The 115,343-nt window shown below is 34.0% G+C and carries 121 protein-coding genes (2 of these 121 cut by a window edge); 92 read left to right on the top strand and 29 right to left on the bottom strand.

What is annotated here, in order from left to right:
- From HAV12_RS03670 to gcvP, 6 genes are all read right to left on the bottom strand, one after another.
- Positions 1-502, bottom strand: partial view of an ABC transporter ATP-binding protein gene (locus HAV12_RS03670; RefSeq protein WP_171568547.1) — the 5' portion only. It extends 260 nt beyond the left edge of the window; 502 of the gene's 762 nt are visible here — the first part of the coding sequence; it begins with the start codon at positions 500-502; its stop codon lies off the left edge, out of view.
- A complete protein-coding gene (locus tag HAV12_RS03675) occupies positions 502-1,248 on the bottom strand; it encodes an ABC transporter permease (RefSeq protein ID WP_127338563.1) in 747 nt (248 codons plus the stop codon). The genes HAV12_RS03670 and HAV12_RS03675 overlap by 1 nt, the downstream gene beginning before the upstream one ends.
- Positions 1,249-1,328: 80 nt before the next feature.
- Positions 1,329-2,177 (bottom strand): glycosyltransferase family 2 protein, encoded by an 849-nt coding sequence (locus HAV12_RS03680; protein WP_132036310.1) that lies wholly within the window; start codon positions 2,175-2,177, stop codon positions 1,329-1,331.
- A 152-nt stretch (positions 2,178-2,329) separates the two neighbouring features.
- A complete protein-coding gene (locus HAV12_RS03685; RefSeq protein WP_171568548.1) occupies positions 2,330-2,857 on the bottom strand; it encodes a methyltransferase in 528 nt (175 codons plus the stop codon).
- A gap of 141 nt (positions 2,858-2,998) precedes the next feature.
- A complete protein-coding gene (locus tag HAV12_RS03690; protein ID WP_171568549.1) occupies positions 2,999-4,057 on the bottom strand; it encodes a 3-oxoacyl-ACP synthase III family protein in 1,059 nt (352 codons plus the stop codon).
- Between the two features lie 285 nt (positions 4,058-4,342).
- Positions 4,343-7,192 carry an aminomethyl-transferring glycine dehydrogenase gene (gene gcvP, locus HAV12_RS03695; protein WP_171568550.1) on the bottom strand — a complete coding sequence of 950 codons (2,850 nt, stop codon included), beginning with the start codon at positions 7,190-7,192 and terminating at the stop codon, positions 4,343-4,345.
- 135 nt (positions 7,193-7,327) lie between these two features.
- On the opposite strand from gcvP, the gene HAV12_RS03700 reads away from it, so the two are divergent.
- A complete protein-coding gene (locus HAV12_RS03700) occupies positions 7,328-8,134 on the top strand; it encodes a hypothetical protein (RefSeq protein WP_171568551.1) in 807 nt (268 codons plus the stop codon).
- 168 nt (positions 8,135-8,302) lie between these two features.
- Here HAV12_RS03700 and HAV12_RS03705 read toward each other — a convergent pair whose 3' ends face one another.
- The 5 genes from HAV12_RS03705 to HAV12_RS03725 all read right to left on the bottom strand — a co-directional run bounded on the left by HAV12_RS03705 (position 8,303) and on the right by HAV12_RS03725 (position 11,435).
- On the bottom strand, positions 8,303-8,761 hold the full coding sequence (locus tag HAV12_RS03705; protein WP_171568552.1) for an SRPBCC family protein: 459 nt from the start codon (positions 8,759-8,761) through the stop codon (positions 8,303-8,305).
- On the bottom strand, positions 8,758-9,666 hold the full coding sequence (locus HAV12_RS03710) for a TIGR01777 family oxidoreductase (protein WP_171568553.1): 909 nt from the start codon (positions 9,664-9,666) through the stop codon (positions 8,758-8,760). The genes HAV12_RS03705 and HAV12_RS03710 overlap by 4 nt, the downstream gene beginning before the upstream one ends.
- A gap of 5 nt (positions 9,667-9,671) precedes the next feature.
- Entirely contained in the window at positions 9,672-10,493 is an 822-nt protein-coding gene (locus tag HAV12_RS03715) for a hypothetical protein (RefSeq protein ID WP_171568554.1), read from the bottom strand.
- 37 nt (positions 10,494-10,530) lie between these two features.
- Positions 10,531-10,863, bottom strand: coding sequence for a hypothetical protein (locus HAV12_RS03720; RefSeq protein ID WP_171568555.1), 333 nt, complete (start codon positions 10,861-10,863; stop codon positions 10,531-10,533).
- A 68-nt stretch (positions 10,864-10,931) separates the two neighbouring features.
- On the bottom strand, positions 10,932-11,435 hold the full coding sequence (locus HAV12_RS03725; protein WP_171568556.1) for a GbsR/MarR family transcriptional regulator: 504 nt from the start codon (positions 11,433-11,435) through the stop codon (positions 10,932-10,934).
- A gap of 384 nt (positions 11,436-11,819) precedes the next feature.
- On the opposite strand from HAV12_RS03725, the gene HAV12_RS03730 reads away from it, so the two are divergent.
- From HAV12_RS03730 to HAV12_RS03745, 4 genes are all read left to right on the top strand, one after another.
- Positions 11,820-12,335, top strand: coding sequence for an inclusion body family protein (locus tag HAV12_RS03730; protein WP_132036318.1), 516 nt, complete (start codon positions 11,820-11,822; stop codon positions 12,333-12,335).
- A gap of 63 nt (positions 12,336-12,398) precedes the next feature.
- Positions 12,399-12,899 carry an AidA/PixA family protein gene (locus tag HAV12_RS03735; protein ID WP_171568557.1) on the top strand — a complete coding sequence of 167 codons (501 nt, stop codon included), beginning with the start codon at positions 12,399-12,401 and terminating at the stop codon, positions 12,897-12,899.
- Positions 12,900-13,056: 157 nt separating this feature from the next.
- Positions 13,057-13,470 carry a DUF1842 domain-containing protein gene (locus HAV12_RS03740; protein WP_132036320.1) on the top strand — a complete coding sequence of 138 codons (414 nt, stop codon included), beginning with the start codon at positions 13,057-13,059 and terminating at the stop codon, positions 13,468-13,470.
- Positions 13,471-13,555: 85 nt separating this feature from the next.
- A complete protein-coding gene (locus HAV12_RS03745) occupies positions 13,556-15,367 on the top strand; it encodes a hypothetical protein (protein WP_171568558.1) in 1,812 nt (603 codons plus the stop codon).
- Positions 15,368-15,442: 75 nt separating this feature from the next.
- On the opposite strand, the gene HAV12_RS03750 is transcribed toward HAV12_RS03745, so the two are convergent.
- The 4 genes from HAV12_RS03750 to HAV12_RS03765 are packed head-to-tail and all read right to left on the bottom strand — an operon-like array spanning position 15,443 to position 18,912.
- On the bottom strand, positions 15,443-16,102 hold the full coding sequence (locus HAV12_RS03750) for a vancomycin high temperature exclusion protein (RefSeq protein ID WP_171568559.1): 660 nt from the start codon (positions 16,100-16,102) through the stop codon (positions 15,443-15,445).
- A gap of 14 nt (positions 16,103-16,116) precedes the next feature.
- Entirely contained in the window at positions 16,117-16,278 is a 162-nt protein-coding gene (locus tag HAV12_RS03755; protein ID WP_154339901.1) for a hypothetical protein, read from the bottom strand.
- The gene (locus tag HAV12_RS03760; RefSeq protein ID WP_171568560.1) at positions 16,271-16,852 is read right to left on the bottom strand and encodes a zeta toxin family protein; all 582 of its coding nucleotides are present in this window, start codon (positions 16,850-16,852) and stop codon (positions 16,271-16,273) included. The genes HAV12_RS03755 and HAV12_RS03760 overlap by 8 nt, the downstream gene beginning before the upstream one ends.
- 32 nt (positions 16,853-16,884) lie before the next feature.
- Positions 16,885-18,912: a M3 family metallopeptidase gene (locus HAV12_RS03765; RefSeq protein ID WP_171568561.1), complete on the bottom strand. Its 2,028-nt coding sequence runs from the start codon at positions 18,910-18,912 to the stop codon at positions 16,885-16,887.
- Between the two features lie 225 nt (positions 18,913-19,137).
- Between HAV12_RS03765 and HAV12_RS03770 the strand changes: the two genes are divergently transcribed.
- Positions 19,138-19,806: a hypothetical protein gene (locus HAV12_RS03770; RefSeq protein ID WP_132036325.1), complete on the top strand. Its 669-nt coding sequence runs from the start codon at positions 19,138-19,140 to the stop codon at positions 19,804-19,806.
- Between the two features lie 124 nt (positions 19,807-19,930).
- On the opposite strand, the gene purE is transcribed toward HAV12_RS03770, so the two are convergent.
- From purE to HAV12_RS03795, 5 genes are all read right to left on the bottom strand, one after another.
- Positions 19,931-20,413 (bottom strand): 5-(carboxyamino)imidazole ribonucleotide mutase, encoded by a 483-nt coding sequence (purE, locus tag HAV12_RS03775; RefSeq protein ID WP_132036326.1) that lies wholly within the window; start codon positions 20,411-20,413, stop codon positions 19,931-19,933.
- 167 nt (positions 20,414-20,580) lie between these two features.
- Positions 20,581-21,735, bottom strand: a complete 1,155-nt coding sequence (locus HAV12_RS03780; RefSeq protein WP_171568562.1) for a 5-(carboxyamino)imidazole ribonucleotide synthase — start codon at positions 21,733-21,735, stop codon at positions 20,581-20,583.
- Between the two features lie 138 nt (positions 21,736-21,873).
- A complete protein-coding gene (locus HAV12_RS03785) occupies positions 21,874-22,425 on the bottom strand; it encodes a hypothetical protein (protein ID WP_240345229.1) in 552 nt (183 codons plus the stop codon).
- Between the two features lie 24 nt (positions 22,426-22,449).
- Complete coding sequence (locus HAV12_RS03790) at positions 22,450-24,543, bottom strand: TonB-dependent receptor (RefSeq protein ID WP_171568564.1); 2,094 nt, start codon at positions 24,541-24,543, stop codon at positions 22,450-22,452.
- Positions 24,544-24,555: 12 nt separating this feature from the next.
- Positions 24,556-25,830: a sorbosone dehydrogenase family protein gene (locus HAV12_RS03795; RefSeq protein WP_171568565.1), complete on the bottom strand. Its 1,275-nt coding sequence runs from the start codon at positions 25,828-25,830 to the stop codon at positions 24,556-24,558.
- 184 nt (positions 25,831-26,014) lie between these two features.
- On the opposite strand from HAV12_RS03795, the gene hpt reads away from it, so the two are divergent.
- From hpt to HAV12_RS03820, 5 genes are all read left to right on the top strand, one after another.
- Positions 26,015-26,545 (top strand): hypoxanthine phosphoribosyltransferase, encoded by a 531-nt coding sequence (gene hpt / locus HAV12_RS03800; RefSeq protein WP_171568566.1) that lies wholly within the window; start codon positions 26,015-26,017, stop codon positions 26,543-26,545.
- 80 nt (positions 26,546-26,625) lie between these two features.
- Positions 26,626-27,198, top strand: a complete 573-nt coding sequence (locus HAV12_RS03805; protein WP_127338540.1) for an adenylate kinase — start codon at positions 26,626-26,628, stop codon at positions 27,196-27,198.
- A 258-nt stretch (positions 27,199-27,456) separates the two neighbouring features.
- The gene (locus tag HAV12_RS03810) at positions 27,457-28,680 is read left to right on the top strand and encodes a hemolysin family protein (RefSeq protein WP_240345230.1); all 1,224 of its coding nucleotides are present in this window, start codon (positions 27,457-27,459) and stop codon (positions 28,678-28,680) included.
- Between the two features lie 107 nt (positions 28,681-28,787).
- Positions 28,788-29,789, top strand: a complete 1,002-nt coding sequence (obgE, locus tag HAV12_RS03815) for a GTPase ObgE (protein WP_132036333.1) — start codon at positions 28,788-28,790, stop codon at positions 29,787-29,789.
- A gap of 174 nt (positions 29,790-29,963) precedes the next feature.
- Positions 29,964-32,108, top strand: coding sequence for a S46 family peptidase (locus HAV12_RS03820; RefSeq protein ID WP_171568568.1), 2,145 nt, complete (start codon positions 29,964-29,966; stop codon positions 32,106-32,108).
- 63 nt (positions 32,109-32,171) lie between these two features.
- Here the strand turns inward: HAV12_RS03820 and HAV12_RS03825 are convergent, their stop codons facing one another.
- Positions 32,172-38,507, bottom strand: a complete 6,336-nt coding sequence (locus tag HAV12_RS03825; protein ID WP_171568569.1) for an alpha-2-macroglobulin — start codon at positions 38,505-38,507, stop codon at positions 32,172-32,174.
- Positions 38,508-38,637: 130 nt separating this feature from the next.
- On the opposite strand from HAV12_RS03825, the gene HAV12_RS03830 reads away from it, so the two are divergent.
- Both HAV12_RS03830 and murC read left to right on the top strand, forming a co-directional pair.
- The gene (locus HAV12_RS03830) at positions 38,638-39,327 is read left to right on the top strand and encodes a lipopolysaccharide assembly protein LapB (protein ID WP_171568570.1); all 690 of its coding nucleotides are present in this window, start codon (positions 38,638-38,640) and stop codon (positions 39,325-39,327) included.
- Positions 39,328-39,393: 66 nt separating this feature from the next.
- Positions 39,394-40,749: a UDP-N-acetylmuramate--L-alanine ligase gene (gene murC, locus HAV12_RS03835; protein WP_171568571.1), complete on the top strand. Its 1,356-nt coding sequence runs from the start codon at positions 39,394-39,396 to the stop codon at positions 40,747-40,749.
- Positions 40,750-40,869: 120 nt separating this feature from the next.
- On the opposite strand, the gene HAV12_RS03840 is transcribed toward murC, so the two are convergent.
- The gene (locus HAV12_RS03840) at positions 40,870-41,496 is read right to left on the bottom strand and encodes a DUF1287 domain-containing protein (RefSeq protein ID WP_171568572.1); all 627 of its coding nucleotides are present in this window, start codon (positions 41,494-41,496) and stop codon (positions 40,870-40,872) included.
- A gap of 115 nt (positions 41,497-41,611) precedes the next feature.
- Here HAV12_RS03840 and radC point away from each other — a divergent pair, with 115 nt between their 5' ends.
- From radC to HAV12_RS03855, 3 genes are read left to right on the top strand one after another with little or no spacing between them, the layout of a single operon-like run.
- Positions 41,612-42,301, top strand: coding sequence for a DNA repair protein RadC (gene radC, locus HAV12_RS03845; RefSeq protein WP_132036339.1), 690 nt, complete (start codon positions 41,612-41,614; stop codon positions 42,299-42,301).
- 3 nt (positions 42,302-42,304) lie between these two features.
- A complete protein-coding gene (locus tag HAV12_RS03850; protein ID WP_171568573.1) occupies positions 42,305-42,991 on the top strand; it encodes a YjjG family noncanonical pyrimidine nucleotidase in 687 nt (228 codons plus the stop codon).
- Between the two features lie 2 nt (positions 42,992-42,993).
- Positions 42,994-43,749, top strand: a complete 756-nt coding sequence (locus HAV12_RS03855) for a hypothetical protein (RefSeq protein ID WP_171568574.1) — start codon at positions 42,994-42,996, stop codon at positions 43,747-43,749.
- A 15-nt stretch (positions 43,750-43,764) separates the two neighbouring features.
- On the opposite strand, the gene HAV12_RS03860 is transcribed toward HAV12_RS03855, so the two are convergent.
- Positions 43,765-45,042 carry a replication-associated recombination protein A gene (locus HAV12_RS03860; RefSeq protein ID WP_171568575.1) on the bottom strand — a complete coding sequence of 426 codons (1,278 nt, stop codon included), beginning with the start codon at positions 45,040-45,042 and terminating at the stop codon, positions 43,765-43,767.
- A gap of 220 nt (positions 45,043-45,262) precedes the next feature.
- On the opposite strand from HAV12_RS03860, the gene HAV12_RS03865 reads away from it, so the two are divergent.
- Positions 45,263-46,030 (top strand): rhomboid family intramembrane serine protease, encoded by a 768-nt coding sequence (locus tag HAV12_RS03865; RefSeq protein ID WP_171568576.1) that lies wholly within the window; start codon positions 45,263-45,265, stop codon positions 46,028-46,030.
- Between the two features lie 195 nt (positions 46,031-46,225).
- On the opposite strand, the gene rlmB is transcribed toward HAV12_RS03865, so the two are convergent.
- The 4 genes from rlmB to HAV12_RS03885 form a co-directional block, all read right to left on the bottom strand.
- Entirely contained in the window at positions 46,226-46,960 is a 735-nt protein-coding gene (gene rlmB / locus HAV12_RS03870) for a 23S rRNA (guanosine(2251)-2'-O)-methyltransferase RlmB (protein WP_132036344.1), read from the bottom strand.
- 85 nt (positions 46,961-47,045) lie between these two features.
- Complete coding sequence (locus tag HAV12_RS03875) at positions 47,046-48,488, bottom strand: SusD/RagB family nutrient-binding outer membrane lipoprotein (protein ID WP_171568577.1); 1,443 nt, start codon at positions 48,486-48,488, stop codon at positions 47,046-47,048.
- A 12-nt stretch (positions 48,489-48,500) separates the two neighbouring features.
- Positions 48,501-51,746 (bottom strand): SusC/RagA family TonB-linked outer membrane protein, encoded by a 3,246-nt coding sequence (locus tag HAV12_RS03880; protein WP_171568578.1) that lies wholly within the window; start codon positions 51,744-51,746, stop codon positions 48,501-48,503.
- A gap of 84 nt (positions 51,747-51,830) precedes the next feature.
- Entirely contained in the window at positions 51,831-53,135 is a 1,305-nt protein-coding gene (locus HAV12_RS03885; protein ID WP_240345231.1) for a hypothetical protein, read from the bottom strand.
- Between the two features lie 578 nt (positions 53,136-53,713).
- Between HAV12_RS03885 and rpsL the strand changes: the two genes are divergently transcribed.
- The 37 genes from rpsL (at position 53,714) to ctlX (ending at position 77,407) form a co-directional block, all read left to right on the top strand.
- Positions 53,714-54,097, top strand: a complete 384-nt coding sequence (gene rpsL, locus HAV12_RS03890) for a 30S ribosomal protein S12 (protein ID WP_007136570.1) — start codon at positions 53,714-53,716, stop codon at positions 54,095-54,097.
- A 120-nt stretch (positions 54,098-54,217) separates the two neighbouring features.
- The gene (rpsG, locus tag HAV12_RS03895; protein ID WP_007803600.1) at positions 54,218-54,694 is read left to right on the top strand and encodes a 30S ribosomal protein S7; all 477 of its coding nucleotides are present in this window, start codon (positions 54,218-54,220) and stop codon (positions 54,692-54,694) included.
- Positions 54,695-54,705: 11 nt separating this feature from the next.
- Entirely contained in the window at positions 54,706-56,862 is a 2,157-nt protein-coding gene (fusA, locus tag HAV12_RS03900) for an elongation factor G (RefSeq protein ID WP_171568579.1), read from the top strand.
- A gap of 11 nt (positions 56,863-56,873) precedes the next feature.
- The gene (gene rpsJ, locus HAV12_RS03905) at positions 56,874-57,179 is read left to right on the top strand and encodes a 30S ribosomal protein S10 (protein WP_007803605.1); all 306 of its coding nucleotides are present in this window, start codon (positions 56,874-56,876) and stop codon (positions 57,177-57,179) included.
- Between the two features lie 402 nt (positions 57,180-57,581).
- Positions 57,582-58,199, top strand: a complete 618-nt coding sequence (rplC, locus tag HAV12_RS03910; RefSeq protein ID WP_089478369.1) for a 50S ribosomal protein L3 — start codon at positions 57,582-57,584, stop codon at positions 58,197-58,199.
- The gene (gene rplD / locus HAV12_RS03915) at positions 58,199-58,828 is read left to right on the top strand and encodes a 50S ribosomal protein L4 (protein ID WP_132036348.1); all 630 of its coding nucleotides are present in this window, start codon (positions 58,199-58,201) and stop codon (positions 58,826-58,828) included. Before rplC ends, rplD begins: the two co-directional genes overlap by 1 nt.
- 7 nt (positions 58,829-58,835) lie before the next feature.
- A complete protein-coding gene (rplW, locus tag HAV12_RS03920; RefSeq protein WP_017495018.1) occupies positions 58,836-59,126 on the top strand; it encodes a 50S ribosomal protein L23 in 291 nt (96 codons plus the stop codon).
- A gap of 9 nt (positions 59,127-59,135) precedes the next feature.
- Positions 59,136-59,960 (top strand): 50S ribosomal protein L2, encoded by an 825-nt coding sequence (rplB, locus tag HAV12_RS03925; RefSeq protein WP_059114053.1) that lies wholly within the window; start codon positions 59,136-59,138, stop codon positions 59,958-59,960.
- Between the two features lie 6 nt (positions 59,961-59,966).
- Positions 59,967-60,245: a 30S ribosomal protein S19 gene (gene rpsS, locus HAV12_RS03930; RefSeq protein ID WP_007803626.1), complete on the top strand. Its 279-nt coding sequence runs from the start codon at positions 59,967-59,969 to the stop codon at positions 60,243-60,245.
- Positions 60,246-60,251: 6 nt separating this feature from the next.
- A complete protein-coding gene (gene rplV, locus HAV12_RS03935) occupies positions 60,252-60,665 on the top strand; it encodes a 50S ribosomal protein L22 (protein ID WP_007803631.1) in 414 nt (137 codons plus the stop codon).
- A gap of 5 nt (positions 60,666-60,670) precedes the next feature.
- On the top strand, positions 60,671-61,432 hold the full coding sequence (rpsC, locus tag HAV12_RS03940) for a 30S ribosomal protein S3 (protein ID WP_007803635.1): 762 nt from the start codon (positions 60,671-60,673) through the stop codon (positions 61,430-61,432).
- Between the two features lie 19 nt (positions 61,433-61,451).
- Positions 61,452-61,877 carry a 50S ribosomal protein L16 gene (rplP, locus tag HAV12_RS03945; RefSeq protein ID WP_007803637.1) on the top strand — a complete coding sequence of 142 codons (426 nt, stop codon included), beginning with the start codon at positions 61,452-61,454 and terminating at the stop codon, positions 61,875-61,877.
- A gap of 13 nt (positions 61,878-61,890) precedes the next feature.
- Entirely contained in the window at positions 61,891-62,082 is a 192-nt protein-coding gene (gene rpmC, locus HAV12_RS03950) for a 50S ribosomal protein L29 (protein WP_007803639.1), read from the top strand.
- A 17-nt stretch (positions 62,083-62,099) separates the two neighbouring features.
- On the top strand, positions 62,100-62,360 hold the full coding sequence (rpsQ, locus tag HAV12_RS03955) for a 30S ribosomal protein S17 (protein WP_059114054.1): 261 nt from the start codon (positions 62,100-62,102) through the stop codon (positions 62,358-62,360).
- 2 nt (positions 62,361-62,362) lie between these two features.
- The gene (rplN, locus tag HAV12_RS03960) at positions 62,363-62,731 is read left to right on the top strand and encodes a 50S ribosomal protein L14 (RefSeq protein WP_007803649.1); all 369 of its coding nucleotides are present in this window, start codon (positions 62,363-62,365) and stop codon (positions 62,729-62,731) included.
- 11 nt (positions 62,732-62,742) lie between these two features.
- Positions 62,743-63,057 (top strand): 50S ribosomal protein L24, encoded by a 315-nt coding sequence (gene rplX, locus HAV12_RS03965; protein ID WP_007803650.1) that lies wholly within the window; start codon positions 62,743-62,745, stop codon positions 63,055-63,057.
- Between the two features lie 2 nt (positions 63,058-63,059).
- Entirely contained in the window at positions 63,060-63,611 is a 552-nt protein-coding gene (gene rplE, locus HAV12_RS03970) for a 50S ribosomal protein L5 (protein ID WP_017495015.1), read from the top strand.
- A 3-nt stretch (positions 63,612-63,614) separates the two neighbouring features.
- Positions 63,615-63,884, top strand: a complete 270-nt coding sequence (gene rpsN / locus HAV12_RS03975) for a 30S ribosomal protein S14 (RefSeq protein WP_007803655.1) — start codon at positions 63,615-63,617, stop codon at positions 63,882-63,884.
- Between the two features lie 104 nt (positions 63,885-63,988).
- On the top strand, positions 63,989-64,387 hold the full coding sequence (rpsH, locus tag HAV12_RS03980) for a 30S ribosomal protein S8 (RefSeq protein ID WP_017495014.1): 399 nt from the start codon (positions 63,989-63,991) through the stop codon (positions 64,385-64,387).
- Positions 64,388-64,405: 18 nt separating this feature from the next.
- A complete protein-coding gene (gene rplF / locus HAV12_RS03985; RefSeq protein WP_131426018.1) occupies positions 64,406-64,948 on the top strand; it encodes a 50S ribosomal protein L6 in 543 nt (180 codons plus the stop codon).
- 11 nt (positions 64,949-64,959) lie between these two features.
- Positions 64,960-65,310 carry a 50S ribosomal protein L18 gene (gene rplR, locus HAV12_RS03990; RefSeq protein WP_132036349.1) on the top strand — a complete coding sequence of 117 codons (351 nt, stop codon included), beginning with the start codon at positions 64,960-64,962 and terminating at the stop codon, positions 65,308-65,310.
- 3 nt (positions 65,311-65,313) lie between these two features.
- On the top strand, positions 65,314-65,838 hold the full coding sequence (gene rpsE / locus HAV12_RS03995) for a 30S ribosomal protein S5 (RefSeq protein ID WP_085950926.1): 525 nt from the start codon (positions 65,314-65,316) through the stop codon (positions 65,836-65,838).
- A gap of 12 nt (positions 65,839-65,850) precedes the next feature.
- Entirely contained in the window at positions 65,851-66,033 is a 183-nt protein-coding gene (rpmD, locus tag HAV12_RS04000) for a 50S ribosomal protein L30 (RefSeq protein ID WP_171568580.1), read from the top strand.
- A gap of 11 nt (positions 66,034-66,044) precedes the next feature.
- The gene (gene rplO / locus HAV12_RS04005; protein WP_171568581.1) at positions 66,045-66,497 is read left to right on the top strand and encodes a 50S ribosomal protein L15; all 453 of its coding nucleotides are present in this window, start codon (positions 66,045-66,047) and stop codon (positions 66,495-66,497) included.
- A 13-nt stretch (positions 66,498-66,510) separates the two neighbouring features.
- Entirely contained in the window at positions 66,511-67,857 is a 1,347-nt protein-coding gene (gene secY, locus HAV12_RS04010; protein ID WP_171568582.1) for a preprotein translocase subunit SecY, read from the top strand.
- Positions 67,858-67,864: 7 nt separating this feature from the next.
- Positions 67,865-68,080, top strand: a complete 216-nt coding sequence (infA, locus tag HAV12_RS04015) for a translation initiation factor IF-1 (protein WP_007136545.1) — start codon at positions 67,865-67,867, stop codon at positions 68,078-68,080.
- Positions 68,081-68,092: 12 nt separating this feature from the next.
- Positions 68,093-68,209 carry a type B 50S ribosomal protein L36 gene (ykgO, locus tag HAV12_RS04020; RefSeq protein ID WP_072945378.1) on the top strand — a complete coding sequence of 39 codons (117 nt, stop codon included), beginning with the start codon at positions 68,093-68,095 and terminating at the stop codon, positions 68,207-68,209.
- A 2-nt stretch (positions 68,210-68,211) separates the two neighbouring features.
- Entirely contained in the window at positions 68,212-68,586 is a 375-nt protein-coding gene (gene rpsM / locus HAV12_RS04025; RefSeq protein WP_132036351.1) for a 30S ribosomal protein S13, read from the top strand.
- An 8-nt stretch (positions 68,587-68,594) separates the two neighbouring features.
- Positions 68,595-68,978 carry a 30S ribosomal protein S11 gene (gene rpsK, locus HAV12_RS04030; protein ID WP_007803677.1) on the top strand — a complete coding sequence of 128 codons (384 nt, stop codon included), beginning with the start codon at positions 68,595-68,597 and terminating at the stop codon, positions 68,976-68,978.
- A gap of 89 nt (positions 68,979-69,067) precedes the next feature.
- Positions 69,068-69,673, top strand: a complete 606-nt coding sequence (rpsD, locus tag HAV12_RS04035) for a 30S ribosomal protein S4 (protein ID WP_035619621.1) — start codon at positions 69,068-69,070, stop codon at positions 69,671-69,673.
- A gap of 21 nt (positions 69,674-69,694) precedes the next feature.
- Positions 69,695-70,687 (top strand): DNA-directed RNA polymerase subunit alpha, encoded by a 993-nt coding sequence (locus HAV12_RS04040; RefSeq protein ID WP_127338520.1) that lies wholly within the window; start codon positions 69,695-69,697, stop codon positions 70,685-70,687.
- A gap of 36 nt (positions 70,688-70,723) precedes the next feature.
- Complete coding sequence (rplQ, locus tag HAV12_RS04045) at positions 70,724-71,212, top strand: 50S ribosomal protein L17 (protein WP_127338519.1); 489 nt, start codon at positions 70,724-70,726, stop codon at positions 71,210-71,212.
- Positions 71,213-71,458: 246 nt separating this feature from the next.
- Entirely contained in the window at positions 71,459-72,577 is a 1,119-nt protein-coding gene (carA, locus tag HAV12_RS04050; RefSeq protein WP_171568583.1) for a glutamine-hydrolyzing carbamoyl-phosphate synthase small subunit, read from the top strand.
- A gap of 100 nt (positions 72,578-72,677) precedes the next feature.
- Positions 72,678-73,970 (top strand): phosphopyruvate hydratase, encoded by a 1,293-nt coding sequence (eno, locus tag HAV12_RS04055; RefSeq protein WP_171568584.1) that lies wholly within the window; start codon positions 72,678-72,680, stop codon positions 73,968-73,970.
- 155 nt (positions 73,971-74,125) lie between these two features.
- Positions 74,126-75,403 carry a citrate synthase gene (locus tag HAV12_RS04060; RefSeq protein ID WP_171568585.1) on the top strand — a complete coding sequence of 426 codons (1,278 nt, stop codon included), beginning with the start codon at positions 74,126-74,128 and terminating at the stop codon, positions 75,401-75,403.
- A gap of 66 nt (positions 75,404-75,469) precedes the next feature.
- Entirely contained in the window at positions 75,470-76,384 is a 915-nt protein-coding gene (locus HAV12_RS04065; protein WP_171568586.1) for a dimethylarginine dimethylaminohydrolase family protein, read from the top strand.
- 87 nt (positions 76,385-76,471) lie between these two features.
- Positions 76,472-77,407, top strand: a complete 936-nt coding sequence (gene ctlX, locus HAV12_RS04070) for a citrulline utilization hydrolase CtlX (RefSeq protein ID WP_171568587.1) — start codon at positions 76,472-76,474, stop codon at positions 77,405-77,407.
- 80 nt (positions 77,408-77,487) lie between these two features.
- Here ctlX and HAV12_RS04075 read toward each other — a convergent pair whose 3' ends face one another.
- Together HAV12_RS04075 and HAV12_RS04080 are read right to left on the bottom strand one after the other, a co-directional pair.
- Complete coding sequence (locus HAV12_RS04075) at positions 77,488-77,892, bottom strand: helix-turn-helix domain-containing protein (protein WP_171568588.1); 405 nt, start codon at positions 77,890-77,892, stop codon at positions 77,488-77,490.
- Between the two features lie 125 nt (positions 77,893-78,017).
- Entirely contained in the window at positions 78,018-78,647 is a 630-nt protein-coding gene (locus tag HAV12_RS04080; RefSeq protein WP_132036358.1) for a MarC family NAAT transporter, read from the bottom strand.
- 153 nt (positions 78,648-78,800) lie between these two features.
- Between HAV12_RS04080 and HAV12_RS04085 the strand changes: the two genes are divergently transcribed.
- From HAV12_RS04085 to HAV12_RS04270, 38 genes are all read left to right on the top strand, one after another.
- Positions 78,801-79,166, top strand: a complete 366-nt coding sequence (locus tag HAV12_RS04085) for a CoA-binding protein (RefSeq protein ID WP_132036359.1) — start codon at positions 78,801-78,803, stop codon at positions 79,164-79,166.
- 107 nt (positions 79,167-79,273) lie between these two features.
- Positions 79,274-79,894, top strand: coding sequence for a recombination mediator RecR (gene recR, locus HAV12_RS04090; protein ID WP_171568589.1), 621 nt, complete (start codon positions 79,274-79,276; stop codon positions 79,892-79,894).
- 71 nt (positions 79,895-79,965) lie between these two features.
- Positions 79,966-80,757 carry a polysaccharide biosynthesis/export family protein gene (locus HAV12_RS04095; RefSeq protein WP_132036361.1) on the top strand — a complete coding sequence of 264 codons (792 nt, stop codon included), beginning with the start codon at positions 79,966-79,968 and terminating at the stop codon, positions 80,755-80,757.
- Between the two features lie 14 nt (positions 80,758-80,771).
- Positions 80,772-83,213 carry a polysaccharide biosynthesis tyrosine autokinase gene (locus HAV12_RS04100; RefSeq protein WP_171568590.1) on the top strand — a complete coding sequence of 814 codons (2,442 nt, stop codon included), beginning with the start codon at positions 80,772-80,774 and terminating at the stop codon, positions 83,211-83,213.
- Between the two features lie 10 nt (positions 83,214-83,223).
- The gene (locus HAV12_RS04105) at positions 83,224-84,207 is read left to right on the top strand and encodes an SDR family oxidoreductase (RefSeq protein ID WP_171568591.1); all 984 of its coding nucleotides are present in this window, start codon (positions 83,224-83,226) and stop codon (positions 84,205-84,207) included.
- A 30-nt stretch (positions 84,208-84,237) separates the two neighbouring features.
- A complete protein-coding gene (locus tag HAV12_RS04110) occupies positions 84,238-85,629 on the top strand; it encodes a UDP-glucose 6-dehydrogenase (RefSeq protein WP_171568592.1) in 1,392 nt (463 codons plus the stop codon).
- Between the two features lie 83 nt (positions 85,630-85,712).
- The gene (locus HAV12_RS04115; protein ID WP_171568593.1) at positions 85,713-86,177 is read left to right on the top strand and encodes a UpxY family transcription antiterminator; all 465 of its coding nucleotides are present in this window, start codon (positions 85,713-85,715) and stop codon (positions 86,175-86,177) included.
- A gap of 271 nt (positions 86,178-86,448) precedes the next feature.
- Positions 86,449-87,762, top strand: a complete 1,314-nt coding sequence (locus tag HAV12_RS04120; protein WP_171568594.1) for a nucleotide sugar dehydrogenase — start codon at positions 86,449-86,451, stop codon at positions 87,760-87,762.
- Positions 87,763-87,793: 31 nt separating this feature from the next.
- Entirely contained in the window at positions 87,794-88,801 is a 1,008-nt protein-coding gene (locus HAV12_RS04125; RefSeq protein ID WP_171568595.1) for a mannose-1-phosphate guanylyltransferase, read from the top strand.
- A 9-nt stretch (positions 88,802-88,810) separates the two neighbouring features.
- On the top strand, positions 88,811-89,857 hold the full coding sequence (rfbB, locus tag HAV12_RS04130; protein ID WP_171568596.1) for a dTDP-glucose 4,6-dehydratase: 1,047 nt from the start codon (positions 88,811-88,813) through the stop codon (positions 89,855-89,857).
- Positions 89,858-89,880: 23 nt separating this feature from the next.
- Positions 89,881-92,289 carry an SLBB domain-containing protein gene (locus HAV12_RS04135; RefSeq protein ID WP_171568597.1) on the top strand — a complete coding sequence of 803 codons (2,409 nt, stop codon included), beginning with the start codon at positions 89,881-89,883 and terminating at the stop codon, positions 92,287-92,289.
- A gap of 24 nt (positions 92,290-92,313) precedes the next feature.
- Positions 92,314-93,366, top strand: a complete 1,053-nt coding sequence (locus HAV12_RS04140) for a Wzz/FepE/Etk N-terminal domain-containing protein (RefSeq protein ID WP_370528476.1) — start codon at positions 92,314-92,316, stop codon at positions 93,364-93,366.
- A 40-nt stretch (positions 93,367-93,406) separates the two neighbouring features.
- The gene (gene pseB / locus HAV12_RS04145) at positions 93,407-94,417 is read left to right on the top strand and encodes a UDP-N-acetylglucosamine 4,6-dehydratase (inverting) (RefSeq protein ID WP_171568599.1); all 1,011 of its coding nucleotides are present in this window, start codon (positions 93,407-93,409) and stop codon (positions 94,415-94,417) included.
- Entirely contained in the window at positions 94,417-95,571 is a 1,155-nt protein-coding gene (gene pseC, locus HAV12_RS04150; protein ID WP_171568600.1) for a UDP-4-amino-4,6-dideoxy-N-acetyl-beta-L-altrosamine transaminase, read from the top strand. Before pseB ends, pseC begins: the two co-directional genes overlap by 1 nt.
- Positions 95,558-96,403, top strand: a complete 846-nt coding sequence (locus HAV12_RS04155) for an aldo/keto reductase (RefSeq protein ID WP_171568601.1) — start codon at positions 95,558-95,560, stop codon at positions 96,401-96,403. Before pseC ends, HAV12_RS04155 begins: the two co-directional genes overlap by 14 nt.
- Position 96,404: 1 nt before the next feature.
- Positions 96,405-97,292 (top strand): Gfo/Idh/MocA family oxidoreductase, encoded by an 888-nt coding sequence (locus HAV12_RS04160; RefSeq protein WP_171568602.1) that lies wholly within the window; start codon positions 96,405-96,407, stop codon positions 97,290-97,292.
- Positions 97,289-98,029, top strand: coding sequence for an SDR family oxidoreductase (locus HAV12_RS04165; protein ID WP_171568603.1), 741 nt, complete (start codon positions 97,289-97,291; stop codon positions 98,027-98,029). Before HAV12_RS04160 ends, HAV12_RS04165 begins: the two co-directional genes overlap by 4 nt.
- Positions 98,007-98,732 (top strand): cytidylyltransferase domain-containing protein, encoded by a 726-nt coding sequence (locus tag HAV12_RS04170; protein WP_171568604.1) that lies wholly within the window; start codon positions 98,007-98,009, stop codon positions 98,730-98,732. Before HAV12_RS04165 ends, HAV12_RS04170 begins: the two co-directional genes overlap by 23 nt.
- An 8-nt stretch (positions 98,733-98,740) precedes the next feature.
- Entirely contained in the window at positions 98,741-99,301 is a 561-nt protein-coding gene (locus HAV12_RS04175) for a GNAT family N-acetyltransferase (protein WP_171568605.1), read from the top strand.
- Positions 99,295-99,762: a GNAT family N-acetyltransferase gene (locus tag HAV12_RS04180; RefSeq protein ID WP_171568606.1), complete on the top strand. Its 468-nt coding sequence runs from the start codon at positions 99,295-99,297 to the stop codon at positions 99,760-99,762. Before HAV12_RS04175 ends, HAV12_RS04180 begins: the two co-directional genes overlap by 7 nt.
- Entirely contained in the window at positions 99,759-100,796 is a 1,038-nt protein-coding gene (pseI, locus tag HAV12_RS04185; protein ID WP_171568607.1) for a pseudaminic acid synthase, read from the top strand. The genes HAV12_RS04180 and pseI overlap by 4 nt, the downstream gene beginning before the upstream one ends.
- A gap of 10 nt (positions 100,797-100,806) precedes the next feature.
- Positions 100,807-101,994: an O-antigen ligase gene (locus HAV12_RS04190; RefSeq protein WP_171568608.1), complete on the top strand. Its 1,188-nt coding sequence runs from the start codon at positions 100,807-100,809 to the stop codon at positions 101,992-101,994.
- A gap of 87 nt (positions 101,995-102,081) precedes the next feature.
- Complete coding sequence (locus tag HAV12_RS04195) at positions 102,082-103,038, top strand: glycosyltransferase family 2 protein (RefSeq protein WP_171568609.1); 957 nt, start codon at positions 102,082-102,084, stop codon at positions 103,036-103,038.
- A 22-nt stretch (positions 103,039-103,060) separates the two neighbouring features.
- Positions 103,061-103,789 (top strand): CatB-related O-acetyltransferase, encoded by a 729-nt coding sequence (locus tag HAV12_RS23035; RefSeq protein ID WP_171568610.1) that lies wholly within the window; start codon positions 103,061-103,063, stop codon positions 103,787-103,789.
- Between the two features lie 15 nt (positions 103,790-103,804).
- Entirely contained in the window at positions 103,805-104,395 is a 591-nt protein-coding gene (locus tag HAV12_RS04205; RefSeq protein ID WP_171568611.1) for a hypothetical protein, read from the top strand.
- A 116-nt stretch (positions 104,396-104,511) separates the two neighbouring features.
- Positions 104,512-105,381: a hypothetical protein gene (locus HAV12_RS04210; RefSeq protein ID WP_171568612.1), complete on the top strand. Its 870-nt coding sequence runs from the start codon at positions 104,512-104,514 to the stop codon at positions 105,379-105,381.
- A 145-nt stretch (positions 105,382-105,526) separates the two neighbouring features.
- Entirely contained in the window at positions 105,527-106,963 is a 1,437-nt protein-coding gene (locus HAV12_RS04215; protein WP_171568613.1) for a lipopolysaccharide biosynthesis protein, read from the top strand.
- A 64-nt stretch (positions 106,964-107,027) separates the two neighbouring features.
- Complete coding sequence (locus HAV12_RS04220) at positions 107,028-108,119, top strand: glycoside hydrolase family 99-like domain-containing protein (protein ID WP_171568614.1); 1,092 nt, start codon at positions 107,028-107,030, stop codon at positions 108,117-108,119.
- An 89-nt stretch (positions 108,120-108,208) separates the two neighbouring features.
- Positions 108,209-109,300, top strand: coding sequence for a glycosyltransferase family 1 protein (locus HAV12_RS04225; protein WP_171568615.1), 1,092 nt, complete (start codon positions 108,209-108,211; stop codon positions 109,298-109,300).
- Between the two features lie 28 nt (positions 109,301-109,328).
- On the top strand, positions 109,329-109,877 hold the full coding sequence (locus HAV12_RS04230) for a DapH/DapD/GlmU-related protein (protein ID WP_240345232.1): 549 nt from the start codon (positions 109,329-109,331) through the stop codon (positions 109,875-109,877).
- 15 nt (positions 109,878-109,892) lie between these two features.
- Positions 109,893-110,195, top strand: coding sequence for an NAD-dependent epimerase/dehydratase family protein (locus HAV12_RS23040; RefSeq protein ID WP_171568617.1), 303 nt, complete (start codon positions 109,893-109,895; stop codon positions 110,193-110,195).
- Between the two features lie 24 nt (positions 110,196-110,219).
- The gene (locus HAV12_RS04240) at positions 110,220-111,026 is read left to right on the top strand and encodes an NAD-dependent epimerase/dehydratase family protein (protein WP_171568618.1); all 807 of its coding nucleotides are present in this window, start codon (positions 110,220-110,222) and stop codon (positions 111,024-111,026) included.
- A complete protein-coding gene (locus HAV12_RS04245) occupies positions 111,026-112,051 on the top strand; it encodes a lipopolysaccharide biosynthesis protein (protein ID WP_171568619.1) in 1,026 nt (341 codons plus the stop codon). Before HAV12_RS04240 ends, HAV12_RS04245 begins: the two co-directional genes overlap by 1 nt.
- Before the next feature lie 12 nt (positions 112,052-112,063).
- The gene (locus HAV12_RS04250) at positions 112,064-112,951 is read left to right on the top strand and encodes an NAD(P)-dependent oxidoreductase (protein ID WP_171568620.1); all 888 of its coding nucleotides are present in this window, start codon (positions 112,064-112,066) and stop codon (positions 112,949-112,951) included.
- A gap of 23 nt (positions 112,952-112,974) precedes the next feature.
- Entirely contained in the window at positions 112,975-113,523 is a 549-nt protein-coding gene (gene rfbC, locus HAV12_RS04255; RefSeq protein WP_171568621.1) for a dTDP-4-dehydrorhamnose 3,5-epimerase, read from the top strand.
- Complete coding sequence (gene rfbD / locus HAV12_RS04260; RefSeq protein ID WP_171568622.1) at positions 113,523-114,371, top strand: dTDP-4-dehydrorhamnose reductase; 849 nt, start codon at positions 113,523-113,525, stop codon at positions 114,369-114,371. Before rfbC ends, rfbD begins: the two co-directional genes overlap by 1 nt.
- Before the next feature lie 29 nt (positions 114,372-114,400).
- Positions 114,401-115,270: a glucose-1-phosphate thymidylyltransferase RfbA gene (gene rfbA / locus HAV12_RS04265; protein ID WP_132036392.1), complete on the top strand. Its 870-nt coding sequence runs from the start codon at positions 114,401-114,403 to the stop codon at positions 115,268-115,270.
- A 39-nt stretch (positions 115,271-115,309) separates the two neighbouring features.
- A protein-coding gene (locus HAV12_RS04270) for a glycosyltransferase family 4 protein (RefSeq protein ID WP_171568623.1) crosses the window boundary here: on the top strand, positions 115,310-115,343 show its start. It continues 929 nt past the right edge of the window; 34 of the gene's 963 nt are visible here — the first part of the coding sequence; it begins with the start codon at positions 115,310-115,312; the stop codon falls past the right edge of the window.

Raw genomic sequence — 115,343 nt, forward strand, 5'->3', positions numbered from 1 at the left:
GACCGGAGTTAGGTTCGTCACAAAACAAATATTTTGGGTTGTTTACAATGGCGCGGGCAATGGCCACACGTTTCTGCATACCACCTGAAATCTCTGAAGGTAATTTTTGATGGGCATCGACTAAGTTTACTCTTTCGAGCACAAAATCAACGCGCTCTTTTATTTTGGCTCTGTTGTCGTTGGTGAACATTCTTAAAGGGAAAGCTACATTTTCTGCAACAGTCATCGAATCGAATAGCGCACTTCCCTGAAAAACCATCCCGATTTCAGTTCTTAATTCTCTTTTTTCATCCGGATCCAATTCAGAATAAACACGCCCGTCAAACTCAATAGTTCCGGAGTCCGGTGTATGAATTCCTAACAATGTTTTTAATAAAACGGTTTTCCCGGATCCACTCTGTCCAATGATTAAGTTGGTTTTTCCGGATTCAAAAACGGTCGAAACACCTTTTAAAACTTTACTGTCAGCAAATGATTTTACTATATTTTTTACTTCGATCATTATCCTAATAATAATTGGGTTAATATATAATTAAAAAGAATGATACAAACCGATGTCCATACAAACGATACCGTACTTGCTTTACCCACTTCAAGAGCTCCGCCTTTCATATAATAACCATGAAAAGAAGGGATTGTCGCCAATAACATGGCGAAAATCAGGGTTTTGATAAAAGCATAAGTGATATGAAAAGGAATAAATTCCATCTGGGCTCCCTGAATAAAGTCCTGACTTGTTGAAAATCCTCCGTAAGCACAAGCAAGCCATCCGCCAAAAACACCCAGAAACATACTAATTCCGATTACGAAAGGATACATTAATAAGGCTATTATTTTTGGAAAAACAAGATAGTTTAAGGAGTTAACACCCATAACTTCCAAAGCATCAATTTGTTCCGTAACACGCATGGTTCCGATACTCGAAGTAATGTAAGACCCCATTTTTCCTGCCATAATAACAGAAATAAAAGTAGGGGCAAACTCCAGAATCACGGATTGGCGTGTCGCAAAACCAATTAAATATTTTGGAATTAGCGGATTAGTTAAATTTAGCGCCGTCTGAATCGCTACAACTCCTCCGATAAAGAAAGAGATAAAGCAAACAATTCCGAGGGAGTCAATAATTAAATCGTCTATTTCTTTAAGGATTAGATTTTTCATGACAGGCCATTTGGTCTGTTTGTTGAAAATTTCCTTCAGCATTAAAAAATATCTTCCTATTTGGGATAAATAACGAATGAGCATCATAGTTTTTACAAATATTGGCTAAGGTAAAAAGAAGTTATGAGTTTAGGGTTATGAGTGAAGTCTTTTCGGCGGTTTCCGAATCAAATTAACTTTTCTTTCATTTTCTTCAAACGATAATTTCTAATAAATTTAGCCTGTTCCGGGGTAACTAGTAAAGGTGTTTTGGCTTTTTTGGCTTTCCAGAACCCTCTGATATAATCAAAAAAGAGAAAAGGTTTTTTCTTCATCATCGCCAGCTTTGCAGAGGCAATTGCTGTAATCAGGAAGCCGTATCCCAGCGTATAAAAAGCTTCTCCCTGTTTGTAACGGGCTGTTTTGTTGTAGTTTGCACCTGTTGGTTTCAGGTGTTTTACGTGTAAGGAAGCATCTGTAACGATTTTCCAGTCGTAATATTTACACAGTAATTCGTCTACCGTATCCCAGCCCATAGCGGGTTTCAACCCTCCAATTTGCTGAAAAGTGGCTGCACGATACGCTTTTAGCGCACCACGGATGTGATCTTTATCGGTTAGGTTTTCTAAAATCCATTCGCCATTTTTTTCTATATAACAAAATCCTCCTGCCATTCCAATTTTCGGATCAGATTGAAAATGTTTGATAATAGTCTCGAAATAGTTGGAAGGGAAAATTAAATCTCCATCTATTTTTACGATAATGTCATAATCGGAATCTAAAGTTTCGAAGCCTTTTTGAAAAGCCTGAATTACTTTGCTTCCCGGCATGTGAATCGCGTCTGAAGTTTTATTGACAACAGAAATAAACGGATTTTCCTTTGCGTAATTCAATACAATTTCCTCTGTTTTATCTGTCGAATTATCGTTGACAACAACAACTTTTGCCGGTAAAACAGTTTGCGAAATTAAAGAATCTAAAGTCAGACCAATAAGTTCCTGTTCGTTATGTGCGGGAATGACGATGTAGTATCTCATAAATTTTCAAATTAAATCCCAGTTTTTTAAAATTCCAAATTCCAACAATTGAATATAAATCCCAATTTTCTAAAATTCCAAATTCCAATTTTTACCTGTGTGGTTTAAATTGGAATTTGGAATTTATCCCAAGAATTCGGGATGGAATTTGTTTAGGCTTTTATTTTTTCAGCGTAAACAATATAATATCTGTTGGTAAAGCTGCGTAAAAGTGGTCTTAGTCCAAATTTCTTTACCGGATTGGTCCATTTTTGTCTGTCGATAATTTTCCAGCCGGTTTTTTCTAAAAGCCAGTCCAGCTGCCAGTCTTCAAATTCGTGATAATGTCTGTCCCACATGTCTGTTTTGCTGCGGTATGCCGGAGAAAACCAAAGACGCATCGGAATTGAAATTAAAAGTTTTTCAGATTGGATTTCGCTTAGAATTGTAAACGGATTTAATAAGTGTTCGAAGATTTCGAAGGCTGTTACAACAGCTGTTTTTTCAGTTTTAAAAACATCCTGATTCAAATCTAAATCTTCTCCGGTTGTGTTTTTTACAGAATAGCCTTCTTCTTTCATGATTTTAGAAAACGGATTTTCTACTCCTAAATCAAGGATGGATTCTGAGGTATTGATATGTTTTTGTAAAAATTCTAAAGTAAGTTTGAATCTTTTATTCGGAAACGTTTTTTCGTACATCTTATATTTTTTAACGGCAAAGGCGCAAAGATACTAAAAAGTCCGCATTTTAAAATGCGGACTTTTTAGTATTCAGTTTTCAGTCGCAGTTTTCAGTTTAAGCAGAGTAAAAACTGAAAACTGCGACTGAGAACTATCCTTTTAGTATCGGTATACAAATGCATTGACATTCATTCCGGCTCCAACAGAAGCAAAAATAACAACGTCACCTTTGTTGATTTCATGATTTTCTAATTTGCCTTGTATCAGCAGATCAAATAGAGTAGGTACGGTAGCCACACTGCTGTTTCCTAAATCATGAATACTCATTGGCATAATGTTTTCCGGTGGTGTCTTGTCGTATAATTTATAAAAACGGGCAACAATTGCTTCGTCCATTTTTTCATTGGCCTGGTGAATAAGGATTTTCTTTACCTCCTCAATTGCAATTCCGCTTTTGTCCAGACATTCTTTCATGGCGCATGGCACCTGACTTAAAGCAAACTCGTAAATTTTACGGCCATACATTTTGATGTATTTAATATCCGGATCTAAATCAGGATTGTATGATTTTCCGAAGTATAAAAAGTTGGCTTCATCATTAGCAAAAGTAGCGCTTTCATAAGATAATAATCCTGCTTCATCATCAGACGCTTCCAAAATCGAAGCACCCGCACCATCAGAATAGATCATGGAATCACGATCGTGATCATCAACAACTCTAGAAAGGGTTTCTGCTCCAATGACCAAAACTCTCTTTGCCATTCCGGATTTGATAAAAGCATTAGCCTGAAGGACACCTTCAATCCAGCCCGGACATCCAAAAAGAATATCGTAAGCTACACATTTAGGATTTTTAATATCCAGTTTATTTTTAACTCGGGTTGCTAAACTTGGAAGAATATCAGTTTGATGTGTCCCGGTTTTTACATCGCCAAAATTATGGGCGAAAATAATATAATCTAAAGTTTCACGGTCGATGTTCGCATTTTCAAGTGCTCTTTCAGCAGCAAAATAGGCTAAATCTGAGGAAGTATGATGGTCTTCGGCATAACGACGATTTTCAATTCCGGTTATTCCTTTAAATTTTTTAATTACAACTTCATTTGGGTAAGCAAAAGGAGTTCCGTCTTCATTCAAAAAAACATGCTTGTCGAAGTCAGTATTGCTTACTTCTTTATTAGGAATGTAACTTCCTATTCCAATTATTTTTATTTTCATTATTCCTTACTAATTATCCGATAAATTTATCGCTAAATTATAAATAAAATTATGATAACCATCATAAAATATACTATGCATGCATATAATTATGGAATAGTAAATTTTTTATGTAATTATTGTTTATTTTTTAATGAATTTTGATTTTGCCTGAGATTTCAAACGTTTGAGATGAAAGTTGGGGTGAAGTTTTTTTTGTTTGAAACATGAAACTTCAAATAAAAAATAAACCCGACAGGTTCTAAAACCTGTCGGGTTTGGATATGTAATAAGAAAACGTATTTCTTAGTTTTCCATATAAGCTTCAATTGGAGCACAGCTACAGATTAGATTTCTGTCTCCAAAAGCATCATCGGCTCTGCGGACAGAAGGCCAGAATTTGTTTTCAGCGATATATTCTAACGGGAAAGCAGCCTGTTCTCTGGTGTAAGGGAAATTCCAGGTCTCAGAAGTCAGCATCGCTAAAGTGTGAGGGGAATTTTTCAATACATTGTTACTGTCTTCGATTGTTGCAGCTTCAATTTCTTTTCTGATTGAAATCATGGCGTCACAAAAACGATCTAATTCTTCTAAGTTTTCACTTTCGGTCGGTTCGATCATCAAAGTTCCGGCAACCGGGAAAGATACGGTTGGTGCGTGGAAACCGTAATCCATTAAACGTTTTGCGATATCGGTAACTTCGATTCCTTTTTGTTTAAAAGGACGACATTCCAAAATCATTTCGTGTGCTGCACGACCCATTTCTCCGGAATATAAAGTATCGTAATGTCCGTTTAGTTTTTCTTTGATGTAGTTTGCATTAAGGATTGCATGCTCTGTAGCGCTTTTTAGGCCTTCAGCTCCTAACATCGAAATATATCCATAAGAGATCAGACATACCAAAGCAGAACCCCATGGTGCAGCAGAAATAGCAGTGATCGCAGTTTCTCCTCCTGTCGGGATTACCGGGTTTCCTGGTAAGAAAGGAACCAATTGCGGTGCTACGCAAATAGGACCAACACCAGGACCTCCGCCTCCGTGAGGAATAGCGAATGTTTTGTGTAAGTTTAAGTGACAAACGTCAGCTCCAATGGTAGCAGGATTTGTTAATCCTACCTGTGCATTCATGTTAGCACCGTCCATATAAACCTGTCCGCCATTATCGTGAATTAATTTTGTAATTTCCTGAATAGCACTTTCAAAAACACCATGTGTAGATGGATAAGTTACCATTAAACAAGAAAGATTATCTTTATGAAGAATCGCTTTTTCGCGTAAATCTTCAACGTCGATATTTCCGTTTTCAAGAGTTTTAGTAACAACAACTTTCATTCCGGCCATAGCAGCAGAAGCTGGGTTTGTACCGTGAGCCGATGAAGGAATCAAAGCGATATTTCTGTGATCGTCTCCACGCGATTGGTGGTACGCACGAATTACCATAAGTCCTGCGTATTCTCCTTGTGCACCAGAGTTTGGCTGCAAAGTAGTTCCGGCAAAACCAGTAATTACATTTAATTGCTGCTCTAATTTTTTCAACATTTCCTGATATCCCTGTGCCTGGTCAAGAGGGGCAAAAGGGTGAATGTTGTTCCAGTTTGGATTACTTAACGGCAGCATTTCAGCGGCAGCGTTTAGTTTCATGGTACAAGAACCTAACGAAATCATCGAATGATTTAATGCTAAATCTTTACGCTCTAACATTTTGATGTAACGCATCAGCGCTGTTTCAGAATGATATTTGTTGAAAACGTCATGCTGTAAGAAAGCAGAAGTTCTGTTTAAAGTTTCAGGATAATGGTTGGTTTCTGTCAATTCAGAAATTGATGTTGCTTGCGCACCAATTGCCTCAGCAAAAATAGCAAGAATCTCATTTACATCAGAAATGCTTGTAGTTTCGTTTAATGAAATTGAAATCGTGTTTTCGTCTGCGTAGTAAAAGTTTACTTCTTTCGCTTCAGCAACCGATTTTACTTTTTTCGAATCTGCTTTTACTAAAATAGTATCAAAGAAAGCGGAGTTCAATTGTTCAACGCCTAATTTTTTCAATTCATTTGCCAAAGTAGCTGCAGATGCATGTACTTTATCAGCAATGTATTGTAATCCTTTTGGTCCGTGGTAAACGGCATACATTCCGGCCATTACTGACAATAATACTTGTGCTGTACAAATATTTGAAGTTGCTTTATCACGTTTGATATGTTGTTCACGAGTCTGCAGTGCCATACGTAAAGCTCGGTTTCCGTTGGTGTCAACAGTAACCCCGATAATACGTCCCGGCATGCTTCGTTTGTATTCGTCTTTAGTTGCAAAGTAGGCAGCGTGTGGTCCACCGTAACCTAACGGAATTCCGAAACGTTGTGTTGTTCCTACCACTACTGCAGCTCCCATTTCTCCGGGAGGCGTTAATTTTGCCAAGCTTAAAATATCGGCAGCAACCGCAACTTTAATTTCTTTTGCAGCCGCTTTTTCAATAAAAGCAGTATAATCGTAAACTTGTCCGTATTTTCCAGGGTATTGTAAAATAGCTCCGAAGAATTCAGTTGAAAAGTCAAAAGTTTCATGGTTTCCGATTACTAATTCAACACCAATCGGAGTTGCACGAGTTTGTAAAACGGAAAGTGTCTGAGGTAAAATTTCTTCTGAAACGAAAAATTTATTGACATTGTTTTTCTTTTGGTCACGGGAACGAACGTCCAGTAGTAAAGCCATCGCTTCGGCAGCAGCAGTTCCTTCATCTAATAATGAAGCATTGGCGATTTCCATTCCGGTCAATTCGATTACGGTAGTCTGGAAATTTAAAATTGCTTCTAAACGACCTTGTGCAATTTCTGCCTGATAAGGCGTATAAGCCGTGTACCATCCCGGGTTTTCGAAAACATTACGCTGAATTACAGCAGGAACAATTGCCTGATTGTAACCTAAACCAATATATGTTTTGAAGATTTTATTTTTATTACCTAATTGCTGGATATGGTTGAAAAACTCATATTCCGTCATTGCCGGATCTAAGTTTAAAGGTGCTTTTAAACGAATGTCATCTGGAAGGGTTTCATAAACAAGTTGTTCGATCGATTCAACTCCAATTGTTTGTAACATGTGTTGAAGATCTGTTTCTCTTGGACCAATGTGTCTTAAAGCAAAAGCATCTGTTTTCATATAGTTGTAAAAGTGTTGTTTTTTTGTCGCGCAAAATTAAGTATTATTAATAATTTAATGGGTATTTTTAACTTCAATTTTTATGAAATTTATAACTAAAGAGTTGATTTGTTACCAATTGATTAGATTTGAGTTATGAAACTTCCAAAACAGGTATTAGATTTTTATTTAAACAGCAGCATTCACGTGGCTTTATCGTGTTATGCTTTGGTTCGGATAACCTTCCATGTATTTCATATTCAATATGATGAAGTTATGGCTTTATTCGTTTTCTTCGGCACAATTGTGGGGTATAATTTTGTTAAATACGATGCTTTGGTCCGGGTTAAAAAAAAGACGATCGGAAATCAGCTGAAGATTATTGCTCTTTTAAGTCTTATTTCCCTGATTTTGGTTGGCTACTATTTTTTTCATTTAAAGCGAATCACACAAATTGTTTCGGTTGCGATTTTTGCCATCACTGCACTTTATACTTTACCCTTTTTTCCGAATAGAAGAAATGCCCGAAACTGGGCGGGAGTAAAAATTTATATTGTAGCCCTTTGCTGGGTTGGAGCAACGCTGGTATTGCCTTATATAAATGCTGAGGTTCCGTTTACAGGTAATTTTTTTATAAAATGTATACAGCGTTTTGTGTTGGTTTTTGTGCTGATTTTGGTTTTTGAGATTTTAGATCTGGCTAATGACGATCCGCATTTAAAAACGGTTCCGCAGACCATCGGTGTGAAACGAACTAAAATCTTAGGATTTTCACTGTTGATTCCGTTTTGGATTTTGGGGATATTGACGTTTACATTTCACGATCTGATTATTAATCTGATTATGGTGGTCACACTGATGTTATTTATTCTGTTTGCCAATCCAAACCGCTCTAAATATTACACTTCTTTCTGGGTAGAGAGCGTACCGATTTTTTGGTGGCTGATGATTGTGTTTCTTTAAAATAAATTTTAAGCTTTAGCCGAATGATAAAGTTGGGCTAAAGCTATGAACCTTCTATTGTTTTTTGCCTCCAGCTAAAGTTGGAGGCAATTCAAATTAATCCGCTAAATCTGCAAAATCTGTGTGAAAAATTCCTTTAAGTCTTTCTGGAAAAAAGGGTAAAATGATTTATTCCTGGTTTTTCTCAGCGGTCTCTTTCAAGATTTTATTTCTTTGCAAAAGAAAATTAGTGAGGTGTTTTTCGAGGAATAAAATATCAAATAATTCTCCGAAAATTCCAAACGGCGTTTCATATTCTAAATGGTCTTTCATGATGGTAATGCCGTTTTTTTCTTCAAAGAAATGCTGGTGCCGGAATGATTTGAATTTTCCTTCTTCCATTTCGTCCAGAAAATAATCATACAAATCCATTTTGGTAATTCTGCTTTTATGGGTTAGATAAAAACCGAAATGTTTTCCTCGCCAGGTGACGGTTTCATTGTAATTGATTAAGCCTGAGGTTATGCCGGCAATCGCTTTTTCATTGGAAGTAGCAGCTGATTTTTGATGTAAACCGATATCTCTCGCAGTATCAAAAGTGATTTGTTTGGACGCCTTTATATGGGTAACTAAATGTATTGTGGTCATGAGATGAGGTCTTTTAAGGTTTTTTCTAAAGTGTCAAATTCAAATTGAAAGCCATTTTCCTGCAATCGTTTCGGAATCACATTTCTGCTTTTCAGGACCAGCTCGGGTTCTGTTCGGATTATGGCGGATCCAAATTTCAATAAGGTTTCACTGATGGGAATTCCAACTGACGTTCCAACTGCTTTTCGTAACAGCCACATGAAGTTTTTGTTTTCAATTGGTTTTGGAGACACGATATTAACAACACCTGTTATTTCTTTTTCCATTATAAAAGCAATGGCGCGGGCAAAATCGGCTTCGTGAATCCAGCTTATCAACTGATTTCCTTTTCCCTGTTTTCCGCCAAAACCCATTTTTGCCAAAGTTTTTAACGGAATTAATGCGCCGCCGTTTTTTCCTAAGACTATTGAAGTTCGTAATGCTGTTTTTAAAGTCGCCGGAGTTTCGGTTTTAAAAAATGATTTTTCCCAGGACTGAGCTACATTCATAGAGAAATCATTTCCAATTTCGCCGGTAACCTCATCCATTTCCCGGTCTAAAGAAAAACGGTAGATCGTTGAAGTGGATGAATTCAGCCAGTGTTTTGGAGGATTGGCACATTGTAAGACCGCTTTATTCAAAACCTTTGTGCTTTCAATACGGGATAAGAGAATCTCCTTTTTGTTTTCTTTGGTATAGCGGCAATCCACAGATTTTCCGGCAAGATTTATTAAAACGGTGGCGTTTTCCAATTCATTTTCCCAGCCGGAAAAAGTTTTAGCGTTCCAGTTTACATATTTGATTCCGTCAATTTCTTTTGATTGTCCTCTGGTCAAAATAACGATTTCTTCAAATTTATTTTTAAAGTGAGTGAGCAGACTTTGACCTAAAAAACCGGTTCCTGCTGCGATGATAAGTTTATTCATGATCTTTAGTAATTCAAAATTAATAGTAGAATAATAAATCGGTATGCCACCCAGGTAAAGCATAAATAAGTTGGCAATTGTAATATTTTGACTCTTCTGAAATGTTCGATAAACATAATAAAAGCGGTAATGGCAAACCAAACCAAAGTTATATTTTCAGGAACATTTACTACAGTTTGCAGTGCGAGCATCGGAAGCAGTAATAAAGATCCCATTAAAGAAACCGTCATTACGTTTCCGGCGTAATTCAGAATCGTCTTTTTGTCAGATTTTAACATAAACAGACTCTGGAAAAGAAGCTGACCTAAAGCAATCAGTATTTCTCTGGTACTGCCGGCTTGTGGCAAAACCGGAATTAAAGCAGCATAATGATACAATACTATTGACGTGATTATACTTGCAAAACCAATAAATAAAAAGCGGTATTTATAATTGAAATCCGGAACACATTGCAATTTCACGTCTTTATTGACTGCACCTGGAATAATGACTTTTCGATTGTAAGAAACAAATGAATACAGTTTTTTCAAAAAGAACTTAACGGGTTTCAGGTTCCCGATTTTTTCAATTAAGGGAAAAGAAAAGCCAATTACTTTTAGCAGGCTGTCAATCCCATAAAGAACTGTTTTATTTTGATTGTCAATTAAGGCAATTTCGTTTGAAGCACGTTTTATATCTACAAAACTCTGTTCGTTTTCACTTAGCTGGCAATAAGATTTACGGCCATTTTCGTCTAACATTTTTGCTTTTATAAATCCTGTCGTATAGACCTGGCACAACGGGCAGTCTTCGTCATAAAGTAAGGTTTGGTTTTGTAGCGTTTTCATAATGTATGGTTTTTTTATTTTCGACTTTACTATCCGTTTATTCTTTTATATAAATTAACATAGAAAGGTAAATGGCCAAAATCAAAGGAATCGGAAAAAGGATAAAGGTGATGAAATCATTGTACCCTATTAACACATCAATAAGCCAAAGCGCAAAGAAGGCTACGACCCCTGCGATATACAGTTGCAGGTTTTTGTTCCTTGGATTGTCAATGAGCATTTTTATTCCTAGTGAAAATTGTAAAAATCCGGTTGCCATAGTTGATATAACAGCAAATATTAGGGCACCTTCTTTATATAGTGGATAGGTTGCTGCAATTAAAAAAGGGAGCGTGATAGCCAATGTGTTGATGTATTTTATAATTCTCATAATTATTGATTGTTTTAAACTTTCAGAAAAAAATGAAAGTTTTAATTAAATTTTTTTTGATTTAAGTTTTACTTCATGATTTTTAAAACCAGTCGGCCTAACCAGTTTTCTTTAAATTCGGTCATTTTGTCTAACATATTATCTGCTTTCAGAACAAAGTCATACAGTTTATTGGTTTGATCCACAAAGTGTTTTTCTTCAGCTGAATCTTTTGCTTCAATAGAGGAGACTTCTTTAAGGATTTTAAGAGCCGGTTTAATTTCTCTTTTACTTCTTTCTCTTGCAATTTTTACAGCCAGTTCATCCAGATCTTTTTCAGCAGTAAAAAATTCTCTTCTTTCTCCGGCTTTGTATTCTTTGTAGACAATTCCCCAATCCATTAGAGCTCTCAGGTTCATGCTGGCATTTCCGCGTGAAATCTGTAATTCTTCCATAATGTTTTCCATAGAAACGGGTTCGTTCGAAACCATCAGCAAAGCATGAATCTGAGCCATGGTTTTATTGATGCCCCATTGGGAACCTAATGCTCCCCAGGTCTGTACGAATTTATTTTTTGCTTCTTTGAATTCCATAGATCAAATGTAAGTAAAAGTTTTTAAACTTTCAAAAATAAATGAAAGTTTGTTTTAGGAAAAACACAGTACTGTTTTTTTTAAGAATAGTCTTATAGCTGTTTTCGCCTGCTTTATGACAGAGAATCTTTTTCTTACAACATTTTTTTTATTAGGTCTATAGGACTCATGTAATTTTGAGTCAGAAAAGAAAAGTACGCTAGCAAATTTATTTTCAAATTTTGTTTTTAAGTGAATTGGTAAATGATTCGTATAATTTTTATGCTAATCCTTTCAATATCCGAAACAAAACAAATCAATCAAAAAGTGGAGCAGACCCCACTCTAATAAACGAGGCGGATTCTGAAAAGCCTTACGAGTAAGAAAACCCAAAAAAATCAAGTCATGCCAAAAAGTAAAATTATAAACGTGAATATCATTATAGACTCTAGTCGTTTAATTAATGATTTTAAAAGTCCTAGTAAGGATCAGAATAATCCAACAGGAATAGGTCATAACTATCAGTTCATGGTAGTTTCAGACGGTGCCAGCATCACAGGTCAGGGTACGGGAGATTTAAGTTTTGTTGCAAAACAAGGAGATATCGTTCGTTTTTATGCTACTTCAGAGTATAATAATTTCGATAATCCGGTAATATTATACAACCTATTTAAGTTTGGCGGGGATGATGTATTTCAAAACCCAAATTTCACCCTGGAGAATTTTCCGGGAGCAGATATCGTTGTGCCGACAAAATTTAATCCGTTAGACACTAAGAAAGCAACTCAGAATTTCTGGTTTGCCCAAAACACTGTAAATGCAAAAGGTGTAGAGAATTATGGTTTACGATTTGCATTATATGATTCCGATTTAAATATTTACGGATATTTCAGCTGGGATCCACAAATTACAGCCAAATAAATTTTAATTTTTAAGAGAGGTTCAGATTTATGCTGAACCTCTCTTTTTTAATACAAAAAGGCCATGTCAAATTTGCAGATTAATATAGTAGTAGAAACATCACTTTTGTTAGAAGAGCATCCGAATGTTAGTATGGATATTGATAATCCTGCTCCGCTTTCTAATCACTATGCATGTTTGGTTATAACAGGAGAGAAGGAAAAGATCAAAGGCTTAAAAAAGAATAAATTAAGTGTTGAAAGAACTTCTGTGGATGAATTAAGTTTTAATGTAGTTTCTGTAAGTGGAAATTTCGATAACCCTGTTGTTTTATATGATTTTACCGTTGATGAAGGAAATGATATTTTAGAACCGCTTTCCATTTTCAGTACAGAAATAGACACGATAGTTCCGGAGCGTTTTAATCCTTTGGAAACGGCTGCGGTTAAGCGGGTTTTTAGCACTAATAAATGTACGATACTGACTTCCGGTAAGGGTTCCTTCGGAGTACGATTTGCTGTTTTTGATGATGATTTAGCTATTGCAGGATATTTTGAATTTCCTGTTCTGTTATCCGTGAAATAGTTTTGATTCAGTTTTATCAAAAAGTTTGAAAGGAAAAAAAATCCCATGACATCTTTTTCCTCTTTCATGACTAAGAATATCTGTCTCATGACATTTTTTTACTTAAAATGGTGTATCTAATATAGTTTTGAGTAAGGAAATTTTAAACCAAAGAACCATGGAAATTTTATTAGGAGATGATTATTTTGTAAAAGGTACAATCGGAAATATTAAAATACCAGGTGCACCGGTTGCTTCATTTGCTCTGGAAGTTTTGCCATTAAAAAATTCGGTAAAAGGAACAATTGTCATTACGCAGGCTATCAACATGCTGGAGAGTGATATTGTTGTTCAGGTAAAAGGTAAAATCCATGCTACCGGATTCGGACAGTTTACAAAAGTAGTGAGTTTGCAGGGACAATATCTTCAGTCTTTCTCCCCACTGGAAAAAGGTTCTTTTTTAGCTGATTTCGATGCTCATTTCGCTATCGATAACGCCTGGAATGGAATTGGAGGTTTTTCATGCTACAATTATCAAATCGAAAATGAAACAGTTGAGCCTTCAGAATGCTTTAAGGCGGAATTGGTATAAATTAAACTTTCATCTTAAGTTCCGGAGTAGTCATTTTCAGAAAAGAGATTGACCAAAAAACAACCAAATCAAAACTATAAAAAAAATGAAAAAAACAACCACAAAAATTATTACTCTATCCTTTATGGTAATAATCATCCTGTTTTTAGGATGCAAAAAAGAAAAGGGGCTTCTGGCGTCTAATGATTCCGAATATTTGCCTCAGGATGTGAAACAGAGCTGTACGGTGTCTGAGTCCGAATTTAACTCCTGGTTTGCGTCAGGTTCTGTAACCGAAAACGGATTAGTGACGCCGGCTAACAGCGTTACGTTTCCTCATAACAACAACTGTGATTTCTACAAATGGTCCGAACAAATGTTTTTGTGGGTAACATCGCCCGCTTCCGCAGCCTATGATGGAAAAGGAACAGTTTTGGAATCTTCTATATTTTACAATGTTTCTCCTCCTGATTCCTTAAATAAACGTACACTGACGCAGCACAAACCGAATCAGGTGTTGCGTGCCGTAAGTAATATTAATCAAAGTGGACCCAACAGACTGCCAGTTTTGATCGATAAGTCCGGGAAAATGTTTGAGATTGAAGCTGAAAAAAGTGATGAAAAAGTTAAGGATGAATCTAATAAATTGATTCAGGTAGATCATATCGCGACTAATGCTTCAGGTTTGCATTCCTTTTTTGACACAAAAGGAAAAGTAATTAAAAATCCAAAACCGGTTATCGACAGTAAAATTAAGCCGTCAGAGGTGGTGCAGCAATTTAAAGTAGGTAATAAATCTATTTTTCTTGATTCCACTGGAAAAGAAGTGCAATCAGAACAAGGGCAGGCAGGTTCCCACGGAGCCTTGATGGGTGAAAATAAATCATTGGTATATTACATCACAATGGTTAATGACGTTTATGCTTATTTTTTAACCGGAGTGAATGAGAACCAGTTAAACGGAAATCAGTTTCCAACAACAGCCGCTGCAAGAGACAGTATCCTTGCGTATGCCAAAACAAAAGGCTGGGCGACACCTCCGGATCCGGATGCCCTGGCAATGGAATTAAAAACATCATGGGTAGAAGTTAAAGACTTGCCAAATCCGGAAACTTATGTAACGATCAAAGCGGTAATTCCTACTTACGATAAATCCAATCCAAATGCATGGGTAGAAAATGGAGAGACCACAACAACATTAGCACTCGTTGGAATGCATGTTGTAGGAAGTGTAGCCGGACATCCTGAAATGATCTGGGCAACATTCGAGCACGAGAAAAATTCACCAAATGATGCGTACACCTACAGAGATATCAATGATAAAATAAAACAGGTAAAAGCGGATACGGGTAAAGGATGGCTTTTTAATGCCAATGCGAATGATACAACAGGAGCTCAGAATATCCAGAATATGACAGTGGGCCACGATTCAATTTTGATTAAAGATCCATCTGTTAATAGCCATACGGCGAGAAGAATTATGGCCTGGGGAGTTGCCTCCAATACAGTTCCTAACGGAGAAGATAAGACACCGGCCGATTCTAACAGTGAGATCATCTCCATAAACAATGCTATTCGCGGCATGCTTGTCGGAAATGATATCAGAAAAAATTATTTATTAATAGGGGCAACATGGACTTTTGGCGGTGCGGGACCCAACGGAAATGTGTATCCGTATGGAGCTGTTAATGACTCCATTCCTGCCGGTGATGCAATCGGTACAGGACAGTTATCTAACAGTACTATGGAAACGTATGTTCAGCCTTCGTCAACCGCTTCAACAGACAGCACGGCAATCTCTTGTTTTTCTTGTCACAATCAGAATAATGGTGTAAAACCAGGTGATTTAAGCCATGTTTTTGATGAACTTATCCCATTGCCTGCAAATAATAATAAGAAAGTTAAGAAAAAAAGTTAATTACAATTCTTGTTGGTTAAAAAAAGCCAGTACTTCTGTACTGGCTTTTTATTTTATAATGAAACCCTGTGTTTTTTATCTTTTATCGTCTTTAGAATAATTAGATTCTGCATTGATATTGATCGGATGTCCTAAAAAATGAGGTTCCCGATTTCTCAGAACATCAAAAAAGGATTTAAAGGTAGAAAGATATTCCCTGAACGTAACGTATTTATAACCTCTGTATTCACCTTTGTTTGCAGAAAATCCAACCGATTTTATATCAAGACTGTTCCCGATATAAATGGCACGGTTTAAATGATATTCCTGAGATATTAATGTTGCCTTTTTGATTTTAAAAATATGCTTTGCCCTGTACATCGTTGAATAGGTATCAAAACCGGCGTAATCAATAAATATCTTTGTTGTATCGACGCCATGATTGAAACAGTAATTTTTCATCACCGTCAATTCATCATATTCCTCGCGGCCATTATCTCCCGAAAGCAAAATTTTATTGATTTTTTTGGTTTTGTATAACAGAATTCCGGCATCAAGTCTGTCCTTTAAATATTTGCTTGGCTGATCTCCGTTAATTCCGGCACCAAAAATAATTCCGACATCATTTCTTGGAAACTTTTTAATCGAATAATAAATGTGTTTTTTAGTTGAAGATTTCACGTAATAGTTTACGGAAACAATTGCAACCAATCCAATAATTGCAAGGTAAAGAATGATTTTAAAATATTTTTTCACTACTATATTTAGTATTAATCTTTAATGTCTACTGCATTTATAGTCTGAATTTTTCCATCAGCATAAACAACAATTTTTCCATTGATTTTCTTTTTGTTCTCAATCATTTTTTTTGAAGAAACCTTAAGGCCTTCAACTATTTTATTTTGTAACTCTTTGATTTTATCTTTAGTCATGTTGTATTTTTTTTATTTCATTAAATAGATCTTCATTAATAATAATTGGTTTCTCATTAATTTCTTTTTCTAAGATAAGAACAGGTGATTTATTAGAATTATCAAAAAGCATCACATTATCACATACATTTAAATAAATATTGAAAAAGTTTTTAATTCCTCTTATATACCTTCTTTCAATAACATCTTCGGGAATATTATGTCCTCCCTCGCTTACTCTGATTATTACTCTCTGTTTTGCAAGTTCGATCGAATTTAACCAAAAGAAAACCAATGTTACAAAATAACCCTGGTTTTGAGCTTTTTTTACAATTGAAATATAACTTTTTGCAGAAAGATTTGTTTCAAATGCAAAGTCAGTTTCTTTTTGTAATAATTCATCAATACGATGAAGCATTATTCTACCAGCTTCAAAACTGACTTTTTCCGGCTGAAAAGGAGATAAACCTTTGGCAATTTCATCAGCATTTACAAACTCTTTACAATCCAGAATTTCAGGCAGGATTGTATATGAAGCAGTTGTTTTTCCCGCTCCATTACAACCAGCAATTATATATAGATTTTTATCTTTCAATAGTTTTGAATATTAACAAAGGTATCAAATAATTACAGCAATCCCGCTCTCTTCAACAAAGCTTCCGGTTTCGGTTCCTGGCCTCTGAAACGTTTGTATAAAATCATCGGATGTTCTGTTCCTCCTTTTGAAAGTACATTTTCCTTGAATTTTGTTGCGACTTCTGTATTGAAAATTCCTTTTTCCTGAAAATATTCAAAAGCATCAGCGTCTAAAACCTCAGCCCATTTGTAACTGTAATATCCAGACGAATAACCGCCCTGAAAAATATGGGAAAAAGCAGTACTCATGGCATTCTCTTTTACATCAGGATACAATTGGGTATTGGCAAATTGCGCCGTTTCGAAAGTTTTAAGATCGGTAATGTTTGTTGGATCTTGTCCATGCCAAGCCATATCCAGTAGTCCAAAACTCAACTGGCGTAAAGTGGCCAATCCCTCCTGAAAACTGGCGCTCTCTTTGATTTTCTGAACATATTCAATCGGAATGATTTCTTCGGTTTCATAGTGATTGGCGAACAAAGCCAACGCTTCCGGCTCGTAACACCAGTTTTCCATAATCTGACTTGGCAATTCTACAAAATCCCAGAAAACCGAAGTTCCGGATAAACTTGGATAGGTTGTGTTGGCCAGCATTCCGTGTAAACCGTGACCGAATTCGTGGAATAAAGTCGTTACTTCATTAAAAGTCAATAAGGATGGCTTGGTTTCTGTTGGTTTGGTGAAATTACAAACGTTCGAAATATGTGGCCTTTCGTTTACCCCGTCTTTTATAGCTTGTGATTTGAATGAAGTCATCCAGGCGCCGTTTCGTTTTCCTTTTCTCGGGAAGAAATCGGCGTAGAAAATCGAAACTAAATTATTTTCAGTATCCCTTACTTCATAAGTGGTTACTTCTTCGTGGTATTTATCAATGTCAAAAACTTCTGTGAAGGTTAAACCGTATAGTTTTTTGGCAACAGTAAAAGCTCCGTTTAAGACTTTTTCTAACTGAAAATAAGGTTTTAGTTTTTCATCATCTAAATTGAAAAGCTGTTGTTTTAATTTCTCGGAATAATAAGCGCCATCCCATTTTTCCAACTGTTCAATTCCATCCAGTTCTTTTGCGAAAGCTGTTAATTCGGCAAACTCTTTTTGAGCTGCAGGCTTTGCTTTTGCCAGTAAATCATTCAGGAAAGTGAACACTTTTTCCGGACTTTCAGCCATTCTTTCTTCCAGAACAAAATGAGCATGTGTTTTATAACCTAATAAATTCGCCCTGTCGAAACGTAATTTGGCAATTTTCAACACATTTTGCTGGTTGTCGAATTCATTATGCTGAAATGCTCTCGCTCCAAAAGCAATCGCCATTTTTTTACGCAGTTCGCGATTATCCGCATACGTCAGAAACGGAACATAACTCGGGTGGTCTAATGTGAAAATCCAGCCTTCTTTGTCTTGGTTTTTAGCCAGTAATCGTGCTGCCTCAATGGTTCCTTCAGGCAAACCTGCTAAATCTTTTTCGTCTGTTAAATGCAATTCGAAAGCATTGGTTTCTGCCAGGATATTTTCTTCAAATTGTAATTTTAATTTAGACAATTCCTTGTCGATTTCGCGTAATTTCTCTTTTTTATCTTCCGGTAAATTAGCCCCGTTTCTGGAAAAGCTTTTGTACTTTTTATCTAAAAGTGTTGTTTGCTCCGGAGTTAGATTCAGTTTTTCTTTTTGGTCGTAAACCGTTTTTATTTTAGCAAATAAAGCGGCATTTAGCGTAATGTCATTTCCAAATTCAGATAATAAAGGTGAAACTTCCTGTGCAATTTTCTGCATTTCGTCATTCGTTTCTGCCGAATTCAAATTGAAGAAAACACTCGAAAGACGGTCCAGAATATCGCCGGAAAAATCCATTGCCACAACCGTGTTTTCAAAAGTTGGCGCTTCGGGATTGTTTACGATGGCATCAATTTCGGCCTTGGCCAAAGCAATTCCTTCCTGAAAAGCAGGGATGTAATCTTCAATTTTAATTTGTGAAAAAGGTGCTGTATTATGTTTGGTGTTGAAATATTGTGTTAAGATGCTCATTATGATGTAATTATTTTATTTGTTGAAGTCGATATTTTTGAATTTCAAAGGTAGCAATTTATAAAAATCCAACGACCTAAACAAGATTGATTCTCGGTATTAAAACAGAATCAAATTGTGTTATAGATATGTTATTTATTGCTGTAGCAGGTTTTAAAAGCTTAAATTGTAAAAATACGATTAGAATTATAAAATGCTGATCAGAAATTATAAAAACAGAAAACGATGAATTATCAAATTGTAATAAAGAATATAGAGACAGTTAATGAAGTAGAAGGATATTGGTCTGATGAAGATCTTGTTCAGTTATTAGAAAAATTCAATTATCCTGATGGGGCAACAGCAGACAAAGCAAGTTTACCGGAATTGCTAGAAATGGCTATATCAGATTACGAACCTAACGAAGCTGCCGAAATAGTCTTAAAATATAAATTTGCTGACCGATTAGGTGATGGCCAAATTGAACAAATATCGCACAACATGTTAATTGATAAGGTATGCGAGGAATATCCCGAAATAGACATGCAGGGAACTTTATTTCATATCAATCAATTACTTTTTAAAGCCTATAACGGAAAATTTCCAAATGCAAAAGCGTCTGTTGTTCATTTTTCAATGACACCAACAGATGGTGAAAAACAAAAGTTGACCGCTGAAAACGTGTTGAAATTATTGAATAACGGTCTGTCTGATAGAAATCTTATCAAAAGATTGTTTGAAAATCAAATCTCTCAAAATATTCCGTTTCCTGAAGCTGAAGCTATTATTTGGGAATTGACCACCGAAGATGATATCAATTACAATTTGGTTACTTCAGAAAACTGGATAAATAAAGAAGATATAACAGAATATGAATTTGTGTCTGTTCTGGAAGAAATTGAAGATGAAGTTTAATTTCAAAAGAGATCCTATTTTAAACAACAAAGGCCTCACGTAATGTGAAGCCTTTGTTGTTTTAGTTTTCGGTCGACGTTTTCAATCATAGTTTACACTGAAAACTGTGATTGAAAACTGAAAACTATTTCAAGCCTTCCGCTGCTTTATTAACTGCAGCTTTCAGTTCTTCCTTGTATGAAATAATGGTATCAAGTACTTTTTTATCATGGCTTCCGATGATTTGTGCCGCTAAAATTCCCGCATTTTTTGCCCCGTTTAAAGCTACAGTGGCAACCGGAACTCCGCCAGGCATCTGCAGAATCGATAAAACCGAATCCCATCCATCAATAGAATTGCTTGACTTCACCGGAACTCCAATAACGGGTAGTGGTGACATTGAAGCAACCATTCCGGGTAAATGTGCAGCACCTCCGGCTCCGGCAATAATTACCGAAATTCCGCGGGTATGTGCATTTTTACTGAAATCGAATAGTTTTTCTGGTGTTCTGTGTGCCGAAACGATATCAACTTCTGTTTCGATATTAAATTGTTTTAATATATCAATGGCATCCTGCATGACTGGCATGTCTGAGATGCTCCCCATTATAATGGCTACTTTGCTCATGTGTTTTTTTGTTGTTTTTTGTTTCAGGTTTCAGGTTTTGACTGTGACTGAAAACTGCGACTGTTATTTTTTGTTTCAGGTTTCAAGTTTCAGGTTTTGACTGTGACTGAAAACTGCGACTGCTTTTTATTTGTTTCAGGTTGTAAACTGCGACTATAAACTGCGACTTACAAACTAATCACCTTAATCGTATTCTTCACATCCTCGGCAATACGTCTCGCTTCCACCATATTTTCATTTACGATGGTCACGTGACCCATTTTACGGAACGGACGGGTTTGTTTTTTACCGTAAATATGTGGCGTAACACCATTCCATCCTAAAATAGTTTCAATATTTTCGTAAACTACATCTCCTGAAAAACCTTCGGCACCCACTAAATTGACCATGACTCCGGCCACTTTGCTGTCTGTATTTCCTAAGGGAAGATCTAAAATGGCACGTAAGTGATTTTCAAATTGTGAAGTATAACTGGCTTCAATTGAATAATGACCTGAATTGTGCGGACGCGGAGCCACTTCGTTTACCAAAATTTCATCGTCGCTGGTTTGAAACATTTCCACTGCCAAAAGACCAACATGATTGAATTTTTCAGAAACATTCAAAGCGATTGCCCGGGCTTTTTCCGCCACTTTTTCGTCAATACGGGCAGGACAAATTACATATTCTACCTGATTGGCTTCCGGGTGGAATTCCATTTCGACCACCGGATAGGTTTTTATTTCCCCGGATGGATTTCTGCAGACGATTACAGCCAGTTCGTTCTTAAACGGAACCATGGTTTCTGCAATGCATTCTACATTGGGCAGATTATCCATGTCAGAAATCTGGCGAATGACTTTTACGCCATTTCCGTCATAACCAAATTCGGTACATTTCCATACAAACGGAATCGTCATTTCGTTGTTCCCAACTGATTTTTGCAATTGCTCCGGATTGTCAAAACGTAAATAGGCAGCTGTCGGGATATTACTTGACGTGTAAAAATCTTTTTGAACGCCTTTGTTTTGAATTCCTTTTAAGGTTTTTGGAGAAGGATACACTTTTACGCCTTCCTTTTCTAATTGCGTTAAAGCTTCCAGATTAACCAATTCAATTTCGAAAGTTAAAACATCAACCTGTTTTCCAAAATTGTAAACGGTTTCATAATCCATCAAATCTCCTTGGAAGAATTTATTACAGGCAATTTTGCTTGGTGCTTCGTCACTCGGATCTAAAATATAAGTCTGGATGTCAAATTTTCGGGTATCAGACAAGAGCATTTTGCCTAATTGTCCGCCACCTAAAATTCCTAATTTAAAATCAGAAGAAAAATAATTCATTGTTGTTGTGTTTTTGCAAAGATACTTTTTAATCTTTTTTTTGCCACGAATTTCATGAATTTCATGAATTTTTTCAACTTCTAATTTTAAGAACAATATAATTTGTGCAATCTGTGTTGAATTTAGAGGGAGTAATACCTATTCTATTTTCTTTAAAACTTCCTTTGCAACCGCTTTATATGCTGCCGAATGATCTGCATAGTCCTTGTTGAGAATAATTTGCAGTTCAGGATGTATCCAGTTATAATAGTTGCCCAAAATATACAAAGTTCTGATCGAATACGCTTTTGTAGCCACTTTTACATCGTTGATCAGCCAGTCGAACGAAGCTTCGATGCATTCCTGTAAATTGGTTTCAGAAAGCAAAATGCTGCTTTCGTTTTTCTTATAATGTGACTTTATTACAAGCTGGACAACTTTTGCAATCGGGCGTATGGCACTTTCGTCTTTTAATATTTTCAAATTAGAACAGAAAAAATCAAGATGAGGCTGCAGCCAATTTAGCTCTTCATACGATACGAATTCTAAAATCCAGCACGCCTTATGATGGTTTTTGCCGGAGGGCGAAAAACAAACAGCAACTAATTCCTCAAAAAAAAACTTGTTTTCTAAAATCTCCTGTGCCACTTTAAGACGATTCTCCCGGTAAGCCGTAACATAGCTGAGTTTTAATTGGAGTTCGGAAGACATTTTATTTGGTTTTGTATACAACATCTAAAATAAGTAATTTAATGAGATTGTTCCATAATAATTTACGGGAAGTCCCGGATAATAATATCTTGGAGTTGCATTTCCGACTGCGACAGCGTTGGGCAAAATTAAGGAAGCGTATTTTTCGTTGGTAAGATTGTTGATTCCGGCAGCAAAATTGGTCCTCAGGGAAGGTAGAATTTCAAATCCGTAACCAGCCTTAATATTGATAAGGTTGTAGGAATCCGAGTAGGCCGTATTGGCATCATTTAGCGGAATTTCATCTACAAACTGATAATCAGCAGAAAAATAAACGCCCGAGCGGGTATTGAAAGTCAATCCGGCATTTACTTTATTCGCTGCAACTCCTGTTAATTTGTTTCCTGAAAAATCATTTCCGTTATCTACGTATTCTTTAAATTCATAATTCCCCAAAGAACCCGAAAAATAGGAATTGATTGTGAAAAACGAATTAATAGGCCAATTGTGTTTTAACGTAATTTCGATACCTTCGTGAACTGTTTTGCCGGCATTTATGCCTACGTACTGATCGTCTCCAACCCGTTTTGCAACCAGCAGATCTTTTATTTCCATTCGGTAAACAGCAAATTCGGTGTACAGTTTTTTATTGAAAAAATAGAATTTCCCACCTGCTTCAAAGTTATAGCCACTCTCCGGTTTGATATCAGTATTGATGGTTCCTTCGCTTGTAAGTGTTTCTTCGGTAGCCGGTAATGAAAATCCGCGGCTTGCCGAGAAATACAAAGTTCTTTCTTTACTTGTTTTAAATAACAAAGACAATTGCGGCGAAAGAATGCAGTCATAACTGTACTTTTGATTCGAATTGAGGGTGTGATTTTCCAATTCAAAGGCGGTTTTATTATAATTTAATCCGGCCTGAATTTCAAATTGCCTGGAAAGTAAAGTCCTTATTTGCGAAAAAATATTGTAAAAATGTCTTTTCTGACCGTTTTCGGTAAGCTGATTTCCCTGTAAACTTCCCTGGCCATTGTTCTGCTGATACAAATTCTGGAAAGTATTGCCTTTATAATGATCTGAAAAATATTCGATCCCGGTTATAAATTGGTTTTCGGTTTCTTTAACTTTAAAACTTCCTGAAAACTGAGTTCTGGCACCGGCTGCAAAAGTATATTGTCGCAAAATATCAAAAGGTCTCGGTTCGTTACTGTCTTTATAATTGATAAAAACCGAAGTTGAATTCTGTATGTTTTCGTTGATTTTAAAATCATAAGCCAGTCCGCCCAAAGTCGATTTGTATTCTTTGTATCCTTTTGAAGCGACCCAGGTTGGAGCGCCGGATCGCGGATTATTTTCAAACATCGTTTTGTTGATCGAACTTGGAATGAAAGATTTGAGATACGTGTAATTGGAAAAATAAATAAGCTTACTGTTTTTTCTTTTAAACAGTTCACCTGCCAAAGTAATGCCTTCCCGATTATAAGCACTGTTTTCTCTCCAGCCATCTGTTTGCAGTTTATGATAACTCAGATTTAAACTGCCTTGTTTTTCATTTAAACTGTAATTCAGCGTGTTTTTTATTAAACCATAGGAACCAAAAACGGTACTTATTCCGGCATTTTGTCCCTGTGCTTTTGAAAGCTGAGGTGAAATTAAAATAGCACCTCCTAATCCTGCGCCGTAAACACTGGAAAGGGGACCTTTGATGATTTCGACCTGACTGATGTTTTCAAGATCAATATCGTCAATCACGGTTTCACTGTTTCCCGAAGTTAGCGGAATACTGCCGTAAAAAGCCCTGATTTTATTCGTGCCATAAGGTGTTCTTGCGCCAATGCCGCGAATCGAAATCCGGGTGGTGGTAAAGTTCGCAGACTGCATAAAAACACCGGGAATTGTATTGATCACAGTGCTGATATCGGTCGCGTTATTTTGCAATAGATCTTTTTTGGATAAAATGCCAATAGAAGCCGGAGCATTTTGTAAGTCAGTATTAATGTAAAGCGGACTGATTACCACTTCTTTGAGTCTTTCTGTCTGAAGAGAATCAATAGTTTTGCTTTCCTTATTTTGTGCCTTGATAGTTTGGAAAAACAGCAACGCAAAAAAATAAAGAAAGCAGTATTTTTTTAGGATCATAAAAAGAAGCGGTTATTTATTGGCAGTTACTTTCCAGATGGTGTTTCCGCTGTCATCGTTTACCAGAAGTGCTCCGTCATTCATAACGGTAACAGCAACCGGACGGCCGTACACTTCAGCTTTTGCTTCGTCTGCAACAAATCCGGTTAGAAAATCTTCAGGTTTTCCGGAAGGTTTCCCATTGGCAAAAGGAACGAAAATAACTTTATAACCCGATATTTTAGCCCTGTTCCAGGAACCGTGCTGACCTATGAAAATTCCGTTTTTGTATTTCTTCGGAAAAGCATCTTTAGTATAAAATGCCAATCCAAGAGAAGCTGTATGAGCACCGACAGGAACATCGGGTACAATTGCTTTTGCTGCTAAATCTTTGCGTTCACCTTTCATTCTGGGATCTAAAATGTTTCCATAGTAAGAATCCGGCCAGCCATAAAAACCGTCTTTTTTAACGCTTGTGGCGTAATCAGGAACCAGTTCGTCTCCTAATTCATCACGCTCATTAACTGCCGTCCAGAGTTCACCATTGGCAGGGTTCCAATCCATTCCAACCGGATTTCTAATTCCGGAGGCATAGATTTTTTCACCGGTTCCGTCAGGATTGATTTCAAGGATAGCAGCGCGGCGCACTTCTTTGTCCATTCCGTTTTCTCCAACGTTGCTTCCTGATCCGACAGAGATATAGATTTTTGTTCCGTCAGGATTTGCAAGCAGATTTCGGGTCCAGTGGTTGTTATATCCGCCGGCAGGAAGTTCGAGAATCTTTGTTCCTTGGGTTTCTAATTTAAGGGGATTGTTTTTATATGGATAACGATAAAGCCCGTCAGTATTCGCGATATAGAAAAAATCTTTCAGGACCAGCATTCCAAAAGGTCGGTTCAGGCCTGAAATAAAAACGTTTCGGGTTTCAAATTTTCCGTCTTTATCGGCATCACGGAAAACGGTAATCTGATTTTTACTGGTTCGGGTGCCGCTTTCCACAATAAAAATATCGTTGTTTGGTGCAATGTATGTCCAACGCGGATTTTCTAACCCATCTGCAAATTTTGATACTGTAAAACCTGCAGGTGCTATTGGTGTCTTTCCTTCGGGCCATTTCAGGACGCGACTGTTATTTGTTTTGGATTCGGTAGCATAGGGCGGAGGAAGTGTAATTTCGCCAATTGCCGTTTTTACAATATTGGCGGGCTGTTTTGCCAACGCTTCTTTTTCTTCTTTTTTGACCTGTCCATGACAGGCTGTGAATAGCAGTAATAATATTCCCGAAGAGATTTGCTTGATTATTTTCATTGTGATTTGGAGTTAAATATTTTAAAAACAACAATTTAGTAAATGTAAAAAATAATAGCAGAACTGAAATGTAAAAATTAACTGATATTTAACATTAAGAAAAAAGTCTTGTTTCAAAATAATTTGATACTAACAGTTTGGTTGTAATTCTGTATCTTTGCGCATTATTTTAAACATGAAAATAATGATACAACTTCACGATAAACAATTTGTTCCGTTTATTTCGGCAAAAGAAATTGATTTTGCTTTAACGAAAATAGTTGCACAAGTAGAAGATGATTTTGGAGATGATACACCAATTTTTATTGGAGTTCTTAATGGCGCGTTTATGGTGGTTGCCGATTTTCTGAAAAAATACAAAAAAACCTGTGAGGTTTCCTTCATCAAAATGGCATCTTATGAAGGTACAGAATCGACTAATTCGGTTAAAGAATTAATCGGAATCAATCAGGATTTGTCCGGTAGATCTGTTGTTATAATTGAAGATATTGTCGATACAGGGAATACAATAGAAGAATTAAAACACATGTTTAAAGCACAAAATGTAAAGCATTTTAAAATTGCTACTTTGTTCTTTAAACCGGAAGCGTATAAAAAAGATATCAAGATCGATTATGTCGGGATCAGAATTCCGAATAAATTTATTGTTGGTTACGGTTTAGACTATGATGGTTTAGGACGGAATTTGACGGAAGTATATAAATTAGCAGAATAAATTTTTAAACAAACACACAACTATATATTCATTTTAAACTTCTTTGAAAATTAAGAAGTCACGCAACACTCACACTTATTATGATTAACATTGTTTTATTTGGAAAGCCGGGAGCAGGAAAAGGAACTCAGGCAGAATTTTTAAAAGAAAAATACAAATTAACACATCTTTCAACCGGTGATATTTTTCGTTTTAATTTGAAAAACGATACAGATTTGGGTAAAAAAGCAAGAGTTTTTATGGATAATGGAGAGTTGGTACCTTGCGAAGTAACAACTGCAATGTTAATTGACGAAGTGAAAAAACACCCTGATACTGCAGGATTTTTATTCGACGGTTACCCAAGAACTTTAGATCAGGCCGAGGCTTTAGATAAATTTCTGCCAACAATTGGTTCAAGTGTTACAGCAACAATAGCCTTAGAAGCTGATGATGAAATTTTGGTTGCCCGTCTGTTAGAAAGAGGAAAAACAAGTGGCAGACCTGATGATCAGGATGAAGAGAAAATTCGTGTAAGATACCAGGAATACAATGAGAAAACAGCACCATTAATTGGATATTATAAAGAACAAAATAAGTTTTATGCCGTAAACGGTATCGGAACTATAGAAGAAATTACAGAGCGATTAACGTCAGTTATAGATAATTTGTAGAAGCTTTTTCCAGCTGTCGTTTCATCCCGGAAGTCGGGATAAAAGAAAACTATTTTTCCATACCATAAAACAAGCTTCTTCGGATTACTGTTTTCTGGGAGGAAAAATTAGTTTTTTTTGTTCATGGCTCTTCAGGACACAATGCTATAATACATTTAGGTTGCAAATTACATTTAACGAACTATTCAATAACGAATCAATTACAAATTGGAAATACTAATAATATTTTTTCTAATACTATTAAACGGAGTTTTCTCCATGTCTGAAATTGCACTGATCTCAGCCAGGAAAAACAGACTGGAAACAGCCGCTAAAAAAGGAAATAAAAGTGCCAGGATAGCGCTGGATTTAGCTAATTCCCCGAACAAGTTTTTATCGACTGTTCAAATCGGAATTACCTTAATCGGAATTTTGACGGGTATCTATTCAGGAGATAAAATCACAATGGATGTAGAGATATTTGTGAGTGGATTTGAAGTTTTAAAACCTTATGCACATTCAGTAGCTGTGGGGATTGTAGTCGTGGTTTTGACATTTTTCTCTTTGGTTTTAGGAGAATTATTGCCCAAACGAATCGGGTTGAATTACCCTGAGGCGATTGCGAAAATGGTAGCAATGCCCATGAAGATCGTTTCTATTATTACAGCTCCTTTCATCTGGTTGCTTACATCATCTACAGATTTTTTACTGAATGTGATGAGAATAAAACCAACCGCAGACGGGAAAGTGACGGAAGAAGAAATTAAAGCGATTATAAAAGAAGGAACAGAAGGCGGGGAAGTTCAGGAAATTGAACAGGATATCGTGGAGCGTGTCTTTCATATTGGAGACAGGAAAGTAAATTCATTGATGACACACCGTAAATCGGTAGATATGCTGCCATTGAATGCTGATAAATCCAAAATAAAAGAACTGGTTTTACAGGATTTGCACACCGTTTATCCGGTGTATAGCGATAATTACGATGATATCGTCGGAATTGTGACACTTAAAAATATATTTGCCAATATCGAAAGCGACCATTTTGACTTGTCGGCAATTATGATAGATGCCCCGTATTTAATGGAGCAGACCACCGCTTATAAAGCGTTGGAAAATTTCAAAAAAACCGGTATTCATTATGCTTTAGTTTCAGATGAATATGGTGTTTTTCAGGGAATAATTACCTTAAATGATATATTGGAAGCCTTAGTAGGTGATGCTTCCGATTTTTATAAAGATGAATTTCAGCTTATCGAAAGAGAAGATGGTTCATGGCTGGTTGACGGACATTATTCATTACACGATTTCTTAACTTATTTTGAGTTGGATGAATTGACAAATGATTACGAAGTCAATACCGTAAGCGGAATGATTATGACCGAACTTTCTCATATTCCGAAAGAAGGGGAGAAATTAATCTGGCAAAAATTTGTGCTTGAAGTCCTGGATATGGATGGCGTAAAGATTGATAAGGTGCTGGTGAAAGCACTAAAAGAGTAGAGAGAATTTGTTTCAGGTTTATAATGTTTCAGGTTTCAGGTTAAGTGCGTGGCGCCAACTTGAAACCTGAAACTTTAAACTTTAAACTATACATAAACAAAAAGAAAATGACAGAAGGAAATTTTGTAGATTATGTTAAGATATACGTTTCTTCCGGAAAGGGAGGAAAAGGATCTACACATTTACATAGAGAGAAATTTATTGAAAAAGGAGGCCCGGACGGTGGTGATGGTGGCCGTGGAGGGCATGTATATTTAGTGGGTAATAAAGGACTTTGGACATTGTTCCACTTAAAGTTTGCGCGTCACATTAAAGCGGGTCACGGTGGAGATGGTGGAGGAGACCGTAGTACCGGTGCTGACGGAGATGATAAATTTATCGAAGTGCCTTTAGGAACTGTCGTTAAAGACAAAGAAACCGGAGAAACTTTATTCGAAATTACCGAAGACGGAGAAAAAAGAATCCTTTCTAAAGGAGGTAAAGGAGGGTTAGGAAACTGGCACTTTAGAAGTTCTACCAATCAGACACCAAGATATGCACAACCAGGTTTGCCGGGAGCAGAAATGGATGTTATCCTGGAACTTAAAGTTTTGGCAGATGTAGGTTTAGTAGGTTTTCCTAATGCAGGGAAATCAACTTTATTGTCTGTTTTGACTTCTGCAAAACCAAAAATTGCCGATTATCCGTTTACAACCTTAAAACCAAACTTAGGAATTGTTGCTTACAGAGATTTTCAATCGTTTGTAATTGCCGATATTCCTGGAATTATAGAAGGTGCCGCTGAAGGAAAAGGTCTTGGACATTATTTCTTACGTCACATTGAGCGTAATTCGACTTTATTATTCTTAGTACCTGTTGATACTCCCGATATTAAAGGAGAATATGATATTTTGGTAAACGAATTGACAAAATACAATCCTGAAATGTTGGATAAAGAACGTCTTTTGGTTATTTCAAAATGTGATATGCTGGACGATGAACTGAAAGCAGAACTGAAAGTAGAATTAGACATAGCCTTTAAAGATACTCCGTATATGTTTATTTCATCTGTGGCCCAACAAGGTTTGACAGATCTAAAAGACAAGCTTTGGAAAATGCTGAACGACTAAAATCAATATAATTTTTTAAAAAGGTGTCCTGTTAACGGGGCACCTTTTTTGTTTCCGGGAATATTATATTCGTAAAAAACTACTAATAAAAAGGGGAGATCTGTAATTTTAAGAACTTACAGGATTACACAATTGCGAAAATGAGTTATATTCGCATTACTTAAACAAAATAACATGAAAAAAATAATTTTATTCTTAACCATGTGCCTGACGGCTTTTCCTGTAAGAGCTGATGAAGGAATGTGGTTTCTGATGTTTATCGAAAGACTGAACCATAGGGATATGGAAAAAATGGGCTTGCAATTAACAGCCGAAGAGATTTACAGTATTAATCATCACAGTCTTAAAGATGCTGTTGTACAATTTAACGGAGGCTGTACAGCGGAGATTGTCTCTAAAGACGGTTTGGTTTTAACCAATCACCATTGTGGTTACAACGCCATTGCAGAACTTTCGACAGCGGAGCAGAACTACCTGAAAGATGGTTTCTGGGCAAAAGAAAGAAGCGCAGAGATGAAACCAAAATCTTTGTACGTTCGTTTCTTCGTGCGTATGGACGATGTTTCGAAAAGAATTTTATCAAAGGTAAATGATACAATGACAGAAACAGAGAGAAACAAAATCATTCAGCAGGAAATCGCTTTGATTGAAAAGGAAAACAACGAAGGTGGAAAATATACAGTTTCAGTTCGTCCTTTCTTCCAGGGAAATGAATATTATTATTTCGTTTATCAGGATTATACAGATGTACGTTTAGTAGGTACACCTCCGGAAAGTGTTGGTAAATTTGGTGGTGATACAGACAACTGGGAATGGCCGCGTCAAACTGGAGATTTCTCTATGTTCAGAGTGTATGCGGATAAAGCCGGTAATCCTGCCACTTATTCTAAAGAAAATGTGCCTTTACAGCCGAAACATTATCTGCCAATAAGCATTAAAGGAGTTAAAGAAAATGACTTCGCGATGATTTTAGGGTATCCGGGAAGAACAAACCGATGGATGCCAGCGGGCGGAATTGATCAAAACGTAAAATTTGCTTATCCTGCATGGGTTGAAGGTGCTAAAACCGGAATGGACCAAATGAAAAAGTATATGGATAAAGATGCCACTGTTCGTTTACAGTATGCTTCAAAATATGCTTCAACAGCGAATTACTGGAAAAACCGTCAGGGAATGATTGATGCTCTGACGAAAGCAGGAACAGCCGCTACCAAAGCGGAACAAGAAGATAAATTCTATGAGTGGGCCACTAAGCCGGCTAATAAGGATAAATATGAAAATGTAATTCCGACCATTAATGAGTATTACAGATCAACAAATGTAAAAGCGACTCACGATAATTACTTAATGCAGCTTTTGCGTACTTCAGCGTATGCAAGCGGAACGGCAAATTTAGGAAATGCCCTGATTGCTTATTATAATGAAAATGATGCTAAAAAGGCCGAAATGCTGCCTAAGATTACAACAATGATCGATAATATGTATGGTGAATTTTATGCACCACTTGAAAAAGACATATTAACAGCACAATTAAATTTATACGCTGCTAAAGGAGCTGAATATGGTTTAGCTACGCAAATAGCTAAAATGAAATCTCTTAATAATGGTGATTTTACGGCAGACGTTGCAAAAGCAACTGAAACAAGTTATTTTACTTCTAAAGAAAAAGTACTGGCATTTATGGCAGATCCGAAACCATTGGCCATTGTACACGATCCTTTGTTTATCATCTCTAATGATTTGTTGACAAAATACCGTTTTAAATCTGATGATCAAATGAAATCTGATGATTTTTTTGCAATCGCTTACCGTGAATTAGTGGAGGGTTTAAGAGAATCAAAACTGAATGCAATTCAGTATCCGGATGCCAATTCAACTTTGAGACTAACGTACGGAAAAGTTCGTGCTTTGCCGGAAGACAAACGCAACGATGCAAAAATCAATAATTATACGACCATGGAAAGTATGGTGAAAAAGTATAAAGCAGGAGATCAGGAATTTGATTTGCCGGCAAGATTGTTGGAATTAAACAAAGCAAAAGACTTTGGTCAGTATGCGGATAAAGCCGGATACATGCCTGTAAATTTTCTTACTGATAATGATATCACCGGAGGAAACTCTGGTTCACCGGTTCTTAACGGAAAAGGGGAATTAATTGGAATTGCATTTGATGGAAATATTGAAGCTATGGCAGGTGATGTTATTTTTGATCCTAAATTGCAAAGAACAATTAACGTAGACATTCGTTATGTACTTTGGATTATTGACAAATACGCAGGAGCCAAAAACATTATTGACGAAATGACGATTATTAAATAATCGGATTGATTTTTAAAATTAAACCCGACAGGTTTTTAAAATCTGTCGGGTTTGTCATTTTAATTATTGAACTTTTACCCGAATTCCCTTCGTATGACTTGCAAATTCAGGAGCATACATACTTTCGATAGTGGTAATTCCATTAGAAAACTCACCGCTGTTATTGACACGAATGTCATATTCTATGACATAAGTTCCTTTGTTTATTTTGTCAAAGAACATATGTGTTGCAGCATCTTTAGTGCTCAGATAATATCCTAGCCTATCTTTGTATTGGTATTCCGATAGTACATTTACAGGTTCAAAACAAGAAGCTCTCATATCTTTTAGGTGTACAAATTCCATATCTTCTTTTGAAGTAATTATCAATCTTACAGTAACTAAATCTCCGGTTTTTAACGGGTTTTTGCTTGTGATTTTTTCTAATTGATTGCCTTTAAGGGAATTTTTCTTTAGATATAATTCTTTCGAAACAGATAATACAGCTCCGGAATTGTTTTTAATTTTATCCAAATCTTCAAAATACTGCCAGTAAACACCGCCAAAACCCGGAACTTTAGATTTGTTTTCAATTTTAATAGAAGCCATTTCTTTTTTGACTTCCTCTTTTTTCCAATTGAGTTTGATGTAACCCGTTTCAGCTTCTTTTTCGTTTTCTGCTAATTTTTTGGTTAGGATTTTTTCGTCTCCAATTTTAATAACCGTATTGTCTTTTACAGAAAGCCAGTCCGTTCCCTGCATCAGTAAAGCATAAATCGCTTCGGTAGTTGCTTTTGTGGTTGGCCAGTTTTTGGTCTGTTTGTTTTTTAGTAACCAGACTTTCATTGCATCAACAGATTTGGTGTCGTTATTTACTTCGGCGAAAGCTTCAATCAATAAGGCCTGAGTTTCTATGGGTGCCTGATACCAATACCAGCCCGATTTATTGGCAATCCAGTACATTCCCCAGTCTTCATTGTTAGATGCTGTTTCTTTTAGGCTTTCAATGATTTTTTTAGCAGATTCACTTTCTCCAAAACGATTTAAAGTTAAAGCGGCTAATCCCTTTTCGTACAGGGAATAGTTTAACCAGTCTTTTTTAGCCGTATCAAGATACAGTTTAGTTGCTCTTTTTAAAGTATCGGAAAGTGGATATTTATCCAGATAAAAACTTCTGGTATATAAGTAATGCAAATCAGAATAAGGATTAATCAAAATCAGTTTGCTTGTTCCTTTTACATTTTTAGTGTGGACTTTATAATAATCTAAAAATTTATTGTCGAGGAAAGAAATTCCCTTTTTTGCAATTTCATCAATTTTAGAAAGATTATCAGCAGTTTTATCCAGCTTAGATAAATGTCCTAATCCGGCTAAAATATGTCTCGTAATATATTCATTTTCATCATTCCCGTCAAACCACGAAAAGCCTCCGGACGCTTTCTGTTTTTGTTTTAGTTTTTGAAAAGTAGTTTCCTGTGAAGTTTTCATTTTCTCCAAATCGAATAAAAGGGCTACTTTTTTCTTCTTATCGTCTTCACTTTGGGCGTCATTCAGCCACGGTGTTTCAGCAAGAATGATTGATTTTAGTTCTTCATTTTCTTCTAGTTTCGAAGTCAGTTTTCCCTCTTTTCTCCAATTTTCAAAAACAGTTGCGATTTTAGGATTACTTGAAATAATCTCCGACGCCAGGGCATTCGCATAGAATCTGGCAAAAGTCTGCTCGGCACATTCGTGCTCGTACTCCATTAGATAAGGCAAAGACTGAATCGCAATCCACGAAGGGTTTGAAGTGTATTCTAATGTAAACTGTTGATTTTTTAAGGTTGTTGAATTGTTGTTTTTAAGATTCTCAAAAGTGTATTCTTTTTTAGAATTCTCACGAACCCAAATCGGAATACTTTCGGTAACCAGCATATTATTGGTCAAAACCGGGAGAATGTTCTCTTCTCCGTCAGAGAAATTACCTGATTTTGCCAAAATTTTATATTGGACACCTTGTAAGCCATCTGGAATCGAAATTGTCCAGCTTGCCGTTGTATTTCCGAAAGCGGCAACGGTAAAGTTTTTAACATTATTTACATTGAGCATTTTCGCGTCAATGGGCTGCATGGTTATGGCATCAAAAAACTGTAAAATGGCAATTCCGGTTTTGGCTTTATCTGTAATATTCGAGATTTTAGCAGAAATTACAATCGTATCTTTCTCTCTGAAGAAACGCGGGAAATTTGGCAAAACCATCAATTCTTTCTGGGTAACCACACTTTTTTCCAAATAACCTGAAACAGCATCTTTGTTATGCGCTAATAATCGAAGTTTCCAGGCTGTTAAAGCTTCGGGTGAAGTGAAATTAAAACTAACATTTCCTTTATTGTCTGTTTTTAAATTCGGTAAAAAGAAAGCGGTTTCAGATAGATTTTTTCGGGCTTTTATCTGAGTCAGGGCTTCGAGGGCTTTTTTGGTCGTAATAATTATAACTCCGTTGGCACCTTTGCTTCCGTAAAGGGCTGTCGCTTTATCCTGGCTTAGAATATCCATAGAAAGAATTTCATTTAGATCTAGGTTAGTAGCGATATTCTCAGTGGAAATTTCTCCATCAATTATATATAAGGTCGATTGGTTTATAACTAGAGATGTCAAGCCTGTTATTATTTTTTTTCCAGGAATAAACTTGATTTTATTGGTTTGGAAAAATGCAGGTTTTATAAATTTTACCTGATCTACCTTAGGAGGAGGTGGTGGTGAGTCAGAAAGGATAATAGCAGCTGCGGCTCCAACGGGTTCGTCAACAGTTAAAACGGCGTCAGCATCACCTTTAATAGTTTCACTGCCTGCCTTTTTATCTTTAAGCTCCACTATAGTCATGTCAAGTGAATCGCCATATCGACTACTATTAATATCAAATCCAAACCATTTTAATCTTGTTTCTTCATTACGAAAATCTATAAGAGGCAAAACGGTGTTTAAATTTTGCAATGTAGCGTAAGTAACATCAAAACCTAATCTTTCTCTGAAATTAGTTCCGTTGTAATTATATTGGTTAAATTTTAAGGTTTCCCATTCCTTCTCAGAAAACTGATCTAAGGAGCTGTCATACATTGAGGCTAAAACTTCAGCTTCGGCTTGTGTATTGAATGCACTTAATTTGAACGACCAGTTTTCACTGCTTCCGGGTTGTATTTTATTCCTAAAACTTTCAGCTGTCCACTCTAACTTTGTTTCTTCATCTTTAAGACTTACAGTGATTTCCTGAGTAAAAGTGTCATTCTCAAAAACACTTTCAAAACCTAATTTAATACTTTTTTCAAACTCATATTTTAACGGAATTCTGATAGTAGTTTCATTCTTTTGTAAATGGAAAGTATCTTCAAAATATATTTTACTGTCGTAATTTCCATTCGCTGTAATATAAAGTTCAGGAATAACAGAGGATAATTTTACAAGTACATAACCATCTTTTTTAGGATTTTCATTGATTTGTTGTACCGTAAATAATTTGCTCGGATCGAATTTATCCTTGCTTTGAATGAGTTTAAAGTTTGAAATAGATTCAATAGGGTTACTAAAACTGTCTTTGGCAGAAAAAACAATTTTATAGGTGCCGGATTTATAATTGGATATAAAATCCAATACTATTTTTTTGTCTTTTTGAGTGTCTGTTTTTTTAGAGTATAATAGGATTTCATTTGTTGTATCTTTAGTTTCGCTTTCAGATATTTCATAATGAAATAATTTTTCAAAATCTGCCGGCGCGATAGTTTGAATCTCTGGTTTTTCCCAAATACGGTTTTTAAATTTATTCGATAAAGGTTTTACAAAATAGAGTTTGATTTCGCCTTTGGCAGCTAAAAATTCTCCATTTAAATTTGTACTTGATAAGTTGATTTCGTTCTTGTCTTTGGTTTCAATTTCAATTGGTAAACTGGCATTGATAATCAAATCATGAAAACCTACTTTTATAGTAGTTTCTGCAGAATGTGTTTCGCCATTAATGTCTGTAATCGTTGCAAATATTTTATAATTGAAGATTGGTAGTTGTTCTTTTTTACTGTTTTTTGATGGCAATGTCGTAAAGTCGATACTAAATTTTCCTGAAGCATCTGTTTTAGTTTCGCCAAAGGTTAAAACTTCGTTTTCTTCATTTCCGTAATAATTTCGAAAGTAGCTTGTATATTGTGTAACTGTGTACGTTACTTTTGCGTCTGAAATGTTGCTCCCAGCAAATGCTTTGGCATTTCCTTTTACTTTAATGGACTGATTAACTTGAAAACTTTCTTTTTTAGGATCAAATATTACTTCAAATTTTGGACGTTTATATTCTTCAACATTGAAAGAAATTCGGGAATTTTCGAAATTTGCATTTTCCCAAAATAGAGATTGGACGTGATTTTTCAAATAAGCATCATTTTTCTTATAATCTTCCGGCCTGGATGCAGTAAGGCCATATTGTCCCGTTAGACCATTTTTTGGTAAAGTAAACTCACCGGAAAACGAACCAAATTCATTCGTGGTTACTTCCAGTTCCTTAATTAGTTGATAATTCGCGTCGTTTGCAGTAATTTTAAATGTAGTGTTGGCAATAATGCTTGTTTTGCTTTTAGTTTTTTGAATTGCAATTCCTTTATAATAAACAGTTTGTCCAGGTCGGTAAATAGCACGATCTAGGTAAAATTCAACTTTAGCGTTTATTTTGTCGTTTTCAGATTTTTTGTATTCATCACTATAGCGGATGTAATCTTTATCAATTAGAATACTATCATTTTCTGCTGAAATTTTGATAGTTTCATAATTATTATAGTTATTGTTGACTTTCTTATAAGAAGCTAATCCTTTTGAATTAGTTTTAAGCGTAAAGCTTGCTGATTTTATCGTTGCATTTTCTATTGGTTTTCCTGTTTTTCGATCTAAAACCTGATAGTTTTCCGTATCATTTTTTTGGTTAGCAAGGACAGTGATATTCGAAACAGTAAGGGTTTCAAAATCATATGCTTTTCCGTCTTTTGAATTGGAATCACTTTCAAAATAAACCAAATAATTTCCTGTTTCTAAATGTGGTAAAAGAACTTCTGTGCTGTACTCAAAGTAATCTTCCTTATTTTGGAGCTCATATTTTTTATAGGCAATTTTAGTTTGTTTCTTAGTAATTACAGGAGCTAAGCTATCTAATAATTCACGGTCTTTATTGAATTGCTGTATTTTCTTTTGGGGAATTTTGAAGAACGAAATGGTTAAATAGTTTACATTTTTGTATTCAATCAGAGCTCGTGTATTTTCATTATTGTACGTATATTTTTGAAGCTTGATGGACAATGTTTTCGAAAGAATTTCTTGTTTTTGAGCTAAAGCGGATTTCGCGGTATTTGACTGGTTATTAATTTTTATAATTTCATCAAATAGGGCAACTGCCTGAATATTGTTCTTTGAATAGGTTTCTTTTGTCGCTTGTTTTAAAAGAATGCGCGCTATTTCTAATTTTATTTTCTGAGATAAAATTTCATCTTTAGATTTATTTTGAAGTTCACTTAAATACTTCATAAAGTCATCGTCTGACTGTAATAGGTAAGCATTGCAAAATTGTGCCCGCTCAAACTGATTTTCTAAAGTAGGATGATTAACTTCCTGTTTTTGATACAAAGACAGCACTTTTTTTACATTTTCATCTTTTATAAAATCTAAATTTAGTTTTATAAAAGCAGAAGAATCTGCTAATAGTTGCTCTTTATGAATTAGGAAAACGCTTTTTTCAATTTGCCATTCGCTGATCTTCTCAGTAAAAAAAGTGATGTTTTCTTGTAGTAAATAATCATATAGACTTTCACTTTTCAGTTTTTCTAAAGTTAAAAATTCAAATATGGACTGATAATTTGTTAAGGGAGTAGCTTTTAAAATATTTTCGTTTTCTAATGTTTTTGCGAAAAGAGCTATTACCTCATTTTCAGGTGTAAAATCAATCTTAAAATCGTTTGTTCTGGAAATTCCATCTATTTGAGAAGTGTTTATAGTTGCAACAGCTGAATCTATTAATGCTGTAGCTTCATCAACTACTGCTGCTGCACTATCTACAACAGCATATGGTTCATAATCGTCAGAATAATTTTGTAAACATTTTGCATATATTAAATTCAAAATTGCTTTTGAAGGAATAGAGACACGGTCAATATTTGTTTTGAGATTATTTAAAATTTTCTTTTTTGCATTTTCATCAACAACTTGTAAATATTTAGATTGATAAAAAAAGCATTTTATCATTTGCACTTCGTCCTTATCTGAGATTGCTTTTTTGTATATTTTTTCAACAATCTTATTTGCTGATTTTATTTTTCCTTCGTTTTCAAAGGCTGTGACTTTATTCCATTTTTTATCAGTTTTTTGTGCAAATAGTGCTGTAGAAAGCAATAAGAATACAAATAATAAGTTTTTCATAAAGTAGTTTTTATATATAGAGTCTTGTTTTTTGATAAAGGTTGGGACGATCTTAAAATAATTTTCGTACAAATTACTAATTTATATCTAAAAGCAAATTATCCATTTTATATTTCCCTATTTTTGAGATATGAAACAACTACTATTTATCTTATTATTTACGCCATTATTAATATGGTCACAATCTAATTTTGAAAAAGCGGAGAAGTTGTTTCATGTCAAAAAATATGATGAAGCACAATTGCTTTTTGAAGCAATTTTGAAAACAAGACCCTCCGATATAAAAACGATTGAATATTTGGGGGAGATTGCAGCCTATCATAAGTCATGGATAAAAGCGGGAGAATATTATAAAAAACTGAAAGAGCTTAAGCCAACAGAAGCAGAGTATTTTTATAAATACGGAGGGGCTTTGGCTATGAGGGCAATGGAGGTTAATAAATTAAAGGCTTTGGGAATGGTAGAGGATATGAAAGGAGCGTTTGAAAAAGCGATTGTTTTAAATCCTAAGCATATTCCGGCCAGATGGGCACTCATAGAGTTGTATTTGCAATTGCCCGGAATTCTGGGCGGAAGCGAGTCTAAAGCACTTTCATATTCTAATGAACTGGCAGCTTTGTCATTGGTTGATGGTTATATGTCAAAAGGCAGAATCGATGAATATTTTAAAAGATATGCATCGGCCGAAAAATATTATATCAAAGCAAATGAAATTGGCAAATCAAAAACGACATTTCAAAAATTATATAATTTATATTTGAACAAATTAAAAGATCCTAAAAAAGCCAGGGAATTGAAGCAAAAGTTTGAGTCCTCATAATTAAATCTCAACCACTACATTTCAGGTAATAATTGGAGTTTGGAACTTAAAAAATTGGAATTTTAAATGAAAACACATTTTATCGCCATTGGCGGAAGTGCTATGCACAATCTGGCATTAGCATTGCATAACAAAGGATATCACGTTACAGGAAGTGACGATGCTATTTTTGAACCATCAAAATCAAGATTGGAAAAAAAAGGAATTCTTCCTGCTGAATTAGGCTGGTTTCCCGAAAAAATCACTTCTGATATCGATGCGATCATTTTAGGGATGCACGCAAAAGCAGATAACCCGGAATTACTGAAAGCACAGGATTTAGGATTAAAAATATATTCGTATCCGGAATTTTTATACGAACAATCTAAAAACAAAACCCGTGTTGTTATTGGAGGTTCTCACGGTAAAACGACAATCACTTCGATGATTTTGCACGTTATGCATTACCATAATATAGCCGTTGATTATATGGTTGGCGCACAATTAGAAGGATTTGATACAATGGTTCATCTAACGGAAGAAAATGATTTTATTGTTTTGGAAGGTGACGAATATTTATCTTCCCCAATTGACAGAAGACCAAAGTTCCACTTGTACCAGCCTAATATTGCTTTGATCTCCGGAATTGCCTGGGATCATATAAATGTTTTTCCAACCTATGAAAATTACGTAGAACAATTCGAAATTTTCATTGGAAAAATCACGAATGGCGGAATTTTGGTGTACAACGAAAATGATCCGGAAGTAAAACGCGTTTCAGAGGCGGCAACAAACCCAATTCGTAAATTAGCCTATCACACACCGGAATATACCGTTAGTGATGGTGTTACGCTGTTAAAAACGCCGGAGGGGGATATGCCGATAGAAGTTTTCGGAGCCCATAACTTAAACAATTTAGCCGGAGCCAAATGGATCTGTCAGAATATGGGTGTCGATGAAGCTGATTTCTATGAGGCAATCGCCAGTTTTAAAGGAGCTTCCAAACGTCTTGAAAAAATTGCCGAAGGAAAAGGGAAAGTGGCCTATAAAGATTTTGCACATTCACCAAGTAAAGTAGCTGCAACAACCAAAGCCGTAAAAGAACAATATCCAAACAGAACTTTAGTAGCTTGTTTAGAATTGCATACTTATAGCAGCTTAAATGCTGAATTCTTAAAAGAATATGAAGGCGCTCTGGAATATGCCGATGTTGCAGTAGTATTCTATTCACCCGATGCCGTCAAAATTAAGCAGCTTGAAGAAGTTACCTACGAGCAAATCGCAACTTCTTTTAATAGAAAAGATTTGATCATTTATACGAATCCCGCTGAATTTAAAGAATACCTTTTTAATTTAAACCTGGAAAATTCCGCTTTGCTTTTAATGAGCTCAGGAAATTACGGAGGACTAAATTTTGATGAGGTAAAAGGGTTGATTAATTAGATAATTTGACAATTAGAAAATGAGATAATAGGCCAATTGCAGTTTTGTAATTGGCTTTTTTTTATTTTAAATTTTGATTAGAATTTGGAATTTAAAGTTTGGAATTTAAGTTTTGAAATTTTATTTCCAATAATGGTAGTGTCCTGTAATTTTATACTCAAATAAACAATCTTCCAGAACCTGACCTCCGCCAACATTGTGCACGATGAGATTTCTTTTTCCGTCTTTTGATTTTTTGTTGGTGACGATTCCGATATGAGGAAGTTTCCCGTTTATCATCCAGGTTACCATTTCTCCGGTTTTATAAGCTGAAGGGTTTTGACTTACGGCAAGTTTTTCGCCTTTTCTTTCAAAAAAAACTTCTAAATTGGGCACTCTTCGGTGATCGATGTTAGTGTCTGTTTTTGTCATTCCCCATTTTTCCAGATTGGGATATTCTGGAAAATTGGCGACCATATCCTCATGAACTTCTTTTTGTAAATCAATCCCTAATTTCCGATAAGTTCGAATGATAACATCCGTACATACTCCTTTGCTTTTAGGAATATCACCGTTGGGATATGCTATAGAAAAATAGGCAGGATCATAATCTATTGTTGGATCAACTAATGATATAGCGGCATCAGATAATTTTTCTTCAAATGTTTTTGAAGTGGAGTTTGTTGTAAAAGATGCAGTTTGTTCTTTTTCTTTTTGATGACAGGAATACAATAAGATCAGGAATAAAAGGATAGAAATCTGTTTCATCTTTTTTTATTCAAATTTAGGAATAAATAAAATTGTAATTTATGTTTATTTTGAATGAATTTTCTTCTTTTTTTTATTAGCTTAGCACGATAAGATATTATTTAATTTATTACCAATGGAGGCTAAATATTTTCCTATTACAAAATGGTCAGACGAAGACAAGCCGCGTGAAAAATTAATGTCAAAAGGTAAAAGTGCTTTAAGTAACGCCGAGTTAATCGCTATTTTAATAGTTGCTGGCAGCAGAAATGAATCTGCTGTTAGTTTAAGTAAACGAATTCTGGCTAGTGCTGATAGTCTCAATGCACTTGGAAAAATGTCTGTTTCAGAATTGATGAATTTCAAAGGAATAGGGCAGGCCAAAGCAATAATGATTATAGCAGCCCTGGAACTGGGGCGTCGCCGAAGAGCTGAAGATACTGTTGAACTCACTAAAATTACATCCAGTAAATTGGTTTTTGATATCATGCAACCTGTAATAGGCGAATTACCGCATGAAGAATTTTGGGTGCTTTTTCTGAATAATTCAAATAAAGTGATTTCTAAATCGCAATTAAGCAAAGGAGGAATATCAGGTACAATTGTTGATGTACGTTTGGTTTTTAAATTGGCATTAGAAATTAATGCTACAAGCTTGATTTTATGCCATAATCATCCTTCAGGAGCATTAAAGCCAAGTGATGCCGATATAAAGATTACAAAGAAATTGAAATGGGCAGGGGATAGTTTAGATGTTAAAGTTTTAGATCATTTGATTATTACTGAAACAAAATATTATAGTTTTGTAGATGAAGGAATTTTTTAATATATGAGTACTATTATTACCGATATCTTTTTCGATTTAGACCACACACTTTGGGATTTTGACAAAAATTCTGAAATGGCTTTCGATCGTATTTTTAAAGCGAATTACCCGGGTATAAGCACAGCTGATTTTATAGAGAAGTACATGCCCATCAATCAGGCTTGTTGGAAATTATATCAGCATGATAAAATTACCCATCAGGAGTTGCGTTATAATCGGCTAAAATTTTCATTTGATGCTTTGAACCATCAGATTTCAGATCACGATATTGATGCCATTGCAAATGATTATATCGAACTCTTAACCGAAAATAATCATCTTTTTGATGGTGCTATTGAAGTTCTGGAATATTTGCAACCAAAATACAAATTGCATATCATTACTAATGGCTTTGCCGGAGTACAGGATAAAAAAATCAGAAATGCCCAACTTTCGGGTTATTTTGCAACTATAACAAATTCGGAGCTGGCGGGTGTAAAAAAGCCAAATAGTATTATCTTTGATTATGCAGTAAATTTGGCTCAGGCATCAAAAGAGAGATGTATTATGATTGGAGACTGTCTAGATGCAGATGTAAATGGGGCGTTAAATGCTGGCTTAGACGCCATTTTCTTTAATGATAAGCAAATTGAAGCGCCTGAAAATATTAAACAAATAAATCATTTATTAGAACTTAAAAAATATTTATAATTATGAGAATTAAATTTTTGTTGATTGCACTTTTAGTTTCAGTTATCGGATTTTCGCAATCTGTAAACGATTATAAAGCTGTGATTATTCCGTTAAAATATGAGTTTATTAAAACCGATAATCAATACAGACTAGCAACAAGTACTAAATCAAATTTAGTGAAAGCCGGTTTTAAGGCATTTTATGTCAACGAAGAAATTCCTGCCGAATTTAGTGATCGTTGTCAGCTTTTATACATAGATGTAAAAAAGGAAAATGGTTTTTTGGTAACAAAGCTTTTTGTTCAGTTAAAAGATTGCTACGGAAAAATAATTTACACTTCTGAAATTGGAAAAAGTAAAGAGAAAGATTATGAGATTGCTTACAGGGAAGCTCTTGAGCAGGCATTTATATCCGTAAATGCTTTGCATTATGCCTATAATGGAAAAGCTGTTGCAACATCCTCCTCCTCTCCGGCTAAGATTTCTAATGTAGCTGCTTCAGTTCCTACTGTAGCGACGACTGCAGTTGTTGCTGCTCCGGTTGCAGATGTTTCAGATCCGAATTTGCTTTACGCACAACCCACAGAAAACGGATATCAACTAATTGATAAAACGCCAAAAGTAGTAATGAAATTGCTTAAAACGTCTCGTGCTGATTCTTTTATAGCAATTAAAGACGGTATTCAGGGAACGTTAAATGCTAAAGATAATCAGTGGTTTTTTGAATATTACCAAAATGATAAAATGGTATCTGAAAAAATATCTGTTAAATTCTAAAATATAAAATACGGTTTAATAACCATATTTATCTTTCCAGCGGTTCTTTAAAAATTCGCGGTTGCTATTCTCTCGAGAATTGCTTCCCGGATTATAAAGAACTGTTTCTTTTATGGCATCCGGCAAAAACTCCTGATCTGCAAAATTATTGGCATAATCATGAGAATATTTGTAATCTTCGCCATAACCCAATTCTTTCATTAATTTAGTCGGAGCATTTCGCAGGTGAATCGGAACTGGTAAATCTCCGGTTTGCTTAACCAGTTGCTGCGCATTTCCTATTGCCATATACGAAGCATTGCTTTTTGGGGAAGTAGCTAAATAAATAGCGCATTGACTCAATATAATGCGGCTTTCAGGATAGCCAATGGTCGACACAGCCTGAAAGGTGTTGTTGGCCATAATAAAAGCGGTAGGATTGGCATTTCCGATGTCTTCACTCGATAAAATTAGCATTCTTCTGGCGATAAATTTTACATCTTCACCGCCTTCAATCATTCTCGCTAACCAATAAACAGCTCCATTCGGATCACTTCCCCGGATTGATTTTATAAATGCAGAAACAATATCGTAATGTTGTTCTCCGGTTTTATCATACAAAACGGTATTTTGCTGAACCAATTCAAATACACGATCGTTTGTAATCACAATTTCTCCTTCCGGAGAGGCATTCACTACCAATTCAAAGATATTAAGAAGTTTTCTGCCATCTCCGCCAGAAAGTCTTAATAAAGCTTCGGTTTCCTTCAGGATTATGTTTTTTGAAGCTAATTCAGTGTCAGTCTTCATCGCACGCTGCAAAAGGGCTTCCAGATCATTTTTGCTGAAAGCATTCAATATATAAACCTGACAGCGTGATAATAGGGCAGGTATGACTTCAAAACTTGGATTTTCTGTAGTAGCACCAATTAATGTGATCCAGCCTTTCTCTACGGCTGCCAAAAGGGAATCTTGTTGGGACTTACTAAATCTGTGGATCTCGTCAATAAATAAAATTGGGTTTCTGGCAGTAAATAATCCGCCACTTTGTTTTGCTTTTTCAATTACATCACGAATATCTTTTACTCCGGAGTTTATGGCACTCAAAATATAAAAAGGACGTTTTGATTCCTGTGCTATAATCTGGGCCAATGTAGTTTTTCCAGTTCCCGGAGGCCCCCAAAAGATTAAGGAAGGGATAATTCCTTTGGATATTTGTTGGGTCAACGAACCATTAGGCCCAACCAAATGATGCTGACTAATATAATCTTCTAATTTTTGTGGGCGAATACGCTCTGCTAACGGTGCTTCCATTTTGTAAAATTACTGTTTTCAATTTATTTTTTTTGTTTTAAGGAGCTAATTCCTGCTGTTCGCTATATCTTTTTCCGGCTAAAGAAGCCAGAAAAAGGATGCCGCTGCCATCAGGGCTAAAAAGCGTATCTGAGAATATTTTCGGGTAGCTGACAAATTATCAGTAAATTATATTTGGATAGTTTTTTGATAATTAATCCTTGAACCTATTATTGGAATTATGAATGACGATCATTTTAAGTTTTCAAATGCTGTTATCGGACTTCCGGTATTTTTTGTGCTTTTTCTTTGGATAATATACTGGTTTCAAATTCGTTTCGACTTTGATTTTTACCAAAACGGAATTTATCCAAGGGATATTTCAGGATTGCAGGGCGTTTTATTCAGCCCGTTCATTCATGAGAATTTAGGGCATTTGTATAATAACTCTATTCCTCTTTTAGTATTGCTGGCCGCGATGCAGTTTTTTTATCCCAAGCAGACTTTAGCAGTCATTGGCTATGGAATTTTATTCTCCGGTTTGATTACCTGGATCATCGGCAGGCAAAATTATCATATTGGAGCCAGTGGATTAATTTATGTCTTGGTCAGTTTTATCTTTTTTAAAGGAATACAAACCAGATATTACAGATTAGTAGCCCTTTCTTTTTCTGTGGTTCTGCTTTACGGCGGGATGATTTGGTATGTTTTTCCGGATATTGATAAGACGATTTCCTGGGAGGGACATTTGGCTGGTTTTATAACCGGTTTTATGCTGACTCTTTTTTATAAAACTCCGGATTATGCCAAACCAATTGTTTACGAGTGGCAAAAACCGGATTTCAATGCGGAAGCCGATCCTTTTATGAAACATTTTGATGCAGACGGTAATTTTGTCAATACTGAAATTCCGGAAGAGGAGGCAGAAGATGTTTTGACTTATTTTAATTCAAATCTTCTCATTAATTACACGATTAGAAAAAATGATGAATTGGATAAAAATGAATAGATTGAATCGAGGCTTTTGTTTCCGATAATAAATATAGAGAAGAAAGAATTAATTTGAAATTCTGTTTTCAATCTTTATAAAAATATCCATAACAGTAATTTTTAAAAACTGTTATGGATATTTTTATTACCATTTTAAAGTTAAGTAATAAAACATTCCATTCTTTATTACCAATTTAAAACTTCTGATGTATTTTTAGCTTCTTTGACGGACAGCCTCGTATAAAAAAGCACCACAAGCTACCGATACATTTAAAGAACCTATTGTTCCGAACATTGGAAGTTTTGCTTTTTCATCTACAATTTTAAGTACCGAAGGGTTTATTCCGCGGTCTTCAGATCCCATTATTATGGCTACTGGTTCATTCAGTGATAAATCATAAATGTTGTGTTCTGTTTTTTCGGTAGCAGCAACAGTTTTAATTCCGGAGCCCTGAAGATAGAATATAGCATCTTTAATATGCTCTACTTTACAGATTGGAACATTAAAAACAGCACCTGCTGATGTTTTTACAGTGTCTCCGTTTACAGGAGCAGATCCGGCTTTTTGAACAATAATTCCGTTTACACCGGTACATTCAGCAGTACGGATAATAGCGCCGAAATTTCGCGCATCTGAAATTTGATCCAATATTAAAAACAGAGGTTTTAAGCCAGATTCTATGGTAGATTCAACAAGGTGTTCTAAATCAATAAAACCAATAGGTGAAATTGTGGCTACAGCACCCTGGTGATTATTAGGTGTTAGTCTGTTTAGCTTTTCCACAGGAACATAAGAGAAATTTATGTTAGCGCGTTTCATCACCTTCATTAAATCTTTCATTAATTCACCTGAAATTTCTTTCTGGATGAATACTTTGTCTACTTCTTTACCTGCCTGAATTGCTTCTATAATGGCTCTAATTCCAAATATTTGATGTTCTTTTTCCATGGGGCAAATATAAGCATAATGTTTATATAAAAAAAAACCACTCTGAATGAACAGAGTGGTTTTAATATTTTTATTTGAGAATAAATTAGAATTTATCCCAGAATAATTTTGTTGTCAATAAATCTCCACCGATAGCTGTAGATGCAGCTTTCCAGTTTGAGTTATTTACTTGTTGTTCTTTCACAGGGTAAGCCATTCTTACCGGAACTTTACCACCAGCATTGATAATTGCTGTAGCAGGAGCAGTTAAAACAGGGAAATCTAATCTTCTCCAGAAATTCCAAGAAGTCATACCTTGATTAAACATCGCTACCCAAGCTTGCTCTCCAATTGATTTTTTCCAATTAACTGCGTCATATGGGTTAGCTGCAAGATAAGTTGCAGCTTCCGTTGATGTTCCACCCCATTCTAGGATAGAAGCAGTAACAGCTGTATTGTAAGCTGTTGCAGCAGCAGCAGTGTTCCAACGTGCGTTAGCTTCAGCAACATAAAAAGCAACCTCAGTGTAGTTCAGAATAATACCAGGGGTTGTTGCTGTATAAGCAAATTCCCCAATATTTGAGAAGTCACCAAATTCTCCACCTTCACCAATTGTTTGGCCAATGTATGCTCCATTAACATCTGTATAATATTTACTGATCCTTGGGTCATTTTTAGTATTCATGTAATCAACTAATGTTTTACCTGCTATATAGTCATTTCTTCCACTAGCGGCTAAGTTCTCATACAAAGGATTGTAATTTGGAGAGTCAGGAAAATATGCTAATTGGCAATTATCCGCTGCAGATGTCATTACTCCGGCAGCAATAGCTGAAGTTGCAGTAGCTTGTGCTAAACTTGGATTAGAATCTGCAATTCCGATTGCAAGTTTTAATTTTAAAGAGTTAGCCATTTTACGCCACTGTGCAGTGTTACCATTGTAATAATTCTCACCATCATCAAAAGATCCAAAACCAGAAGCAGTGTCATCTAAGTTAGCAATGTCAGCATTAATTCTTGTAATCAAGTCTGCATAAATTGTAGCTGCATCATCATATGCTGGTAATGGGAAAGCTAAAATATCTGAAGATTGAGTATAAGGAATATTTCCAAAAGTATCAACTAACATTTGGTAAGTGTAAACTTGAAGAATATCAATTATTGCTAATTGATTCTTTTTGTTCTTTTGCCAATTTGCTGCTTCAGTTGCAGTTGGTGAATAAGCATTGATTATACTTTTAGCTTTAACCAGATTGTTTATAACATTGGTATAATTATCTGAAAAAATTTGATTAGAAACGTTTCTGTTCGTAAAGTCATAATTACTTTCGTTAACATACGTTGTTTCTTGCCAATATTGCATCGTAAGTCTAAAGTTATTTTCGTTTACACTTGGTGTATTTACGTAATCACTTAATTCCTTTTCTGCATAATTTATCAGCGACCCCGGCACAGTGGTATACGCACTGTTTGGATCTAAGTTTGTATCCTCACTAACACAAGCTGTCATTGACAGACCTACTGCTAGTATTGCTATGATTTTTTTCATTTTTATTTTTTTTTAAAAATTAACTTTGACATTAAAAGAAATATTTCTTGTTGTCGGCATAGGTCCTGATTGGTATCCTGATGTGTTACCTGAAGACAATCCAGCTTCTGGATCAGAGTATGGTAAACTTTTGTCAATGATCCAAAGATTGTTACCTATTAAGCTAAATGAAGCTCCTTTTATAGATTCTCCTAATATGCTTGATGGAAGATTATATGTCAATACAACTTCTCTTAATTTTACAAATCCGGCATCGTAAACAAATGCAGCTGCAGGAGGATCGGTACCTAAAACCTGGCTAGATTGAGATCTGTCTAATCTTGTCGTATTTGTGATGTATTGTGGTTGATTTCCTCCTGGAGTGTAAGCAGGATTTGCCATAACACCTTGTAGAATTTCACCACCACCATTAGGTAATGTATTTCTTATTGGATTTCCTAAGTCATTGTTTCCAACTGAATTAGCATAGATACCAGTTCCGTATCCGTAGTATTGATCAAGTGAGAAAACACTTCCTCCTTTTTTCACATCAATTAAGAAGCTGAAAGAAAGGTTTTTGTAAGTGAATTTATTGTTGATACCACCAGCCCAATCAGCTTGATATGTTCCTAATTTGTTGTCAGTAGTAGTAGAAACTACGTAAGCACCATTGTCTCCAATAATTCTGTTTCCGGAAGCATCAAGTACATAAGTTGTTCCCCAAATTTGACCGTAATCCTGATTAAGAGGAGCATTGATACTAACACCACCTTGAAGTGAGTTAATGTTAATGTTCTCAATACCTGGAGCTAATTCTGTAACTTTTGTGTTAGGATTAGACCAGTTGATATTTACATCCCAAGCAAAGTTAGCCGTTTTAAAAGGAGTAGCGTTAAGTGTAACCTCAAATCCTTTTGTTGTTAATGTACCAGCATTAACTGTGTTGAATGCTACTCCAGTCGCATTTGATACAGGTAATGGTAAAATTTGATCGAAAGCTTTGTTTTGGAACCAAGCGACATCAAAGCCAAGTCTGTTTTTTGCAAATTGCATGTTCAAACCTAACTCAACGTTGTCTAGCTGTTGTGGTTTTAAGTTTGGATTTTTCGCAGTAGTGTTGAATGAGTACACTGGAGATCCGAATGCATTTCTTGGAGTGTATTGATCTTGTAATTGGTTAGGATCTGTATCAGAACCTACTTGCGCGTAAGCTGCTCTCAATTTACCAAAACTGATGAATTCAACATCTTTTAACCAGTTTGAGAAAACAACACTTCCTGATACTGCAGAATACCAATATGCGTTATTGTCTTCAGGTAAAGCAGATGATTGATCTCTTCTTACAGAACCTTCTAAGTAGTATGTTCCTTTGTAACCTAATGTTGCTTGTGCAAATAAACCAAGTACTTCTTTTCTTGTATCTATGATTCTAGGTAAAGCCGGAGTAGATGCAGAGTTAGAAATTGTGTATAAACCAGGAATATATAATCCTCCTGAAGTCATTTGTTGATTGCTGAATCTGTTTTGTACGTTGTAGTTAGTTCCTAAAAGCACATTAAGATTTAAATCTTCAGTTAAGTCTTTTTTGTATGTAGCTAAGAAATCATAATTTTGCTCGCTAAAATTGTAAAGATCTAAAGCATAACCTGAAGGTTGTGCAGGCAGGTTTTGTAAATTTGAGTTAGAACCTAATGTTGCTGGTACTGAACCTACAGCTATTCTATCCTCAGTTTTCATGGTAAATCCATCAGTACCCATTCTTCCAGTTAAACTGAACTCTTTAGATACGTCATAAGTTATACTTGCATTTGCAGCAAATCTTTGTCTACTATCACTGTTGTAATTTTGGTATCTAGTAAAATAAGGATTATCCCAGTAAGCAGGTGCTATAATAGTACCACTTGTTTGGTTCCAACTATAGTTTTGACCACTCATTTCGTAGAAATTCTTTTGATCATTTAGATCAACATTGTTCGCCCACCACTGTCTGAAACCTGCAATTTGATTTCCACCGTAACCTGTTGTATTTCTGTTACGAGTGTTCTGCGCGACATAAGTTGCATTAAATGTTGAACTTAATTTATCGTTAAATTTGTAAGTTGCAGATGCGTTAAAGTTATTCTTACTTAATAAAGCATTTGGTAAGATATCGGAAGTATTTGTGTTCGCGTAAGTTAATCTGTAGGTTGCTTTTTCTGTACCACCAGTTAACGCAATGTTATTAATAGTAGATGTACCAGTTTCAAAAAACTCAATAGGACCATTTTTAGCAGCAACCCATGGTGTTCTTTGTCCAAAAGTAGCAGAACCAGGAATGAATGAGTCATATTGGTAAACTAAAGAACCATCATATTTAGGCCCGTAAGATGCATCGTCTCCGGTTCTGGCTCTTGGTTGGCCATTAAAAGTTGAAAATCTTTGTCCAAAATATCCTTGACCGTATTCTGTTTGGTATTCAGGGAAAGTCTTTTTGTCAACTGTAGACATAGTGTAAGAAGATGAAAACTCTACAGATAAGTCAGTTTTTGATTTTCCTTTTTTAGTTGTAATAATGATCGCTCCATTTTGTGCTCTTGATCCGTAAAGAGCTGTTGCAGCAGCACCTTTTAATACGTTGATCTCAGCAATGTTATTTGGGTTGATATCAGAAGCAGCATTACCATAATCGTAACCACCTCTACCGCTTTTTTGATCGGCACTATTCACGTTATTGTTCAAGATAGGCACACCATCTACAACAAATAAAGCCTGGTTATCACCTAAAATAGATTTAAAACCTCTAAGGACTACGTTAGTAGATCCTCCAAAGTTAGTTCCATTAGTTACGCTAAGACCAGCAACTTTTCCAGATAAGTTATTTACGAAGTTTCCTGTTGGAACTGTTCCTACTTGTTCTGCTGATACTGATTGAGCAGAGTAACCTAGAGATTTTCTCTCTCTTTTAATACCTAAAGCTGTTGTTACAACAACTGCTTCAAGTTCATTTGTGTCAGCACCTAATTTTACATTGATTAGTGATGAACTTGCGGCTACTTCCTGAGATTTCATCCCAATGTAGCTAAATACCAAAACTTGGCTTGTTGATGCTTTGATAGAGAATTTACCATCAAAATCAGTTTGCGTTCCAGTTTTTGTTCCTTTGATCAATACACTTACACCTGGCAAAGGCATACCTGTATTATCGGAAACCATCCCTGAAACAGATCTTTCTTGCGCGAAAGTCAGTTGCGCCACTAGCACTAATAAAAGCACTAAGAATCCATTGAACTTTAGTTTCATTTTTAAATATTTTGAATTAGTATCGCAAAACTCTTAATAATTTGTTAACTTTCCTAATAAATAAAAATCTTTTTTTGATAAACCTCAAAATTTAACATTATAACATATGTTTATGATAGTGTTATATAATTCAAGGTCTTTAATATTTTCTCCCCCATTTGTGAGGATAATTTTTAATAAACCGTTTTTGGTCTGTATCGCGGTACCAGCGCCAATTCCTATTAATTTTTTAATTTTATTTTTATTCAAAGTGCTTGTCAGGTCTTGGTATAAGCCGTAATCTGTAACAGAGTGTATGAATAAATTTTTGGAGACAATATATCTGTATTCTGTAAGAATTAATGTGTTGAAATTGGACTGCAAACTGTTTTCTAAAAATCCCCTAATTGAATTTATTCCGCCAAAACGTTGCAATTCATTTGAAATGTAGTTTTTACTTTTTAAATAGAAATTTTGTGAATTTATGTTAAGGAAGTTGTTTTCATTTAATTTAAAATTGTATGAAATGTTAAGACTGGTATAAAATTGTTTGCTTGATTCTGCAGTTTCAGGGTTGTTATTGGTGTCTCTTTTTCCGTATCCAATTATAAAGTTTGCAAAAGTCTTTTTAGGAAAAAGATTGTTTGTGTTGTCTGTTTTTTTATACTCTAAAGTTGAAGTGATGTATGAGTTTTTATAATCACTAATTAAAAGGTTATTGGTGTTTTGAATGTCACTTGATTCTGTTGATTGATAGCCCAGATATATTTTTGAGTTATAATTAAGATAGTAACCGAGATCGATGGCAGTTTTGGTGTTTTGAAACGTGCTGTCCTGTTTGAATATGTTTAACTGCGCTTTGATTCCAAGAGAGGATTGAAAAATATACGGAATTTCTAATTTGGCGTCGAATGTTTTTTGTTGATTTCCGTCACTTTTCCAATACAGGGAGAATTTTTCTCCGGAATGAAGAATGTTTTGTAAAGTAATATCAAGATATCCATTCAGATTTACTTTTTTATTTTCATCATTTGAAAAGCCGATATAGCCATCAAAATTGTTGGCTCTTCTTTTTTCAATATAAGTGTAGATTTTTGTAGAATCGTTAGTGAATAATATTTCAGGATACTTTGTCTGGGAAATAAATTCAAAACTGTTTATATCTTCGTATAGTTGTTTTGTAATTTCCTGATTGAATGTTTTGTTAAGGTATTTTTTGTTAAGTTGTTTTAAATGTCCTTTCGGGAAAAAATCCTTCCCGCTGTTATTGGTGTAATTCAGGATAATTGAATTTACAGTTCGTTTTTTTTCGGATTTAAAATTTAAGTCAGCATAAATTATTGAATTCTTTCTTTGGATATTTTCAAGTTTTATTTTGCTCAGAGCGAAACCCTGTTTTTCTGCGTCCATTATTTTTTGATTTAAATAATTTTCAATCTCTTCATAAGGGATGATTACAGTGTCATTTTGAGTTTTAGGTGAATTAAAAAATAAATTATTCTTACCTATATATATATGAATGTTTTTTGTTTTGTTTTCAAGACTAATTATAGATAGATAAGTAGAGTCGTTTGTTTTGTTAGTTTCTGTTATTTTATTGCCCAGATAGCCTTTCTTTAAAAGGATATTGGATGTTTTGTTTGTTTCCTCAAATACTGATTTTATATTGTTGTGTTTTGTTGAGTAGTTTATGGAGTCGATTATTTTGCTTCCGTTTTGATTACTTCCTTTAATTTGTAAATAAAAATGTTGGGCATGGCAGCTCAATCCTATAATGAAAATCAATATGTTTAAAAGTTGTTTCAAGTGTTAAGTGTGGTTTATTAAATGTATTGCAAATATCTATTGTTTGTTTCTAAAATCATAAGGATAAATAATGTTATTGAAAATTAATGAATTAACGTTTGTATAGTGAAAAATATTTTATACATTTGCAACCCCGTAAAAAGCGGGAATTTAATATACATAATAAATTTTTAGTATTAATTATGCCAACAATTCAACAATTAGTAAGAACAGGAAGAACTCAGATAACTAAGAAGAGTAAATCGGTTGCTTTAGATTCTTGTCCTCAAAGAAGAGGGGTTTGTACGCGTGTTTACACTACTACACCAAAAAAACCAAACTCTGCAATGCGTAAAGTTGCGCGTGTACGTTTGACAAATGGTAATGAGGTGAATGCTTACATCCCTGGAGAAGGACACAATTTACAAGAGCACTCGATAGTATTAGTTAGAGGTGGAAGGGTAAAAGATTTACCAGGTGTTAGATATCATATCGTTCGTGGAGCGCTTGACACGTCAGGAGTTGCAGGAAGAACGCAAAGAAGATCTAAGTACGGTGCTAAACGCCCAAAAGAAGCAAAAAAGTAATTTAAAACGTTAAGAGTTGGAGGTTAGGAGTTAAGGGTTACGGATTAAAGATGAAAGTCATAAAATCTGAAACACATAACATTTAACGGATAATCTATAACTTTTTATTAAAAAAAAGACATGAGAAAAAGAGCGGCAAAGAAAAGACCACTTTTACCAGATCCGAGGTTTAACGACCAATTGGTAACACGTTTTGTGAACAACTTAATGTGGGATGGTAAGAAATCTACAGCTTTCAAAGTATTTTATGATGCAATTGACATCATCGAATCTAAAAAGCAGGATTCAGAAAAATCTTCATTAGAAATTTGGAAAGATGCTTTAACAAACGTTATGCCTCACGTAGAAGTACGTAGTCGTAGAGTAGGTGGAGCTACATTTCAAATTCCAATGCAAATTAGACCAGACAGAAAAATTTCTATGGCAATGAAGTGGTTAATACTTTATTCAAGAAGAAGAAATGAAAAATCTATGGCACAACGTTTAGCATCAGAATGTTTAGCTGCTGCTAAAGAAGAAGGTGCTGCTGTTAAGAAAAGAATGGATACTCACAAAATGGCAGAAGCTAATAAAGCTTTCTCTCACTTTAGATTTTAATTCGTAAAGAAATGGCTAGAGATTTAAAATATACAAGAAACATCGGAATCGCTGCGCATATTGATGCTGGTAAAACAACAACAACTGAGCGTATCCTTTTTTACACTGGAAAGTCACATAAAATTGGTGAAGTACACGATGGTGCTGCAACAATGGACTGGATGGCTCAAGAGCAAGAAAGAGGTATTACAATTACTTCAGCTGCAACAACTTGTGAGTGGAATTTTCCAACTGAGCAAGGTAAAATTTTGCCTGAATCTTTGCCTTACCACTTTAATATTATTGATACTCCGGGACACGTTGACTTTACCGTAGAGGTAAACCGTTCTTTACGTGTACTTGATGGATTGGTTTTCTTATTTAGTGCTGTTGATGGTGTTGAGCCTCAATCAGAAACTAACTGGAGACTTGCAGATCAATATAGAGTTCCTCGTATGGGATTCGTAAACAAAATGGACCGTCAAGGATCTAACTTTTTGGCAGTTTGTCAACAAGTTCGCGATATGTTGAAATCAAATGCTGTTGCAATCACTTTGCCAATTGGTGAGGAAAATGATTTCAAAGGTGTTGTAGATTTAGTAAAAAACCAAGCTATCATATGGCATGATGCTACTCAAGGGGCAACTTTTGATATTGTGCCGATTCCTGAGGATATGTTAGCTGAAGTTAAAGAATACAGATCTATTCTTATTGAAGCAGTTGCTGATTATGATGAAAATCTTTTGGAGAAATTCATGGAAGATGAAAGCTCTATTACAGAGGAAGAAATCAACAGCGCTTTAAGAGCTGCTACTATGGATATGGCTATCATTCCGATGATCGCTGGTTCTTCTTTCAAAAACAAAGGAGTTCAGTTCATGTTAGATGCAGTTTGTAAATATTTGCCTTCTCCAATGGATAAGGAAGGTATTGAAGGGATTCATCCTGACGATGCTGAATTATTAGAAGAAGATCAAACTAAAATCTTGCGTAAGCCAGATGTAAAAGAGCCGTTCGCTGCTTTGGCATTTAAAATTGCTACTGACCCATTCGTAGGTCGTTTGGCTTTCTTCCGTGCTTATTCTGGACGTTTAGATGCTGGTTCTTATGTTTTGAACACTCGTTCAGGAAATAAAGAAAGAATTTCTCGTATCTACCAAATGCACGCTAACAAACAAAATCCAATCGACTATATTGAGGCTGGAGATATTGGAGCTGCTGTTGGATTTAAAGATATCAAAACTGGAGATACATTGTGTGATGAAAAACACCCAATTATTCTTGAGTCTATGAAATTCCCTGCACCGGTAATTGGTATTGCTATTGAGCCTAAAACAAAAGCTGACGTTGATAAAATGGGTATGGCTTTGGCTAAATTAGCTGAAGAAGATCCTACATTTACAGTTAGAACTGATGAGGCTTCTGGTCAAACAATTATCTCTGGTATGGGTGAGCTTCACTTAGATATCTTAGTGGATCGTATGAAACGTGAATTTAAAGTTGAAGTGAACCAAGGTGAGCCTCAGGTTGAATATAAAGAAGCGTTTACAAAAACTGCAACTCACAGAGAAACTTACAAGAAACAATCTGGAGGTCGTGGTAAATTCGGTGATATCGTATTTACACTTGAGCCTGCTGATGAAGTTGATGGTAAAGTTCCAAAAGGATTACAGTTTATTAATGCTGTAAAAGGTGGTAACGTTCCTAAGGAATATATTCCATCTGTAGAAAAAGGTTTCCGTGAAGCTATGAAAACTGGTCCTTTGGCTGGTTATCAAGTGGATAGTTTGAAAGTAACTTTGACAGACGGATCTTTCCACCCTGTCGATTCTGATGCACTTTCTTTTGAGTTAGCTGCCAGAATGGGTTATAGAGAAGTAGCTAAAGCTGCTGGTGCAATTGTTCTTGAGCCAATCATGAAAATGGAAGTTATTACTCCGGAAGAAAACATGGGAGATATCGTAGGTGATATCAACCGTCGTAGAGGTCAGGTTAATGACATGGGTGACAGAAACGGTGCTAAAACTATTAAAGCTGATGTGCCTTTATCAGAAATGTTTGGATATGTAACAACATTAAGAACATTATCTTCTGGTAGAGCTACTTCAACAATGGAGTTTTCTCACTATGCAGAAACGCCTTCTAATATTTCAGAAGCGGTAATTAAAAAAGCAAAAGGTAACGCTTAATTCTTAAGAAAATGAGTCAAAAAATCAGAATAAAACTAAAATCTTACGATCACATGTTGGTAGATAAGTCTGCTGAAAAGATCGTAAAAACAGTAAAAACTACTGGAGCAGTTGTAACAGGTCCAATTCCGTTACCAACTCACAAAAAACTTTTCACTGTACTACGTTCTCCGCACGTTAACAAGAAAGCGAGAGAGCAATTCGAAGTAATGTCATACAAAAGATTGATTGATATTTATTCGTCTTCATCTAAAACAATCGATGCTTTAATGAAACTTGAATTGCCAAGTGGAGTAGAAGTAGAGATCAAAGTATAATTTTTTATTATATTTATAAAAAAAAAAGCGGAACAGAAATGTTTCGCTTTTTTTGTTTGATTAATTTTCTTTTGCGCTCAATTTTAAATATTTGGTTTTTAATGTTTTGGTTCGTTTTTGACAAGCATGTCTTTTGTATGGCGAGCTGGCGATGTTTTTAATTTTCGAAATAGGTGATTTATGTGGTGAATAGGTCTGTAATAAAAATCAATTTTTGTTTTCTTTATGTAAAAATAACATAGGCTTAATGGTGTATTTAGTTTTTGAAAAGCTTTTCTAATGGATTTAATTTTTGTAACTGTTTGGTATATTCGATTTTAATGTCTACTTTTGCACTCCCTGTTTGGAAATTTCTGTTATTTTCAAATTGAAGGGAATTTTAGTAATTAATAATTAATATTTATGTCTGGGTTAATTGGTAAAAAAATCGGCATGACTAGTATTTTCGACGAAAACGGGAAAAACATTCCTTGTACAGTAATCGAAGCTGGGCCGTGTGTTGTTACCCAAGTCAGAACCAAAGGTGTTGACGGGTACGAAGCGTTGCAACTTGGTTTCGATGACAAAAACGAGAAACATTCCACTAAAGCGGCTTTAGGTCACTTTAAGAAAGCTGGAACTGTTGCTAAGAAAAAAGTCGTTGAATTTCAAGATTTTGCAACTGAACAAAAATTAGGAGATCTTATTGATGTTTCTATTTTTGCTGAAGGAGAATTTGTAGATGTACAAGGTGTATCTAAAGGTAAAGGTTTTCAAGGGGTTGTTAAACGTCACGGATTTGGTGGTGTTGGACAAGCAACTCACGGTCAACACAACCGTTTAAGAGCGCCGGGTTCTGTGGGAGCTTCTTCATATCCATCTAGAGTATTCAAAGGAATGCGTATGGCTGGAAGAATGGGAGGAGACAATGTAAAAGTTCAAAACCTTAGAGTTTTAAAAGTGGTGGCTGAAAAGAACCTGCTTGTTATTAAAGGATGTATTCCTGGACATAAAAACTCTTATGTAATCATTCAGAAGTAATGGAAGTAAAAGTATTAGATTTCAACGGAAAAGATACTGGAAGAAAAGTTCAACTTTCTGATTCAGTATTCGCAATTGAACCAAACAATCACGCTGTATACCTTGATGTAAAGCAATATCTTGCTAATCAAAGACAAGGAACTCACAAAGCTAAAGAAAGAGCTGAAGTTGCAGGAAGTACACGTAAGATTAAAAAACAAAAAGGAACAGGTACAGCTCGTGCGGGAAGTATCAAAAATCCATTGTTTAAAGGTGGTGGAACAGTTTTCGGACCAAGACCAAGAAGTTATTCATTTAAATTGAATAAGAGCTTGAAAAGATTGGCAAGAAAATCAGCTTTCTCAATCAAAGCAAAAGAGTCAAATATTATCGTTCTTGAGGACTTTAAATTTGAAACTCCAAACACTAAAAATTTCATTAACGTTTTGAAAGCTTTAGGGTTAGAAAATAAAAAATCTCTATTTGTGTTGGGAGAGTCAAATAAAAATGTATATTTGTCGTCACGCAATTTGAAGACCTCTAGCGTTGTAAGTAGCTCAGAATTAAGCACTTATGATATTTTAAATACTAATAATTTAGTGCTTTTAGAAGGTTCTTTGGAGTTAATTGAAGAAAATTTAAGCAAATAATAGGAATATGAGTATCATAATTAGACCTATAGTAACAGAAAAAGTAACCAAAGAAAGTGAAGTTTTAAACCGCTTCGGATTCGTTGTTGACAAAAAAGCAAACAAAGTTCAGATTAAGAAAGCTGTTGAAGCTGCTTATGGAGTAACTATCGTTTCAGTTAACACGATGAACGTAAGACCGGATAGAACTACAAAATACACTAAAAGTGGTTTGATCAGTGGAAAGACAAATGCAATTAAGAAAGCGATTGTTCAAGTACAAGAAGGAGAAACAATTGATTTTTACAACAATATCTAAGATAGAAAAATGTCAGTAAGAAAATTAAAACCTATTACCCCAGGTCAGCGATTTAGAGTTGTGAATGGTTATGACGCCATTACAACTGATAAGCCGGAACGCTCTTTGATAGCGCCGATAAAAAACTCTGGAGGTAGAAATAGTCAAGGAAAGATGACCATGCGTTATACGGGTGGTGGTCACAAGCAGAGATATCGTATTATTGATTTCAAACGTACAAAAGAAGGAATTCCGGCTACAGTGAAATCAATCGAATATGATCCAAATCGTACTGCATTTATCGCTTTGTTAGCTTATGCTGATGGAGAGAAAACTTATGTAATTGCTCAAAACGGATTGAAAGTTGGTCAGAAATTAGTTTCTGGTCCTGAATCTCAACCTGAAATTGGTAATACATTGCCTTTAAGCAGAATTCCTTTAGGAACTGTAATCTCTTGTATTGAGTTACGTCCAGGTCAGGGAGCGGTAATCGCTCGTTCAGCTGGTACATTTGCTCAGTTAATGGCAAGAGATGGAAAATATGCGACAATTAAAATGCCATCTGGTGAAACAAGATTGATCTTGTTAACTTGTTCGGCTACAATTGGAGCTGTTTCTAATTCAGACCACCAATTAGTTGTATCTGGTAAAGCAGGTAGAACAAGATGGTTAGGAAGAAGACCTAGAACAAGACCTGTTGCAATGAACCCTGTTGATCACCCGATGGGTGGTGGAGAAGGACGTTCTTCTGGTGGACATCCACGTTCAAGAAATGGAATACCAGCAAAAGGTTATAGAACTCGTTCTAAGAAAAACCCGAGTAACAAGTATATCGTAGAACGTAGAAAGAAATAATAAGATATGGCACGTTCATTAAAAAAAGGACCTTTCGTTCATTATAAGTTAGACAAGAAAGTTCAGGAAAACATTGAAAATGGTAATAAAGGAGTAGTAAAGACTTGGTCTAGAGCTTCTATGATTACTCCGGACTTTGTTGGACAGACTATCGCAGTTCATAACGGTCGTCAATTTGTACCAGTTTACGTAACAGAAAACATGGTAGGTCACAAATTAGGAGAGTTTTCACCAACTAGATCTTTTAGAGGTCATGCTGGAGCAAAAAATAAAGGTAAAAAATAAGAAGCAATGGGAGTTCGTAAAAGAGAAACAGCAGATGCGAGAAAAGAGGCTAATAAGTCTATTGCTTTCGCAAAATTGAATAACTGCCCTACTTCACCTAGAAAAATGCGCTTAGTAGCGGACTTGGTAAGAGGTCAGAAGGTAGAGAGAGCACTTAACATCTTAAGATTCAGTTCTAAAGAGGCTTCAAGAAAATTAGAGAAACTATTATTATCTGCAATCAATAACTGGGAGCAAAAAAATAGTGAAGGTAATTTAGAAGAAGCTGGATTATTTGTTAAAGAGATCAGAGTAGATGGTGGAATGATGTTGAAAAGACTTCGTCCAGCTCCACAAGGTCGTGCACACAGAATAAGAAAACGTTCTAATCACGTAACAATCGTGCTTGGAGCTATCAATAACACACAAAGCAATTCTTAAGCAGCATGGGACAAAAGACAAATCCAATTGGAAATAGACTTGGTATCATCAGAGGGTGGGACTCAAACTGGTATGGTGGAAATGATTACGGTGATAAACTTGCCGAAGATCACAAAATCAGAAAGTATATCCACGCTCGTTTATCAAAAGCTAGTGTATCTAAAGTAATCATCGAGAGAACTTTGAAACTTGTAACCGTTACTATCACTACTGCCAGACCTGGTATCATTATCGGAAAAGGTGGACAAGAGGTAGACAAGTTGAAAGAAGAACTTAAGAAAGTTACTGACAAAGAGGTTCAAATCAACATCTTTGAAATTAAAAGACCTGAATTAGATGCTTATCTTGTGGCGACAAGCATCGCTCGTCAAATCGAAAGTCGTATTTCTTACAGACGTGCAATCAAAATGGCTATTGCTGCTTCTATGCGTATGAACGCTGAAGGTATCAAAGTTTTGATTTCTGGTCGTTTGAATGGTGCTGAGATGGCGCGTTCAGAAGGTTTCAAAGAAGGTAGAATTCCTCTATCAACTTTCAGAGCTGATATTGATTATGCTTTGGCTGAAGCTCACACTACTTATGGTAGAATGGGTATCAAAGTATGGATCATGAAAGGTGAAGTTTATGGAAAGAGAGATCTTTCCCCACTTGCAGGAATGGATAAAAAACAATCCGGAACTGGTGGTGGTAAAGGTGGAGATTCTCCGAGAGGAGACAGAAAACCTTTTAATAAAGGTGGTAAACCAGACGCTCGTAAAAGAAAGTAAATTTTTAAACTAAAGAAAAATGTTACAGCCTAAAAGAACAAAATACCGTAAGGTACAAAAAGGTAAAATGAAAGGTAACTCTCAAAGAGGGCATGAACTTTCTAATGGAATGTTTGGTATTAAATCTGTACATGAAGATGGAATGTTCTTAACCTCTCGTCAAATCGAAGCTGCGCGTATCGCTGCAACTCGTTTCATGAAGAGAGAAGGACAATTATGGATCAAAATATTTCCAGACAAACCAATTACTAAGAAACCTCTTGAGGTACGTATGGGTAAAGGTAAAGGTGCCGTTGAATATTGGGCTGCCGTTGTTAAACCCGGAAGAATTATGTTTGAAGTTGGAGGAGTTCCTTTATCAGTTGCAAAAGAGGCGTTACGTCTTGCAGCTCAAAAGCTTCCAGTAAAAACTAAGTTCGTCGTTGCTAGAGATTTCGAAGCATAATTTATAGTATATTATGAAACAATCAGAAATAAAAGATCTTTCTGCAGCGGAGTTGCAAGAAAAACTTAGTCAAACTAAGAAGATATATGCTGACCTAAAAATGGCCCACGCTATTTCTCCAATTGAGAACCCACTTCAAATTAGAAGTGTAAGAAGAACAGTTGCAAGATTGGCTACAGAGCTAACTAAAAGAGAGTTACAATAATTGTATTCTGCTGAAAGATGGAAGAAAAAAGAAATTTAAGAAAAGAAAGAATTGGTGTTGTTACTTCAAATAAAATGGATAAATCTATTGTTATTGCTGAAGTAAGAAGAGTAAAACACCCATTATACGGTAAGTTCGTGTTGAAAACAAAGAAATACGTTGCACACGACGAAACAAACGACTGTAACATTGGAGATACTGTAAGAATTAGCGAAACGCGTCCTTTAAGTAAAACAAAATGTTGGAGATTAGTTGAAATCTTAGAAAGAGCTAAATAATTATGGTACAACAGGAATCAAGACTAAAAGTAGCAGATAACACGGGAGCAAAAGAAGTTTTAACTATCCGTGTTTTAGGAGGTACCAAAAGAAGGTATGCCTCTGTTGGTGACAAGATTGTAGTATCTATTAAAGATGCAACTCCTAACGGTAACGTTAAAAAAGGAGCTGTTTCAACTGCAGTTGTTGTACGTACCAAAAAAGAAGTGAGAAGAGCCGATGGTTCTTATATCCGTTTCGATGATAATGCATGTGTTCTTTTGAACGCTGCAGGGGAAATGAGAGGAACACGTGTTTTTGGTCCGGTAGCAAGAGAACTTCGTGAAAAACAATTCATGAAAATTGTATCATTAGCACCAGAAGTGCTTTAATTCGTTTTAAGATGATAAAGCTAAAAATTAAATCAGGAGATATCGTAAGAGTTATTGCTGGAGACCATAAAGGTGCTGAAGGTAAAGTTTTACGTGTTTACCGTGAGAAAAATAAAGCGATAGTTGAAGGTGTAAACATGGTTTCGAAACATACAAAACCAAGTGCTAAAAACCCTCAAGGTGGTATCGTTAAGAAAGAAGCTTCTATACAAATATCTAACATTTCACTAATTGATCCTAAAACAAAGGAAACAACTAGAGTTGGTATTAGAGTAGAAGGAGATAAGAAAGTAAGATTTTCAAAAAAATCTAATCAAGTACTATAGTAATGGCATATACACCTAGACTAAAAGAAGAATATAAGAGTAGAGTAATCTCTGCTCTTAAAGAGGAATTCGGATATACAAACGTAATGCAAGTTCCAAAATTGGAAAAAATCGTTTTGAGCCGTGGAGTTGGTGCAGCTGTATCTGATAAAAAACTTATTGACTATGCAGTTGATGAGTTGACAAAGATCACTGGACAAAAAGCAGTATCTACAATTTCAAAGAAAGACGTTGCGTCTTTCAAATTGAGAAAAGGGATGCCTATTGGAGCAAAAGTTACTTTACGTGGTGAAAGAATGTATGAGTTTTTAGACAGACTTATTACTTCTGCTTTGCCACGCGTTAGAGATTTTAGTGGTATTAAAGCTACTGGTTTCGACGGAAGAGGTAATTACAACCTTGGAGTTTTGGAGCAAATCATTTTCCCTGAAATTGATATTGACAAAGTAAACAAAATTTCAGGTATGGATATTACATTTGTTACTACTGCAAAAACAGACAAGGAAGCAAAGTCATTATTGGCTGAATTAGGATTACCTTTTAAAAAGAATTAAGACATGGCTAAAGAATCAATGAAAGCCCGTGAGGTGAAAAGAGAGAAAACGGTAGCTAAGTATGCTGAGAAAAGAAAAGCTTTGAAAGAAGCCGGAGATTTTGAAGGTTTGCAAAAGTTACCTAAGAATGCTTCACCAGTTCGTTTACACAATCGTTGTAAATTAACAGGTAGACCTAGAGGTTATATCCGTCAATTTGGTATTTCACGTGTAACTTTCCGTGAGATGGCTAATAATGGATTAATTCCCGGAGTTAAAAAAGCATCTTGGTAATCTCGCAATAAGTTAGTACTTTTGCAAACCAAAAAATAATTTTAATTGATTAAAGGTTCGGGAGGCGAGTGCCTCCCGAAAACCATAGTCGCAATCAAATACATATGTATACAGATCCTATTGCAGATTATTTGACTAGAGTTCGTAACGCTGTGGCTGCAAACCACAAAGTTGTTGAAATTCCAGCTTCTAATCTAAAAAAAGAAATAACTAAGATCTTATTTGATCAAGGTTATATCTTGAGTTACAAATTTGAAGACAACTCTGTTCAGGGTTCAATCAAAATCGCTTTGAAGTATGATAAAGATACTAAAGAGCCTGTAATTAAAGATATCCAAAGAATTAGTAAACCTGGTTTACGTAAATATGCTGGTGCTGCCAAATTACCAAGAATCCTTAACGGATTAGGAATTGCTATTGTTTCTACATCAAAAGGTTTAATGACCGGGAAACAAGCTAAGCAATTAAATGTAGGTGGTGAAGTAATTTGTTACGTATACTAATTTTAAAGACTAAATAAGATGTCAAGAATAGGTAAAAGCCCAGTTGTAATCGCTGCCGGAGTAACTGTTGAAGTTAAAGACGGTATCGTTACGGTAAAAGGAAAAAAAGGTCAACTAACTCAGGAGTTTTCGGACATTACTGTAAAAGTTGAAGGCGATCAAGTTCTATTAGAAAGATCGTCTGATCATAAAGACCAAAGAGCAAAACACGGATTATACAGATCATTGATCAATAATATGATTATTGGTGTATCTGAAGGTTTTACAAAAGAACTTGAATTAGTTGGAGTTGGTTATAGAGCTTCAAACCAAGGTCAAAAGTTAGATTTAGCTCTTGGATATTCTCACAATATTGTTTTAGAAATCGCTCCTGAAGTGGCTTTGGAAACAATATCTGAAAAAGGTAAAAACCCTATCGTAAAATTAACATCATTTGATAAACAACTTTTAGGTCAGGTTGCTGCGAAAATCAGAGGTTTCCGTAAGCCTGAGCCATATAAAGGAAAAGGTGTTAAATTCGTGGGTGAAGTATTAAGAAGAAAAGCAGGTAAATCAGCTTAAAAAATAAGATTATGTCATTAACAAAATCTGATAGAAGACAGAGAATTAGATTCAGAATTAGAAAAACGATTAGTGGTACTGCTACTAACCCAAGACTATCTGTATTTAGAAGTAACAAAGAAATTTACGCTCAACTTATTGATGATGTAAATGGAGTTACTATATTAGCTGCATCTTCAAGAGAAAAAGAAATAGGAAAAGGTACTAACGTTGAAATCGCTACTGCTGTTGGAAAACTGGTTGCTGAAAAAGCGTTAAAAGCCGGGATTGATACCATCACTTTTGACAGAGGTGGTTATTTATATCACGGTCGTATTAAATCATTAGCAGAAGGCGCAAGAGCGGCTGGACTTAAATTCTAATATATTATGTCTAAATACAAAAATGTAGAATTGGTAAAACCAAGTGGTCTTGAACTTAAAGATCGTCTGGTAAGTGTTAATCGTGTTACTAAAGTTACAAAAGGTGGTAGAGCTTTCGGTTTTTCTGCTATTGTAGTCGTAGGTGATGAAAACGGAGTAGTTGGTCATGGATTAGGAAAATCTAAAGACGTTTCTGAAGCAATTGCGAAAGCAGTAGAAGATGCTAAGAAAAATTTAGTAAAAATTCCTTTGAACGGACAATCTGTTCCTCACGAACAAAAAGGTAAATTTGGTGGTGCACGTGTATTCTTAATTCCTGCGTCTCATGGTACAGGAGTTATTGCTGGTGGAGCTGTTCGTTCAGTTCTTGAATCAGTAGGTATTCACGATGTATTATCTAAATCTCAAGGATCATCAAATCCTCATAACGTGGTAAAAGCAACTTTTGATGCTTTATTACAAATGAGAAGCGCTCATACTGTTGCAAAACAAAGAGGTGTTTCTTTAGAAAAAGTTTTTAAAGGTTAATTCAAGGAAATTATGGCTAAATTATTAGTAAAACAAGTAAGAAGCAAAATCAACTGTCCTCTTTCTCAAAAGAGAGGTTTAGAAGCTTTAGGTCTACGTAAAATGGGACAAGTTGTAGAGCATGATTCAATCCCTGCTATCCTTGGTATGATAAACAAAGTTAAACACTTAGTTTCTGTCGAAGAAGCTAAATAACAAATACTGTTATGAATTTAAGTAACTTACAACCAGCTGAAGGGTCAACACACAATCAAAATAAAAGATTAGGTAGAGGAGAAGGTTCAGGAAAAGGTGGTACTTCTGCAAGAGGTCACAAAGGAGCAAAATCTCGTTCTGGTTATTCTAAAAAGATTGGTTTTGAGGGAGGGCAAATGCCACTTCAAAGACGTGTGCCTAAGTTTGGTTTCACAAACATCAATCGTAAAGAATACGAAGGTGTTAATTTAGATACGCTTCAATTATTAGTAGACAATGGTATAATTACAGATTCTGTTTCTATGACAGATTACGTAGCCAACCGTTTAGCTACCAAAAATGAAATCGTTAAGATTTTAGGTAGAGGAGAATTGAAAGCAAAATTAAAAGTAACTGCCCACAAATTTACTGCTACTGCAAAAGCTGCTATTGAAGCTGCTGGTGGAGAAGCTGTAACTATATAACTTATCTATTAAGATGAAGAAATTTATTGAATCAATAAGTAATGTTTGGAAAATCGAAGAACTGAAAAATAGAATCTTAATTACATTAGGATTACTTTTGGTTTATCGTTTTGGTGCACATGTAACGCTGCCTGGTATTGACGCAACTCAATTAACAGGTTTAGCGGGACAAACTAAAAATGGTTTAGGATCTATCCTGGACATGTTTACAGGAGGTGCTTTCTCTAAAGCTTCAGTTTTTGCTTTAGGTATTATGCCTTATATTTCTGCATCTATTGTTGTTCAGTTAATGGGAATTGCGATTCCTTATTTACAAAAACTTCAAAACGATGGAGAGAGTGGCAGAAAAAAGATTAATCAAATCACTCGTTGGTTGACTATAGCTATTACACTGGTTCAAGGTCCAACTTATATCTACAATTTATACAGAACGTTGCCTGGAAGTGCATTCTTACTAGGTTTTAATTCACCTGAATTTTTATTCTCTTCTGTTATTATCTTAGTTACTGGTACAATTTTTGCTATGTGGCTTGGAGAAAAAATTACGGATAAAGGTATTGGAAATGGAATTTCATTGTTGATTATGGTTGGTATCTTAGCTCGCTTACCGCAAGCTTTTATACAAGAATTTACAACCAGAGTTACCAATAACAATGGAGGTCCAATGTTATTAGTTATTGAAATTATTGTGTGGTTATTAGTAATCATCGCTTGTGTATTGCTTACAATGGCAGTACGTAGAATTCCTGTTCAATACGCTCGTCGCACAACAACAGGAGATTACGAGCAAGATTTAGCAGGTGGTAATAGACAATGGATTCCTCTTAAGCTTAATGCTTCAGGAGTTATGCCAATTATTTTTGCGCAAGCAATTATGTTTATTCCTGCAGCTGTAGCTGGATTGTCTAAATCAGACACATCACAATCTATCGTTGGAGCATTTAGTGACATATTTGGATTTTGGTATAATTTTGTTTTTGCAACTTTAATTATTGTATTTACATTTTTCTATACTGCTATCACGGTACCTACTAACAAAATGGCTGATGATTTAAAGAGAAGCGGTGGTTTCATTCCAGGAGTTCGTCCGGGAGCTGAGACTTCAGATTTTCTTGATAAAGTGATGTCTTTAATAACTTTCCCAGGATCTTTATTCCTTGCTTTGATTGCTGTGTTCCCAGCTATTGTTGTAAGTATTATGGATGTACAACAATCTTGGGCAATGTTTTTTGGAGGTACCTCATTAATAATTATGGTTGGTGTTGCGATAGATACTATTCAACAAATCAATTCGTACTTGTTAAACAAACATTATGATGGTTTAATGAAGACTGGTAAAAATAGAAAAGCAGTAGCTTAATATATTTATGGCAAAACAATCAGCAATAGAACAAGACGGATCAATCATCGAAGCATTGTCAAATGCGATGTTCCGTGTGGAGTTAGAAAATGGACATATCGTAATTGCTCATATTTCCGGTAAAATGCGTATGCATTACATCAAATTACTACCTGGTGATAAGGTGAAACTGGAAATGAGTCCTTATGATTTGTCAAAAGCAAGAATTACTTATCGATATTAAAGGATATTCACTATGAAAGTTAGAGCATCAGTAAAAAAGAGAAGTCCCGAGTGCATCATTGTGCGTAGAAAAGGGAGATTGTACGTAATAAACAAAAAGAATCCTAGATTTAAACAAAGACAAGGATAATTATGGCAAGAATAGCAGGGGTAGATATCCCAAAAAATAAAAGAGGTGTTATAGCACTTACCTATATCTTTGGATTAGGAAGAAGTAGAGCTATTGAGATTTTAGAAAAAGCTCAAGTTAGCCAAGACAAAAAAGTTCAAGATTGGAATGATGAGGAGATCGGAGCGATTCGTGATGCAGTTTCATTTTACAAAATTGAAGGAGAATTACGTTCAGAGGTTTCTTTAAACATCAAACGTTTAATGGATATTGGTTGTTACAGAGGTATCCGTCATAGATCTGGTCTTCCGTTAAGAGGACAAAGAACTAAAAACAACTCTAGAACAAGAAAAGGTAAAAGAAAAACTGTTGCGAACAAGAAAAAAGCAACTAAATAATAAGTAATATGGCTAAAGCAACTGCAAAAAAACGTAAAGTTATCGTTGAATCAACGGGTGAAGCTCATATTTCTGCCACTTTCAACAACATCATTATTTCTTTGACAAATAAGAAAGGTGAAGTTATTTCTTGGTCTTCAGCTGGTAAAATGGGTTTCAGAGGTTCTAAAAAGAACACTCCGTACGCAGCTCAGATGGCAGCAGAAGATTGTAGTAAAGTAGCTCTTGAGGCAGGACTTAAAAAAGTAAAAGTTTATGTAAAAGGACCAGGAAACGGACGTGAGTCTGCTATCCGTTCTATTCATAACGGTGGAATTGAAGTTACAGAGATTATCGATGTTACTCCAATGCCTCACAACGGATGTCGTCCTCCTAAAAGACGTAGAGTTTAATACTCAAAATTTATAGTATAACCTAGATTGAACATAGATTATCGAAGGATAAGACCTGAATTCATAATCTCAATCTTAAACAATTTAAAATGGCAAGATATACTGGTCCTAGTACAAGAATCGCTCGTAAATTTGGCGAAGCAATCTTCGGAGATGATAAATCTTTCGAAAAAAGAAATTACCCACCTGGACAACACGGGATGGCTAAAAAAAGAGGAAAAAAATCTGAGTACGCTGTTCAGTTAATGGAAAAGCAAAAAGCTAAATATTCTTATGGAATTTTAGAAAAACAATTCAGAAATTTATTCGAAAAAGCATCAGCAACTAAAGGAGTTACTGGTGAAGTTTTATTACAATTATGCGAAGCAAGATTGGATAACGTAGTTTTTAGAATGGGTATCGCTCCTTCTAGAAGAGGTGCACGTCAAATTGTATCTCACAGACACGTTACTGTAAATGGTGAAGTTGTTAATATTCCTTCTTACCACCTTAAGCCTGGTGATAAAGTTGCAGTTCGTGAAAAATCTAAATCTCTAGAAGCTATCGAACGTTCTTTATCAAATTCAAGTCATGTTTATGAATGGATTACCTGGAACAATGATCTTAAAGAAGGAACTTTCGTTTCTGTACCTGCGAGACTTCAAATTCCAGAAAACATTAAAGAACAATTAATCGTAGAGTTGTACAACAAATAATAATTGACTTAGTCGAAATTTATGGCAATATTTAATTTTCAAAAGCCCGATAAAGTTATCATGATCGATTCAACCGATTTTGAAGGTAAATTCGAATTTAGACCTTTAGAACCTGGTTATGGATTGACTGTTGGTAATGCACTTAGAAGAGTTTTGCTTTCAGCATTAGAAGGTTATGCAATTACATCTGTTCGTATCGAAGGTGTAGATCATGAGTTTTCTACTATTTCAGGTGTTGTTGAAGATGTTACCGAAATTATCCTTAATCTAAAACAAGTACGTTTCAAACGTCAAATTGAAGATATCGATAATGAAGCAGTTACTATTTCTGTTTCTGGTAAAGATCAATTAACAGCAGGTGATTTTCAAAAATTTATCTCAGGTTTTCAAGTGCTGAACCCAGACCTTGTTATCTGTAATTTAGATCCGAAAATCAAATTGAACTTCGATTTAACAATCGAAAAAGGTAGAGGATACGTTCCTGCTGAGGAGAACAAAAAACAGAACGCTGCAATTGGTACCATTTTTACAGATTCTATTTTTACTCCGGTAAAAAATGTAAAATATGCAATTGAAAACTTCCGTGTTGAGCAAAAAACAGATTACGAAAAATTAGTTTTTGAAATTAAAACTGATGGTTCTATTAATCCAAAAGATGCTCTTACTGAAGCTGCTAAAGTTTTAATTCACCACTTCATGTTATTTTCTGACGAAAGAATTACACTCGAGGCTGACGAAATTGCACAAACAGAATCGTATGATGAAGAGTCATTGCATATGAGACAATTGCTTAAAACTAAGCTTGTTGATATGGACTTATCTGTGAGAGCATTAAATTGCTTGAAAGCGGCTGAAGTTGATACACTTGGTGATTTAGTATCGTTCAATAAAAATGACCTGATGAAATTCCGTAATTTTGGTAAAAAATCTTTAACTGAACTTGATGAACTTGTTGCAGTTAAAAATTTAACTTTCGGAATGGATTTAGCTAAATACAAACTAGATAAAGAATAATTCAATCCGCTACGGCGGATTAAATTTAAAATAGCAATGAGACACGGAAAAAAATTCAATCACTTAAGCAGACAGACTGGACATAGAAAAGCTATGTTGGCTAATATGGCTTGTTCTCTTATCGAGCACAAACGTATTAACACTACTGTTGCTAAAGCTAAAGCGCTTAAACAATTCGTTGAGCCTTTAATCACAAAATCAAAAGAAGATACGACTCACAATCGTCGTATTGTTTTTGCTTACTTACGTAGCAAATATGCTGTAACTGACTTGTTCAGAGACGTAGCTGCTAAAGTTGGTGACCGTCCAGGTGGATACACTCGTATCATTAAAGTTGGAAATCGTTTGGGAGATAATGCTGATATGGCAATGATCGAACTTGTAGATTTCAATGAACTTTACAATGGGGGTAAAAAAGAAGTTAAAAAAGCAAAAAGCCGTCGTGGTGGTAAAGCAAAAAAAGCTGAGGAAACTTCTGAAGCTCCAGCTGCTGAGTCTGAATCGACTACTGAAGCTTCTGAATAATTATGAAAGTAATGATTCTATAGAAATCAAGGATAAACTAATTTTTAGTTTATCCTTTTTTTTTTGCATTTTTTAAATTGAAATTTAACTTATTTCACTAGTTAGGTTTTATTTTTATGAATGAAATTTTTATTTTTTTTTGGAAGGCCTCTTTTAAAGAAGTAAATTTGCAAAATATCTAATTATAAATGAAATGGGCTTGCCGGGTTTCATTAAACAATTATAAAAAAACAATACGACTAAAGAATGAAATACACTACACGACAAAGCGCCATTTTATTACTAAGCGATGGGACTATTTTTCACGGAAAATCTATTGGTATTAGTGGTAAAACTTTTGGAGAGGTTTGTTTTAATACGGGAATGACCGGATATCAGGAGATTTTTACAGATCCTTCTTATTTTGGGCAAATTATGGTTGCAACGAATCCTCATATTGGAAATTATGGTGTTAATGATTTAGAAATTGAATCAGACAGCATCAAAATTGCTGGCTTAGTTTGTAAAAACTTCAGCTTTAACTATTCCAGAGAAGACTCTTCCGGAAGTTTAGAAGATTATTTTATTAAACAAAATTTAATCTGTATTTCGGATGTTGATACCAGAGCCCTGGTAAGTTATATTCGTGACAATGGTGCGATGAATGCGGTTATTTGTACGGACGATACTTCGATTGAAGATTTGAAAAAAGAATTGGCCAATGTGCCAAATATGGAAGGTTTAGAGTTGGCATCGAAAGTTTCAACTACTGAGCCTTATTTTTTTGGTGACGAAAATGCCTCCTATAAGATTTCTGCTTTGGATCTTGGAATAAAAAAGAATATTTTAAGGAATCTTGCCAAGAGAGATTGTTACATAAAAGTATATCCTTACAATTCGACTTATAAAGATATGTCGGAATTTAATCCGGACGGATACTTCTTGTCAAATGGGCCTGGTGATCCGGATCCTCTTTTTGGAGCTATCGAAGTAGCCAAAGATATTCTTGCTGATGACAAACCTTTATTTGGAATTTGTTTAGGACATCAGATAATTGCTTTGGCAAACGGAGTTCAGACTTACAAAATGTTTAATGGTCACCGTGGAATCAATCACCCTGTTAAAAATTTAATTACAGGTAAAGGTGAGATTACTTCACAAAATCATGGCTTTGCAGTAAACAAGGAGCAATTAGACAATCATCCGGATTTAGAGATTACACATTTACATTTAAACGACGAAACTGTTGCTGGTATGCGTATGAAAAATAAGAATTGTTTTTCAGTACAATATCATCCGGAAGCTAGTCCGGGACCACATGATTCCTCTTATTTGTTCGATCAGTTTGTTGAGAATATTAAACTTGCTACTGCTAAAACGATATAGTTAATAAGTAAAGGTGTTTAATGGTTAAAATGCATTTTTTCTATTAAATATTTTTATAATTTCGAAAAAAAATATAATTTATTAATAAAAAACAAAAATAATGAGTATTATAATTAAAGTTCACGCAAGACAAATTTTTGATTCCAGAGGTAATCCTACTATTGAAGTTGATGTTGTAACAGAAAACGGAGTTTTAGGAAGAGCTGCTGTTCCATCTGGAGCTTCAACTGGAGAACATGAAGCTGTTGAACTACGTGATGGAGGAAAAGCATTTCTTGGAAAAGGAGTTTTAAATGCAGTGAATAATGTAAATACCGTTATTGCTGAAGAATTAGTTGGAACTTCTGTTTTTGAACAAAATACAATTGATCAGTTAATGATTGATTTAGACGGTACTCCAAATAAATCTAAATTAGGTGCTAATGCAATTTTAGGAGTTTCTTTGGCTGCTGCAAAAGCTGCTGCTAATGAACTTGGATTGCCATTGTACAGATATGTTGGCGGGGTTTCTGCTAATACATTGCCTGTTCCAATGATGAACATTATCAATGGAGGTTCTCACTCTGATGCTCCTATCGCATTCCAGGAGTTTATGATCTTCCCTGTAAAAGCAACTTCTTTCTCTCATTCTATGCAAATGGGAACTGAAATTTTTCACAGTTTGAAAAAAGTATTACACGACAGAGGCTTAAGTACTGCTGTTGGTGATGAAGGTGGTTTTGCTCCGAATTTAGCGGGTGGTACTGAAGATGCTTTAGATACTATCAAATTAGCAGTTGAAAATGCCGGATATACTTTTGGTGACGAAATCATGATTGCTCTTGACTGTGCTTCTGCTGAATTTTATGTAAACGGTAAATACGATTACTCTAAATTTGAAGGAGAAACGGGTAAAATTAGATCTTCTGCCGAGCAAGTTGATTATTTGGCTGAATTAGTAGCTAAATATCCAATTATCTCTATTGAGGATGGAATGGATGAAAATGATTGGGATGGCTGGAAACTTCTTACTGAAAAAATTGGACATAAAGTTCAATTAGTAGGTGATGATTTGTTCGTTACTAATGTTGAACGTTTGTCCACTGGAATTGAAAAAGGAATCGCTAATTCAATTTTAGTAAAAGTTAACCAAATTGGTACTTTGACAGAAACTATTGCAGCTGTAAATATGGCTAAAAATGCAGGATATACTTCAGTAATGTCTCACCGTTCAGGAGAAACAGAAGATAATACTATTGCAGACTTAGCAGTAGCTTTAAACTGTGGTCAAATTAAAACAGGTTCTGCTTCCCGTTCTGATCGTATGGCAAAATACAATCAGTTATTGAGAATTGAAGAAGAGTTAGGAAGTACGGCTTACTTCCCGGGATTAAACGCTTTCAAGATCAAATAAAAGTAAGAGTTATATATTAAAATTGAACCATTCGTTTCTGCGAATGGTTTTTTTTTGGAGTTTTAACAAATTCATAGCAGGATTCTTTTTTTAATTAGTCTTAAATTCCTTAGATTTGATAAATTATTATTTTAAAGATTTATTTCCGATATATTATGTCAAAAATAGCTACATTAGAAGTAGATGGTCAAAAAATTGAACTTCCGGTAATCACAGGGAGCGAAAATGAATCAGCTATCGATATTAACAAATTACGTGATTTAACAGGTATTATTACAATTGATCCGGGATACAAAAATTCTGGTTCTTGTAAAAGTGAAATCACTTTCTTAGACGGAGAATTAGGAATTTTGCGTTACAGAGGATACTCCATTGAAGATTTAGCTGAAAAGGCTAGTTTTCTGGAAGTATCTTATCTTTTAATTTTTGGAGAACTTCCAACAGCCCAGGAATTGGAGCAGTTCGAAAATGGTATCAAAAAACATACTTTGGTCAACGAAGAAATGAAAAATATCATTGACGGTTTTCCAAAAACAGCACATCCAATGGGTGTTTTATCTGCCTTGACAAGTGCTTTAACGGCATTTAATCCAAAAGCGGTAAATGTTGAGAATGAAAAAGAAATGTACGAAGCCATTTGTAAAACAATGGGTAAATTTCTTGTAATTGCTACCTGGACCTATAGAAAATCTATGGGATATCCATTAAATTACTACGATAACACAACAGGTTATGTTGATAATTTTATGCAATTAATGTTTAAATTGCCTACAGGGCCTTACTCGGCAAATCCTGTTATCGTTGATGCTTTAGATAAATTATTTATTCTTCATGCAGATCACGAGCAAAACTGTTCTACTTCAACAGTAAGAATGGTTGGTTCTTCTCATGCTGGTTTATTTGCTTCTATCTCTGCTGGTGTTTCAGCTCTTTGGGGACCACTTCACGGAGGTGCAAATCAGGCGGTTCTTGAAATGCTGGAAGAAATTAATAAAGATGGTGGCGATACCGATAAATTTTTAGCGAAAGCAAAAGATAAGAATGATCCTTTCCGTTTAATGGGATTTGGTCACAGAGTTTATAAAAACTTTGATCCGAGAGCTAAAATCATCAAAAAAGCAGCTAAAGAAGTGTTAGAGACTTTAGGGGTTGATGATCCTATTTTAGAAATTGCTAAAAAATTAGAATCAGCTGCTCTTGAAGATGATTATTTCAAATCAAGAAATTTATATCCAAATGTAGATTTCTATTCCGGAATTATTTACAGAGCATTAGGAATTCCAACTGATATGTTTACCGTAATGTTTGCCATTGGCAGATTACCGGGATGGATCGCACAATGGAAAGAAATGCGTGAAAATAAAGAACCAATCGGGCGACCTAGACAAATTTATACAGGACACCCATTAAGAGACTTTAAGTCTAACAGATAAAATAACTTTAAAAGCTTCACTTAACTGTGAAGCTTTTTTTATATTTGCCCAAAATATAATAAAGCTATGTTGCAATTAAATATAAAGAACGAAACGTCAAGATTACGTGCAGTAGTTTTGGGTTCTGCTGTTCATAATGGGCCGACTCCATCTATTGATGAAGCTTATGATCCTAAATCATTGGAACATATTAAGGCAGGAACTTATCCTATTGAAAAAGATATGGTTGCTGAAATGGATGCTTTTAATGCTGTTTTTCAAAAATATGATGTAAAGGTCTATCGTCCTGAGATGATAGAAAATTATAACCAAATTTTCGCCAGGGATATTGGTTTTGTAATTGATGATACTTTTGTGAAATCTAACATTTTGCCTGACAGGGAAAGAGAATTAGATGCAATTCAATATGTGATTGATCAGATGGATGCAACCAAAGTAGTTCGTCCTCCGGAAGAAGTTCATATTGAGGGAGGAGATGTCATGCTTTGGAATGATCATATTTTTATCGGGACTTATAAAGGAAGTGATTACAAAGACTATATCACTGCCCGAACCAATATGCAAGGCGTAAACTATATTAAAGAATTATTTCCGAATAAAATTGTAAAAGAATTTGATCTGGTTAAATCTAAACTTGAGGCAAGGGATAATGCGCTGCATTTAGATTGTTGTTTTCAACCAGTAGGAAAAGACAAAGGAATTATCTATAAACGTGGATTTCGTGAGGAAGCTGATTATTTGTATTTAGTCAACCTTTTTGGAAAAGAAAATTTATTTCACATCGAAAGGAATGAAATGTACCATATGTTTTCGAATGTATTTTCAATAGATACGAATGTAGTAGTTTCTGAGAAAAATTTTACCAGACTCAACAATTGGCTACGTGCCAATGGTTTTACGGTGGAAGAAATTCCGTATGCTGAAATTGCAAAGCAGGAAGGATTGTTGAGATGTTCAACTTTACCATTAATTAGAGATTAGAAAATAAGTTTCAAGTTTCAGGTTTCAAGTTTCACGTTCTTTACGAAACTTGAAACCTGAAACTTGAAACAAAAAAATATAAAGAAAATGAAACAAACTACAAATGCAATCGTAATGATTCGTCCGGTTGCTTTCAGAATGAACGAGCAAACGGCTGTAAATAATTATTATCAAAAAGTATTAGACGGATTTTTGCCAAGTACGGTAAATGCAAAAGCACAACAGGAATTTGATACTTTCGTTGAAAAATTGAGAGCGGTAGGAGTTGATGTTACAGTGATTGACGATACTTTAGAGACAGATACACCAGATAGTATTTTTCCAAACAACTGGGTTTCATTTCATGAAAATGGTGATGTGGCATTGTATCCTATGTTTGCCGAAAATCGTCGTCAGGAACGTCGTGAAGATATTTTAGACACTCTTGAAGATAAAGGTTTTGTAATTTCAAATATAATGGATTACACATCGGCTGAAGAAGATGGCTTTTTTCTGGAAGGAACAGGAAGTCTACTTTTAGACAGGGCTAATGCAAAAGCATATTGTGCGTTATCTCCACGTGCTGATGAAGAGCTGTTTATAGAGTTCTGTGAGGATTTTGATTATGCACCGGTTATTTTTGAAGCCTTTCAAACCGTTGATGGTGAACGCAAACTAATTTATCATACAAATGTTATGATGTGTTTAGGGGAAACTTTCGCTGTTATTTGTGCAGATTGTATCGATGATAAAAAAGAACGCAAAATGGTTTTAGATAACCTAAAAGCGGATAAAAAAGAGATTATTCTAATTACAGAAGCTCAGGTGAATAATTTTGCCGGGAATATGCTGGAAGTTAAAGGTACAAATGATAAGAAGTATATTGTAATGAGTGCTTCGGCTCACCAAAGCTTAACTCCAAAACAAATTACACAATTAGAAGCTCATGCTGAAATTTTGAGTTCAAGCCTGGATACCATTGAAGCTTGCGGCGGTGGAAGCGCAAGATGCATGATGGCAGAAGTGTTTTTGCCGAGAAGTTAAAACGGAAATAATAAAATTTTATAAAACAAAGGCTCAACTATTTGGTTGAGCCTTTGTTTTATAAATTATGATATCTAATGTTACTTCTTGATTAATTTTTCAAGCCTTGCCATCATTTCATCTTTTTCTTTCAACATTCGTTCAAACAAAGCTATCTTTTCTTCGTGAAGTGAAATCAATTTTTCAATTGGATGAATATTAACTGTTCCATTAAATGAATTAGTAAAGGCGTGTTCTCCAAAGGTGTTCGAAATAATATTTACTGCCTGCTCTTCATCAAAATTCTGAAAAGCTTCCACAGGAATTTTTAAGGCATGCGAGATTTGATCAAGGATATCCTCTTCGATTACATCTTTTTGCTCCAGCATATAGATTTTCTTTTGATTCCAGTCATTTCCCAGATCAAAAGCCAATGATTCCTGTTTGATACCAAGCATTTCTCTGAAACGTTTTACGTTTCTTCCCTGATGTATTTTCTGTTCCATAATAAATATAAATTTTCCGAAGGCTCAAATATAACGCCATTTGGATTAAAAATTCTAAGTTTTAAAGATAAAAAAATATCCCATAAAACATCGTTTTTGTCAGAATATTATAGATGAAAATAGGTTTACATTAGATTTCCTTTTACAATATTAATGATTGAACTAACGATATATTGAATTCCGATTGATATAACAATAAAACCAACAATTCTGGAAATGGCCACAATTCCTGATGCTCCCAGTATTCGGGCTAAGTAATGTGCGCTTTTTAGAATAGCAAAAATTGCTACAGCAATAGCAAGAATTGCTAAAGTTGAAATAATAATTTCTTCCATTCCGTGATGTTCCTGGTAAAAAGCAATCAACAAAGAAATTGAACCGGGGCCGGCTAACATTGGAATTGCTAATGGAGTCAAGGCAATGTCGTTTCGTTGTTGAGCTTCATTTTCAATTTTTTTATTGATCCCTCGTTTTTTGTTGAATTTTCCGGAAAGCAAGGAGAATCCCGAGCTTACAATTACAATTCCGCCCGCAATTCGAAGTGCATCAATACTGATTCCAAAAAAAGTCAATACATACTGACCGATAAAATAAGAAACAATCAAAATGATAAAAACGTTTATCGCAGTCCATAATGAAATTCTCGAGCGCTCTTTCTGAGAATCATGCTGTGTCAGTCCAACAAAAATAGGAACTGTGCCGATTGGGTTTAATACGGAGAAAAGAGCAGCAAATAAGTAAATGAATAAATCCATATTGTTTGGGTTAGTGGAGTAAAAATAGTCAATTTTTAATATTTCACGGCATATTCATGTTTGGAGATTGTTTTTTTATTGCTACTATTTCTGTGAAAATAACGTAAAATAAGCTCATTCTTTTTGATTACTTTTGTAGCATATTTTAAAATGATGAAAAACAAAAAAACTCTAGTTCTGGGTGCTAGCACAAAACCAGATCGCTACGCTTATAAAGCTATAAATGCATTGGTCCAAAAAGGACATACTGTTTTGGCAATTGGCCAAAATACCGGTGAAGTTGCCGGGGTAAAAATTTACACGAAAGCTATTCCCGTGAAAAATATTGATACTGTAACTTTATATTTAAATCCTTCCCGTCAGCGTGATTACTATAATTATATCATAGAAGCACAGCCAAAAAGGGTAGTCTTTAATCCCGGAACTGAGAATCCTGAATTATACCAATTGCTGGAACTAAATAATATCAAGGCAGAGGTTGCGTGTACTTTAGTTTTATTGGCTACAAATCAATATTAATTTTCAGAACTTTTTCGGGTATCTTTTTTGCAGATTAGCGATGCTAAATGAGTTTCAGTGTTAGTAAGCCAAAATAAAAGAACCATAAAAATAGTACTTTTGGAGGTATGGAATTTTCATCAAAATTAATAGAAAAAGCAGTCAATGAAATGTCGCAATTACCCGGAATTGGTAAGAGGACAGCTTTGCGATTGGTGTTGCATTTATTAAAACAACCTAAAGAACAAACAGGTTTTTTGTCTCAGGCATTGCTAAACATGCGTGAGGATATAAAGTTTTGTAAAAGTTGCCATAATATTTCAGATACAGAAGTCTGTGAAATCTGTGCTAATTCAGCAAGAAATCATCAGTTGATTTGTGTGGTCGAAGACATTCGGGATGTAATGGCAATTGAGAATACAGGCCAATACAAAGGTATTTATCATGTTTTGGGCGGAAAAATTTCTCCTATCGAAGGCGTCGGTCCAAGTCAGTTAAATATTTCAAGTCTGGTGGAAAAAGTAAAATCCGGAATTGTAACGGAGATTATTTTTGCATTAAGCTCAACAATGGAAGGTGATACGACAAATTTCTATATCTACAAACAAATTGCGGAGTCAGATATTGTAATTTCAACAATTGCAAGAGGTATTTCAGTTGGGGATGAGTTAGAATATGCGGACGAAGTTACACTTGGACGAAGTATTTTGCATCGTATTCCGTTTGAAAAAACGTTCAAAAACAATTAAATAAGATCAATTAAAAAGTAGATTTCCTGAAGATTAAAGGAAAACCTATATTTGCCGATAAAATAATTACAATGACAAAAAACAGCTTTTATATATTACTATTGATTAGTGTATTATTTACATCTTGTATTCCTGTAAAAGACTTGGTGTATTTACAAGATAAAAATACTTCCGGAGAGCAAAATACTATCGCTGCTGTCGAGTCTAAGCCTTACAGATTACAAACTAATGATGTTATAACCGTTGATATAAAGGCGATTGACCCTAAGCTGGTTGCTATTTTTAGTAAGTCTACAACAGGAGGGGCAACGGAGAAATCAGAGTCAGCTTTGTATTTTGAAGGTTTTACCGTTGATGATCATGGAAATATCAGAATGCCGATTTTAGGAGAAATAAATGTTATTGGCTATACCCTTGAAGAGGTGAGATTGATCATTGAAAAAAAATTGCTGGAAGAATATTTTAAAAGTGAGGCTAATATTTTTGTTACAGTAAAATTAGCAGGCTTTAGATATACTATAAATGGTGAGGTTGGAAGTATGGGGACAAAAACATTATTTCAGTCGCATGTAAATATTATGGAGGCTATTGCAAATGCGGGTGATATTACAACCGTAGGTGACAGAAAAGCGGTAACCGTAATTCGTCAGACACCGACCGGAGTTCAGATGCATGATATTGACCTTACAGATGTGAATGTAATGAAATCGCCCTATTATTATTTACAGCCTAACGATTATATTTACGTAAAACCATTAAAACAAAAAACGTGGGGTACAGGACAGACTGGTATACAGTCTATCAGTACTGTTATCACTTTGCTGTCGCTGGCAACAACAGTTTATTTGCTTCTTAAAAATTAAAACCAGATTCAACGATGTTAGATATAAAAGATTTTTCGATGTTTGAAAATCATTCGAATTTTGATTTTAAAGGGCTTTTATTAAAGATTCTCAGTTATTGGAAATGGTTTCTTATTAGTTTAATCATTGCATTTGCAATTGCATATCAGGTAAATGTTCGAAAAGAAAAGATTTACGGAATGCAAACGATGATTTCTATTAAGGAAGAAAGCAATCCGTTTTTTACTTCAAATACAAGTTTGGTTTTTAACTGGGGAGGGATTTCTGATCAGGTAAACGGGATTTCGACCATATTAAAGTCCAGATCACATAATGAGCTTGTTGTTGATAAATTACAGTTCTATATTGATTATCTTACTCAGGGAAAATATAATTTGGTTGATTCGTATGGAGAAGTACCTTTTTATTTAAATATTGATAAATCCAGAGGGCAGCTTGCCAATACTTTAATTAGTATTAAATTTTTAAGTGAAAATGTATATGAAATCAGGATTCCATTTGAGAGTAATTCTGTTTCCTTAATAACATATTCCAAAAACTCTTATTCCAATACTTCGGTTCAGCCTGTAGAATTTGTAAAAAAATATAAAGTCGGAGAGCAGGTCTCACTGCCTTTTCTAAATTGGAAATTGCAAATCAATGACAATCCCGGATTTTACAAAGGGAATGAGTATTTTGTTCGATTTAATGATTTTGATAATACGGTTTCGAATTACAGAGCAATTAATGTAGACGATGATGGCAAGGGAGGCTCTTTGCTGACATTATCATTGCAGGGTACAAACAAAGCAAGGATGGTTGATTATTTGAATTCGACAGTAAAAATGTTGATCAAAATTCAGCTTGACGGGAAAAATCAATTTGCAAACAATACAATACGATTTATTGATAGTACTCTTGTTGCAATGGAATCTCAGTTAAAAGAAAATGGCAATGAACTAAAGTCTTTCCGAAAAGATAAAAATATCTACGAGATTGAAGATGGCGGAGCTAAATTTTCTGACAAAATAATGGATTTTGATGTACAGAAAGATCTGATTTCGAGAAAAATTGCGTACTATAATTCATTAAAAACGTATTTGAATAACAGCGTCGATTATTCCCGCTTACCTGCCCCTTCAGTTGCAGGAATTGAAGATCCGAATATTGTTGTGAATGTTTCAAAACTGATTGCGCTTTCTACACAAAGGTCAGAAATGGCATATGCAGTAAAAAGTGATAAGATTTTTAAGGATTTCGACAATCAAATGCATGCCGTGAAGGACGTTTTGCTTGAAAATATCATCAGTGCAAAATCATCATTGTTGTATGATTTGTCAATGATAAACGCAAAAATTGGTCAGGCAGAAACTACCGTAAAAAGACTTCCGGAAGAACAACAGGAATTGTTGAAGATTAAAAGGAAATATGATTTAAATGATAATATTTACACTGAATTTCTTCAAAAACGAAATGAAGCAGAAATTGTAAAGGCTTCTAATTTGTCGGATATCCATTTTATTGATCCCGCAAAAGATATAGGTGGAAATTTAATTGGCCCTAAAACTTCTGCAAACTACGTCCTGGCTTTGTTTCTGGGTATGTTGATTCCTTTGTTGTTTGTGTTTGTGATTTTCTTCGTTAATAATTCAATTCAAAATATAGAAGATATAAGTAAATTAACGCAGATTCCCATTATTGGAGTAATTGGTGTTAATAAAGACAATATAAACCTGGCAGTATTTGACAAGCCTAAATCTGCACTTTCAGAATCCTTCAGAACCATTCGTTCTTCGTTACAGTTTCTTTATAAAAAACAGCGGGTAAGCGGAGCAAAGACATTAATGATTACTTCGTCAATAAGTGGTGAAGGAAAGACATTTTGTTCCATAAATATTGCGACTGTTTTTGCTTTAAGCGAAAAGAAGACAGTGATAATAGGTTTAGATTTGAGAAAACCAAGATTGGCTGACGAATTTGGTCTGACAAATAATGTGGGTGTAGTGAATTACCTTATTAAGCAAAAAAGTCTGGAAGAAATAACAAATCCAACTAATATTGCAAATCTTGATGTTATTCTTTCCGGTCCGATTCCGCCAAATCCATCTGAGCTTATTTTAAGTGAAGCGATGAAAGAATTGATAGACGAATTAAAACAAAAATACGATTATATTATTCTGGATACGCCTCCGGTTGGTTTAGTATCAGACGCTTTAGAGCTGGCTCAGTATGCAGATGTAACTTTGTACATTGTAAGACAGAATTATACTAAAAAAGATATGATCACCTTGTTGAATAACCGAATAAAAAGAGGAGAACTTAATAATGCGAGTATCGTTTTAAACGGATACGAGAATAAGGCTAAATACGGCTCCGGATACGGATATGGTTATGGCGCTTATTCTAACGGATATCATGAAGAAGAAGAAAAAAAGAGTTTTGTAAAATCTATTTTCAATAAATGGAATAAAAAATAATTTGAAATACATGGGAATATCAGCTCAATATATAATTTTAATTACGGGAGGTGCGGGCTTTATTGGTTCCAACTTATGCGAGCATTTTCTAAAAGCGGGTCATAAAGTTGTTTGTCTGGATAATTTTGCGACAGGGCACCGCCATAATCTGGAAGATTGTATTGAGAACCCAAATTTTAAATTAATTGAAGGTGATATTCGGAATATCACCGATTGTGTTTTAGCTGTGAAGGGAGTCGATTTTGTGCTGCATCAGGCTGCTTTAGGTTCTGTTCCGAGATCTATAAATGATCCGATAACGACAAACGATGTTAATGTATCCGGTTTTTTAAATATGTTAACTGCCTCCCGCGATGCTAAAGTGAAAAGATTTATATACGCCGCAAGCTCTTCGACATACGGAGATTCTGAAGGATTGCCAAAGGTAGAAGAGGTTATTGGTAAGCCACTGTCACCATACGCCATAACTAAATATGTAAACGAATTATACGCTGAAATTTTCAGTAAAACATATGGGCTGGAAACGATAGGATTGCGTTATTTTAATGTTTTTGGAAGAAAACAAGATCCTAATGGAGCCTACGCAGCAGTTATTCCTAAGTTTGTTATGCAATTTATGAATTATGAAAGCCCGGTCATTAACGGTGATGGAAATTACTCCCGTGATTTTACCTATATCGATAATGTGATTCAGATGAATGAACTGGCTATGATAAGCCAAAATAAGGAGGCAGTAAATACCGTTTATAATACGGCATTCGGAGATCGTAATACTTTAAATGATCTGGTAGGTTATTTGAAAAAATATTTAGCGGAATTTGACCCGAAAATTGCTGATGTAGAAGTTGTTTATGGCGCAAACAGAGCGGGAGACATTCCGCATTCACTGGCAAGTATTGACAAAGCCCAAAATAAGCTGGGATACAATCCAAAATATTCTTTACAGGAAGGATTAAAAGAAGCGGTAAGCTGGTACTGGAATAATTTGAAATAGAAATCAAAGATTAAGATAATAAATAATTAAATGGAAGTAACCAAAATTTGTTGCATTGGTGCAGGTTATGTCGGAGGACCGACAATGGCAGTAATTGCTCAAAAATGTCCACATATTCAAGTGACTGTTGTTGATTTGAACGAACAAAGAATTAAAGACTGGAATGATCCGGATACCAATAATATTCCGATCTATGAGCCGGGACTTTCAGAAATTGTTGCAGAAGCGAGAGGCAGAAATCTTTTTTTTTCGACTGAAGTCGAAAAAGCAATTGATGAAGCTCAGGTCATTTTTATATCAGTAAACACTCCAACTAAAACCTACGGAAAAGGAAAAGGTATGGCAGCTGATTTAAAATATATTGAATTGTGCGCCAGACAAATTGCAAAAGTTGCCAAAGAAAATAAAATTGTAGTTGAAAAGTCAACTTTGCCAGTTCGTACGGCAGAGGCGATCAAAAGTATTCTGGACAATACCGGAAATGGAGTTCAGTTTCAGATATTATCGAATCCTGAGTTTTTAGCGGAAGGAACGGCTGTTACGGATTTATTAAATCCGGACAGGATCTTAATCGGTGGAGATACAACTCCCGAAGGAGAAGCTGCAATTAATGCCTTAGTTGATGTCTATGCTAACTGGGTCAGCAAAGATAAAATTCTGACTACCAATGTTTGGTCTTCAGAATTGTCTAAACTTACGGCAAATGCATTTTTGGCGCAACGTATTTCATCGATAAATGCCATGTCCGAACTTTGTGAAAAAACGGGTGCTGATGTAAATGAAGTTGCCAAAGCAATCGGTATGGATACCCGAATAGGGCCAAAATTTTTAAAAGCCTCTGTTGGTTTTGGAGGTTCCTGCTTTCAAAAAGATATTTTGAATTTAGTTTATATAGCAAAATCATATGGCTTAAATGAAGTAGCAGATTATTGGGAACAGGTTATTATTATGAATGATCATCAGAAGCGGAGGTTTTCGAATAAAATCGTTCAAACCCTTTACAATACCGTTGCTGACAAAAAAATTACGTTTTTAGGCTGGGCATTCAAAAAAGATACAAATGATACGCGTGAGTCAGCAGCAATATATGTAGCGGATGATTTGATTAATGAACAGGCTAAAATCTCTGTTTACGATCCGAAGGTTTCAAGAAATAAAATGCTGGCTGATTTAAATTATTTGGAAAGTAGGTCTGTTGAAGAAAATAATAATGCAATTCTTGCGTTTGATAATCCTTATGATGCCTGTAAAGGCTCACATGCAATTTCAATTCTTACCGAATGGGATGAGTTTACAGCTTATGACTGGCAAAAAATTTACGATTCAATGCATAAGCCGGCTTTTCTTTTTGATGGCAGAAATATTTTAAATGCTAAAGAACTGGAGTCAATTGGCTTTGTTTATAAAGGTATAGGTTCTTAATTGAAAGTTAAGATTGATATAAGATTTGATGCGAAATGAGATAAAGAAAAGAGTGAAAATTTTATTTCAATATAAAAAAATATATGAATTGGTATGTAGTGTATACTAAGCCCAAGTGGGAGAAAAAAGTTTCGGAAAAGCTAAATCAAATAGGTATTGAATGCTATTGTCCTTTGGTAACTCAGATTAAACAATGGTCAGATAGAAAGAAAAAAATTGAGGTTCCCCTTTTTAATTCCTATGTTTTTGTGCAGTTGCAGGACGCTGACAGGAATTCTGTTTTTCAGGTGGCCGGTGCCGTTCGATATTTGTTCTGGCTGGGAAAGCCGGCAATTGTTAAAGAGGAAGAAATTGAGATAATAAAAAAGAGCCTCACGGATTTAAATGTTAGTGAAATATCGGTAACTCCGTTTCAGGTTGGAGACAGGATAAAATTAGAATCCGGAGTTTTTAGTAATCAGGATGCAATTGTTCAGGAAGTATCAAAAACGCATTATATCCTGGTTTTAGAATCTTTAGGATGTGTTTTGAAAATAAAATATAAGTAATTTATTTTTTAAAATAGTATATATTAACGAGATGGAAGATGAAAATGCTTTTTTTAGCTTTTTTATCTTCTGTTTTTTTTAAATGCAATGTTTAAAGTCTGATTGATAAAGCTTTGCTTGTTTTTTAGAGTCTTAATTTTTTTAGTCATTTAAGTTCTGCTATAAACTGTATTGAATAAGTTGACTTAATATACTATATTTGCCAAAAATGGATTTTGAGTTATCTGTGTCACCTGAAATGTGACTCAGAGTGGCGAAGCCGTGAATTGAAATGAAAAAAGTGGATAAAAACGACTACAAAATAGACAAAAACATAAAAATAGCCATTATTGGCTTAGGATATGTTGGTTTGCCTTTGGCCAGATTATTTGCTACTAAATATTCGGTCATAGGTTTTGATATAAACGAATCACGAATTGCATCCTTAAAATCAGGAACAGACACAACCCTGGAGGTTGATGATGTTACTTTGCAAAAAGTACTGGTGGATAATGCAGATCAGAATACCGGATTATATTGTACGAGTTCTTTAAATGATCTTGAAGCTTGTAATTACTTTATAATAACAGTTCCGACACCAGTTGATAAAAACAATCGTCCGGATTTAACCCCATTGTATAAATCCAGTGAATCGGTTGGTAAAATATTGAAAAAGGGAGATATTGTGATTTATGAATCAACAGTATATCCGGGTGTTACAGAAGAACAATGTGTTCCTGTTTTAGAAAGAGTTTCAGGATTAAAATTTAATGAAGATTTTTATGCAGGATATTCACCGGAGAGAATAAATCCCGGAGACAAGGAACATACTGTTGAGAAAATACTTAAAGTTACATCAGGCTCCACATTGGAAATTGGCCTGAAAGTAGATGCATTGTATAAATCTGTTATTACGGCAGGTACCCATTTGGCTCCTTCCATAAAAGTGGCGGAAGCCGCTAAAGTTATAGAAAATTCTCAGCGAGACATTAATATTGCTTTTGTTAATGAATTAGCCAAAATATTCAACTTAATGGGTATTGATACGCAGGAAGTATTAACAGCAGCAGCCACCAAATGGAACTTTTTACCTTTTAAGCCCGGATTGGTTGGCGGACATTGCATTGGTGTAGATCCTTATTATCTGGCTCAGAGAGCACAGGAGTTTGGCTATCATCCTGAAATAATTCTGGCAGGCCGACGTTTAAATGACAGTATGGGAGAGTATGTGGCTTCTCAGATAGTTAAATTAATGATTAAGAAAGGTATTTCTGTTAACGGAGCAGATCTGTTAATGCTTGGAATCACTTTCAAAGAAAACTGTCCTGATGTTCGAAATACAAAAATTGTTGATGTCGTTAAAGCATTAAAAGAGTACGGAATTATAGTAACCATATTTGATCCGCTTGCTAATGCGAATGATGTAAAAAAAGAATATAATTTAATAACAATTAACAGTATTCCGGATAATAAATTTGATGCGATTGTTCTGGGAGTAGCACATGCAGAATTTTTAGAATTAAATTTCTCAGAACTTCAAAAAGAAGATAGTTTAATATATGATGTAAAAGGAGTTTTAGGAGCTATAGCTGATAATAGATTATAGTAACTAAAGGTCTTTTTTTATTTTAATAAAAATGGAAACAAAAAATTCAATTATACATGTCATTTTAACTGGTGGAGTTGGTAGTAGATTATGGCCTCTTTCCCGTAAAAGTCAACCTAAACAATATTTAGAGATATTTGAAAATAAATCATTATTTGAAATGACAGTGGAGCGCAACAGTCATTTAGCCGATAAAGTAATGGTGGTTGGAAATGTAGATAATCATCATTTAAGCGGAAAGGTGATGGACAAAACTAAAACAACTTACTTAAATATTGTAGAAGCTACACCAAGAAATACTGCGGCTGCTATCGCTTTTGCAGCATTTGCTTCAGATCCGGACGATATTTTAATCATAACGCCATCGGATCATATTATTGATAAAATGGATGATTACAATAATGCAATTCAGGAAGCCGTTAAAAAAGCCAATGAAGGTTTTATTGTTACTTTTGGAATTATACCAACTAAGCCTGAAACGGGCTATGGATATATTGAATCAAAAGGAGATAAAGTACTATCATTTCGTGAAAAACCAAATGAAACAACGGCAAAAGAGTTTATTGCAAGAGGTAATTTTTTATGGAATAGCGGAATGTTCTGTTTTAAGGCAGGAGTTCTTTTGGATGAATTAAAGCAATTTCAGCCAGAGGTTTATGAAAAATCTAAGGCAGTTTGGGAAGCAAATGAAAAAGGGCTTCTTAATTTAGATTTATCGATGGAAATTCCGTCTATTAGTATTGATTATGCGGTAATGGAACGCAGTAAGAAAATTAAAGTTGTTCCGGCTTCATTTTCATGGTCAGATTTGGGCTCGTTTGAGTCTGTTTATGATTATTTGGTTTCAAAAGGACATCCTATTGATAAAAACGGCAATATGGTTATAGGATCTGGTAAGCATACTACTTTCTTAGGATTGAAAAATACCATTTTTGTTTATACGGAGACTGCAAATTTAATTTTACAGAAAGAAAGTTCTCAAGACGTAAAAGACATATATAGTGAGTTAGAAAAAATAAAATCTGAGCTATTAAATTAAAATAATAAAATGAAAAAAATTCTTATAACAGGTGGTGCCGGTTTTATTGGATCACATGTAGTTAGACGTTTTGTGAATAGATATCCAGATTATCAAATTTTTAATTTAGATGCTTTGACTTATGCAGGCAATCTGGAAAATATAAAAGATATTGAAAATCACCCAAATTATCATTTTGTAAAAGGAGATATCGTGGATGAAGCATTTATCAACGAACTCTTCCTAAATTATAATTTTGATGGAATATTGCATTTAGCGGCAGAATCCCATGTAGATCGTTCTATCGAAGATCCCTTGGCTTTTGTGAAAACAAATGTTATCGGTACGATGAATTTGTTAAATGCCGCAAAAAATCAATGGAAGGATGATTTTACAAATAAAAGATTTTATCATATAAGTACAGATGAAGTTTATGGTTCTTTGGGAGCTGAAGGTCTTTTTACAGAAACTACACCCTACGATCCTAATTCTCCTTATTCTGCTTCAAAAGCGAGTTCTGATCACTTTGTGAGAGCTTATGGAGAAACTTACGGACTGCCGTATGTTTTGACAAACTGCTCTAACAATTACGGATCTTATCATTTCCCTGAAAAATTAATTCCACTTTTTATAAATAATATCATCAATAATAAACCATTGCCGGTCTATGGTGATGGAAATTATACACGCGACTGGCTTTTTGTAGAAGATCATGCTGCTGCAATTGATTTAGTTTTTCATGACGGAAAAAATCATGAAACGTATAATATTGGTGGTTTCAATGAGTGGAAAAATATAGATTTGGTGAAATTATTATGCCAGATTATGGATCAGAAACTGGGAAGAACTTCTGGAACTTCTCAAGAACTGATAACTTACGTAAAAGACAGACCAGGTCATGATTTGCGATATGCGATCGATGCTTCTAAGATTAATAAAGAGCTAGGATGGAAACCTTCAGTTACTTTTGAAGAAGGTTTGGAAAAAACAATTAATTGGTATCTTGAAAATGAAGAGTGGCTACAAAACGTAACTTCTGGTTCTTATAAAGATTATTATCAAAAACAATATTCATAGATTTTAGATTTAATATATTTAATATGAAAAAAATAACATATGTTATTATTCTGTTCTTTATTTTATTGAGTTCCATCAATGTAAATGCGCAAGATATACTAAGATCCAAAGATTTAAGTACAGTAAAAGTGGATTATTTATCTGATGATGACTTAGCGAAAATTAGTGCACAACTAAAAAGTAACAATACTACAATTGAAGAAGTTGAGTCGATGGCACTCTCAAAAGGAATGAATCAGGAAGAATACGATAAGCTAAAAGCGAGGCTTAATGGATACTCTGGAAATTCCAATAAATTAGATGACAAACCCAAGATTCAAGAAAATAAAAGTGAGTCTGGAAGAAAACAAGATAAGATTAGAAATGAGAAGGTAAAAGATTCAGCTAATGCTTTGATTTTTGGTTCAGAATTATTTGATAATCCAAATTTAAATTTTGAACCCGATTTAAAATTAGCAACACCGATGAATTATATGTTAGGACCTGGCGATGAATTGCAGATAAGTGTCTATGGTATTCAGGAGTACAATGCCAATATCCCTGTAAGTGTTGAAGGAAAAATATCAATTCAAAATGTTGGACAAATAGCCGTTTCAGGAATGTCAATTGAAGCAGCGACTCAAAAAATAAAAGCAGCAATTGCTAAAGTATATAGTACGGTTAGATCTGGACAATCTCAGGTAAGTATCAGTTTAAGCCAAATACGAACGATTAAAATAACAGTAGTTGGAGGTAAACAACCTGGTAATTATTCAATTTCATCTCTAGCCACAGTATACAATGCCTTACATTTAGCTGGTGGTCCGGGAAAAAATGGTAGCTACAGGAATATCGAATTAATTAGGAATAATAAAGTTTTTAAAAATATAGATATTTATAGGTTTTTAGTTAAAGGAGACCAATCTGATAATGTTAGTTTAAAGGATAATGATGTTGTCAGAATTCCAGCTTACAGCCAAAGGGTGATAGTTGAAGGCGAAGTAAAGCGACCTGGTATTTTTGAAATGAAAAAAGGTGAAACTTTTTCAGATTTATTAAATTTTGCTTCAGGATTTAATGAATTTGCATACACTGCTTCCGTAAATGTGGTGCAAAAAACAGGTAAAGAGTTTAAAGTTCATGATATAAACGAAAGTGAGTTTAGTACTTATAATCCACAATCGGGCGATGTTTTTAAAGTAACGAGAATTTTAAGCCGATTTGAAAATCGTATCAAAATAGAGGGCGCCGTTTTTAGACCAGATTATTACTCTTTTATTGAAGGAATGAGAGTTTCAGATCTTATTACACGAGCCGAAGGACTAAAAGAAGATGCATACAGTAAAAGAGCCAGAATTATTCGTTTAAAATCTGATTTAACAACGGAAATAGTAAATGTAGATTTAAGTGCGGCATTATCTGGTGATTCAAATGCTGATATTGAATTAAAAAGAGAAGATATAGTAACTGTTTATTCTGTTTTAGATTTTAGAGAAGAATATAAAGTTACTATTGATGGAGAAGTAAAAAAGCCTGGTACATATGATTATTTTGAGAACTTAACTTTAAATGATTTAATTGCACAAGTTGGAGGCTTAACAGGTTCTGCTTCTAAGAGAGTGGAAATTGCAAGAATGGTAAAATCTGACGTAATAAATGATGCGGATCCAAAACGTATTGAACTAGTGGAACTTGAAATTACTGCAGATAATAATGAACAAATCAAGAATTTTATTTTAAAGCCTTTTGATGTCATAAATATTCGAAGAATTGCCGTTTATGAAAAACCACAAATGGTTTTGATTTCCGGTGCCGTAGCTTATCCTGGAAAATATGTGTTAGCAAACAAGAAGGAAAAAGTATATGATATAGTTATGAGAGCCGGCGGGTTAACTTCTATTTCTAATATTGAAGGAATGAAAATCAAAAGACCTATTAAACAAGACGAAATTGAGAAACTAGAAAGTATAAATTTAAATCTGTCTAAAAATGATTCTCTAAGAGAACAATTAGCCGACATAAAATTTTCAACTATTCCCATTAATTGGGAAAAAATACAAAAAGATAAAAATCATTATTCTAATGTTACTTTATTTCCAGGTGACGAAATTGAGGTAGCTATTTATAATGAAGGAGTAAAAGTTACAGGCAATGTCTTATTAACATCTGAAATTCCTTATAGAAACGGAAAAGGATTTAGATATTATATTAATGCAGTAGGAGGGGTAAATAACAAAGGATGGAAGAAAAAAGCATATATTATATATCCTAATGGAAAAGCAGATGTTACTAAATCCTTTTTATTTTTTAGATCATATCCTTCTGTTCAGCCTGATTCTCAAATAGTTGTTCCTGAAAAACCAGAGACAAAGAAAATGACTACAGGAGAATGGGTTAGTATTGGAAGTGTTATAACAAGTTTAGCATTGTTAATTGTGACGGCTTTTAAATAAATTATTTTGATGAATAATAAAAGTATGGAAAATGACGAAATTTCCTTAAGAGAACTCATTGGGAAAGCAAAAAGCTGGTTTAATTATCTGCTTTCCCAATGGAAAATTATTTTATTAATAGCGGTTATGGGGGCTATTTTTGGTTTATTATACTCGATGAGTAAAAAACCGGTTTATACAGCTACTTTATCATTTGCGTTAGAAGATGAAAAAGGTGGAGGAGGTCTAGGTAGTGCTTTGGGTCTAGCAAGTTCTCTTGGTTTGGACCTGGGAGGTAATGCGGGAGGAATGTTTACTGGATCTAATTTAACTGAGCTTTTTAAATCGAGATCAATAGTAGAAAAAACACTTTTAAGTCCAGTAAATGTAAATGGAAAAAGTATTTCTTTAGCTGAGATGTATATAAAGAATAATGAATGGAGGTCGAATTGGAATGAAGATCCAAAACTTGTTAAGATTGAATTTTTGCCAAATTCTGATCGAAAAAAATTTACCCGTATTCAAGATAGTATTATGGGTATCATGTATGACGCTCTGTTAAAATCAAGTTTATCGGTTGTTCAAAAGGATAAAAAGGTATCTATAACTACTATTGAAGTTTCTTCAACTAATGAATTGTTCGCTAAATATTTCTGCGAGGCTTTAGCTAATGAAGTTTCGGATTTCTATATTACAACGAAAAGTAAAAAAGCCAGAATGAATATGTCAATATTAGAGCGTCAGACTGATTCAATTCGTAACGAACTCAATGGAGCCATTACTGGCGTCGCTGTGGCTAACGACAATACTTTTAACTTAAATCCCGCTCTTAATGTCAGAAGGACTCCATCAGCCAGAAGACAGGTTGATGTACAAGCCAATACTGCAATATTAACGGAGCTAGTCAAACAGACAGAGTTAGCTAAAGTAACATTAAGAAGAGAAACCCCTTTAATTCAGGTTATTGACAGACCAATTTTACCATTAGATAAAAAACGATTTGGTAAGATCAAAGGTATTTTTTTAGGCGGATTTATAGCTGGTTTTCTAGCTTTGATTTATCTTGTCGGTATGCGTGTGTTTAAGGAATTACCATAAAGTTTAAAAATAATAATAAAAAAATATAACAACTAATAAAATGTTAAACAATAAAACGGTATTAATAACAGGAGGAACTGGTTCTTTAGGGAAAGCCTTGACAAAACATATATTTGAAACTTATCCGTCTGTGAAAAAAGTTATTATTTTTTCTCGGGATGAACAAAAACAATTTCAAATGGCTCAAGAATATCCTTTAAATAAATATGGGCAAATTCGTTTTTTTCTTGGTGATGTTAGAGATGAACAGAGATTAATTAGGGCTTTTCAAGGAGTAGATTATGTTATTCATGCTGCAGCTATGAAACATGTCCATTTGGCAGAATATAATCCTGATGAATGTATTAAAACAAATATTGGAGGAGCACAAAATGTTATTCATGCAGCAATGCAAACTAATGTGCAAAATGTAGTTGCCTTATCTACTGATAAAGCATGTGCTCCAATTAATCTTTATGGTGCAACCAAATTAACTTCAGATAAATTATTTGTTGCAGCTAATAATATAAAGGGATTTAATCCCATAAAATTTTCAGTTGTTAGATATGGTAATGTTATGGGATCTAATGGATCTGTAATCCCTTTTTTTATTAATAAAAAGAAAGAAGGAAAATTGCCTATCACTGATATCGGAATGACTCGTTTTAATATTTCTCTTCAGGGAGGTGTTGATATGGTTATGCATGCTTTGGAACATGCTTGGGGAGGAGAAATTTTTATTCCAAAAATTCCATCTTACAAAATTACAGATGTTGCAGAAGCAGTAGCTCCAAATTGTCCTATTGAAGTAGTTGGGATTAGACCAGGTGAGAAAATACATGAAGAAATGATTACGTCTTCTGATTCTTTTTATACTTATGATTTAGGAAAATATTATACTATTCTTCCTTCTGTGCCAAATTTTAAATTACAAGAATATTTAAATAAATTTAGTGCTAAAAAAGTAGAAGAAGGATTTAATTATAATTCTGGATCTAACAGTGAGTGGGAAACAGTTGATACCTTAAGAGTTTTAATAAAAGAACATGTTGATTCTAATTTTGAAGTTTAATGGAAAATAGAATTATTCCCTACGGTCGACAAGATATTAACGAAGAAGATATTAATGCAGTAATTGAAACATTAAAATCTGATTTTTTAACTCAGGGGCCAAAAGTAAAGGAGTTTGAAGAAAAATTTGCATCCTATGTTGGTGCTAAATATGCCGTGGCAGTTAATAATGCGACTGCAGGTCTCCACATAGGAGTTATGGCGCTAGGGCTAAAAAAAGGTGATAGGGTTATAACAACACCGATAACTTTTGCTGCATCAGCAAATTGTGTTCGATTTGTAGGTGGAGAAGTTTGGTTTGCAGATATTGATAGAGATACTTATCTATTATCTTTTGAGAAAACAAAAGAGCTTATAGAAAGTAAACCGAAAGGCTTCTTCAAAGGAATTATTCCGGTTGATTTTGCGGGCCTACCGGTCGATTTAGAAGCTTTCAGAGCTTTGGCTCTACAACATGACCTATGGATTCTTGAAGATGCTTGCCATGCTCCAGGTGGTTATTTTTTGGATTCAAAAAAGCAAAAACAATTTTGTGGTAATGGAATATATGCTAATGCTTCAGTTTTTTCATTTCATCCGGTAAAACATATTGCATGTGGTGAGGGTGGAATGGTTACAACTAGTTCAGAAGAAATTTATAAAGAATTATTGCTTTTACGTTCTCATGGAATAACAAAGGAAAATATGTCAGAGAATCACGGAGGATGGTTCTATGAAATGCAAACACTTGGTTTTAATTATAGGATTACTGATTTTCAGGCAGCATTAGGAATATCTCAATTATCAAGAAATGAAAAAGGGGTGGTAAGGAGAAATGAAATTGCCTCTAGATATAAAGAAGCTTTTAATGGAAAAATAAAGTTTCAAATTCTACCAGAGAATTTTTTAAACGCTCATCATCTTTTTGTAATTGAAGTTAATGACAGAAAAGGTTTATATGATTATTTGCATGAAAATAAGATTTTTGCCCAAATTCATTATATACCTGTTCATCAATTACCGTATTATAAAAATATAGGTTATGAAATGGTTGATTTGACCAATGCAGAAGATTATTATTCAAAATGCATTAGTTTGCCAATGTATCCTTCATTAAGCGATGAAGAACAGTTTTTTGTAATAGAAAAGATTTTTGATTTTTATGAATCTAAATAATAAAATTGGTCTTGGTACTGTCCAGTTTGGAATGCCTTATGGAGTTTCCAATAAAATTGGACAGACAAACCCGAAGGAAGTTCAAGAAATTTTAAGTTTTTCAGAATGTAATGGTATAACTTATTTAGATACTGCACCAGCATATGGAAATGCAGAAACTATTTTAGGAAATATTGGCGTGGATCAGTTTAAAATAGTGTCTAAGTTTATGCCATGTAATGAAGATGAAAGTTTAAATATTCAATTAGAAAAAAGTTTAGCTAATTTAAAAATAAATTCGCTTTATGGTTATATAGCACATCGTCCTACGCAATTATATGAAAATCCAAAACAATGGGACGATCTTTTAAGACTAAAAGAAGAGAAAAAAATTAAGAAAATAGGTTTTTCATTGAATCAACCTCGAGAATTAGATTTTTTATTACAAAAGGGAATGATACCTGATTTGATACAGGTACCGTATAATTATTTTGATAATAGGTTTAGGGAGTATATAGTTGAATTAAAGAAAGAAGGATGTGAAATTCATGCTCGTTCACCTTTTCTTCAAGGATTGTTTTTTACAAATCATAATGAATTACCTCCTTTTTTCAATGAATTAAAAGAAAATATAATTGAGTTGAAAGACAATTTTGGGGAAATTTTATCAGCTGTACTGTTAAAATATATTTTGTCTTTAGATTTTATAGATATCGTAATTATGGGAGTTGAAAATGTAGGGCAACTAGCAAATAACTTAAGAGATATACATAATGCCGAAATTCTAACTCCAAGAGAATTTAATTTTTCAGATTCTGTATTAATACCTTCTAATTGGCCTAAAAAAATATAGAATGATTAAACTTGGAATAATAGGGATAAGTTACGGAAATGGCCATCCTTATTCTTGGGCAGCTATATTTAATGGTTTTGATGAAAAAGAAATGTCTCAATGTCCATTTCCAGTTATTCCGGAATATTTGTCTAAACAGAATTTCCCAAAAGATTTTTTATCTGATCTAGGAACTGTTTCTCATATTTGGACACAAGATTTTGAAATTTCAAAGCAAATTGCGATGGCTTCAAAGATTGAATATGTTGTAAATAACATAGAGGATTTGTGCAATAATGTAGACGCGATTCTATTGGCAAGAGATGATGCAGAAAATCACTTTGAAATGTCAAAGCCATTCCTTAATTCAGGACTTCCTATTTTTATTGACAAACCTTTTGCTTTAACTCTTGAAGATGCAAATGCAATGTTATTATCCCAAAAATTTGAAAGTCAAATTTTTACTTGTTCTTCATTGAGGTATGCTAAAGAATTAATTTTAAATAAGGACGAGATTGAGAAACTAGGACATATTTATCATGTTGAGGGTACAATAATGAATAAATGGGAAACCTATGGAATTCATATTTTAGAGCCGTTAGTATCACAACTTCCAAACAGAGGAAAATTAATTGATGTGAAGACTTATATAAATGATGATATTCATACAGTTAATGTGAAATGGGAAAATTGCGAGGCAGTATTAAAGGTTACAGGAATCATTAAAAGTGATCTTTCTATTTCTTTTTCAGGGAATAATAATATAGTCATTAAGAAGTTTAATGATAGTTTTTCTTGTTTTAGAAGTTCACTATGCACTTTTATTGATTCTATAAATAATAAAAAAATTATAATCGACAGACGGGAAACATTAGAATTAGTTGAGATTTTACAAAAAGGCAGATTATGAGTAATGTATTGATTACTGGTGGGACAGGAAAAATAGGAAGTAATTTGGTTAAATCAATGGTTGCTGACGGGCACACTGTTGTTTTTACTACGACAGACAAAAATAAAGGAGAGTTATTAATAGGCCAACTTTTTAATAATAAAAATGTTTCCTACATCGAGGTGAAGTTTGAAAATGATTTATCTATAAACAGAATTGTAGATAATATGCCGTTTAACATTGATTGTGTTATTCACAATGCACGCAATATAAGGACTTCTATAATTGGAAATGAAGGAAAAATTACTGCAGAGCAATTTAGTGAAGAGTTATTTTTAGCAGTCACTTTTCCTTATTTACTTTCGGATAGCTTAATAGACAATGGAAATAAAATAAAGGACATAATTTTTATAAGTTCCATGTACGGTGTTGTAGTACCAACGCCGAGTTTATATAAAGACTTTAAAATGCAGTCTCCCGTAAACTATGGAGTTGCAAAAGCTGCTCAGATTCATCTAGCAAAAGAAATGGCTGTCAGATTAGCCAATAAGGAGGTAAGAGTTAATTGTATTTCTTACGGAGGAGTGGAGGGCAGAGTGGATGATGATTTTTTAGAAAGATACAAATCACTAACCCCTATGAATAGAATGTTGAATGAGACAGATTTATATCCGCCAATCCAATTTTTTTTAAATAATAAATCATTAGCAATAACAGGTGAAAATATAAAAATAGATGGAGGCTGGACAATTAGTTAAAAGCAAAGTTATAGCAGTGATTCCTGCAAGAGGTGGTTCTAAAAGAATACCAAATAAAAATATTATTGATTTTTTTGGGAAACCAATGATAGCCTGGACTATTGAGGCTGCTCTAAAATCTGGAATCTTTGATGTGGTTCTCGTTAGCACAGATAATAAGGAAATAGCTGAAATTGCTATCGAATATGGTGCTCAGGTTCCTTTTTTGAGGCAAGAAGCTAGTGATGACTTTAGCCCTGTAGCTTTGGCTACAATAGGTGCAATCAAACAAATGGAATATTACAAAGAGGAGCAGTACGACATAGTTGTTCAATTAATGGCTAATTGTCCTTTACGTTCTTCTGTTTCTATTATTAAAGCTTATGAAGAATTTTTAAAAGATTCTTCTAAAACTATTTTATCGTCATTTCATTATGGCATGTTTAATCCTTGGTGGGCACATAGAATTGATGAAAATAATAATGCAAAACCTTTATTTGATGATGATCTAAGAAATAAGAGATCGCAAGACCAATCCAAACTGTTTTGTCCTACAGGGGCAATTTGGATTAGTAAAGTAAACGATCTTAAGAATTATAATACTTTTTATAGTGATAATTACAGGTTTTATCCAATATCCTGGCTGGAAGCTGTTGATATTGACGATTATGATGATTTTCAATTAGCGAAAGCAGCTTTTAATATTTTGAACGAAAGCAATTAAATAATAAAATGGAGTTTTATAAAGTATTAAATAAACAAAATTTCGTTAGTGGCAATTATTCAATAGTACCTATTAGGTATATAGATCGTTTTGACATTATGAAATGGAGAAATGAACAAATTTATCATTTGCGACAAAATAAACCTCTAACAATTCAAGATCAGGAAGTTTATTTTAAAACAGTTGTTGGTAAACTTTTTCATGAAGATCATCCTAGTCAAATTTTATTTTCTTTTTTGGAAAATAACACATGTATTGGTTACGGAGGATTAGTTCATATAAATTGGATTGATAAAAATGCAGAAATATCTTTTATAATGAATACAAAATTAGAGGAAAATAATTTTGCTTTTATATGGGTAAATTATTTGAATTTAATCGAACAAATGGCTTTTAATGAATTGAAGCTACATAAAATTTATACTTATGCTTTCGATTTAAGACCTCATTTATACGATGTTATGTTAGATGTCAATTATAAAGAAGATGCAAGATTAAAAGAGCACTGTTTTTTCGAAGGAAAATATATTGATGTGGTTATTCACTCAAAAATAAACACTAGGTGTTAAGTTTTAGAAAAGCAAATATTGATGACTTAGAACTCTATTTTGACTGGGCAAACGATGTAGTTGTTAGAGAGCACTCCTATAATTCTGATATAATTGATTTTGAAAGCCATAGTAAATGGTTTAAAGCAAAGTTAACAGATAATTCATGTTTGATGTTGCTATTTGAAAATGAGGAGTTTGTGAGTATTGGGCAAATTAGAATTCAAAAACAAAATGATCAAGAATCTTTAATCGGAATATCTATAGATGTAAAATTTAGAGGTCAAGGTTATGCAAAAGAAATGCTTCAAATAGCATCAGATTATTTTTTGGTTCTAAATCCAACTTCAATTATTAATGCTTTTATTAAAGAAGAAAATCATAGTTCAAAATATGCTTTTGAAAAAGCAGGTTTTGAATTTACTAAAAATTTAAATTATGAAGGTATTAATAGTTTTCACTATATAAAAAAAACAAAATGAAAATAGATAATTTTATAATAGATAAGAAAAGTAAGGTTTTTATAATAGCAGAACTTTCTGCAAACCATAATGGTAATATTGAAACTGCAATTGAAACAATACGTGCGGCTAAAAGAGCTGGTGCAGATTGTATAAAGTTACAAACATATACAGCAGATACTATCACTATTGATAGTGATAAAGACGATTTTTTAATTAAAGGAACCATTTGGGAAGGAAAAAATTTGCATAAGTTGTATCAAGAGGCTTACACACCTTGGGAATGGCACGAGAAGTTGATTAGCGTTGCCAAAGAAGAAGGTTTGATTTGTTTTTCATCTCCTTTCGATAAAACTGCAGTTGACTTACTCGAAAGTTTAAATGTTCCTGCTTATAAGATTGCTTCTTTTGAAATCACAGATATTCCTTTAATTGAATATACAGCTTCTAAGGGTAAACCAATTATTATTTCAACGGGAATTGCAGAACTAGAAGACATAGAACTAGCTTTGGACGCTTGTAAAAGAATGGGAAATGATGATATTGCATTATTAAAGTGTACTTCAAGTTATCCAGCACCGATTGAAGAAGCTAATATGTGTATGATAAAAGATTTGGCAGAGCGTTTTAATGTTATCAGCGGATTATCTGATCATACTATGGGGGCAACTGTACCAATTGTAGCAACAGTTTTTGGAGCTAAAATAATAGAGAAACATTTTATTTTAGATCGTGAGATTGGTGGCCCGGATGCTTCTTTTTCTATGAATGAGCAAGAGTTTACAGCCATGGTAAAAGCGGTGCGTGAGGCTGAAAGTGCTATTGGTATTGTAGATTATAACTTGACTGAAAAACAAAAAAAAGGAAAAGATTTTTGCAGATCTCTATATGTTGTTGAGAATATAAAAGCTGGAGATGTAATTACTGAAGATAATGTTCGCTCTATTCGTCCTGGTTTTGGATTACATCCAAAACATTTAAAGGATATTTTAGGCAAAAAAACAGCAATAGATTTAGAAAAGGGCGTGCGATTTGAACTTGACTTTTGTAAATAGAACAAATTGCATGATTGATAAACAAGAGGTTATTCATCCTTATAAAATATTAGATTTCTATTATTACATTATAATCGGGATACTAAGCTTGGGAATGTTTATTCCTGGGGTTAGGATTGGTGTTATTGCTTCTGTAATAATATTATTTCTAATGTATAAATATCTTCGAACAGCTTCTTTACTTAAGAATTATGTAGATGTTTTGGTAATGATTTATATTCTTTACAATACAATTTCTTTTCTGTGGTTTATATTTTCAGGATTACCAATTTCAGTTTTTATTAAGGAGTATTCTAATTCAATATTGCCCATGTTTTTCTATTATTTGGGCAAGATTGAAGATAAGGATAATAAAAATTTTTATAACATTACTCTTAATGCAATTGTTCTTTGCTTTGTATTAGGATTTATTTTGTTTATTCAACAACCTTATTATTATAGAGAATATTTGAGCGTTTTAGACGGTATTGGAGGCACAGATCCAATCCTTACATCCTCGGCATTTCGCTCTTTAGTTGGTTTAACCATGACAGGATCATTAGGTGTTGTTGGGGTATTAATAAGCTTTACTAAAATCCTTGATACCAAAGGACGAAATGGAAAAGCTGCATTAATAATTTGCATGATAGCAGTCGCTTTAACTTTTAGGAGATCTGCATTATTTGTGGCATTGGCAGCTTTTTTTGTGCTCCACTACTATGGATATTTCAAATTTGGAATGTTAAAAAAAAAATATTTATTAATAGAAATTGCAATTATTTTTTTTATTGTCGGATATCTTAATAATAATTTTGGAGATTTAATTACAATGTTAAACGAGCGTTTAATGATGATTACTGATTCTATAGATGAACGAAGTGATACATGGATTGAAGGACTAATGTATGGAAATCTTGTTATTGGAAGTGGCCTGGGTGTGTTTGGGCATAAAGCTGTAGAATTTAGTGATAAATATATACCAGATGGTAACTATGTGAGAATGTTAGCAGAATTAGGAGTTATTGGAACATTTATTTTTTTTAGTATAATAATTACTACTTTGTTTAAAGGACTAAAAAAATTGAAGGAAAATATTTTAGAAGTTGGAATCATTTTAGGATTGTGCATTCAAGCAGTAGGATCAGATATATTTTCTTTTCAATTAATAGTGCCAATTTTATGGTTTTCAGTAGGAAGAGTAAATATTAATTATAAATAAAAACTTTAGATTTCATCTAAATAAGTTAGTACGTCAGATAAAAATAATATAAAAAAATTAATTTTTAAAGAAATATATAAATTGTAAATGAATAATGAAAAACATTTAATAAGTATTGTAATTCCTGTTTATAAAGTTGAAAAGTATTTACGAAGATGTATAGAAAGTGTTCTTTCTCAAACATATAAGTTTTATGAGCTAATACTTGTAGATGATGGGTCTCCGGATAACTGTCCGGCCATTTGTGACGAATATGCAGGAATTTATGAAAATATAATTGTTATTCATAAAGAAAATCAGGGAGTTTCTGCAGCTAGAAATTCAGGTATTGAAGCAGCCAAAGGAAAGTATATTACATTTATTGATAGCGATGACTTTGTTGATGAAAGTTTTCTGGAAATACTAAAAACAACTTTGGACGTTCATAATGTATCTATTTCGATGTGTTCGTATAAAAGAGTTAATGATTCTTCCCAGATCGAAAAATCGAAGAAAAACGAGGTTAAGGTAATTAATGATTTCGAAGCAATGAACATGCTTTTAGATGATCAATCAAAATGTGCACCTTGGGGTAAATTATATGAAATAAATCTCTTTCAGGATTTACGGTTTCCTGTAGGAAAAATAATGGAAGATATGTTTGTAATGCCTGTCATATTTGAAAAAGCTAAGTTTTTGTCTATTGGCTCACAAGAGTTATATTTTTATAATCAGGAAGGAGAAAGTATAACAAGGTCAACTTTCAATTATAATAAACTTGATATGGTAGAAGCAGCAGATTTTTGGAAAAAGCATACTAGCTTGCATTATCCTGAATTATCAGAGAAGGCGTCTATTCATTTTTTTACTGTGATTATTAATAATTGCATGTATTTGACAAAAGCAGATGATAGTTATGGAAAATCAAAATATTATGAGTACAAAGCCGAAATACTAAACAGCTATAAACACATTATTAATTCAAAATATACTACAAGGAATACTAGAATTAAAGTGATTCTTTTGAAATTTAACTTGTTTCGATTATTTACTAAATTACTGTAATTTATAATTTTAATATGTAAAAATGAGGACAATTATTAAAAAAGTATTATTAAAAATCAAAAAAAAAATAATTCTTGATAGGTATTCTACATTAAATTACGGTGTAATAAATAAAAGTATTAATTCTAAATACCCATGTAGAATTATTGAATCAAAATGTAATTTCGAAATTGTAAATGAGGGTTGTAAGATATCAGAAGCAAGATGTTATGGAGATATTACATTGGGAAGGTTTGTCACAATAACAGGCCCGGGAACAGTCGTTAAATCGCTTAAAGAGAAAATTTATATTGGAAGCTTTTCTTCAATAGGCCAAAACGTATGTATTGTAGATTTTAACCATCTATTCGAGAGGGTTACTAGTAGCTTTATTCATCATTTGATTTTTGAAGAAGATTTTCGGACTGATTTAATTGGAAAAGGACCAGTTATTATAGAAGAGGATGTTTGGGTAGGATCAAATACGGTCATATTACCAGGTGTAAAAATAGGGAGAGGGAGTATAATTGGTGCAGGAAGTGTTGTTACAAAAGATATACCCAGATATTCAGTCGCTTACGGAAACCCTGCGAAGGTGAGAATAAAGCGATTTGATGATGAAAAAATCGAGTACCTTGAAAATTTGAAGTGGTGGGAATGGAGTATTGATGAAATTGTAAAGAATAAAAATCTCTTTAGTATGAATCTAAAGGATTATAATGTTGATGAATTATTTAACCTCGTTGTTAAATTTAAAAACGAGAATAGATAATTAATATAAAAAGTTATGATTAAGAATAAAAAAGTTCTGTTGATTTGTAAAGAAAGTTTTTCTTTTCCCTTATTTTTTATTGCCCAAAAATTAATAGCTGCAGGTAACGAAGTAGGGGCTTTTTTTATACATCATGAAGAAAGTTATTACAATAAAAGCAGATATAATGAAAATACATATTTTAAGTTTAAAGAAGAATTAAAAGAAGTCAAGTTATATGGCTTGGAAGACTTATGTTCGGAGTTTAATAAACAATATAAGTCTCCGTTAGTTGATATGGATTATCTAGAGGAAGTAGAAAGAAACTTCACTCATTTTAAAAATTTGAATCTTCAGCTAACAACATCTCAATTAGTTACGAGACACTTTCATACAAGGTTCTTTTTTACTAATTCATCATTTAAACAAAACTTAAAATTTCTAGAATTAGGTTATAAAAATGTAATCAAAATTGTTGATGATTTTAAACCAGATTTAATTTTAGATACTGAAGACGGGGAGCTTTTGAGAACAATTTTGAACGAGGTAGCATATAAAAATAAAACACCATATATACTATTGACTATCCTAGATTTGAAGGTTATAAATTACCAACATATTGTCTAGGAGTTAGAATTGATTCGAATTTTGAGAAAGAATATAATCATTTTCTTAAATCATCTTCAAATGATTTGTTAAAAGAATATGAATATATACATGAGATGAGAAATAAATCAAGTATCATGTCAAAAGAGTTTAAGGGAACAATTACTAGTCAGTATAAGCCTAGTAGTATATATGTTACATTTAAATACTTATTGGGTAAGATTCTATATTTTTGGAACGTTTCTATAAAAAATGGTAACCTCAGGCTTTTTAAGAGGAATAGTATTCTATATTCAAATCCATTAAATCATTTTTTGTTTTACGTCAAAGTAGAAATTAAAAAACAGCTTTTGTTTAGGAAAAACAAATACTTTGAATTGCCTGACCCTACTGATAGCTATGTATATATGCCATTGCATCTTATACCGGAATCAACAACTTTTGTAAAAGCACCTTTTTATATAAATGAGTTAAATATTATTGAACAAATTTCTAAATCATTACCAATTGGATGGAAATTATATGTCAAAGAACATCAGGCCATGTTAGGTGAAAGGAGTTTAGATTTCTATAAAAAAGTAAAGAAATTTCCAAATGTAAAATTGGTTCAATTTAATTATTACGATGATCCAAAACCATGGATTCAAAATGCTAAAGGTGTTATAACAATTACGGGAACAGGTGCTTACGAAGCTGCTATGCTTGGTAAAAAAGCAATAATATTCGGTGATGTACCTTTTAAATTATTAAATGGAATATTTAGAATTTCTTCTTTTGAAGAATTACCATCACTTATTGCTTCTTTTGGTACTATTGATAATATACAATCATGTGCCGCTTACATAGCCGCTACAAAATCAATAGGTATGGATATTAATTTAAAATTTTTAATGTCTGAAGGAGAAGCCATTCTTAGCGGTGATAAAAAAAGATCTGATAAATATCAGGAAGGAATAGATAATTTGCTTGAGTTTTATGAAAAAGCCTATATGAAACATAAAATATAAAGAAAGATATTAAACAAAAAATCCTAAATATGTGTTTAAAGGTTATCGATTTAGCCATAACATAAATGTTCGAGATTTTGAGGTAACTCTCTTACTATAGATTATTAAAAATATAGTAAAATATAAAATTATAAAATACAGACGAGTGAATAAAGAAAAATCTATTGGGTTAAATAAAAATGCCTTAAAATCGGGATCGAGTTACATGTTCTCAAATATCTTGATAAAATCAAGTGCAATTATTACCGCCCCAATATTTACGCGCTTGCTATCAACGTCTGATTATGGAATAGCTAGTAATTTTGCAGCATGGCTTAATATAGGTACTGTTATTTTAGGTTTGGGTTTGACCTATAGTATTGGAAATGCTTACATCGATTTTCCTAACAAATTAAATAAATATCTTGCTTCAATTCAAACATTAGGAACCATATTTTCTCTTTCATTTCTGTTACTAGCAATTTTTTTCAGGAGACAATTGGCAGAGATTATGGAATTAGACGAGGATCTGGTCTTAATAATGTTTGTATATCTCTTGATTTTTCCTTCTTTCATATTTGCACAAGAAAATTTCAAATTTATTTTAGCATATAAACAAAATGTTTTTATTTCCATATTTAACACCCTGGGATCTATATTGTTTTGTTTTTTATTTATTTACATATTTAATAATCAAAGATATTACGGCCGAATTATAGGATTAATATTTCCTGTATTTATAATGGGAACTTATTTTTTTATTAAAATAATACGAAACGGATGGAGTAAGGAAATTAACAAATATTGGAAATATGCGTTAAAAATTTCATTGCCAATGATTCCACATGCATTGGCAATGGTTGTCCTGTCACAATTGGACAGAATAATGATTATTAATTTGTGCGGGAGTTCAGACGCAGGGCTTTATAGTTTTGGATTAACATACGCTTCATTAGCTTTGATTTTTTCTAATGCAGTCATGCAGGCTTATATTCCTTGGCTATATGTTAGTTACCAGGGGGAAGATTTTAAGGCCATTAAAAATTCCAATAATATTATATGTTTGATAATGTGTGTTTTAACATTTGGAATTATCACAGTAGCTCCGGAGTTTTTGAAGTTACTTGGCTCAAAAGATTTTTGGGATGCTAAACTTGTAGTTATGCCTTTGGCTGTTGGGAGTTTATTTCAGTATGTTTATAATACCTATTCAAGTTTGGAATTATATCACAAAAAAACAATTATAATTGCAATCGGAACTGTTCTTGCAGGATTAATTAATTATTTTTTGAATGTATTGTTTATACCCAGATATGGATATGTTGCTGCAGGTTACACAACACTGTTCAGTTATTTAGCATTAGCTATATTCCATATGTACGCTTGTAATAAAATTTGTAAAAAACGTGTTTACGATGATAAATATGTATGGATTGTTACGATCCTTACCACAATTTCAAGCTTTTTGATCGTTTTTTTATATGAATACTTTATTGTAAGATACTTAATGATGTTTTTGATGTTACTCATCGTTGCATTTTTTCAAAAATCAAAAGTTAAAGAAGTATATGATTTAATAGTCAATCAATTAATAAAAAAATAATTTAAGAATTCAACAATATTTGCAGCGTTGAGCTTTGCAAAATGATTATATTTAAATACATTTTATGGAAATTATAGCATATTATCTGCCTCAGTATTATCCTTTTAAAGAGAATAATGAATGGTGGGGTGAAGGTTTTACAGAATGGACAAATGTGGGAAAAGCAAAACCATTATTCAGGACACATTACCAGCCAAAAGTTCCGGCTGATTTGGGATATTATGATTTAAGAATAGAAGAAATTAGACAGAAACAAATAGAAATGGCAATTGAAGCAGGCGTAACTGGTTTTTGTTATTGGCATTACTGGTTTGGTGATGGAAGAAGATTGTTAGATATGCCTTTTCGTGAAGTATTAAATTCAGGAAAATCAGATTTTCCATTTTGTCTGGGATGGGCGAATGAATCTTGGAAAGCAAAAGTATGGAACTCTGCTGATACTAAAGAAGATGTGATGCTGATGGAACAAAGATATCCAGGTAAGACTGATATCGAGAATCATTTTTTTGAGATTCTGCCAGCAATAAAAGATTCTAGATACATGAAAATCGAAAATAGACCAATTTTTGTTATTTATAAGCCATTTTTAATGACCGATATATCTGCGTTTATAGAGATATGGAACAGTATGGCTAAAAGTAATGGTTTTGATGATGGTTTCTTCTTTGTAGGACACACCCTTGATAATAAAGAAAAAGATCATATTTTAAAAATGGGTTTTGATGCAGTAAATATAGTGAGAACTGGAGAGTATCGATTTAACTTAGAAGTTATAAAGAAAATTCCATTTAAATTATTCAAATTCAAAGCCTTAAAAAAGCCACTTAAGTTGAATTATTCTTTTATATCTAAATATTTTATTCAAGAAATTGATAAAGATGAAAAAGTATTTCCAACAATTATACCTAATTGGGATCATACACCACGCAGCGGTAATTATGGAGTAGTATTCCATAATTCAACACCTGATTTATTTAAAAAACATGTAGCTAAAGCAATAGATGCAATTATCAATAAGCCTAAAAGCCATCAGATTTTATTTCTTAAATCTTGGAATGAATGGGGCGAGGGAAATTATATGGAACCAGATTTAAAATTCGGAAAAAAATATATTAGAGCTTTACGAAGTGTAATTGATGAAAAGCTGAGTATGTAATTTAAGTTTATTAACAACGAAATGTTTTATTCTTATTCTTAAAAATATAAATGAATTTTTAAGAATTCTAAACTTAAAATTTAAATTTCATGAATGTACTCTTAGATAATATAATTTTTTCATTGCAAAAGGCTGGAGGAGCTTCTGTACTTTGGCAGCAACACATTAAACAATTGCTAAATGATACTGAATATAACTGCAGTTTTTTGGAATATGATAATGCGCAATTAAATTTTTTTAGAAATCAATTGTCTATTGATAAGGAGAAAATTGATTTAAAAAATTCTCGTTTTTTAGGTATTAAAAGATATTTAAATTTAAACTCTCAACTTAGTTCTAAACATATATTTCATTCTTCTCACTATAGAGTGGAAAAAGGGAAATCAGCTATAAATGTTACAACAGTTCATGATTTTACATACGAATTCTTTATAAAAGGTTTAGCTCAAAAAGTTCATACTTTTCAAAAATACTCAGCAATTAATTCTTCTGATGGAATAATCTGTGTTTCTAATAGCACAAAAAATGATTTGTTGAGATTATTGCCAAATATTAATAAAAATAAAATTAGAGTAGTTTATAATGGAGTAGACAATGCATTTAAAATTTTAAGTGACGAAGTAATTGGACCAGATGAATATTTTTTTGAAGAATTTAGATATGCATTGTACATAGGAGATAGACGTACAGCTTACAAAAATTTTGGTATGGCAGTAGACGCGTGTTCTCTCGCAAATATGCCAATGTTAATAGTAGGCGGTGGTGATTTAACGGATGCTGAATTAAATAACTTAACCAATAAATTAGGTGTTGGGAAATATAAAATACTTTTAGGAGTAAGTGTAGAGGACTTAAATTTTTATTACAACAAAGCTTATTGTTTAATTTATCCGTCTTTGTATGAAGGGTTTGGAATACCTGTCATAGAGGCTCAGCGAGCCGGCTGTCCGGTTATAGCTGTTAATAGTTCATCTATACCTGAAGTAATTGGAAATAAATACACAGCAATTGAAAATCCAACCCCTCAAGATATTTATAAAAAGATAAAAGAGTTATCACTAGTTGGTAATTTAAGAAAAGAGACCATTGAGAAGGGATTAATTAAATCTAAAGTTTTTAGTTGGGAAAATACTTACTTACAAACAACTGAATTTTATAATGAATTATATTTTGAAAAATAGATATTCAATATTAACATTTACTAAATTGATGATTTGGATAATTCGAACCAAGTTAATTTGGAGAAATGCTCGTATTATAAGGTTTCCATTCGATCTTAGGGGAAAAAAATATATTTCTATATCTAAAGGTTTTACAACTGGGGTGGGTTGTAGATTAGAAGCCTATCCTATGAATGATAATAAAGTTTTATACATAGGAGAAAACGTTCAAATGAATGACTACGTACACATTACTGCAATGAGTAGTGTGAAAATTGGAAATAATGTTCTGATTGCAAGTAAAATTTATATATCAGATTGTATACATGGGAGTTATATAGGTGATGAAAATGATAGTAGCCCTTTGACATTTCCTTCTAAAAGACCGTTGTCTTCTAAACCTGTAGTGATAGAAGACAATGTCTGGTTAGGAGAATTTGTTTCAGTTTTACCGGGAGTAACAATAGGTAAAGGAACAATTGTAGGAGCTAATTCTGTCGTTTCTAAAGATCTTCCGCCATATGTTATTGCAGTTGGGACACCGGCAAAGCCAATAAAAAAATACAATTTTGATTCTAATAGATGGGATAAAATATAAAAAAATAAAACTATAATGAAAAATATATTAATTACGGGGGGAGCTGGTTTTATAGGAAGCAATTTAGCACTTAAACTTATAGAAAAAGGACATAATATTACAGTTTTGGATAGTCTTTCAACACAAATACATGGCGAAAACCCTAAAGTCACTTCTCCTCTTTACAAAAGCATAAAAGATAAAGTTACTTTTATTGAAGGAACAGTAACTTCTCGTACAGATTGGGAAAATGCCTTAAAAAATCAAGATGTTGTGGTACATTTTGCAGCCGAAACAGGAACCGGACAATCAATGTATTGTATTGAAAAATATACATAAGTTAATATTCAGGGTACTGCCATTATGTTAGACATTTTGGCAAATACTCCGCATCAGGTAAAAAAAATTGTAATAGCCTCATCCAGGTCAATCTATGGAGAAGGAAAGTATATCCACCCTAAATTGGGAGCAGTTTATCCGGGTTACAGAAATGAAAAGGATATGTTAGAAGGAAAATTTGAATTGAATTATGAAGGCAGTTCAAATTTAATATTAGCAGCAACAGATGAAGAATCAAAAATTCATCCGTCATCTGTTTACGGTATTACAAAACAGAATCAGGAACAAATGATTATGACAGTTTGTCCAACTATAGGAATTGCTCCAGTGGCGTTTAGATATCAAAATGTGTATGGCCCCGGACAATCATTGTCTAATCCCTATACTGGAATACTATCCATATTTTCAACTCAGATTAGAAATAATAATCCAATTCAAATATTTGAAGATGGAAAAGAATCAAGAGATTTTGTTTTTATAGACGATGTAGTTCAGGCTACGATACTAGGGATTGAAAAAGAAGAAGCAAATGGTCACGTATTTAACGTAGGAACAGGGGTACCAACAGATGTTGTTGAAGTGGCTAATTCATTAATAGAGGCTTATGCTATTACTGTTCCTGTAACTATTACAGGCAGATTTAGGTTAGGTGACATTCGCCATAATTATGCTGATTTAACGAAAATTAAAACACGTCTGGGATTTGAACCTAAATTTACTTTTAAAGAAGGTATTAAGAAATTTTCGACATGGGTATTAGAGCAGGAAATTCAGGAAGATAAATTAAGTAAATCTCTGGACGAGATGGTAAAAAAAGGTTTACTGAAATAATGGAGGATAAATATTTTGATAATAAAAAGATACTTTTTCTTTCTGTAAAATTATTCAATTATGAGAATATTATTGCTGAAAAACTAAGATTCCTTGGTGCAGAAGTAGATTATTATGATGAAAGACCAAATAATTCAATTTTTAGTAAGGGTATAATCAGATTAAAAAGAAGTCTTTATAATAGGATAATAACTAAGTACTACAATGAGATTTTAGAAAAAATCTGCAAAAAAAAATATGACTATTTCTTCTTAATAAAAGGAGAGGTAGTTCCTCAGTTTTTTATCGACAGGATAATTGAATTGAATCCCCAAATTATATTACTCTATTATACGTTTGATTCCTTTGAAAATAACCCTAACGGTATTGCTATTTTAAAAAATTTCAACAGAAAATATACATTTGATCCTAAAGATTCTGCAATTTATGATTTAAAATTTAGGCCTTTATTCTTTTCTGATGATTATTACAAACTGGATAGTCACCCTAATCCTGTATATGATTTGTTATTTATAGGTACAGCACATTCTGACAGATATATTATTAGCGAAAAAGCTGGTATATGGTGTCTGAAAAATAAACTTAAAAGTTTTGCATTTTATTACTCACCCAGTAGAATTGTATTTTTGTTTTTTAAATTGTTTGATTCTTCTTTCAAAAAATTCAATTACAACAAAATTTCTTTTTCCAGTTTAAAACATGAACAAATAATAGAATTATACAAACAATCAAAAGTTGTTTTAGATATAAATCATCCAAATCAGATAGGTTTGACAATGAGAGTGTTTGAAGCACTGGGTAGTGGAAAAAAAATAATTACAACAAACGCTGATATAAAAAGATATCCATTTTATAATGAAAATAATATTTATATCATTGATAGAAATAATATTGAATTGAATTATGAATTTTTCAATTTGAAATTTGAAGAGATAGACGAAAAAGTTTACGAAAAAATGTTTATTTCCGGATGGCTTAAAGAATTGTTTTTTGATGATTTTTCTTTTAATTGGTTGCAAAAATAGATATACAATTTAATGAATATACTTCTAACGGGTTCAAATGGTTTTTTAGGTTCAATTATAAAAAAGCAATTAGCAGAGGATTATAATATTATTACTTTATCCAGATCAAATTCTTTCTATAACGTTTCATTAGAAAAAGAAATCCCTGATTTTAAACAGGAATTTGATTTAATTATTCATGCAGCGGGGAAAGCACATAGTATTCCAAAAACAGCGTTCGAAAAAAAACAATTTGACGACGTAAATTTTTTAGGAACATCAAATATTTTAAAAGGTTTAGAGAAATCTGGTATACCAAAGCAATTTATTTTTATTAGTTCCGTTGCTGTTTATGGTCAGGAGGAAGGATATAATGTTAATGAGGAACATCCTTTACTAGCCTCTGATCCATATGGATTAAGTAAGATTAAAGCAGAAAATCTGGTTATTGACTGGTGTAAAAAAAACAGAGTTACTCATACAATTTTGAGATTGCCGCTGTTAGTAGGGGAAAACCCTCCCGGTAATTTAGGAGCGATGATAAAAGCTATTAAAAACGGATACTATTTTAATATTGGAAAAGGGCAGGCAAGAAAAAGTATGGTCTTGTGTAAAGATGTTGCATTATTACTTCCTGTAGTGGCGCCAATAGGAGGGATTTATAATCTTACTGATGGTTTTCATCCTAATTTTTATGAATTAAGTCTGGCTATTTCTAAGGGAAAAAAGCATTTTTCTTTACCAGCTTCTCTTGCTAAAATTATTGGAAAAATGGGAGATATAATAGGAGATAAAGCTCCTGTTAATTCGTTAAAAGTAAAAAAAATAATTTCAGATCTGGTTTTTGATGATTCGAAAGCCAGAAAATTATTGAATTGGAATCCTGAACCAGTTTTGTTTTTTTTTAATGAAAAGGTATAAAGTGATAAAAAATAATATTTAATATGAACATAGAAAAAACATTTATAAAAGATTTAGTAGTAGTTGAGCCAACTGTTTTTGGAGATGAAAGAGGCTATTTTTTTGAATCCTACAGCAAAACTAAATTTGAAGATTTAGATATAAATATTGAATTTGTACAAGACAATCAATCTTTTTCAAAGAAAGGAACTTTAAGAGGATTACATTACCAAAACCCTCCATTTGCTCAGACTAAATTAGTGCGTGTACTAGAAGGAGAAATCATTGATGTTGCAGTAGATTTACGAAAAGATTCGCCGACTTATGGTAAAGCGTTTAGTGTTTTGTTATCAGCAGAAAATAAAAAACAGTTATTAGTACCGCAAGGTTTTGCACATGGTTTTTCTGTAATAAGCGAAACGGCCTCTGTTATGTATAAATGTGATCAGTTTTATAATAAAGCTGCCGAAGGCGGAATTAAATTTGATGATCCTTCTCTTAATATTGATTGGGGTATGAATCTGGAGAACGCAATTGTTTCTGAAAAAGATCAGATCCTTCCTTATATCGAAAACTGCAATAGTTTATTTTAATGAAAAAAATACTAGTCACCGGCTCAAATGGGCAATTAGGATCAGAATTAAAACTTTTATCTGAAAATTATTCTCATTTTGAATGGGTTTTCACAGACAGAACTGAAATTACTTTAGATAAATTATCGGTTTTAGAAAATCAGCTTGAATTGATTAAACCTGATATTATTATAAATTGTGCCGCCTATACAGCAGTAGATAAAGCAGAATCAGAAAAAGAACTTGCAGATGTAATTAATCATTTAGCTGTAAGTGTTTTGGCAAGCTGGTCAGCTAAGAATAATGCAAAATTAATACATGTTTCAACTGATTATGTCTTTAATGGAACTTCGTCCATAGCATTAAACGAAAATGCTCCTACCGATCCTATTAATGTATATGGAGAAACGAAACTTAATGGAGAAAAAATTTGCCTGCAGCAAAATCCAGAAGCAATTATTATAAGAACATCATGGGTGTATTCCTGTTTTGGAAATAATTTTGTTAAAACCATGTCACGATTAATGCAGGAAAGAGACAGTCTGAATGTTGTTAATGATCAGATAGGGAGCCCGACTTACGCTGCCGATTTAGCGAAAGCAATTATGGTGATAATTACGCATTCAGATTGGTATCCGGGAATTTATAATTTTTCTAATGAAGGAGAAATTAGCTGGTATGAGTTTGCATTAGCTATAAAAGAAATTGGAGGTTATACTTGTGAAGTAAGCGGAATTCCTTCTTCTTCATATCCTACTCCGGCAAAAAGACCGGCGTATTCTTTGCTAGATAAATCAAAAATCAAGCAAATCTATCATGTTGATGTTCCAGAGTACAAAGAAAGTTTAAAAAAAATGATGAGTTTGTAAATTGCAGATTTCAAAATAAAAATAAAAATATGAAAGGAATTATATTAGCTGGTGGATCAGGAACCAGATTGCATCCTTTAACTTTAGCAGTTAGTAAGCAATTAATGCCGGTCTATGATAAACCGATGATTTATTATCCGCTTTCAACTTTGATGATGGCAGGAATTAATGAGATTTTGATTATTTCGACACCTCATGATTTACCTCATTTTAAGAAACTGTTAGGGGATGGGAGTGCTATTGGATGTAAATTCAGCTATGCGGAACAACCTAATCCAAATGGATTAGCGCAAGCTTTTGTAATTGGTGAAGAATTTATTGGTAATGATAAAGTCGCATTAGTTCTGGGCGATAATATCTTTTTCGGAACTCATATGCAGCAATTATTGAAAGAAAATGCCAATCCGGAAGGAGGAGTTGTTTTTGCCTACCATGTTTCAGATCCTGAACGTTATGGAGTTGTAGAATTTGATGACGATAAAAAAGCTATTTCGATTGAAGAAAAACCATTAGAACCAAAATCAAATTTTGCAGTACCGGGACTCTATTTTTATGACAACTCTGTTGTTGAAATTGCTAAAAATATCAAGCCAAGTGCCAGAGGTGAATATGAAATTACTGATGTAAATAAAGTATATCTGGAACAGGGAAAATTAAAAGTCGGAATTCTGAGCAGAGGAACAGCCTGGCTGGATACAGGAACCTTTAACAGCTTAATGCAGGCCGGGCAATTTGTTCAGGTTTTAGAAGAACGTCAGGGATTAAAAGTAGGTTGTATCGAAGAAATTGCCTGGAGACAGGGATTTATAACTTCTGAGCAGTTAAGAAGTTTAGCCGAACCTCTAAAAAAATCAGGTTACGGTGAATACCTTTTGAATATTTTAAAATTTAAAATTTAACCCGCGAAATTCATTGTTTTTGAAGTTCTTATTTAGCTTATGATTTACACCATAATATTTCTTATTTTATTTA

This window comes from Flavobacterium sp. CLA17, assembly GCF_013112255.2.
GTDB classification, from domain to species: Bacteria; Bacteroidota; Bacteroidia; order Flavobacteriales; family Flavobacteriaceae; genus Flavobacterium; species Flavobacterium circumlabens.

Bases quoted from the DNA above. Each gene is read 5' to 3' on its own strand.
- HAV12_RS03880 (WP_171568578.1), bottom strand. From the start codon at position 51,746: ATGAAACTAAAGTTCAATGGATTCTTAGTGCTTTTATTAGTGCTAGTG.
- HAV12_RS03790 (WP_171568564.1), bottom strand. From the start codon at position 24,543: ATGATCCTAAAAAAATACTGCTTTCTTTATTTTTTTGCGTTGCTGTTT.
- obgE (WP_132036333.1), top strand. From the start codon at position 28,788: ATGACAGAAGGAAATTTTGTAGATTATGTTAAGATATACGTTTCTTCC.
- HAV12_RS04060 (WP_171568585.1), top strand. From the start codon at position 74,126: ATGTCAAAAATAGCTACATTAGAAGTAGATGGTCAAAAAATTGAACTT.
- HAV12_RS04115 (WP_171568593.1), top strand. From the start codon at position 85,713: ATGAATTGGTATGTAGTGTATACTAAGCCCAAGTGGGAGAAAAAAGTT.
- HAV12_RS03720 (WP_171568555.1), bottom strand. From the start codon at position 10,863: ATGAGAATTATAAAATACATCAACACATTGGCTATCACGCTCCCTTTT.
- fusA (WP_171568579.1), top strand. From the start codon at position 54,706: ATGGCTAGAGATTTAAAATATACAAGAAACATCGGAATCGCTGCGCAT.
- rplN (WP_007803649.1), top strand. From the start codon at position 62,363: ATGGTACAACAGGAATCAAGACTAAAAGTAGCAGATAACACGGGAGCA.
- HAV12_RS04160 (WP_171568602.1), top strand. From the start codon at position 96,405: ATGATTAAACTTGGAATAATAGGGATAAGTTACGGAAATGGCCATCCT.
- HAV12_RS04195 (WP_171568609.1), top strand. From the start codon at position 102,082: ATGAATAATGAAAAACATTTAATAAGTATTGTAATTCCTGTTTATAAA.
- HAV12_RS03820 (WP_171568568.1), top strand. From the start codon at position 29,964: ATGAAAAAAATAATTTTATTCTTAACCATGTGCCTGACGGCTTTTCCT.
- HAV12_RS04175 (WP_171568605.1), top strand. From the start codon at position 98,741: ATGGAGTTTTATAAAGTATTAAATAAACAAAATTTCGTTAGTGGCAAT.
- rpsH (WP_017495014.1), top strand. From the start codon at position 63,989: ATGTATACAGATCCTATTGCAGATTATTTGACTAGAGTTCGTAACGCT.
- HAV12_RS03865 (WP_171568576.1), top strand. From the start codon at position 45,263: ATGAATGACGATCATTTTAAGTTTTCAAATGCTGTTATCGGACTTCCG.
- pseB (WP_171568599.1), top strand. From the start codon at position 93,407: ATGTTAAACAATAAAACGGTATTAATAACAGGAGGAACTGGTTCTTTA.
- HAV12_RS04120 (WP_171568594.1), top strand. From the start codon at position 86,449: ATGAAAAAAGTGGATAAAAACGACTACAAAATAGACAAAAACATAAAA.
- rplC (WP_089478369.1), top strand. From the start codon at position 57,582: ATGTCTGGGTTAATTGGTAAAAAAATCGGCATGACTAGTATTTTCGAC.
- HAV12_RS04240 (WP_171568618.1), top strand. From the start codon at position 110,220: ATGTTAGACATTTTGGCAAATACTCCGCATCAGGTAAAAAAAATTGTA.
- HAV12_RS04245 (WP_171568619.1), top strand. From the start codon at position 111,026: ATGGAGGATAAATATTTTGATAATAAAAAGATACTTTTTCTTTCTGTA.
- ctlX (WP_171568587.1), top strand. From the start codon at position 76,472: ATGAAACAAACTACAAATGCAATCGTAATGATTCGTCCGGTTGCTTTC.
- rfbA (WP_132036392.1), top strand. From the start codon at position 114,401: ATGAAAGGAATTATATTAGCTGGTGGATCAGGAACCAGATTGCATCCT.
- HAV12_RS04205 (WP_171568611.1), top strand. From the start codon at position 103,805: ATGATTAAGAATAAAAAAGTTCTGTTGATTTGTAAAGAAAGTTTTTCT.
- HAV12_RS03705 (WP_171568552.1), bottom strand. From the start codon at position 8,761: ATGACCACAATACATTTAGTTACCCATATAAAGGCGTCCAAACAAATC.
- rplQ (WP_127338519.1), top strand. From the start codon at position 70,724: ATGAGACACGGAAAAAAATTCAATCACTTAAGCAGACAGACTGGACAT.
- HAV12_RS23035 (WP_171568610.1), top strand. From the start codon at position 103,061: ATGAGGACAATTATTAAAAAAGTATTATTAAAAATCAAAAAAAAAATA.
- HAV12_RS04100 (WP_171568590.1), top strand. From the start codon at position 80,772: ATGTTAGATATAAAAGATTTTTCGATGTTTGAAAATCATTCGAATTTT.
- rpsN (WP_007803655.1), top strand. From the start codon at position 63,615: ATGGCTAAAGAATCAATGAAAGCCCGTGAGGTGAAAAGAGAGAAAACG.
- hpt (WP_171568566.1), top strand. From the start codon at position 26,015: ATGATACAACTTCACGATAAACAATTTGTTCCGTTTATTTCGGCAAAA.
- HAV12_RS03735 (WP_171568557.1), top strand. From the start codon at position 12,399: ATGTCAAATTTGCAGATTAATATAGTAGTAGAAACATCACTTTTGTTA.
- rplD (WP_132036348.1), top strand. From the start codon at position 58,199: ATGGAAGTAAAAGTATTAGATTTCAACGGAAAAGATACTGGAAGAAAA.
- secY (WP_171568582.1), top strand. From the start codon at position 66,511: ATGAAGAAATTTATTGAATCAATAAGTAATGTTTGGAAAATCGAAGAA.
- rpsD (WP_035619621.1), top strand. From the start codon at position 69,068: ATGGCAAGATATACTGGTCCTAGTACAAGAATCGCTCGTAAATTTGGC.
- HAV12_RS03860 (WP_171568575.1), bottom strand. From the start codon at position 45,042: ATGGAAGCACCGTTAGCAGAGCGTATTCGCCCACAAAAATTAGAAGAT.
- HAV12_RS03825 (WP_171568569.1), bottom strand. From the start codon at position 38,507: ATGAAAAACTTATTATTTGTATTCTTATTGCTTTCTACAGCACTATTT.
- HAV12_RS03850 (WP_171568573.1), top strand. From the start codon at position 42,305: ATGAGTACTATTATTACCGATATCTTTTTCGATTTAGACCACACACTT.
- gcvP (WP_171568550.1), bottom strand. From the start codon at position 7,192: ATGAAAACAGATGCTTTTGCTTTAAGACACATTGGTCCAAGAGAAACA.
- pseC (WP_171568600.1), top strand. From the start codon at position 94,417: ATGGAAAATAGAATTATTCCCTACGGTCGACAAGATATTAACGAAGAA.
- HAV12_RS04210 (WP_171568612.1), top strand. From the start codon at position 104,512: ATGTCAAAAGAGTTTAAGGGAACAATTACTAGTCAGTATAAGCCTAGT.
- rpsC (WP_007803635.1), top strand. From the start codon at position 60,671: ATGGGACAAAAGACAAATCCAATTGGAAATAGACTTGGTATCATCAGA.
- HAV12_RS03755 (WP_154339901.1), bottom strand. From the start codon at position 16,278: ATGACTAAAGATAAAATCAAAGAGTTACAAAATAAAATAGTTGAAGGC.
- HAV12_RS04125 (WP_171568595.1), top strand. From the start codon at position 87,794: ATGGAAACAAAAAATTCAATTATACATGTCATTTTAACTGGTGGAGTT.
- carA (WP_171568583.1), top strand. From the start codon at position 71,459: ATGAAATACACTACACGACAAAGCGCCATTTTATTACTAAGCGATGGG.
- HAV12_RS03885 (WP_240345231.1), bottom strand. From the start codon at position 53,135: ATGGACGCAGAAAAACAGGGTTTCGCTCTGAGCAAAATAAAACTTGAA.
- HAV12_RS03785 (WP_240345229.1), bottom strand. From the start codon at position 22,425: ATGTCTTCCGAACTCCAATTAAAACTCAGCTATGTTACGGCTTACCGG.
- HAV12_RS04230 (WP_240345232.1), top strand. From the start codon at position 109,329: ATGATTTGGATAATTCGAACCAAGTTAATTTGGAGAAATGCTCGTATT.
- HAV12_RS03810 (WP_240345230.1), top strand. From the start codon at position 27,457: ATGTCTGAAATTGCACTGATCTCAGCCAGGAAAAACAGACTGGAAACA.
- pseI (WP_171568607.1), top strand. From the start codon at position 99,759: ATGAAAATAGATAATTTTATAATAGATAAGAAAAGTAAGGTTTTTATA.
- rpsQ (WP_059114054.1), top strand. From the start codon at position 62,100: ATGGAAGAAAAAAGAAATTTAAGAAAAGAAAGAATTGGTGTTGTTACT.
- rfbD (WP_171568622.1), top strand. From the start codon at position 113,523: ATGAAAAAAATACTAGTCACCGGCTCAAATGGGCAATTAGGATCAGAA.
- murC (WP_171568571.1), top strand. From the start codon at position 39,394: ATGAAAACACATTTTATCGCCATTGGCGGAAGTGCTATGCACAATCTG.
- HAV12_RS03830 (WP_171568570.1), top strand. From the start codon at position 38,638: ATGAAACAACTACTATTTATCTTATTATTTACGCCATTATTAATATGG.
- HAV12_RS03765 (WP_171568561.1), bottom strand. From the start codon at position 18,912: ATGAGCATCTTAACACAATATTTCAACACCAAACATAATACAGCACCT.
- HAV12_RS03725 (WP_171568556.1), bottom strand. From the start codon at position 11,435: ATGGAATTCAAAGAAGCAAAAAATAAATTCGTACAGACCTGGGGAGCA.
- HAV12_RS03795 (WP_171568565.1), bottom strand. From the start codon at position 25,830: ATGAAAATAATCAAGCAAATCTCTTCGGGAATATTATTACTGCTATTC.
- rpsS (WP_007803626.1), top strand. From the start codon at position 59,967: ATGGCACGTTCATTAAAAAAAGGACCTTTCGTTCATTATAAGTTAGAC.
- infA (WP_007136545.1), top strand. From the start codon at position 67,865: ATGGCAAAACAATCAGCAATAGAACAAGACGGATCAATCATCGAAGCA.
- HAV12_RS04140 (WP_370528476.1), top strand. From the start codon at position 92,314: ATGGAAAATGACGAAATTTCCTTAAGAGAACTCATTGGGAAAGCAAAA.
- HAV12_RS04220 (WP_171568614.1), top strand. From the start codon at position 107,028: ATGGAAATTATAGCATATTATCTGCCTCAGTATTATCCTTTTAAAGAG.
- HAV12_RS03680 (WP_132036310.1), bottom strand. From the start codon at position 2,177: ATGAGATACTACATCGTCATTCCCGCACATAACGAACAGGAACTTATT.
- HAV12_RS23040 (WP_171568617.1), top strand. From the start codon at position 109,893: ATGAAAAATATATTAATTACGGGGGGAGCTGGTTTTATAGGAAGCAAT.
- rplB (WP_059114053.1), top strand. From the start codon at position 59,136: ATGTCAGTAAGAAAATTAAAACCTATTACCCCAGGTCAGCGATTTAGA.
- HAV12_RS04250 (WP_171568620.1), top strand. From the start codon at position 112,064: ATGAATATACTTCTAACGGGTTCAAATGGTTTTTTAGGTTCAATTATA.
- HAV12_RS03710 (WP_171568553.1), bottom strand. From the start codon at position 9,666: ATGAATAAACTTATCATCGCAGCAGGAACCGGTTTTTTAGGTCAAAGT.
- HAV12_RS04110 (WP_171568592.1), top strand. From the start codon at position 84,238: ATGGAAGTAACCAAAATTTGTTGCATTGGTGCAGGTTATGTCGGAGGA.
- HAV12_RS03875 (WP_171568577.1), bottom strand. From the start codon at position 48,488: ATGAAAAAAATCATAGCAATACTAGCAGTAGGTCTGTCAATGACAGCT.
- eno (WP_171568584.1), top strand. From the start codon at position 72,678: ATGAGTATTATAATTAAAGTTCACGCAAGACAAATTTTTGATTCCAGA.
- recR (WP_171568589.1), top strand. From the start codon at position 79,274: ATGGAATTTTCATCAAAATTAATAGAAAAAGCAGTCAATGAAATGTCG.
- HAV12_RS04190 (WP_171568608.1), top strand. From the start codon at position 100,807: ATGATTGATAAACAAGAGGTTATTCATCCTTATAAAATATTAGATTTC.
- rplF (WP_131426018.1), top strand. From the start codon at position 64,406: ATGTCAAGAATAGGTAAAAGCCCAGTTGTAATCGCTGCCGGAGTAACT.
- purE (WP_132036326.1), bottom strand. From the start codon at position 20,413: ATGAGCAAAGTAGCCATTATAATGGGGAGCATCTCAGACATGCCAGTC.
- HAV12_RS04155 (WP_171568601.1), top strand. From the start codon at position 95,558: ATGAATCTAAATAATAAAATTGGTCTTGGTACTGTCCAGTTTGGAATG.
- rplP (WP_007803637.1), top strand. From the start codon at position 61,452: ATGTTACAGCCTAAAAGAACAAAATACCGTAAGGTACAAAAAGGTAAA.
- HAV12_RS04135 (WP_171568597.1), top strand. From the start codon at position 89,881: ATGAAAAAAATAACATATGTTATTATTCTGTTCTTTATTTTATTGAGT.
- HAV12_RS04170 (WP_171568604.1), top strand. From the start codon at position 98,007: ATGGAGGCTGGACAATTAGTTAAAAGCAAAGTTATAGCAGTGATTCCT.
- HAV12_RS03675 (WP_127338563.1), bottom strand. From the start codon at position 1,248: ATGATGCTCATTCGTTATTTATCCCAAATAGGAAGATATTTTTTAATG.
- HAV12_RS03745 (WP_171568558.1), top strand. From the start codon at position 13,556: ATGAAAAAAACAACCACAAAAATTATTACTCTATCCTTTATGGTAATA.
- HAV12_RS03740 (WP_132036320.1), top strand. From the start codon at position 13,057: ATGGAAATTTTATTAGGAGATGATTATTTTGTAAAAGGTACAATCGGA.
- HAV12_RS04075 (WP_171568588.1), bottom strand. From the start codon at position 77,892: ATGGAACAGAAAATACATCAGGGAAGAAACGTAAAACGTTTCAGAGAA.
- rplR (WP_132036349.1), top strand. From the start codon at position 64,960: ATGTCATTAACAAAATCTGATAGAAGACAGAGAATTAGATTCAGAATT.
- rlmB (WP_132036344.1), bottom strand. From the start codon at position 46,960: ATGGAAAAAGAACATCAAATATTTGGAATTAGAGCCATTATAGAAGCA.
- HAV12_RS04165 (WP_171568603.1), top strand. From the start codon at position 97,289: ATGAGTAATGTATTGATTACTGGTGGGACAGGAAAAATAGGAAGTAAT.
- HAV12_RS04040 (WP_127338520.1), top strand. From the start codon at position 69,695: ATGGCAATATTTAATTTTCAAAAGCCCGATAAAGTTATCATGATCGAT.
- rpsG (WP_007803600.1), top strand. From the start codon at position 54,218: ATGAGAAAAAGAGCGGCAAAGAAAAGACCACTTTTACCAGATCCGAGG.
- rpsM (WP_132036351.1), top strand. From the start codon at position 68,212: ATGGCAAGAATAGCAGGGGTAGATATCCCAAAAAATAAAAGAGGTGTT.
- HAV12_RS03780 (WP_171568562.1), bottom strand. From the start codon at position 21,735: ATGAATTATTTTTCTTCTGATTTTAAATTAGGAATTTTAGGTGGCGGA.
- HAV12_RS04085 (WP_132036359.1), top strand. From the start codon at position 78,801: ATGAAAAACAAAAAAACTCTAGTTCTGGGTGCTAGCACAAAACCAGAT.
- HAV12_RS04065 (WP_171568586.1), top strand. From the start codon at position 75,470: ATGTTGCAATTAAATATAAAGAACGAAACGTCAAGATTACGTGCAGTA.
- HAV12_RS03805 (WP_127338540.1), top strand. From the start codon at position 26,626: ATGATTAACATTGTTTTATTTGGAAAGCCGGGAGCAGGAAAAGGAACT.
- rplW (WP_017495018.1), top strand. From the start codon at position 58,836: ATGAGTATCATAATTAGACCTATAGTAACAGAAAAAGTAACCAAAGAA.
- rpmD (WP_171568580.1), top strand. From the start codon at position 65,851: ATGGCTAAATTATTAGTAAAACAAGTAAGAAGCAAAATCAACTGTCCT.
- HAV12_RS03715 (WP_171568554.1), bottom strand. From the start codon at position 10,493: ATGAAAACGCTACAAAACCAAACCTTACTTTATGACGAAGACTGCCCG.
- HAV12_RS03855 (WP_171568574.1), top strand. From the start codon at position 42,994: ATGAGAATTAAATTTTTGTTGATTGCACTTTTAGTTTCAGTTATCGGA.
- radC (WP_132036339.1), top strand. From the start codon at position 41,612: ATGGAGGCTAAATATTTTCCTATTACAAAATGGTCAGACGAAGACAAG.
- HAV12_RS03730 (WP_132036318.1), top strand. From the start codon at position 11,820: ATGCCAAAAAGTAAAATTATAAACGTGAATATCATTATAGACTCTAGT.
- rpsK (WP_007803677.1), top strand. From the start codon at position 68,595: ATGGCTAAAGCAACTGCAAAAAAACGTAAAGTTATCGTTGAATCAACG.
- HAV12_RS04080 (WP_132036358.1), bottom strand. From the start codon at position 78,647: ATGGATTTATTCATTTACTTATTTGCTGCTCTTTTCTCCGTATTAAAC.
- rplV (WP_007803631.1), top strand. From the start codon at position 60,252: ATGGGAGTTCGTAAAAGAGAAACAGCAGATGCGAGAAAAGAGGCTAAT.
- HAV12_RS03700 (WP_171568551.1), top strand. From the start codon at position 7,328: ATGAAACTTCCAAAACAGGTATTAGATTTTTATTTAAACAGCAGCATT.
- rfbB (WP_171568596.1), top strand. From the start codon at position 88,811: ATGAAAAAAATTCTTATAACAGGTGGTGCCGGTTTTATTGGATCACAT.
- rfbC (WP_171568621.1), top strand. From the start codon at position 112,975: ATGAACATAGAAAAAACATTTATAAAAGATTTAGTAGTAGTTGAGCCA.
- HAV12_RS03685 (WP_171568548.1), bottom strand. From the start codon at position 2,857: ATGTACGAAAAAACGTTTCCGAATAAAAGATTCAAACTTACTTTAGAA.
- rplX (WP_007803650.1), top strand. From the start codon at position 62,743: ATGATAAAGCTAAAAATTAAATCAGGAGATATCGTAAGAGTTATTGCT.
- HAV12_RS03840 (WP_171568572.1), bottom strand. From the start codon at position 41,496: ATGAAACAGATTTCTATCCTTTTATTCCTGATCTTATTGTATTCCTGT.
- rpsL (WP_007136570.1), top strand. From the start codon at position 53,714: ATGCCAACAATTCAACAATTAGTAAGAACAGGAAGAACTCAGATAACT.
- ykgO (WP_072945378.1), top strand. From the start codon at position 68,093: ATGAAAGTTAGAGCATCAGTAAAAAAGAGAAGTCCCGAGTGCATCATT.
- HAV12_RS04225 (WP_171568615.1), top strand. From the start codon at position 108,209: ATGAATGTACTCTTAGATAATATAATTTTTTCATTGCAAAAGGCTGGA.
- HAV12_RS04095 (WP_132036361.1), top strand. From the start codon at position 79,966: ATGACAAAAAACAGCTTTTATATATTACTATTGATTAGTGTATTATTT.
- HAV12_RS03690 (WP_171568549.1), bottom strand. From the start codon at position 4,057: ATGAAAATAAAAATAATTGGAATAGGAAGTTACATTCCTAATAAAGAA.
- rplE (WP_017495015.1), top strand. From the start codon at position 63,060: ATGGCATATACACCTAGACTAAAAGAAGAATATAAGAGTAGAGTAATC.
- HAV12_RS03770 (WP_132036325.1), top strand. From the start codon at position 19,138: ATGAATTATCAAATTGTAATAAAGAATATAGAGACAGTTAATGAAGTA.
- rpmC (WP_007803639.1), top strand. From the start codon at position 61,891: ATGAAACAATCAGAAATAAAAGATCTTTCTGCAGCGGAGTTGCAAGAA.
- HAV12_RS04105 (WP_171568591.1), top strand. From the start codon at position 83,224: ATGGGAATATCAGCTCAATATATAATTTTAATTACGGGAGGTGCGGGC.
- rpsJ (WP_007803605.1), top strand. From the start codon at position 56,874: ATGAGTCAAAAAATCAGAATAAAACTAAAATCTTACGATCACATGTTG.
- rplO (WP_171568581.1), top strand. From the start codon at position 66,045: ATGAATTTAAGTAACTTACAACCAGCTGAAGGGTCAACACACAATCAA.